Below are 115,343 nucleotides of genomic sequence, written 5' to 3' on the forward strand. Positions count from 1 at the left end.
AGATAAACAGTTTTATTTTTATACTGTCTACCATAGGGGGAGCATCTCATCATGTCTGAGCTTTTTTTGATGGATGGTATAGTTAACTTTTGCTTACGTGAAGACTTATGAATGATCAGGACGAACAACAAGTACATCACAGCTTGCATAACGTGTGATGTGTTCAGAAACACTGCCGATAAAGAATCGTTCGACTGCGTTTAAGCCAGTTGCTCCGCATATGATTAAATCTGCTTGAAATTTTGGTGCCACTTCTTTAGCAATTTTTACTTTAGGGGATCCGTATTCAACGTCTACAACAACTGATTGTACACCCTGGTCTTTTGCGTGATTTTCGTATTTGGTCAAGATTTCTGTTGCATACTCTTCTGCCCTAATTGCAAGCGAACGATCATATGCTTCAACAGTGGCGAAAGCACGTGTATCCACGACATGAGAAAGGTATAATGTTGCATCATTTCGTTTAGCAATTTCAACGGCTTTTTCAAAAGCAAACTCTGATGCATCAGAACCATCGACAGCTACGACAATTCGTTTGTATTCAAAAGACATAACAGATCTCTCCCTTCTTTCCTTTATTATATCATGGGAGCGCATTCAATTGGTAAAAGGTGTAGGGAGGATTAAGACGAATCTGTGACATACTAAAGATGTGGAGGTGCTTGATATGCAAAACAAAGATAAGAAGAACAAATTAGGTTTAACTTATGATGCCGAAGGGGAAAACATGGTAGCAAGTCAACTTCGTGACAGCTATCAAAGTGGCTATATTGATGAAAATGCTCAACGTGAACGTGAGCAATTAAAAGGTATCAAACCTCGATAAAAAAATGCCTCATCCTGAGTCTTACACGAACTCAGGATGAGGTTTTTTATTGCTTGCGGCAATCCAGTAACTAAATCCAACGGCTAAGAATGTAATAAATCCAGGTGAAAAGGCGTCTGGGAGGAGGAAGTAAAGAATGCTTCCTAATAAGACAAACCTAAATGGAAGTTTATAGATCGCTTGCTCTTTCTTAATCTTTTGTAGGGATTCAAGAGCTAATACGCCTTTTTTAATCACTAGAAAATCTACAACAATAACAGCTGAAATAGGAATAATAAATCCGCCTAATATAGAGATAAACTGCTCTGCTTCACTAACAAGGCTAGGATAAGAACTTAATAATACCCCTAGAGCTCCAAAAATCACGGCGCTTTTAACTCTGGATAACTTTGAGAACGTATTTAGTAAGCTGTACCCACCTGTATAGGCATTACTAATATTAATCGATATCATGGAGACCATGGCTGTAAGCGTGATAATCCCTAGAAACCAAGGTGAATTCGTAGCATTACTTGCTGAAACGTAAGGATTTAATTCGTTAAATAAAATGGCTGAACTACAGCCGATGATGGCGGTAATAAGGAACCCTATGCTATTTCCGATCCATAAGCCAAGTGCTCCTTGTCTTGGACTTTTAGCGTAACGTGTCATGTCGGCTGAAGCGCTAACCCCGGAAACGTATTGTACGAAGGCCAAACTAGCGAAAAAGACCATCATGCTTATGCTGCCATGCCCTTGTTCAGGTGAAAGCGTAAGGAGTGAACTAGAAGCTTTATTTGTAGTAAAGTATAAGTAAAGCATCACACCTTCTCCTGCGAGCAATAGCGGTAGAAAGTAAGAGGTGGCTTTTTTGACAGCCCCAAATCCTACAATGGCTAAGAGTACCATGAGGATGGAGAGGGGCAGCGAGAACATTAAAAATGGATATTGGTCTCCTGTCATACGTACAATTAATTGTTGAAGGACATACGTTCCTCCGATGGTTTGCACGCTGAACCAATAGAGCGATGTTATACTACGAATAGGAGAAGAGATGTACCTGGCTCCTTTACTTCCAAGCATTGTTCGAATTGCGTACTGAGATGGGATTCCGTATAAAGAACCAGGATAAGATAATAGAGATACAAAAATAAATCCTAAAATGGCACCAATACTTGTAGCTATGACAGCTGCGAGGAAAGATAAATTTCCTTTTAGTACAGCCAATGCAGGAATTAGAAAATTACCAGCATTAGCGGATATGGCGATCTGAATAATGGCATATTGATACCAAGGTGTTGTTCTTTCAGAAGCAGGTACCGCATCTAAGCCTATTCTTTCTACAAAGGATTGCTTAGCAGAAGCTGCTTGATCCATAACGTCACTTCCTCTCTTAGCACATCAATTGTACATATACAAAGAACAAATTGTAAATATAAAAGGAGGTACAGCATGCGACACGCTATTATTACAGCAGGAGCGAAAGGGTTAGGTAGAAGAGTAACAGAAGAATTTTTAGAAGCGGGTTTCTCCGTCACCCTTACATATCGAAGCAATTATGAGAAAGTGGAGGACCTGCTAGAGCAGTATGCTTCTAAAAAAGATCGAATTCATGCTGTGCAAGCAGACGTTACAAATAAGACAGACATTGAACACTTAGTGAATGAAGCAATGAGTATATACGGACGTGTTGACGTTCTCGTTAACAATGCAGGACCATACATTTTCGAGCGTAAGAAATTAATGGATTATACAGAAGATGAATGGAATACAATGGTTCGTGGAAATTTAGACGCTGTATTCTACTTACTAAAAGCTGTTGTTCCAATTATGAGAAAGCAACATTATGGACGCATTATTAATTATGGATTTCAGGACGCGAGTAACGCGCCTGGATGGGTTTATCGAGCAGCTTTTGCTGCAGCTAAAACAGGGCTTGTGTCTCTGACTAAGTCTATCGCATTTGAAGAGGCTGAGTATGGAATCACTTCCAACATGGTGTGTCCTGGGAAAATTGAAGGGGATTTAAAGGAAGCACCTATTGGAAAAGGAAAAGAAATTGCTGATCCAAAAACGCCTATTGGACGCTCTGGAACAGGCGGAGATATAGCGCGATCTATTCTATTTTTAAGTGATGAAAATGCAGATATGATAACAGGTACGATTATGGAAGTAACTGGAGGGGTAGATGTTATTCATAAGAACCGTCAATTCAAGTAGTCCATTCTTGTATAGAGACTGAGTACGCTGCTTTCTGTTGGTACTAGCGATTTAAAAAGGTAGAGCTCTTTATAGTAAGTTTGTTACAATGAAAGGGCTTACAAAAATATCAGCAATTAAGTAGGGCAGTTGTTCGCGTGAGAGTTCAATAGGAGGGTAAGGAATGAAAATTGGCGTACCGAAGGAAATTAAAAACAATGAAAATCGAGTAGCTATGACACCAGCCGGGGTTATGTCATTAAAGAGTGCGGGTCATGAAGTGGCTGTCGAAGTTGGCGCAGGAATCGGTTCTGGTTTTTTAGATGAAGAATACGTAGACGCTGGGGCTACACTTGTTGAAACAGCTTCAGAAGCATGGTCCCAAGATATGGTTATGAAAGTGAAAGAGCCTCTTAAAGAAGAGTTTGAACATTTCCATGAAGGACTAATCCTATTTACATACTTACACTTAGCTCCCGAACCTGAATTAACCAAGGCGTTAATTGATTACAAAGTAGTCGCTATAGCGTACGAGACAGTACAAGCACCTAATGGCACATTGCCCCTTCTTACTCCTATGAGTGAGGTAGCAGGTCGTATGGCTTCTCAAATAGGAGCTCAATTTCTTGAGAAGTCAAAGGGAGGTATGGGAATTCTTTTGGGAGGAATTCCAGGTGTAAGAAGAGGGAAAGTGACGATTATCGGTGGTGGTGTTGTTGGAACAAACGCTGCAAAAATCGCTATGGGTCTTGGGGCAGATGTAACCATTATAGACTTAAGCCCTGGACGTCTCAGGGAACTTGATGACATATTTGGATCTTCAATTAATACGATAATGTCGAACCCATTAAATATAGCAAGGGAACTGCGAACATCTGACTTGGTCATTGGAGCTGTCCTTATTCCAGGTGCTAAAGCACCTAAACTCGTTACAGAGGACATGGTGAAAGATATGATGGATGGATCGGTGATTGTAGATGTAGCTATTGATCAAGGGGGAATCTTTGAGACAACAGATCGAATTACTACCCATGATGAACCGACTTATGAGAAACACGGTGTTTTACATTACGCGGTTGCGAACATGCCTGGAGCAGTTCCTCGTACCTCTACAATTGGGTTAACAAACGTCACTGTGCCATACGCATTGCAACTCGCTAATAAGGGGTATAAGAAAGCGTGTCTCGATAACGAGGCCTTGTTGAAAGGAATCAATACTTTGAGTGGATTTGTGACGTATAAAGCAGTAGCTGAAGCTCACGATCTTGAGTATTGTGATGTTCATGAGCTTTTAAACGAATAGATAAGATGACTGGGGCAGGCTAAAAAGGTCTGTCCTATCGTGTACCATTCAACCGTGGACAAATGAATGAAAAGTAATGTTTTTCCGGATAAATGAAACGTATTTTTTTTACATCCGTATAAGATGTATAGAACCAATCCAATAGATGAGGTGATGGAGCTTGGGTTTATTTTCGAAGTTGTTTCAGAAATCTAAACCGAAGGAAAATGATGTGAAAGCTAGAACGCCCCTAACGATCCAAGTTGGGGATATCGTTACTTACGACTTAATGGATTATGAAGTGGTAGGGAAAATCACATACAAGGATGGTTCTTATAAATGGTATGCGTACCAACTTTTAGAAGGAAGGAATGCGATATGGCTTTCTGCTGAAATGGACGACGAATTAGAGTTAGGTATTTATAAGACCGTTTCCTTATCAGTTGAAGAACCTTTTCCTCAGAAGCTTGAATTTGAGGGCCAAACCTATCACTTAGAAGAGGAAGGTAAGGCGAATGTTAGGGGAGAAGGAAGAAGTGAGAATATCGATGGTCGTGTAACTCATTACGGGGATTATAGTAGTGCAGATGGTGAGCAATTCTTAAGTGTAGAAACATGGGGGACAGGAACAGAAGTAAGCCTTGGGACTTCCGTTGAAGAATATGAAATCAAAATACTTGCAGGTTCATAATTAAAAGGAGGATTTTCTTATGTTTAAACTGTTTAAACGTGTAGGCACAGTGGTTAACTCTGAATTAAATGCAATGCTTGATAAGGCAGAGGATCCGGTCAAAATGTTAGATCAATTTATGAGGGATATGGAAAAGGATATTCGTGAAGCAGAAAGTGCAGTAGCTAAACAAATTGCCAATGAAAAGATGTTAAAAAGAAAGTATGACGACGCACAAGCGCTAGTAGAGAAGCGCCAAGATCAAGCAGAAAAGGCCATTGAAGCTGGGAATGAAGACTTAGCCAAACGCGCTTTACAAGATAAGAAAAATCAACAAGAGCAATATGAATCTCTGAAGGAATCATGGGAAAGGGCTAAAGCGGATTCTGAATCTTTAAGACAAAAGTTAGATGAGATGAAGAAAGAATATCAGGAAATGAAATTAAAGAAAGATTCCTTGAAGGCAAGAGCTGAATCAGCTAAGACACGTACGAAAATGAATCGTACCATGTCAGGCATCTCAAGTGATGAATCTAAGCGTGGGTTTGAGCGTATGGAAGAAAAGGTTATGAAGTATGAAGCTGAGGCGGAAACAAGCGAAGATTTGTCGAGTGAATCACGTTCTTTGGATGATGAATTTGAAGAATTAGAAAAGGATAGTGTGGATGACGAATTAGCTGAGTTAAAGAAAAAATTAGGGAAAGAATAAAAAGATGCTTTAGTGGCCTGCTTCTAATGGAGCTGGCCCTTCCTTTGTTAGGAAATTGTATTTGTTGGAGGTGAATAAAAAATGAGGGGCGTTTTTATTCTTATAATTCTTTCTTTTGTTACTTTATCTGGATGTAGCCAAGGACTGCAACCGTTTGATGAAGGTATTGGTGATTCGAACAGTGGGATGTCTGGTTCTCGTACATATACGTTTCCTGAAGAACCTCCTAAAGAAGAGATGCTTGAACAAATTAAAAATAAGAAGAATACTTCTCCAGAGGAACTAGTGAGTTCAGTATTTCCGCTTTTAGATGTGGTAGAAGGGTCTTCTTCAAATCAAGAAGCTCGTATATATGTGACGCAGCAATTCACTATACAAGAATTAACAACGTCTTTAACCGATGCCTTTCCTCCTGATAAAGAGAGTGAGCTCAAGGATGGGAAGCAGATATTAATTTATCCTGAACAATTCATAAGCTTTAAAGAAAGTGAACAAGATGAGGATGCTGTGTTAATCGAACTAGCCAGTGATCGGTTTGTGAGGGATAATTATTCACCTAATTATTTCAACGGTTTCTTTGCCTTATGGGTGTTAGATGAAGTTCTTGATGTCGATGACTGGGGGAAGAAGCGAAAAAGAATTTGCGCTAGTAGCGGGTGCTATGGAGGCTATTCTAGCAGTAAATACCGACCTGGTCAGGCAGGAAGTTTACGTGGATCTAGTGGTCGAGGCGGCGGACCAGGAACGGGAAAATAAATGAAGAAGGGTGATCATTCATGGAGCCATTTTTATGGACATTTTATTATTTTGTAGTAGCTATCGTAGTAGTGTTTATCGGACTTTTAATATTTGAGAAGATAACGAAACAATACAAGGATTGGGAAGAAATAAAAAATGGAAATACAGCAATCGCTCTATCCATTGCTGGTAAAATAATAGGGATCTGTATCATTTTATCATTTGCTATTTATCACTCGTTACAGCTGATGGATACTTTAATTTGGGGAGCGTATGGGGTCTTCTTACAAATGATCGCTTATCTATTATTCGAATTCATGACCCGTCGTTTCTCTGTGGAGGACCAGCTTAAAGAAAATAACATAGCTGTCGGGATTGTCACGATGGGAGTTTCCATTGGGCTTGCTTTTGTAATAGGAGCTTCGATAACCTAGAAATACAAACCCTTCGCTCCCTATGGGGTGAAGGATTTTTCTATTGGGGAGAAGTGGTGAATACTCGAAGCTGAGACACTCTAGTGAGAATGGGGTATGTTGTTGAGAGCTAGGGGGGGCTGGGGAACGACTCGCTTTCCACGGGCGAGCTGTCGAGCCTCCTCGCTCACTTCGTGCACTGCGGGGTCTCGTCGACCTCTTTCTCCCGTAGGAGTCTCCCCGTTCCCCAGCCCCCCTCGTTGTATATTGACTAACGGCCCCGCAACTGAGAGTTGCAGTGCTCACTTGTATATGCATATAGCGCGTTTCCGTTATCTTTAATATGGAAAAGGTGGGCCTGGAAACTGCGAGACTCCCGTGGGCAGAAGAGCCTAGGTGAGACCCCGGAGGCCGGCTATGCCGGCTGAGGAGGCTCACCAGCTCCCCACAGGAAAGCGAGTGGTTTCCAGGCCCACCTTACGCTCAATTAAAGTAAACGGAAATATCATTAAGCTGTTAGGGGGGATATGTGTGGAAGCTAAGGCGGTGAGGCAGAGTAAGCTCATTTATTGGGCGTCGGGGATTGTATCAATCTGTGGCATTATTTTTGAAGTTTTATTCGGAGCGCTTGGGTCTTACATACTAGGAGATGGTGTAAAACAATATACGCTAACGATTTCTCTCTTTCTGACTGGAATGGGAATTGGGGCATCAATTAGTGAACGGATTATGAAAGATTTAATCACGGCTTTTGTTCGTGTGGAGTTTGCGGTTGCTTTAATCGGAGGGTTCTCAAGCTTTCTTATGTTTGGGATCACTGCTTTTGCTCCAGAGGGTTCTGAAGCCCTGTTCTTGTATACAGTTACGTTTAGTATTGGTGCCTTAACTGGCGTGGAACTACCGATTCTAATACGTAAGGCGAATGAGATCGGTGTAGAACTTAATCGTTCCACAGCTCGTGTGTTGTTCTCTGATTATGCTGGTGGACTGATTGGTGGGTTACTGTTTGCCTTTTATTTACGCCCGCAGATGGGTATGGTGAAAAGTGCATTTATCGTTGGGGTGATTAACCTTTCTGTTGCTCTGTTGGTTCTTTGGTTGTTTCGGAAAGAGATTTCTTACTTAAAGATACATATGGTGTCAGGGGTTCTAATAGGGCTCCTGCTTATAGCAGGTGTTTTATTTGGGGAAGAAATGGCTTTTTCCTTTGAACAAAAACTTTATAAAGATCCGATTATACATATGGAAGACACTGCATACCAACGTATAGTTTTGACGAAAGAACAAGGGGACACAAGATTATACCTCAATGGTGCCTTACAGTTTAGTTCATCAGATGAATATCGCTATCATGAAACGCTTGTTCATCCTGCGATGGCTAAAGCTTCCTCTACTAAGAATGTGTTACTTCTTGGAGGAGGAGATGGGCTAGCGGTTCGAGAAATACTAAAGTATAAGGAGGTAGAGTCGGTTACGGTAGTAGACCTTGATCCCAGAATGACGGAACTAGCCCAGACCAATTTTCATTTATTGCAATTAAATGAAGATGCTTTAAGCGATGAGCGGGTGAACATCTTAAATCGAGATGCCTTTAAGTATTTAGAGCAAACAGATGAGATGTATGATGTTGTGATTGTGGATCTCCCTGATCCTAATAATGAAAGCTTAAACAAGTTATATACATGGGAATTCTATTCCCTCATTCGCAATCACCTTAATAGTGAAGGTGCCATCATGGTCCAGGCAACGAGCCCTGTCTTCGCAAGATCCGTTTACTGGACCATTTCTGAGACCATTGCTTCAACGGGTTTACATACTAAGAATCTTCACATTGATGTTCCGAGTTTTGGGAACTGGGGATACGTCCTTGCGAGCCGTACACCGACAAGTATGGAGCAGCTTGCTATTAAACCTCCAACTCGTTACCTAACTCAAGATATGCTTGAAGCACTGACTGTTTTTGGGAAGGATGAAGACAAGGATATTGAGGGTGTTGAACTAAAACCAAATACATTAATTGATCCTCATTTAATTGAAAAGTATGAACAAGCATGGAAGAACTACTAAACGGGTAAAGACATAAGTGAAGGTACGATTAATCGATATAAAGGAGAGGTTTTCTGTGAAGGTATCTTACCACGGACATTCTGTTGTAAAAATGGAAACAAACGAACATACGATTTTAATTGACCCTTACATTTCGGAGCAGGGAAACTGCGACCTTGATGCTAGTACGATTGAAGCGGACGTTATTTTATTAACCCATGGTCATAACGATCACGTTGGAGACACGGTGGAGATTGCTAAACGAAATAATTCTTTTGTTGTCGCTCCATTTGAACTGGCTACTTATTTGGGGAATAAAGGATTAAACACTCACCCTATGTATATTGGAGGGGCACATTCGTTTGATTTTGGTACCGTTAAGTTTACACAAGCTTTTCATGGTTCTTCGTACACAGAAGAAGACGGAACAATTGTTTACACAGGTATGCCAACAGGAATTCTATTCACCTACGAAGAGAAAACGATTTACCATGCAGGGGATACCGGATTATTTAGTGACATGAAACTGATTGGTGAACGAAATAACATTGATTTAGCCTTCTTACCAATAGGCGATAATTTTACAATGGGACCAGATGATGCGACGGTAGCTGCAGAGTGGCTTCAAGCGAAACATGTAGTGCCGATTCATTACAACACATTCCCTCTTATTGAGCAAGACGGTGAAGCGTTCGCTGAAGGAATAAAAGGTGGAGCTGGCAAAGTCATGCAAGTGGGTGAATCACTAACTCTTTAGAAAACAGGATTGCTTGAGAGCCTATGTTATTTAATAACATAGGCTCTCATTGTTTTGTGAATCTCTTTTTCCCTACATCATGTTCTGCTTTGTTAGTTCATATAATTAGGACAAGAACACGGAGGTGGAGGAAGAGATGAGACAACATGCATTATTAAGATTATTGTTAGCGTGCTTTCTGTTTTATGTAGCGTGGCCTTCCGTACAGGTACAGGGTAGTACGGCAGGGTCTTATTTTTGGATGGCATGGCTTGTTTTTTTGTTTATGGTAATGGGGGCAAACCTGGCAATTTTACTAAATTTGCGGGTTCAGCTTGTGTATAGAGAAGAAGAGGTGGAGAAAGAAAAGCAGTTTTCTCTTGGTAAAAATTGAAGCCATGAACGTTCATCTGTATAATAACACTAAGAAGGAATATGACTAGTACAGTTTGTATAGTTCGGAAAGCATGGTGAATTAGATTGGCAACAAAGCATGAACAAATATTAAATCATATAGACTCCCTGTCGATTGGAAGCAAGATTTCTGTACGAGGCATTGCAAAAGCCTTAGAGGTAAGTGAAGGAACGGCGTATAGGGCGATTAAAGAAGCGGAAAACCAAGGTCTAGTAAGCACGATCGAACGAGTGGGGACCATACGAATTGAAAGGAAAAAGAAAGAAAACATTGAACGCCTCACATTTGCTGAAATTATCAACATCGTGGACGGTCAAGTTCTTGGTGGAAGAGAAGGCTTGTATAAGACATTGAACAAGTTTGTCATTGGTGCAATGAAATTAGAAGCTATGATGCGTTATACAGAGGCAGGTTCCTTGTTGATTGTTGGGAATCGTACGAATGCACATGAATTAGCTTTGAAAGAAGGAGCTGCTGTTCTAATCACAGGTGGATTTGACACAGAAGAACATGTGAAACGTCTTGCAGATGAGAAGCAACTCCCCATCATTTCAACAAGTTACGATTCATTCACTGTAGCTACTATGATTAATCGCGCTATTTATGATCAGCTTATTAAGAAAGAAATTGTTCTCGTCGATGACATTTACACTCCATTTGAAAACTCTTTTTACCTTCATCCAGACGATCCAGTGAGTCGATGGCATGACTTTAACGAAGAGACGATGCACAGCCGCTACCCAGTCATTGATCAGCACATGCGTGTAGTGGGAATGGTGACGTCAAAGGACGTGATCGGAAAAGAACCTACCCTTTCAATTGATAAAGTGATGACGAAGCAGCCAATGACGGTTCAAACGACGACCTCTCTCGCTAATGCTGCCCATATGATGGTGTGGGAAGGTATTGAGATCATGCCTGTAGTTGATGCGTACCATAAATTCAAAGGGATTATCTCAAGACAAGATGTGTTAAAAGCGTTGCAGCAATTACAACGTCAACCACAAGTGGGAGAAACGATTGATGATTTAGTGACGAGCCAACTACAAGAGACGTCAGATCTGTTTGAGCAAACGATTTATGAGACTCGTGTAACACCACAAATGACCAATCAGTTAGGAACCCTTTCGTACGGAGTGTTTACCTCTCTTGTTGTAGATGCTGGTAGTCGGTTGCTTCACCATTATAAAAAAGGAGATCTTGTCGTAGAGAATATATCGATTTACTTTATAAAACCTGTTCAGCTCGATAGCACCCTTGAAATTAAACCACGAGTATTAGAAGTGGGAAGGAAGTTTGCTAAGGTTGATGTGGAAGTCTTCAATGAAAAAGTTTTAGTAGGAAAAGCGATGCTTATGGCACAGCTTATAGATCGTTAAAAAAGTACCCGATCTCCTATAGATTAAATGAGGACAACGGGTACTTTTTATTAACTGTTTCGTTCTTTTAACTGTTTCCCGTAAAATCGGGTGGTTTTATATCCATAGACTAGCTGAGCACCACCTAAGATAATAAACACAATGGTAATATAAAGAGCTAATTTCGTCTGATAAACGATATAAATGTTCATGGAAATCGCCACCATAAATAATCCAAGAGCAATTCGTGCTTTCGAATTGGTATACACTTGTTTCAATGGGTCTTCCCCTAAGCGTAGAATCTGCACTTTGTAGAGTAGATACATCGCTAAAGAAAGCACGATAATAATCGGGATAATCACCATTTGAATCGACCTTTCACCAAAAATGTAAGACTATTATTATTGTAACGATATTGGTAAAGTTATGCTACCGCTTTTTAAAGCGGTATGATTAAATAGTACATAAAAGTATTAAAGAAGGAGTTCTGTTCATGAGTAAAGCCGAAGTATTTCAATTAATCCAACAGTATCAAACCATCATTATACATCGTCACGTTCGTCCGGATCCTGACGCTCTTGGTTCTCAAGGGGGGTTAGCTGAAATCATTCGAGCAACGTTCCCTGAAAAAGATGTTTACCTTGTTGGAGGTGACGATCCATCTCTGACCTTCTTGACAGAAATGGATTCGATTGAAGATGGCATGTTTGAAAATGCCCTGGTCATCGTATGTGATACAGCAAACCAAGCTCGGGTTGATGACCAACGATATGCAAAAGGGGACAAAATCATTAAAATTGATCATCACCCAAATGTGGACCCTTACGGAGACGTGCGACTTGTTGATACTGAGGCGAGCTCAACTTCTGAATTGATTTATGAATTTTACACCACTTTTAAAGAAGATGGTTTGAAAATGACAGATGAAGCCGCGCGATTAATCTATGCTGGAATCGTTGGTGATACTGGGAGATTCTTATTCCCGAGCGCGACAGGGAAAACGTTCAGTTACGCTGCTGAGCTTGTTATGTATAACTTTAACCGACCTGCTCTATATGATCAGTTATATACAACAGAGCATGAGATTGCCAGGTTAAAAGGTTATATTCTTCAAAACTTTACGGTCGCTGAAACAGGGCTCAGTACTGTTAAAATAACGAAAGATATTTTAGATGAATATAATGTAACGCCTAGGCAGACTTCTGCATTAGTCGGTACGCTTGGTGATATTGATGGGGTATTAGCTTGGGCGATTTTTGTAGAAGAAGAAGATCAGATTCGCGTACGCTTACGCTCGAAAGGTCCAGTAGTAAATGAAATCGCAGCTAAATATAATGGCGGCGGTCACCCTATGGCTTCAGGGGCTTCAGTTAAGACATGGGCCGATACTGATAAAGTTGCTGCCGATTTAAATGAAGTGTGTATTCAATACAAGAAGGATCAGTAAGTCAAAAAAGTCTGGAGATCCCCTCTCCAGACTTTTTAATGAGTTATGGAAACAAGCTATCCTTCGTTCTATCAGTAAAAACAAAAAAGCACGCCCATTTACTGTTTGGGGTGCTGACGCTATAGGTTAATTTGGTTAAAGCAAATAGAGATAATTGGAAGGTGGTATTCTATGTGGATGTTTATGTTTGAGGACAAAGGTTACATATGTGCTATTTGTTCATCAGAGGGCGTAATAGTATTCTCCTGAGGGATAAACCAACAACCGCTGTCTGTTTCATCCATCAAAACCGAGATTTGACGGTTTTCGATTTCACGTTTTACTAATCGAATGAGTTCTCTTGACTCAGCGTAAGCTGTTTGACCACTTATAAGACGATTCAACTTATCTTCTACCATACGCTTTCGGTTCATAATTAACATGTTCCTCACCCCTTTTTTGTCATGATGTGTTTCTATCTTTATTGTATAAAAATTCGGGCAATAACACTACTGTTTTCAGAATTTTTCACAAATTGTTCATTAGTTTTTGACAAAGTCGATCTTTAAACTCACTTTAAACGTAGGAGCGATGACCAACCGCTCAATCTTAACTTCATATGTTGAATCGTCCACTTTATAGCTTCTGTTTTCTATGGATGAGTAGATCAAGCTTGTGTTCTCTGATAAAGATGAAAGATTTTGCCCGATAATGTCAGGGAGTTGCTTTCTTACCATATCCCTTAATTTGTATACGCTGAGACGATCTAATTTGTGCTCAGAAAGTAGTTTTTTTTCATTTACAAAATTGATTTCAATACTTTGAACTGTAATTGATTTCTTTTGCTGTTCGTTTAATTCCTCTTTATCTTTGTTTAAGATCTCATAATTATCTTCTAGTGTAGATAGCTCACTTTGTAATCGCACGTTTTCTTCAATTCGTTGTTCCATAAGTGTTCCATACATGAATAAGAATACGGCGAAAGCTAATATGCCACCTATAAATACCCCTGCAAAAAATCTCTGCCAGCTTGTCTTCTTGTAATAGGGAGGGATATGCATTAAGATACCTCCTCTTGAATAAGCCACTCAATAATTAATAATGCTGTTTGGACACCACCCATTGCCGATAAAATTAGTATTATTTGTTTGAATATATCGATTGTAGACCCATCATAAAACCCTTTTTCAAAGTTTGTAATTGCGTCGAATGTGCCTCCAATGGCAGCTACTATTGCCCAAATTCGGAGGCTTTTAGCCAGTCTGGCCATATAAGTGAAAGGCGCTTCTCCGGCAGCGAAAGCTCCAATCGTCCCGATTAAAGTGCCACCGATCATAACCCCGAGTGCAATGAAATAGTACTGAAAAATTGCTGCAAAAAAACGTTCTTCCATACAATCCTCCCCTTCAGGATGGTACAACCTGCCTTATAGTAAATGTATGGAGAAAAAAGACACAGTATGCCATCGTTTCGTTTGAGAGGAAGGATGCGCTATAATGAATAAAAGAATTTGACCATGAGGCGGTAGTTAATATGGATTTTGTTCATCTACAAGTACGTAGTGGATATAGTCTGATGAGAAGTACAAATACAATAGAAAAGTTAGTGGCAACAGCAAAGGAACAAGGTTTCACATCTTTAGCTCTTACAGATGAGGGTGTCATGTACGGAGCGGTATCCTTTTACCAGACGTGTATGAGGTATGGGGTGAAACCAATTTTAGGTTTAACCGTTCGTGTATTCTACGAAGGTGGTACAGAAGAACTTGTATTGCTGGCGAAATCTAATCGCGGGTATGAAAAGTTAGTAGAGTTGAGCAGTTATCTTCAAATGAGTGAACAAGAAGCGTTAGATCGAAGAGAGATTAATGCTTATACAGAGGGTTGTATTGGAATATTGCCTTTATATCAATCTTCCCTTCACCCGCTCATTCTTCATAATGAAGAGCATAGGTTAAGTGAATCTTTGAATAATTGGAAGAACGACTTTGGAGATGGTGATTTCTACATAGGAGTAGAGGATCATGGCTTAGAAGAAGAACGACACCTTCACGTAGCTCTTGAGGAAGTGATGCCTGAAGGTGTTCCGATGGTTGCCTTGCAAGATGTATGGTATTTAAATGAAGAAGACGTTTATGCTTACGACTGTTTACAATCCATTCGTTCGAACACCAAATGGGATGGGCAGCCATCTGCTAATCAAAAGCATCATCATTTCAGGTCTTCTAAGGACATGTATAATCTTTTCGGTGAGTGGAAGCCTGAACTTTTGACCGAAACAAGAAACATAGCTAACCGTTGCGATGTTTCGTTATCGTTTGATCGGATGATGCTTCCGAGCTATCCTGTTCCGACGGAGGATACATCTGATCAGTATTTAAGATCTCTGTGTGAACAAGGTTTAGATCAACGATATGGTACCCCTTCCGAGCAAGTCAGAGAACGACTCGATTATGAACTGAGCGTCATTGAGTCGATGCAGTTTAGTGATTACTTTTTAATTGTTTGGGATTTTATGGATTATGCTCGGAAAGAAAAAATCATGACTGGGCCAGGAAGAGGTTCCGCAGCGGGTTCTCTAGTTGCTTATTTATTATATATAACAGATGTAGACCCAATTAAATATGATTTGTTATTTGAACGTTTCTTAAACCCTGATCGTGTTACTATGCCAGATATTGATATAGACTTCTCTGATGTCAGACGAGATGAAGTCATTCAATATGTCGCTCAGAAATACGGGGCAGAACATGTTGCTCAAATTATAACTTTCGGGACGTTTGGGCCTCGCTCTGTTATTAGGGAACTCATTAAAACAATGGGGATTGATCAACAAGAAGCCGCATACTTAATGAAATTCATCCCACAACAATCTTCAGGTTCTATAGTGGAGATTGTTCAGGATTCCACCGAATTAAAAGAATACATTCAAGGGTCAGATACGCTAAAGCGGCTATTTAGAATTGCAACAAGGCTTGAAGGACTTCCTCGTCATGCATCGACCCACGCAGCAGGTGTTGTAATTAGTCAGAAACCTCTGATGAAAAATGTTCCTTTGACAAGTGGTCATGATGGTGTCCCCCTTACACAGTTTGCCATGAATGAATTAGAGGCGATTGGGCTACTGAAAATGGACTTTCTTGGTCTTAGGAACTTAAGTCTCATAGAACGGATGACTGAATCAATTAAGAAGAAGGAGTCAGTCGGTGTAACGTTTGAATCATATTCGGATCCAGCTACATTCTCTCTCCTTCGAAATGGAAAAACTACGGGCGTTTTTCAGCTAGAATCTAAAGGGATGCGAGATGTTCTAGAGAGGTTACAGCCTTCACATTTTGAAGATATTGTGGCTGTAAACGCCCTGTATCGGCCAGGTCCAATGGAATTTATTCAGACCTATATTAATCGTAAGCACGGCAAGGAAGAAGTGACCTATCCTCATCCGGATCTACAACCGATTTTGCACAAGACTTATGGTGTTCTTGTATATCAAGAGCAAATTATGCAAATTGCTCATAAGATGGCAGGTTTCTCTTTAGGTCAAGCGGACTTACTTCGACGTGCAGTGAGTAAAAAGAAAGAACAAGCCATATTAGAACAAAAGAATGCATTTATTAAAGGTTGTAGTGTCAATGGTTATACAACAGATGTTGCAGAACAGATGTTTCAATGGATCATTAGCTTCTCCAACTATGGTTTCAACCGTAGCCATGCGGTAGCCTACAGTGTAATATCCTATCAGCTGGCTTATTTAAAAGCTCACTATCCAGCGTATTTCATGGCAGAATTGATGAGCTCTGTTTCTAGTGATCGGATTCAATCTTATGTGAACGAGGCAAGAGAGTTATCTGTGCCGATTTTATCGCCTTCTGTTAACAGAAGCTTTGGGAAGTATACAGTAGAGCGGGGTTCCATACGAATTGGTCTTGGGAGTATTAAGGGAGTAGGAAAAAATGCTTTAAAGGAAATTATTCAGTCTCGTAAAGAAAAGCCATTCAAACATCTATTCGATTTTTGCAGACGGGTGTCACTTACAGTCGTTAATCGTCCCGTGATTGAGTCTCTTATTCTGGCAGGGTGTTTTGATGATACAAATCGAAATCGTGCCTCTTTGTTAGCTAGTGTTGACCACGCTATGGAACAAGGTGAATTATTTAGCGAAACGAATGATCAGGAATCCTTTTTCACCGAGGAAATTGAACTTGGCGCATCCTATATTGAAGTAGAACCTTTCTCAAAAATGAAGCAGCTAGGAATGGAGCGAGAAGTGCTAGGGATGTATATTTCTTCTCATCCATTGGCTTCCTATCGAGAACAACTGAGAGAGAACGGTTTCTTGTCGCTTCGTGAAGCGAGTAAAGCCGCTCGTAAAAAGCAACTGAAAGCCAGTGTAGTCATACAAGAATTAAAGGTGATTCGTACAAAAAGAGGAGATCCAATGGCATTCTTAACGCTAGGGGATGAGCAGACGGAGATGGAAGCAGTTGTGTTTCCTGATTTATTTAGAGAAGTACGTCAATGGCTTGATGAAGAACTGATCGTTTTTATAGTAGGGAGAATGGAAGAAAGGAATGGGAAACTTCAGTGGATCCTGGAACAAATTGGGCCTTTCAAGGAAGAAGAGTTAGGGAGATCTTCAGCAGATAGCCGTCGATTGTTCTTGAAAATACAAGATGAGAAAGATTCAACCCTAAAAAAAGTGAAAGAGATTTCGACGCAGTATCCAGGGAATGTGCCCATTATTGTTCATTATCCCCTTCAAAAAGAGACCTATCAGTTAGGAATTTCGTATGCTATTGAACCAAAGCGAGAAGCCATTAAGCTTTTAGAGGAAGAGCTAGGGGAGGCAAATGTTGTGTTGAAATAGCGGTCTGCGCTTTTCTTGTCTAGCTCCAGGGGCTAGGGCCTAGCGAGATAAGCAATCTATCTCCAGTGGCTAATCGCCACTTCTGATAGCTTTCTTATCCGTACGGCCCTGGGCAAGCCCCTTGCGCTTTTCTTGTCTAGCTCCGGCGGGTAAGGGCTAGCGAGATAAGCAATCTACCTGCAGTGGCTAACGCCACTTCCGGCAGCTTGCTTATCCGTACGCCCTTGAACAACCCGCCTGCGCTTTTCTTGTCTAGCTCCGGCTCCTAGCCCCTAGCGTCATAAGCAATCTAACTCCAGTGGCCTTCTGCCACTTCCGTTAGCTTGCTTATGCGTACGGGGCTGAACAGTCGCCTGTGCTTTTCCTCTTTACACCACATATCGATTTGTTATAATGAAGTAGGTTAGTGGTCAGACCACTTTGTGAAGGTTTTTACAATACGTTTTTTTACAAAAAAGGAGCGGGTTTTAGTGACGAATTTACGTGAAGAGGCACTTCATATGCACCGAGTTCATAAAGGGAAGCTTGCGACGCATTCTAAGGTTCCTGTTAAAAATAAAAATGATTTAAGTTTAGCTTACTCACCAGGAGTAGCTGAGCCTTGTAAGGAAATCTATGACCAAAAGGAAGCGGTCTATGATTATACAATGAAAGGGAACATGGTAGCTGTTGTTAGTGACGGTTCTGCTGTTCTTGGGTTAGGTAATATTGGAGCAGAAGCTTCTTTGCCAGTTATGGAAGGAAAAGCGGCTTTATTTAAAAGTTTCGCAGGTGTTGATGCGTTCCCAATTTGCTTGGGCACGAATGATGTGGATCAAATTGTACAGACTGTTAAGTTAATGGAACCAACTTTTGGTGGGGTGAATCTAGAAGATATTGCTGCTCCGAACTGTTTCATTATAGAAGAACGTCTAAAGAAGGAAACGAATATTCCTATTTTCCACGATGATCAACATGGTACAGCGATCGTGACCGTAGCTGGTCTCATGAACGCATTGAAGCTATCAGGCAAGAAATGGTCTGATATCAAAGTGGTTGCGAACGGTGCTGGTGCTGCTGGTATTGCGATCATTAAGCTTCTTTATCATTTCGGTGTACGCGACATTATCATGTGTGATTCAAAAGGGGCAATTTTTGAAGGACGCAGCTATGGCATGAACGATGTTAAAGATGAGATTGCTAAGATGACGAATAAAGACCGTATAGAAGGCGAGCTTTCTGATGTCATGCAAGGGGCAGATGTTTTCGTTGGCGTATCTGTAGGAGGATTACTTTCTAAGGAAATGATTGAGAATATGAATGATGATCCAATTATATTTGCCATGGCAAACCCAGAGCCTGAGATTATGCCAGAAGATGCCAAGAACGCTGGGGCAAGCGTTATTGGGACAGGCCGTTCTGATTTCCCAAATCAGGTGAACAACGTTTTAGCATTCCCTGGTATATTCCGTGGAGCCCTTGATGTACGAGCTACTAGAATTAATGAAAAGATGAAGATTGCTGCTGCTGAGGCAATCGCTTCTTTAGTTAGTGAAGAAGAACTTCACGCAGATTATGTTATTCCTGCACCATTTGATACAAGAGTAGCCCCTGCTGTTGCAGCGGCTGTAGCTAAAGCGGCTATGGAGTCAGGTGTGGCTCGTCATCAGGTTGACCCTGAAGAAGTAGCGGAAAAAACGCGCCAGCTTGCCTTAATTGATGAAGATAACGAATAAGTTTCGAAGTAAGCAATCTCTTATAGGATTATGATCAAAGGAGTGAGCCTGATCCGTGACAATACCATCTAAATCTAAAGTGTACGAAGAGGTATTGAAGGAAATCAGACGCTTAATCGATCTAAATAAACTCTCACCAGGAGATAAGCTTCCATCAGAACGAGAGCTCTCAGAACAGTTGGGCGCTGGGCGCTCTTCCGTTCGGGAGGCCCTCCGTGCGATGGAGCTTTTAGGTTTAATTGAAACGAGAAGGGGAGAGGGAACGTTTTTAAGTTCTTATCGCCCTTATCATATGGTTGAGATCTTGTCTGCTTTTATACTTCAAGAAGCGAAAACGAAAGAGAATTTAAAGTCGACGAAACAATTAATTGAGAAGGAAGCTTCTAAAATTGCTATGCATCAATTAAGTGACCAGGATATTCAAACATTACAAGAGCATGTACGGCTATTTGAGACTGGCTCTGAAACGTTTCATTATGACTTTTTTTATACGATCTTTGACGTTGGCGAAAACCAACTATTACTTAAAATATGGCGCTTAATGGAAGAGTTTTCACGTACATTCCACAAACCCGTTTACGATATAGATTTATATAAAGCACTTATTGATGCCCTTCAAGCCAAGGACGACAAACGGATAGAAACACTCTGTGCACAACTCTATCAGGAGAAAATGTCGAAATAATCAAGACAAAATTCTACAACACTTTTTAAATATTTTCGTTAAAGTGAAAAGGTAGACAGGCTTTATATGTCCTAAAGGAGGAATCACCTTGCTTAAAGATTTTTTTAGCAAGAAGAAAAAGTACGCATCCATACCTCGGGAAGAAGCAAAGCAAGAGATCCCCGAAGGTTTGATGCAAAAATGTCCTAATTGTCATAAAATCTTTTACCGTAAAGAATTGAAAAAGAATTTAAATGTCTGCCCAAACTGTTCTTTCCACCATCAAATGACAGCGAAAGAACGAATTGATAGTTTATTTGATGAACATACTTTTGAAGAATGGGATCAAAATATTATAACGGAAAACCCGCTAGGCTTCCCAGATTACCTAGAAAAGGTAGAGAAAGATCGTGAGAAAACAGGCCTAAACGAAGCTGTTGTTACTGGTAAAGGGAAAATGCAGGGGTTTGAAACGGCTTTTGCTGTTATGGACTCTCGCTTTCGTATGGGTAGCATGGGTTCTGTTGTAGGAGAGAAAATCGCTCGAGCTATCGAAAAAGCAAAAGAGCAACAGATTCCGTTTATTATATTTACAGCTAGTGGTGGTGCTCGGATGCAAGAAGGTGTTTTAAGCCTGATGCAAATGACTAAAACCTCTATAGCTATTAAACGATTCAGTGACTCAGGAGGTCTAATGATCTCAGTTATGACCCACCCAACAACAGGTGGTGTTTCGGCAAGCTTTGCCTCAATTGGAGATTATAACTTCGCAGAACCAGGCGCTTTGATTGGATTTGCGGGCCGAAGAATTATTGAACAAACGATTCGTGAAGAGCTTCCAGAAGACTTTCAAACAGCAGAATTTCTTTTAAAACATGGTCACCTGGATCAGGTGATCGATCGACAAGATATGAAAGAAGTTCTAACTACCTTATTGGACATTCATGAGGGAGGTGACCAACCATCGTGAAACAGGTTTTAGAGTTTGAAAAGCCAGTTATGGAATTAAGAGAGAAGATTGCAGAATTAAAAAAATTCACAGCAGAAAGTGATATGGATTTAACTTCTGAAATTGAAACTTTAGAACAACGGTTAGTAAAGCTAGAAGAAGATGTTTATGGAAACATGAAGCCATGGGATCGCGTGCAAATGGCTCGTCACTCAGAGCGTCCTACGACACTTGACTATGTGAAAGAATTGTTCACTCATTTCTTAGAATTCCATGGCGATCGTTTATATGGTGATGATGAAGCGATCGTATCAGGTGTGGCAAAGTATAAGGGCAAACCTGTCACTGTGATTGGACACCAACGTGGGAAAGATACGAAAGAAAACATTAGACGTAATTTCGGTATGCCACATCCGGAAGGGTATCGGAAAGCTTTGCGTCATATGAAGCAAGCAGAGAAATTTAACCGTCCGGTCATCTGTTTTATTGACACGAAGGGGGCTTACCCTGGTAAAGCAGCTGAAGAGAGAGGGCAAAGCGAGGCCATCGCGCGAAATTTGATGGAAATGGCCGGCTTGCGAGTACCGATTATTTGCATCGTCATTGGCGAAGGCGGGAGTGGCGGAGCCCTGGCGCTAGGAGTTGGCGATCGCATTCATATGCTTGAAAATTCAACTTACTCAGTCATCTCCCCAGAAGGCGCGGCTGCTCTTCTTTGGAAAGACTCTGGTTTAGCTCAAAAAGCGGCAGAGACGATGATGATTACGTCGTATGATCTAAAGAAGCTCCAAGTTATTGATGATATTATTCCTGAGCTAAAAGGCGGAGCCCACCGTGATGTAGCTGCTCAAGCTGCTGAAATTGATCAAGTCCTAAATCAGTCTTTACAAGACCTATCTGATTTATCAAAAGAGGAATTACTTGAGAAGAGATGGGAAAAATATAAGCAGATTGGAGACTACTCAACGTTGTAGTCTTTCTGTATGATGGGGGTGTCTAATGAGGCGTAACGTCTTAGGTAACGTTACGATCTTAAGTGGAAAGGCATCCCTTTTCATATTCCAAAAGGTTCTCTTTCAGCAATGATCGACAAATTTCATGAAGAATGGTAAAGTAAGTTCTTGTCTACTGACTTGTGTATGTTACCGAGAGCTCATTCAATTAGTGGTAATGCGGAATATAACCCACAATTTTCGGCTAAATTTAGTTTTTTACCCTTCTTTACGTAAAAAGGGTTTTAGATATATGATACATACGGGAATACTATTTTCAGAAGATTCCTGATGTTGAAACTTTTATTCTAGGTAGGTTTATGGTTGTCAAACGTCTGGTTTAGCAGTATCTTTGAATAGGGAGAAAGCTACACACGTTTCGACAATATATGAATCATACTTACTACATTCAGTGCTATTAAAAACATTGACCGTTATACGAGGTGATCGCAATGAAAAAAATAGGTGTGTTAACTAGTGGGGGAGATGCTCCCGGAATGAACGCTGCGATTCGTTCAGTCGTTCGTAAAAGTATCTACCATGGTATTGAAGTTTATGGAATCTACTATGGATATCAAGGACTAATTGACGGCAATATCGAGAAAATGGAACTTGGTTCTGTTGGTGATATTATTCAACGTGGTGGTACGATGCTTTATACCGCACGTTGTGATGATTTTAAAACACCAGAAGGTCGTCAAAAAGGTATTGATCAGTTAAAGAAACACGGTATTGAAGGGTTAGTTGTCATTGGTGGTGACGGCTCATTTATGGGGGCTAAAAAACTTACAGAAGCAGGTTACCCATGTATTGGTGTGCCTGGTACAATTGACAACGATATTCCTGCTACTGATTTTACAATTGGTTTTGATACAGCTCTAAATACTGTAATTGAGGCTATTGATAAAATTCGTGACACTGCTACATCACATGAGCGTACTTATGTTATCGAAGTAATGGGAAGAGACGCTGGTGACATTGCCCTTTGGGCTGGATTAGCAGATGGAGCTGAAAGTATTATTATCCCTGAGGTGGATGATAACTTTGAAGATATTGTCGAACGTTTGAAACGTGGCCATGAACGTGGCAAGAAACACAGTATTATCTTAGTAGCTGAAGGTGTTGGTTCAGGCTTTGATTATGGACAACGTATCAAAGATGCAACTGATCTTGAAACACGAGTTACGGTTCTAGGGCACACACAACGTGGTGGTTCACCAACAGCTTATGATCGTGTGTTAGCAAGTCGTTTAGGAGCAAAAGCTGTTGATCTTCTTATTGAAGGAAAAGCTGGACGCATGGTTGGGATTCAAAACAATAAGCTGGTTGATCATGACATCATCGAAGCTCTAAACACGAAACATGAACTTGACTTAGAAATGTATAAGCTATCTCAGGAATTATCAATATAGAATAATCCTCGAGGACTGTGGGAACGATCTCAGTTTGAATGATAAAATGAAGACTTTTGAGGAGGACCATTGCAATGAAAAAGAAAACAAAGATTGTATGTACAATTGGACCAGCGTCTGAGAGCGTTGAACAATTAACAGAGCTTATGAACTCAGGAATGAACGTGGCACGTCTTAACTTCTCTCACGGAGATTTCGATGAGCACGGAGCACGTATCCAAAACATCCGTGAAGCTGCAAAGCAAACAGGAAATACGGTAGCCATCCTTTTAGATACAAAAGGACCGGAAATCCGTACTGGAAAACTTAAAGAGGGCGAGATCCATCTTGAGAAAGGCTCTGAGATCAATGTATCCATGGATGAGGAGCTTGAAGGTGATGAAAATCGCTTTGCTGTAACGTACCCTGGACTAATCAACGATGTTCACGTTGGAGGAAAGATTCTTTTAGACGATGGATTAGTTGAATTAGAAGTACTTGAAGTGTTAAAAGAGCAAAATGAGATTCGTACTCGAATCCTAAACTCTGGCCCACTTAAGAACAAAAAAGGTGTTAACGTTCCAAACGTGAGTGTAAACTTGCCTGGTATTACAGATAAAGATGCTTCTGACATCGTATTTGGTATCGAACAAGGTGTAGACTTTATCGCAGCATCTTTCGTTCGCCGTGCATCTGATGTTCTTGAGATCCGTGAATTATTAGAAAAACATGACGCTAATCACATTCAAATCATTCCAAAGATTGAAAACCAAGAAGGCGTAGACAATATTAAAGAAATTCTAGAAGTAAGTGATGGTCTTATGGTTGCACGTGGTGACCTTGGTGTAGAAATTCCTGCAGAAGAGGTACCTCTTGTACAGAAAGAACTAATCCGTCAATGTAATACAGCTGGTAAGCCAGTGATCACGGCTACACAAATGCTTGACTCTATGCAACGTAATCCACGTCCTACACGCGCAGAAGCAAGTGACGTAGCAAACGCGATTTTCGATGGAACAGATGCAATCATGCTTAGTGGTGAAACAGCTGCAGGTAGCTATCCAGTAGAAGCTGTAACGACAATGAATAACATTGCATTACGTGCTGAATCTGCAATTGATCACCAAATGATCTTAAGCAATCTTTCTCGTACAAGCGATATGACGATTACTGACGCGATTAGCCAATCTGTAACTCATACGGCTATGAACTTAGATGTAGCGGCAATCCTAACTCCAACAGAAAGTGGCTATACGGCTAAAATGATCTCTAAATACCGTCCAAAAGCTCCGCTTGTAGCTGTTACTTCTGATGAGCGCGTACAGCGTATGTTATCTCTTGTATGGGGAGTTCATGCTGTATTAGGCGACCGTTCTGAGTCTACTGATGACATGCTGACTAAAGCGATTGATAACGGTCTTAAGACTGGGGCGTTCAACCGTGGTGACCGTGTAATTATCACAGCAGGAGTACCAGTCGGCGAAAGTGGTACAACAAACCTTATGAAAGTTCACGTAGTAGGTGATGTTGTAACGAAAGGTCAAGGAATTGGCAAGAAATCAGCTTTCGGTAAAGTAGTTGTTGCTAAAACAGCAGAAGAAGCAAACAGCAAAGTGGAAGAAGGAGACATCCTTGTTACAATCGGTACAGACAAAGAAATGATGCCTGCCATTGAAAAAGCAAGCGGTCTTGTAACTCAAGAAGGCGGACTAACTTCTCACGCAGCTGTAGTGGGCTTAAGCCTAGGAATTCCAGTAATTGTTGGAGTTTCAGATGCGACTACGATTGTAAACGATGGAGATGAAATTACAATTGATTCTGCTCGCGGTGACATCTATCAAGGTCATGCTAGCGTATTATAAGATTGAATTATAGAGACCCGGAAACCCGGGTCTCTTTTTTTGTAGGGATGGCGAGCTCGCCATCTGATTAGATGAAGAATGGGTATGTTAGGATTACAAAAGGTTTTCATGTATAATAAAGATAAAGTTTTAGGTGAAAGGGAGATTTTTGTGTTTCGATGGCTATTACTATTTATTTTAGTTGTACCTGCACTTGAGATTGGTGTCCTTGTATGGGCTGGCAATCTTGTTGGGCCTTGGTGGGTTATTCTTCTTATTATTGCTACAGGTATACTTGGAGCATTCTTAGCTAAAAGACAAGGGATGGAAACGCTCAATCGAGCAAGAGATAACGTTCAAAGAGGTATGGTTCCGCAGGAAGAGATCTTTGATGGAATTTGTATATTAATTGGTGCTGTTGTTTTATTCACTCCCGGTTTTATAACGGATGCAATTGGTTTTATCCTCCTTCTCCCAATCACTCGTACCCCATTGAAACGCTCATTGCAAAAAGCTGTGAAGCGAATGATGGAGAATGGAACGATTACAATCTTCAGAAGATAAAGCAGGAATATAATATATACTTTAAAAAGTCCAGAGTCTGACTCTGGACTTTTTTCATTTTATCGGCTATTCCATTATGAAGAAGTAGTTTTTCCGACTATATAATCCCATATTTCTTTGAAAACGCCGCTTTGGTGAAGAGTATTAACCATGACAAGTGAGACAGGGCCTATGATCAACCCTAAGAATCCAAAAAGTTGAAAACCTACAAATAACGCCATTAACGTCGCAAGAGGATCTAAGCCAATATTTGTAGATAAGACTTTTGGCTCCATCATTTGGCGCTGTACAATGACAATGGTATATAGTACAGATAACCCGATTGTTAAGAAGTAATTTCCGGTAAAGAACATATAAACAATCCATGGAACAAAGACAAAACCCGTACCCAAATAAGGTAACAAATCAACGGCACCTGTCAGAATAGCTATTGTTACCGCATATTCTACACGAAGAATAAGAAGACCGATGAGTACGATGAAGGCTGTAATGGAGATGAGGGTGAACTGGGCTTTTATAAAGCCTAACAGAGCTTTTTGAAGGCCGCTAAAAACGCTAGTACTTGATTCTGCTACTTTAGAAGGGGTGAGTTGTTTAATTCGTAAGGAAAGCTTATACCAGTCCTTACTGATAAAGAAAGTTCCTAGCAAAGAAAAAATTAATACAGTAGCAAAGTTCGGTAACTTTTTTAGGTAAGATGGAATTGCATTTAATACATCTCCTAGCAGTTCTGCTCCGCTTTGAGCAATGTTGGCTCCAACATTTTGGATTTGTATAATGATCTCTTGTTGTTGGGTTGCGTCTAATGTATTCATAATAGAAGTTATTCTTTCGTATAAAGGGACAATTTGATAGGTCAGAAGATTTTCAAGATATGAAATTAAGGTTCTAAAGTGTTCTGGCAGCTGCATTCCTAAATAAGTAAAACCATCAATAAGTTCGACGACAAGCAGTGTTATGATACCGATGATAGCTCCTAACAAAAGCATGATAGCGATAAAGACTGCTAAGCTTCGAGGCGCATTAGTCTTGTCTTCTAAAAAATTAACCAAAGGATTAATCAAATAAGCAATGGTTAAAGCAATAATAAAAGGATAGAGGTACGTCCATAATAATATTGTCGTAAAGATACTTACGGCCACAATAAACCCAACTACTAGACTTCTTATTATACGTAAGAGTAAAAGCCACGCCTGGTCCTTGTCCATTCCTTTAACTTGCCTCCTTTATAGTGAATTACATCTGCCATAGTTATGAACGAACGTGACGCTTTGTTCAATTTAATTAGGATGTGATAAGATTACATTTGGTTTTTGCTGAAAAGTAAATTTGGAGGGGAACAAATGGTTATATCACAGTCTACTATTTTCTTACTTATATTATTCTTATTAGGACTTATTGGAAAAAATCAATCTATAATGATTGCTGTGTATGTATTAGCTGGATTAAAGCTATTTAAGTTAGATGAAAAGGTATTTCCGTTCTTCGAATCAAAAGGAATGAGCATCGGGGTTACCATTATTACAATTTCTGTTTTAATCCCAATTGCGACAGGAGAAATTGGCTTTAAGGAGCTTGCCGGAAGCGTAAAGTCATATTATGCGTGGATCTGTTTAGGTGCAGGTATGTTCGTGGCTTTTGTGGCACGCGATGGATTGAGTTTGCTCGCTAGTGATCCACAATTAACTACAGCGTTAATTATCGGAACGATTCTTGCTGTTGTTTTCTTCAATGGTGTAGCTGTGGGGCCACTTATCGGTGCAGGAATTGCGTATATGGCAATGAGATTGGTGGATGGTATTGTTAAATTATTCTAATAGACCGCAGCATTCAGGAAGTTCTTGTGCACCAAGAACTTCTTTTTTTGTAGTCTTATGATGATGTAGGCCTATATCAGGATTTTTTGTTTCGCGCAGATAAAAAAGTAGAAATATAAGGAAAATAAATGTTTTAACCACCTGATATAGAGGAATTATTACCATATCCGTTGTAGATTTTTTCAGAAAATTAAACGGTTTCATTTCACAAAAATCTGATATTTGTTTATAATTGTTTATGGGGATGATATCCTGAAAATTTTTTAATAAATATGTTAAGCGTTTTCTCGAGATTACATAGAGAACGTATACGGGGAAAAATTAGGGAAAAAGGAGAGAGTATCAATGGCAGCTACAAAAGGTTTAGAAGGGATTATTGCAACGGAATCCTCTATTAGTTCAATTATTGATGATCAGCTTACCTATGCGGGGTACAACATTGATGATTTAGCTCAGAACTCTAGTTTCGAAGAGGTTATTTACCTTCTTTGGAACAAGCAGTTACCGACTAAGGATGAGTTAGATCAGTTTAAAGGTGAGTTAAATAGAGAGATGGCGATTCCTCAATCTGTAATCGACCATTTGAAATCATATGATCTGAAATCTGTTCATCCTATGGCAGCATTGCGTACTGCTGTTTCTATTTTAGGTTTAAATGATGAAGAGTCAGATGTGATGGAAGAGAACGCTAATAAGCGTAAAGCGATTCGCATTCAGGCTAAAATGCCAGCAGTCGTAACGGCGTTTGCTCGCATAAGAAGAGGACAAGAGCCTGTTCAGCCTAAAGAAGGCTTAAGCTTTGCGGCGAACTTCTTGTACATGCTAAATGGCGAAGAGCCAAAAGATCTGGAAATTGAAGCGATTAATAAAGCTTTAGTACTTCATGCTGACCATGAGTTAAACGCTTCAACCTTTACAGCTCGTGTATGTGTAGCGACACTTTCAGATATTTATAGCGGTATGACAGCAGCGATTGGTGCTTTAAAAGGTCCGTTACACGGTGGAGCGAATGAACGCGTAATGAAAATGTTAACAGAGATTGGTGATGAAGATCATGCAATCGATGCTATTAAAGAGAAACTAGAAAACAAAGAAAAGATTATGGGTATGGGGCACCGCGTGTATCAAAGTGGTGATCCACGTGCGAAGCATTTAAAAGAAATGTCACGTGAACTTACTGAACTTACAGGGAATTCAAAGTGGTATAACATGTCTGTGAAAATCGAAGATTATATTAAAGAGCACAAAGGACTTCCGGCAAACGTAGATTTCTATTCTGCCTCAGTCTATCATAGCCTTGGGATTGACCATGACCTATTCACGCCTCTATTTGCTGTGAGTCGTACGTCAGGTTGGTTGGCACACATTCTTGAGCAGTATGAAGATAATCGCCTGATTCGTCCGCGTGCTGATTACACAGGTCCAACTGGACAAACGTATACAGCGATTGAAAATCGCTAATCTATGAAAATAGTATAAAGGGCAGGCTTAAAGGGAGTTATACTCATATAAGTCTACCCTTTTGAACTTTTTATTCTTTGATTATAGAATTCCTGTGATATGATTATAGTGAGAATATTTGCAAAGATTTAGGAGGGGTTATCAGTGACACAAGCTGAAAAAATTACAGTAGAAAATGGCGAAATGAACGTACCAAACCATGCAATCATTCCATATATCGAAGGTGATGGAATCGGTCCAGATATTTGGGCTGCAGCGAGTAAAGTAATTGAAGCAGCTGTTCAGAAAGCATATGGCGACAGCAAATCAATCGAGTGGAAAGAAGTTTACGCAGGTCAAAAAGCTTACGATAAAACTGGAGAGTGGCTTCCTAAGGAAACGCTAGATACGATTCGTGATTACAAGATCGCAATCAAAGGCCCTCTTACAACACCAATTGGTGGAGGAATTCGCTCGCTGAATGTTGCATTACGCCAGGAGTTAGACTTATTCACTTGTCTTCGTCCTGTACGTTGGTTTGAAGGTGTACCATCACCTGTTAAACGTCCACAAGATACGGATATGGCGATTTTCCGTGAAAATACGGAGGACATCTATGCAGGTATTGAGTGGCAAAAAGGAACGCCTGAAGCTAAAAAAGTAATTGATTTTCTACAGAATGAAATGGGTGTACATAATATTCGTTTCCCTGAAACGTCTGGAATTGGTGTTAAACCTGTTTCTGAAGAAGGAACTAAGCGTCTAGTGCGTTCTGCGATTGAATACGCTCTTCGCGAAGGTCGTCGCAATGTAACGCTTGTTCACAAGGGGAACATTATGAAGTTTACAGAAGGCGCATTTAAAGCATGGGGCTATGAAGTAGCTGAACAAGAATTTGGCGATAAAGTCTTCACTTGGAGACAATATGATGAGATTGTAGAGAAAGAAGGCAAAGAAGCTGCCAACAAAGCACAAGATGCAGCTGAAGCTGAAGGTAAAATCATTGTAAAAGATGCAATTGCCGATATCTTCTTACAGCAAATCTTAACTCGTCCAAAAGAATTTGATGTTGTAGCAACAATGAACCTTAATGGTGATTACGTTTCTGATGCACTTGCTGCACAAGTTGGTGGAATTGGGATTGCCCCTGGTGCTAACATTAACTTTGAAACAGGACATGCAATCTTTGAAGCTACACACGGTACAGCTCCAAAGTATGCAGGTATGGATAAAGTTAACCCATCTTCTGTGATCCTGTCTGGTGTACTTATGCTTGAACACCTTGAGTGGAGAGAAGCAGCAGATTTAATTACAAAATCAATGGATAAAACAATTGGTAATAAAACAGTAACGTACGACTTTGCACGTATGATGGATGGTGCAACTGAAGTGAAATGTTCCGAATTCGGTGATGCACTCATCAAAAACATGGACTAATCTTAGGATTGGAAGGGGATTAATATGGCTATTCAAAGAAGGAAAGTATCCGTTATCGGTGCTGGCTTCACAGGAGCAACAACAGCCCTTATGATTGCACAGAAAGAGCTGGCAGATGTAGTGCTTGTAGATGTTCCTGATATGGAAAAACCAACTCAGGGTAAAGCATTGGATATGCTTGAGGCTAGCCCTGTACAAGGTTTTGATGCTGATATTAAAGGGACTTCTAACTATGAAGATACTGCTGGTTCTGATCTTGTTATTATCACCGCTGGAATTGCTCGTAAACCAGGGATGAGTCGTGATGATTTAGTAGCTACTAACTCAAAGATCATGAAGAGTGTAACAAAAGAAATTGTGCACCATTCTCCTGAAACGACGATTCTTGTGTTAACAAACCCAGTTGATGCCATGACGTATTCTGTCTTTAAAGAGTCTGGTTTCCCTAAACACCGTGTCATTGGACAAAGTGGTGTATTAGATACAGCGCGTTTCCGTACATTCATTGCACAAGAGCTGAATTTATCGGTAAAAGATATTACAGGCTTTGTGCTCGGTGGGCACGGAGACGATATGGTACCACTTATTCGCTATTCATATGCAGGTGGTATCCCGTTAGAGAAGCTAATTTCTTCAGATCGTCTAGAGGAGATTGTTGAACGTACGCGTAAAGGTGGCGGTGAAATCGTTGGTCTGCTAGGGAATGGAAGTGCTTATTATGCACCAGCAGCTTCCCTGACAGAAATGGCAGAAGCTATTCTGAAAGACCAGCGCCGTGTATTGCCTGCCATTGCCTATCTAGAAGGAGAATACGGATACAAAGATATCTATCTTGGTGTACCGACAATCCTTGGTGGAAATGGGATCGAAGAGATTATTGAACTTGACTTAACAGATGATGAAAAAGCTCAGTTAGACCAATCTGCTGACTCTGTAAAAAAAGTCATGGAAGTAGTACAATAAAAGAAGCATTACGAAAAGCTGCCCTCATTAAAGGGCAGCTTTTCTATAAATATATAAGAAAACGCTTACAATTTGGAGGTGGAAATTTTGCTTGGTAAACGAAGAAAGCTAGGTAAAAAAATAGGAGATGTAACGGTAGGAGAAGAGTATTCAAAGACGATGTCGATTGAAGATAAAGATATTCTACTTTACTTGGGTTTAACAAATGACGCCAATCCTTTGTATATTCAACATGATTATGCTTCCCAGACTCCTTATAAGCGCCCTCTAGTTCCATCAGTTATGCTATACGGTATGGTATCTTCCCTTGTTTCCTCTCACTTACCTGGACCAGGAAGTCATATAACAGAACAAATGCTCCAGTACCCAACACCTTTACATCATTATTCAGAAGTAACCCTTACGATTAAGGTCATAGAAGTGAAGAGTGATCAACATCAAATAAGCCTTTCTGTAAATGGAGTGAATGAAGAGAAAGAAGAAGTGATCACCGGAACTGTGCAAGTTACCCCAGCTTTTGAACCAGAATCCATGACAGCTCGCTCATTAGAGAATTTCTATTAATCCTCTTCTCAACAAGCCCCTTCCTAACAAGGAGGGGCTTTTTAGTTCACTCCGTTAAATCTTAATGTGGTTAGTCTATTAATAGGAGATGCCAGAATAGGCGGGGCGATGAAGACGACCGAGGTCCGTTAGCGTTGTTAGAGCGTGAGGTGGTTCGGGAAATCACTCGCTTTCCGCGGCCCCACACGACGAGGGGGCGTTCGACGTTGGCGATTGACGTGAAGGTCTTAGTCGAACTTTCCTCCTTCACTAATGAGGCTCATACTGCCGCAGGAGTCTCGTGATTTCCCGGACCACCCCTCCCGTATATGGTGTAACGGAACCATGCCATATGTGAAAACCTCGCTTATCTTACCCTTAAGATGTGGGGCCGTTCGTAAAACTATAGCTAGGGGTGTCTGGGGAACGGGGAGACTCCTGCGGGAGAAAGAGGTCGACGAGACCCCGCAGGGTGGGTTTCCCGAGGAGGCTCGACAGCTCGCCCGCGGAAAGCGAGTCGTTCCCCAGACACCCCGAGCACTCAACAAACGTAACGGCCATATCTACACTAAAGTGTCTCAGCTTGTAGTGTTCCATATGCTTATATGGAATAAAATAGCGTAAGCATAAATGAATAACAATGACTATTCGGTAGAAAAGATGTAAATTTAATGGAAGTAGGGTAAAGTAATTGTTAAGTTCTTGTAAAGAAACCTGTGAACCTTACAAATATTCTTTTATTAAAACTGCCGTTCATTGTATGATGAAGATAGAAAAAGATGCAGAGGTGGATACGAGATGGCTCAAAATATATTAATTGTGGATGATGAAGAATCCATTGTAACGTTATTAAAATACAACATTGAACAATCTGGATTTGAAACAGAAGTAGCTTATACTGGTGCAGATGCACTTGAAAAAGCTAATGAACAGTTCTTTGACCTTATTGTTCTAGATGTCATGCTTCCTGAAATGGATGGAATGGAAGTTTGTAAGCAACTCAGACAGAAACAAGTGCAGACGCCGATACTTATGTTAACCGCTAAAGATGATGAGTTTGATAAAGTTCTTGGTCTCGAATTAGGGGCTGATGACTATTTAACGAAGCCTTTTAGTCCTAGAGAAGTTGTAGCACGAATTAAAGCAATTTTAAGACGATCCACTATTCGAGAGTCTGTTGATCTTGAAGGAGATCTTATTCAAATTGCCGATTTAAGAGTGTTCCCAGAGCAATATGAGGCAACAATTAAGGGTGAATCTCTTGTTCTGACACCAAAGGAATTTGAGCTTTTACTTTATTTGACCAAAAATAAAGGTCGTGTCCTCTCGCGTGACCAACTGCTTAGTGCCGTTTGGAATTATGATTTTGTTGGAGATACACGTATTGTTGATGTTCATATCAGTCACTTAAGGGAGAAAATTGAACCTGATACGAAGAAACCGGTATACATTAAAACAATAAGAGGTCTTGGTTACAAGATGGAGGACCCTTCTAGAGATGCGTAACAAATATGGTTCAAGGCCATTTTTAACCTATTCCATACTAGCAATTCTTCTAATGCTAGGTCTTGGATTGGTTTTGGCCCAATTAACAAAAAATTTCTTCGTTGATGTAATAGAAGAACGAGTTGAGAATGAAGCCGTATACTTAACAGAGTTTGTTGAAGATGCTTCCGATTTAAGCACTCTTGAGGACCTTAGCAAGCAGTTAGATATTGGATTAATCTATCTATCAGAAAAGCAAACACTCTTAAATACCACGCAGCAGGTCCTTCAATTAACCCCAGGGGAAGCGGAAACTGTAAATTCTTATATGACCACTCATCAAGAAGGTTTCAGTACTACTCACAAAGGCTTTTTAGAGGAGCATATGTTCTTTTATCCCTTTGAGGCGGATAACAGCGCTTTGAGTGGACAACTTGTGCTTGTGCTTCGTATTGATTCGTTAACTCACATAACGAGCAACATATGGGTCCTTATAGGGATTACCTTGTTCGTTGGAATTCTCATCATGGCAACCCTTGGACGTAATATCTTTGAGAAATATATTAAACCAATACGTTCAGCTTCTAATGTAGCCGATGAATTAGCTAGAGGAAATTATAGGGCTAGAACCTATGAAGGGAATTACGGAGAGGCCGCTATATTAACCTCTTCTATCAATGTGTTAGCGCGTAACCTTCAAGAGATGACCATGCATCAAGAGATGCAAAAGGATCGATTAGAGGCGGTTATTAACAACATGGGAAATGGCCTGATGTTAATTGACGAGAAAGGGTACGTAAATCTCGTCAATCGTGCCTTTTTAGAACATTTTGGAGGTCAGGAACATCAATACTTAGGTCATGTGTATTATGAAGCCGTAGATGAGGTTGAGATTCATAAATCTGTAAAAGAAGTGTTTATGACAGAAGACAAGGTGAGACATTCGTTTATCTTACCCCTTCAAATTGAGAGAAGATTCCTTGAGGTATTGGGTGCACCAATCTTTAATGAAGCTAATCAATGGAAAGGTGTAGTGCTGGTTTTTCATGATATTACAGAGTTAAAGAATTTAGAGCAAATGCGTAAAGACTTTGTGGCGAATGTGTCTCATGAATTGAAAACACCAATTACATCAATCAGAGGGTTCTCAGAAACTCTTCTAGATGGGGCGATGTCAGATGAGGGGCTACGCGAACAGTTTATAACAATCATTCTGAATGAAAGTGAGAGACTTCAATCTCTAATCCACGATCTTTTAGAACTGTCGAAGTTAGAGAAGGAAGAGTTTACTTTAAATATCGAACACATTTCGGTTCCATCTTTAGTAAAAGATATCATTCCAATTGTTGAGCAACAAGCAAATCAAAAGGGTATTGAGCTAGAGCAAACAATTGATACGGAAGGTTATATTGATGGAGATTCTGCCCGTTTAAAGCAAGTAGTGATTAATTTAGTAACCAACGCTATCAATTACACCCCAAATGGCGGCACTATAAAGCTCGATTTAAAGGACCAAAAGGACTTCTTTATGATCTCTGTTACAGATAGTGGGATTGGCATTCCAAAAGAAGATGTCCCTCGAATATTTGAACGTTTCTATCGTGTTGACAAAGCACGGAGCCGCAACTCAGGTGGAACAGGTCTTGGTTTAGCTATTGTCAAACACATCGTAGAAGCACATGATGGAAACATAGAAGTAGATAGTGAATATCAGAAAGGAACAGCCTTTCATATTACACTGCCCAAAAAATTTACGAAACGTTAACATTAAGTTAATTAAATGCAAATAATTCCTTGATATAGTTCTCTATGAAACCCTTTCATCCAAGGTGTTTTCTTATTTGACGGAGGTCAACCCGCCTCCGTCTTTTTTTTATGCTTTTTTATCCTCCTTTTTGTTATCACATCCATTTATTTGAAACGCTTTTAACGTTTACTCGTAAATAGGTTGTAAAGAAAATGAAATAGGGGGAGAGATACGAGTGACTCTAAAACAGATCTATACATGGATTGCTATAGGGGTAGCTGCAATCATTCTGGTTACTGTCGGCATTACTAGTTGGTATACCGTTGATGAATCAGAGCAAGCTGTAATCCTTACATTTGGTAACGCTGAAGAGAGCATAACAGAACCTGGATTGCACTTTAAAATGCCTTGGCCAGTACAAGAGGTAGAGAAGCTATCGAAAGAAACGTTTAGTTTGAACTTTGGTTATTCACAAGATGATAAGAGCAATAAGAAACAAGTCCAAATGATTACAGGGGATGAAAATATTGTTCTAGCTGATCTTGTTGTACAGTGGAAAATTGTAGACCCAGCAAAATACTTGTACCAATCCCAAGATCCCAAACTAGCATTAAATAACGCTACTTCTGCATCTTTAAGAAGTGTTATTGGAACTTCAGAGATTGATGAAGCATTAACCTCAGGTAAAGCAGAAATAGAGAATGAAGTGCGTGAAATGCTAATTGGGTTAGTAGAAAGTTATAATATCGGGATATCAGTCAGTGATGTGAAGCTTCAGGAGGTAGACCTTCCAGATGCAGAAGTGCGCACAGCTTTCACGAAAGTAACTGACGCCCGTGAAACCAGTAATACGAAACGTAATGAAGCAGAGAAATATAGAAATGAAAAATACGAAGAAGCATTAGGTGAGAAAGATGCGATCATATCTCGTGCTGAGGGGGACAAAGTAGCCCGTATTGAGCAAGCCAAAGGGGATGTTGCAAAGTTCAATGCTTTATACGAAGCTTATAGGAAGTCACCCGATATAACGAGAGAACGATTGGTTATTGAAACGTTAGAAGATGTTCTTCCTAAAGCTAATATTTATATCATGAATGACAATGGAAATACGCTTAAGTACTTACCGATTGGGCAACAACAGCCACCTCAACCTGCACCGACACAAGGGGGGTCAAATGACGATGAATGATGAGAATGGATTAGAGACAGGGAACGAAACAAACTCCAATTATATAAAGCGTATGATGAAGATCGGCTTAAGTTTACTGGTACTAGTCTTGTTACTTGTCGTATTTATAAGTAGTGTGATGATTGTGAAAGAAGGAGAATATAAAGTTGTACGTCAATTTGGTGAGATTGTAAGAATTGAAAAAGAGCCTGGCCTTAAATTCAAAGTTCCGCTTATTCAGAACGCTAGTACTCTTCCAAAGAAGAAGATGGTGTATGACGTTAATGAGAAAGAGATCAACACACTTGATAAGAAGCGAATGATCATCGATAACTACGCGATCTGGCATATTGTTGATCCGGATAAGATGATTAACAATGCAAGAACGATGATTGGAGCTGAAGCGCGGATGGGGGAATTTATTTTTTCAGTCATTCGTACAGAGCTTGGCCAAATGAACTATGAAGAGATCATAAATGATGAGCAGTCCTCTAGAGGAGATTTACACAAACGTATTACCGAGAGAGTGAATGAACTGCTAGCGCGCGATGAGTTTGGTATACGGGTGGATGATGTACGTATTAAACGAACAGATTTACCAGATGAGAACGAAAAAACGGTGTTCCGTAACATGATTTCAGAACGAGAGTCAAAAGCTCAGGAATACTTATCTAAAGGGGAAGCTGCGAAAAATCGTATAATTGCTCAAACAGATAGAGAAGTAACAGAAATGCTTTCAAAAGCTGAAGCGGAAGCGGCCCAGGTTCGAGCTGAAGGGGAACAAGAAGCGGCTAAAATTTACAATGAATCATTTTCAAAGGACGAGTCATTTTATCAATTGTATCGTACTTTAGAATCTTATAAGAAAACGATTGATGGAGAAACAACGATTATTCTTCCACAGGATTCTCCGTATGCAAGAAGTTTAACTGGCTATTTTGATTAATAAAAAGGCGACTTTTTCCTTCTATTATGGAACATGATAGAATAAAGGAAACAAGTCGCCTTTTCTCATGGAAAGGGTATGCTTATGAACGAAGGAGTGGAAAACATGACAAACAAACTGGTTCTTATTGATGGAAACAGTATAGCGTACCGAGCTTTTTTTGCTCTGCCGTTATTAAATAATGACAAAGGTGTACATACAAACGCCGTATACGGGTTTACCACTATGCTATTGAAGATCTTAGAAGAAGAAAAACCATCTCATATGCTTGTGGCCTTTGATGCAGGGAAAACGACCTTTCGTCATAAGACATATGAAGAATATAAAGGAGGGCGTCAAAAGACTCCTCCGGAGCTTTCAGAGCAGTTCTCTCTTTTAAGAGAGTTGTTAGATAACTTCGAGATTAAACATTACGAGCTTAATCAATATGAAGCAGATGATATTATTGGGACTTTTGCCAGAAAAGGTGAGCAAGAGAACTTTGAAGTTAAAGTCATTAGCGGTGACCGAGATTTACTGCAGTTAGTTTCTGATCAGGTTTCTGTCGCGTTAACGAAGAAAGGCATTACAAATGTAGAAACCTATACTCCTTCTTTCTTAGAAGAGAAAATGGAGGTTCGCGCTGATCAGATTATAGATCTAAAAGCCTTAATGGGAGATAGTTCAGATAATATCCCAGGGGTTCCAGGCGTCGGTGAAAAGACAGCTGTGAAATTACTTAAGCAGTTTGAGACATTGTCAAACGTCTATGAAGGTATCGAAGATGTGAGCGGGAAAAAGCTAAAGGAAAAGCTTGAAACAAATAAAGACAATGCCTTCATGAGTCAGCAATTAGTTACCATTAACGTTGAAACGCCTGTAGAGATTGGTCTTGAAGACGTGGTTTATAAAGGGTATGAGTACCCTAAGGTTAGCGCATTTTTCCGTGACCTTGGATTCCAATCACTTATTAGCCGCATTGGAGGAGAAGAAGAGTCTGAACAAGTACAAGTTGCCCTTCCAGAATTAAAGGTCGAGGTTCTTGACGAAGTTACGGACAAACATGTGCATGCCTCTTCCGCACTCGTAGTAGAAATGTTAGGTGATAATTATCATACAGCTGATATTGAAGGAATTGGCTTAGTTCATGATAATGGAACTTATTTTATACCTAAAGATGTAGCCTTAGAGTCAAGTGTATTTAGAGATTGGGCTGAAGATCGTCAAAATAAAAAAGCTGTTTTTGATGCTAAGAAAACATATGTAGCTCTTAAACGCCATGGTATTGAAGTGAGTGGAATTGACTTTGATATGTTGCTGGCATCTTACTTAACAAACCCAAGTGAAAACCACCATGATATACCATCGATAAGTCATCGCATGGGGTATAAAGGAATCGCGTTTGATGAAGAGGTATATGGTAAAGGTGCAAAGATGAAAGTTCCAGAAGAAGTGAATGATTTAGCAAGTCATGTAGCCCGCAAAGCGAACATGTTATTTGAGTTGAAGCCAGAGATGGAAGAACAATTAAAAGAAAATCAGCAATGGGAGCTGTATGATGAGTTAGAGATGCCACTTGCTCTAATACTAGGCGAAATGGAACATACGGGAGTTAAAGTTGATGTGGACCGTCTGAAAGAAATGGGTACAGAGCTTGAGGAACGACTTAATCAGCTTGAATCTGAAATTCATGAACTGGCTGGTGAATCCTTCAATTTGAATTCTCCTAAGCAACTTGGGCCCATATTGTTTGAGAAATTAGAACTTCCTGTAATTAAAAAAACAAAAACGGGCTACTCTACTTCAGCTGATGTGTTAGAGCAACTGAGTGATCAACATGAGATCATTCCTAAGCTCTTATTGTACCGTCAATTAGGCAAATTGAACTCTACTTATATTGAAGGACTTTTAAAAGTTGTTCATGAAGATGATATGATCCATACTCGTTTTAACCAAGCTTTAACTCAAACAGGTCGCTTAAGTTCAACAGAACCTAACTTGCAAAACATTCCGATCCGTCTTGAAGAGGGCAGAAAGATCAGACAAGCGTTCATCCCATCGAAAGAAGGATGGTATATTTTTGCGGCGGACTACTCTCAAATTGAACTGCGTGTATTGGCTCACATTGCTGCAGATGAAAAACTGATCAAAGCCTTCAATGAGAATGAGGACATTCACACTCAAACGGCTATGGATGTATTCCATGTGGAAAAAGATGAAGTAACGGATCAAATGAGAAGACAAGCCAAAGCGGTTAACTTCGGTATTGTATATGGGATTAGTGAATATGGGTTGTCTCAAAGTCTTGGGATTAGTAGGAAAGAAGCAAAGCAATTCATTGAGCGTTATTTAGATAGTTATCCTGGTGTGAAGGAATATATGGATGAAGTTGTACAGGAGGCAAAACAAAAAGGGTATGTTTCAACCCTCATGAACCGTAGACGCTATTTACCTGATATTACAAGTCGTAATTTCAATAGTAGAAGCTTCGCTGAACGAACAGCGATGAATACGCCAATTCAAGGTTCAGCAGCTGATATTATTAAGAAAGCAATGGTTGATTTGCATCACCGTTTAGCTGACGAAGATTTAGAGGCTACGGTTCTTCTGCAAGTGCATGATGAACTTATTCTAGAGGCTCCTGAGGAAGAGCTTGAAAAGCTTGAAAAAATTGTTGCGGAAGTGATGCAAAATACCGTCAATCTTGACGTGCCGCTTCTTGTTGATTCTGCTAAAGGATCAACTTGGTATGATGCTAAATAAAGGGGTGAAACGTGTTGCCTGAGTTACCAGAGGTCGAAACAATCAAGAAAACATTACAACATCTTGTAACTGAGAAAACGATAAAAGAGACAGATGTGTTTTGGGAGAACATTATCCAGCGCCCGAGAGATCCGGAAGAATTCAAAGCGCTTCTGAAAGGGCAAACCATCCATGAGTTGAAACGTCGCGGGAAGTTTTTGTTGTTTTATTTAGATACACACGTGATGATTTCTCACTTAAGAATGGAAGGAAAGTATGGAGTTTTTCAAAGTGGCGATGAGATCGCAAAACATACACATGTTATTTTTCGTTTTACAGATGGAACTGAACTTCGATATCAAGATGTAAGGAAGTTTGGGACCATGCACATCTATCCAATTGGAGAAGAATTCAAAGGAGCTCCTTTAGATCAGCTTGGACCTGAACCCTTTGATCCATTATTCACTCCAGATCACTTATACAATAAGCTGAAGAAAACGTCCCGGCATGTAAAAACCGCCCTATTAGACCAAATGATCGTCACAGGTCTTGGGAACATATATGTAGATGAAGCGTTACATCGTTCCTTAATCCACCCTGAAAGAAAGGGGAAGGATATCACGAAGTCAGATGCCGTTCGTCTACATGGTGAAATTGTTTCCACGCTTCAAGAAGCTGTGGAACAGGGAGGAACGACTATTCGATCTTATGTGAACACACAAGGTCAAATTGGAATGTTTCAACAGCGCCTGAAAGTTTACGGCCGTCAAGACGAGGCATGTGAAAGCTGTGGAACAATCATTACAAAAACAAAAGTGGGGGGGAGAGGAACTCATTTCTGCCTCAAATGCCAGCCTGAGTAAATCCCTTGTCTGACAGTAACAGCGGGTAGGCTCCTTTCATATACTAAGCGTAAATATGAGAGAAGGAGCTTACCGGCTATGGCACCATTCACTACCCTCATCCTACTTGCTTTTGCAGTAAGTTTAGATAGTTTTACGGTTGGATTTACTTATGGACTAAGGAAGATGGGGCTTTCTTTACGAGCCATTGGAGTTATTGCGATGGTTTCGGCTGTTTCATTCTTTCTGTCTATGATGATTGGGAACATGATTGCTCATTTTCTCTCTCCTCACATTACCGAAATGTTTGGCGGGGGGATATTGATCGCTATTGGAATATGGGTGCTTTATCAGTTTTTTAGAACGGAAAAACCTACAGAAACAAAAGATCCCTCTTCATATCTATTTAATTTGGAGATTAAATCTCTTGGGATCGTCATTCAAATTTTACGAAAACCGATGAGCGCTGATATTGATCAGTCGGGTTCCATTAATGGTATTGAAGCATTTCTGCTCGGGATCGCCCTTTCCCTTGATGCTTTAGGCGCCGGGATTGGCGCAGCCATGTTTGGTTTCTCTCCGCTGACAACAGCTTTACTTATTGCGTTCATGAGTAGTTTCTTTCTTTGGATCGGGTTAAAAAGTGGTTACTGGTTATCTTACTTTAAATGGATTCAACGGTTAACCTTTTTGCCAGGACTCTTATTGATTGTGATTGGAATGTTGAAATTTACGTAGTAGGAGGCTTTTAATGGGTGTCGTAATAGGATTAACAGGTAGCATTGCAACAGGGAAAAGTACAGTATCATTAATGTTTGATGATTATGGGATTCCTGTAGTAGATGCTGATAAATTATCTCGCGAGGTCGTGAAACCAGGCCGCGATGCTTATAATCAAATTGTAAGCGTTTTTGGTGAAGGGATTTTAAGAGAAGATCACACACTAGATCGAAAAGCACTTGGAGAAATTGTTTTTAATAATGACGAAAAGAGAAAGCAGCTCAATGAAATCGTACACCCTGCTGTGCGTTCAGAGATGGTCCGAGAGCGTGATCAATATTTAATGCAAGGGGACAAGGCGGTTGTATTAGATATCCCATTATTATTTGAGAGCCAGTTAACGGATTACGTAGATAAAACTCTCGTTGTTGCCGTAGACGAAGAGGTTCAACTCAAGCGTTTAATGGAACGGGATGGAAGCACAAAAGAAGAAGCACTTAGTCGCATTCGCTCTCAGATCTCAATTACTGAAAAGTCCCGGATGGCTGATGAAGTAATTGATAACAATGGATCCAAGAAAGAAACCTATGATCAACTCGATGCTATACTTCGGAAGTGGGAAATCCTACCGTAATAGACAGAGGCTGCTCTTACCACAAGAGCAGCCTTATTTTTATTGGAGTAACTTGGTATTCCACAATCGCCGGAAGATCCGAAGATGAGATATTTTAGCAGGAGAGAGCCGTTACGTTTGATGAGTGGGTGGGCTTGCTCGGGGACAACTCGCTTTCCTGCGGGGAGCTGGGAAGCGAGTGGTTTCCAGGCCCGCCTTACACTCAACTAAAGCAAACGGAAACATCCTCAGCTTCGAGTTTTCAAGCTACCTAGTAATCTATAAACAGCACATTAGCTTTCATTGAATGAGGAATCGATGCATATATTACAATAAAGTTTGGAAAAAAACCACAATCTACTCCCTAGGATTCCTTTATTGTGTTATACTAATCATGCGAAATATCAATAAAGTGTATCATAAATGAGAGGGGTATGCAGAATGAAGTCACGCGTTGCTATTAATGGTTTTGGTCGAATTGGTCGAATGGTGTTTCGCCAAGCGATTTTAGATAAGCAGGTAGAGGTTGTTGCTATCAATGCCAGCTACCCTCCCGAAACGCTAGCTCATTTAATTAAGTACGATAGTGTTCATGGTCATTTTCAAGGTGAAGTGAAAGCGCTTGAAGATGGGATTGAAATAGATGGGAAAAAGGTTCATTTGTTTGCTTCGAGAGACCCTAAGCAACTTCCTTGGAAAGAACATGAAGTGGATATTGTTATTGAAGCTACAGGGAAGTTTAAGACTAAAGAGACAGCGGGGCAGCATATTGAAGCGGGGGCTAAGAAAGTTGTCATTACAGCTCCAGGGAAAGAAGTGGATGCGACCATTGTTATGGGCGTAAATGAGAGCGTTTACATCGATGAAGAGCATGACGTTATCTCTAATGCTTCTTGTACAACAAATTGTTTAGCTCCTGTAGTTAAGGTGTTAGACGAACAGTTTGGTATTGAGAACGGACTAATGACAACGGTTCATGCTTTTACAAATGATCAGAAGAACTTAGATAATCCTCATAAAGACCTTAGACGCGCAAGGGGCTGTACACAATCTATTATTCCGACTTCAACAGGAGCTGCTAAGGCATTAGGTGAAGTAATCCCTCATCTAAATGGGAAAATGCATGGTATGGCGCTGCGAGTACCTACACCGAATGTTTCTCTAGTAGATTTGGTTGTAGACGTAAAACGTGATGTATCTGCAGATCAAATCAATCAGGCATTCATGCATGCTTCTAAGAATGATTTGAAAGGTATTCTTCAATACTCTGATGAACCACTCGTATCTGTTGATTACACTACATCTGAATACTCCTCTATTATAGATGGTCTTTCTACAATCGTAATGGATGACCGTAAAGTGAAAGTTTTGGCTTGGTACGACAATGAATGGGGCTATTCGAAACGTGTGCTGGATCTTGTTAAATTTGTAGGAACTCACTTAGCTGCACGTGAAGAAGCCCGAGTTTCTTGAAAGTCTGAAGAAGTAAATTAATTGGATAATCCCCCATTGATGTTTTATACTACTAACAAAGCTTTGACAACCACACCCTATATATGTGAGCAAAAAAACTTATTGCAAAATATAGGGAAACACTATATACTAACTTTTGAACTTCTGAAATACCGACGAACCTATGACTGCTTAAAGGGTTAGGACCTCTTAGGACTAACTTGCCCCCGTGGTAGTGCATAAGCTTGACGTTTAGAAGTAAACTTTTTTGGTTTTAAAGGGGGACTACCGATGGACACAATGGGTAGACATGTAATTGCAGAACTTTGGGATTGTAATACAGAAAAGCTAAACGATATGACAATGATTGAACAAATTTTCGTAGATGCTGCTCTAAAAGCAGGTGCGGAAGTTCGAGAAGTTGCTTTTCACAAATTTGCACCACACGGCGTAAGTGGCGTCGTAATTATTTCTGAATCTCACTTAACCATTCACAGTTTTCCAGAACATGGCTATGCAAGTATTGACGTTTACACGTGCGGGGATCGTATTGACCCTAATGTAGCAGCGCAATATATTGCACAATCACTAGAAGCTAAAACACAAGAAACGGTTGAAGTCCCGAGAGGTATGGGACCTGTAGAAGTCAAGAAATTCAACGTACTCTAAAATAAATGTTCGAAAGAAAGTACTCTTGTGAAGAGTGCTTTCTTTTTTATTTCTTTTGAAAAAAGTCAATTTGGTCTATTTGCAATATTGAAAGGAATAATACTTATCGTTACACAGCTAGTTTAAAACCATTTCTACAGAATATTTCAGATTTCTTATTAGGTAAAGGAATGAGAGTAGAGCCCTTCTCAGCACAATTATTGAGGTATTAATAAAGAAAAAGTGAAATTCTTGACAGAAGTGTGTATTTAACCTTTTAGATTTTTTGATATAATAGATTAGAGGTGGACGAATATGAATATTAAACAATGGTTTTCAACATATTTTACGAATCATGCCGAAACAAGTGAAGCACACTGGAATGAAGCACTTCGAACGCACTACTTTAAAACAACAAAAGATAAAGCTTTTCCTCAGTTAGAGGATTATTATAACAATTCAAGTAAATATAAATTGGTCTCATCTTCTATTGAACATGGTGAGATGAGCTTGCAAACGGTGAAAGGAAAGAAAGCATTTATCGTCGTTAGTATAGTAATGGTACAACCGTATAGAACGGCGGTTGACTATTCTGTTACCACGGAATCTGCTTTACCGTTTGACTTCGGACATAGCCATAAGTTAATCCAAAGGCAACATGAAGAAATTAAGGGAATCCTTCCGTTTTTGGAAACGGGTATGGCTCATAAAATGTAGAAAAATGTGGAGTTGATTTATCTGTGAAATGTCCTAATTGTAATTATAAGAGCACTAGGGTGTTGGACTCGCGGCCAGTCGAAGAGGGTAAATCGATTCGACGCAGGCGGGAATGTGAAGAGTGCCACTTTCGTTTTACAACGTTTGAAAGAATTGAAGAAGTCCCTCTGATCGTTGTCAAAAAAGAAGGCACTCGTGAAGAATTTAGTCGAGAGAAGTTGATGAGAGGTCTGATTCGGGCTTGTGAGAAACGACCTGTTGCGGTTGATGAACTAGAGACGATTGCCATGGAAATTGAACGGGAATTAAGGAACCGTGGCGTTTCTGAGGTTAATAGCAAGGAAATAGGAGAAATGGTGATGGATAGGCTTGCGCATATTGATGAAGTCGCGTATGTCCGCTTCGCTTCAGTTTATAGACAGTTTAAGGATATAAATGTCTTTCTTGATGAATTAAAAGATTTGATTAAACAAGATCCAGAAGGGTAATAGAATAGGGCCGGTTGGCTCTTTTCTTTTTATAGGAGCACAATCAATGTATACTTGGAAGAATATGACCGAATAGATGCAGGTTTATCTATTTCCTTTCGTAATAGAATAGAGCCATTACACCAAGAATATGAGGAAGGAGGGAGTTTAATGAACCATACATCAATTGGGAAGCTATTACCGGTAGATGGCTACCGATTAACAGTCGCTCGGAGCATGCCCATGGATTTCACAATGTCCCTAACTCATTTATATCAGCCTTTAATCGGAAATGAATCCATTAGTCTATACCAAACATTATTGTCAGAGTATGATCTCCAAGAGGAAGTAGGGGGCGTGAATACACACCATCTATTGATGAGTTACCTCAATCTCCCTTTAAATCATATTTACGAAGCAAGGAAACGGTTAGAAGCCATAGGGCTTCTTCGAACTTTTGTTGATCAATCTGAGGACCAAACGGTTTATACGTATGTACTACTTCGTCCATTTACCCCGAGTGAATTCTTTGCGGACGAGATGTTATCCTTGTTACTATATCATCATCTTGGTCAACAAAAGTACGAACGATTACAACGTACGTTTTCAGGTGGTTCTTCGTCTTATCGTAAAGGAGAAGAAGTCACTTCTTCCTTTGAGCACGTATTCTCGATGGGTGGGATGACCACTGAACCACCACCCACTCATTTTAAAGAGCAAGACCAAGAATTAGTGGAGAGTCAAGGTGCTAACATACAGGAGAGCCGAATTGACTTTTCCTATATAAAACAATCACTCGACCAGAGAATGTTACCTGTGCAGAGTATTCTCTCCAATCAGAACCAAAAAGTGCTTTCTCAACTTTCTTTATTATATAATCTAACTACTAATGATGTTGAAAAAGCGATCTTGTGGGCTCTTAACGATGAGAATCAATTGGACCTTTCTGAGTTAAAAGAGGCTTGTCATGACCTTTACCAAAGTAAAGGAGGACAAAGTGACAATCTCCAGGTCACTCATCAACGTGATTCGTTATCTGTCGCTAATGACCAAGAGGCTCCAAAAGAGCAACCAGATAATAAGGAAGAAGCTCTAATTAAACGCTTGGAACAGATCTCTCCTAGAGAACTGTTGCTAGATCTCTCGGGAGGTGCAGAACCACCTGAGAAGGATTTGCGAATGATTCGTGATATCATGACCCAACAAGGATTAACACCTGGCGTGATGAATGTGTTAATTTATTATGTATTACTTAAAACAGATATGAAGTTATCGAAAAATTACATGGAAACCATCGCAGGCCATTGGACGAGGCTTCAGGTGAAAACGGTTCGTCATGCAATGCGGGTTGCGAAAACAGAAAATAAAAAATATCAACAATGGGCGAATAACCGTAAAAGCGGAGGGAACCGTTCTTACAATAAGAATCAAAAGCAAGACGTCCTTCCTGATTGGTTTAAGGATCAAAAAGGTCAAAAGGATCAGTCGAGTGAAGATCAGGCTCCTAAACGCAAAGATGGGAAATCTGCCTCGGATATTGAACGTGAAAAGCAAGAGTTAGCAGAAGCTTTAAAGAACATGGATGATTAATGTTTACGAATAATTTGATTTAAGGATGAGTGAAATGGAACCGATCCAAACAGCTTTGAAGAAGTGGATGAGGGAAAGTAAAAACTTTCAGGAGCATTATCAAAGTATGCGTGAGGCAATCTTGAAAGATCCTGATATTCAACAAATTTTGCAGGAGCACTCGAACCTCTCTCGTCATGATGTAGAACGTCATTTAATGAAATTATATGAGTATCAATCCCAATCTAAGCGCTGTGAAGGATGTCCTTCTCTGGAGAATTGTCAGAATTTGGTCTCAGGTTACTCTCCGAATCTTCATGTTCAGGGGAAAGAGATTAGATTGACGTATGAGATGTGTCCTCGTAAAAGACAATCTCAACAACAAGACGAGAAGCGTTCATTCATTAACAGTTTGTATATGCCAAAGGACATTGTGGAAGCTAAGTTTAAAGACTTAGATCCAGATGATCGTTACGAAGCGATTCGTCAAGCGATGAACTATACAGAGAATGCTGAAACGGAAAAGGGCAATAAAGGTTTATATTTCCACGGACCGTTTGGAGTTGGCAAAACACATCTTTTGGGAGCTATTGCCAATAAATTAGCGAATAAACGAATTGCCTCTTACTTGATTTACATGCCCGAACTAGTTCGGGAGATGAAGTCTTCATTAGGAGACAACACGTTAAAAGAGAAAGTTGAAAAGTTCAAAACGGTTCCAGTTTTGATGCTTGATGATATTGGAGCTGAATCCATGTCATCTTGGTTCCGTGATGAAATATTAGGTTCAATTTTACAATATCGTATGATGGAACGACTGCCTGTTTTCTTTACCTCTAATTACAATCTTGAAGAGCTCGAAAAGCATCTTATGACGAATAATCGTGGAGATGTTGAGCAATTGAAGGCTGGGAGAATTATTGAACGTATTAAACAAGTAAGTAACCCGGTAGAAGTTATTGGACAGAATCGACGTAGCTAAAACAATAAGTGAACCGTTAGCAGCTCTGCCAGAGGGTCATCCCTCTGGCAGAGCTGCTTTTTTATTTTTTGTACAAGCACCCTTATACGGAAGACTCGAAGTTGAGCTATTACAGCTGGAAGGGGGCCGTCAGCGTTTATGAGTGCTTGGGCTTGCTCGGGGACAACTCGCTTTCCTGCGGGGAGCTGGGAAGCCTCCTCGTTCGCTTTCGCTCTCTGTGGGGTCTTCCCTAGGCTCCTTTTCCCGCGGGAGTCTCGCAGTCCCCGAGCAAGCCCTGGCTTTAAAGAGGTGAACGGCCCCGCAGTTCGCACCTAAAGTTCAGATGTCACTTATATGGCATGTTTTCGTTCACTCTTATATAGCAAATATGGGCCTGGAACTGCGAGACTCACCAGTTCAGCTCCCCGCAGGGAAAGTGAGTGGCTTCCAGGTCCACCTTACTATCAATTAAAGCAAACGGAAACATTCTCTCAGCTTCGAGTATACAAAAGTCTTACTTTTATCTTTAATAACTCCGTGCCTAAAAGTTGTGAAAAAAGGAGATTACTAAAGTTTTTTACAGAGAACAATCATTTTTCACGTTTTCTTCCCATATACTTTAACAGTTTATTGTACCACTTGTGGAGGGAGGGAAGACGTTGGCCGAGATCTATTTTTCTAATAAAAAAGAAGCCCTGTCATTTTGTGATTTTCTATTTGCGCAGAAAGACGAAATGAGCGTGCAATGGCATTATCACAAGAAATGGGGACATGTTGTACTTGTTAACGAGAATCAGGGGAAAGAGGAGCGGATCGTACGCGGGCTAATCCATGTCTATGTCATACATAGAGAGCGATCCTGGCTAACAGACATCATACGGAATTGCTACTACTTCAGCGATGATGATGAAGTAGCTCACATATATGAATTGTGTTGTTCTTTTAGGGACGAGCCAGATCATTGGGGGGAAGACCATCCATCTTCTTACCGCCACAGTCAACAATTAGAGCGGTTGAAAGAAGTTTTCAAAGAGGCACTCGAGGAGGGTAAAGGGTTTGCATTTGATTCCATTATTACATTTCGCTTTCAGCGATTTTATGATGAATTGATTGAGGTCGTAGGAGAAGCAATAGATGAATATAAAAGAGAACAGGATTATCAGACATATATTCAACATCTAAGGGATTACTTACAAGCTAACCCTTCAAAAGTAGAGATGTTAACTATTGTGCAAAGCCAACCTTTTATCTTTTATTCTCATAAAGGTCGTCGCTATACGTCTGAAGAAATTAAGAAATTGACTGCCGACCATCCTTTATATTTGTTTGGACTTGGAACAGACGAGTTAGACTTGACTCCTATAATGGCTCTTGCTCCAAACCGGATTTCGATTTATGGGAATGACCCTGGTGATCCAAAGACGCTGACTGTGATGAACATCTTCCAAGAACGTGCTGAATTTCTTCCGTTAAACAAATTTCCATTTAAAAGATTATCTCCGTTCTAAAAATGGGCTTGCTTTTCGCATTTATTCCCATTATACTAACTTCTATAAAGTTTAAATCTAATTTATATCAGTGATGATGAGGATAAGAATGAGTTGCATCGGCTTACGCAGAGAGGGAAGTCATAGGCTGGAAGCTTCCTGAGTACGACACTTGTTTACCACCTCTGAACTCTGTTTACGAACCATTCAGTAGTAAACAGCGACTCGTCCTCGTTACGGATGTGCTAATGAAGCCGCAGTTATGACTGTGGGAATTTGGGTGGAACCACGGGTATAACGCTCGTCCCTTCGCTATTGTGCAAGGGATGGGCGTTTTTTATTTTGGCTTTGTTTATTTATACTAAGATAACAAAGTAGATCGATTATTTATAAAAGGAGTGACATACACATGTCGGAAGCAATTCAATTAACATTTCCAGATGGTGCGGTTAAGGAGTTTTCGCAAGGAACGACGACAGAAGATGTAGCTGCTTCCATTAGCTCAGGCTTAAAGAAGCAAGCGTTGGCAGGGAAATACAATGGTCAACTGATTGACCTTCGCCGTCCTATTCCTGGTGATGGTTCTATAGAAATCGTAACAATTCGAGATGAAGAAGGTATAGAGGTTCTTCGTCACTCAACAGCACACCTAATGGCTCAAGCTGTAAAACGTATTTATGGTAATGTAAACCTGGGAGTAGGTCCTGTTATTGAAAATGGTTTCTATTACGATATGGATCTAGGTACGTCTATTACGCCTGAAGATCTGAAGAAGATTGAAAAAGAAATGCAAAAGATCACTAGTGAAAACTTAGAGGTTGAGCGTCTTGAGGTTTCCCGTGAAGAAGCTAAAGATATGTATCGCGAAATCGGTGATGAGTTAAAGCTTGAACTGATTGACGATATCCCTGAAGGTGAATCCGTAACGATTTACAAGCAAGGGGAATTCTTTGATCTTTGTCGTGGACCTCACGTCCCTTCTACAAACAAAATCAAAGTCTTTAAACTATTAAGCGTCTCTGGTGCATACTGGCGTGGAGATAGTGATAATCAAATGCTTCAACGCATCTATGGTACGGCTTTTGAAAAGAAAGATCATTTAGAAGAATACCTAAAAATGCGTGAAGAGGCCAAAGAACGTGATCACCGTAAACTTGGGAAAGAATTAGATATCTTCACAGTTTCGCAAAAGGTAGGTCAAGGTCTTCCTCTATGGCTGCCAAAGGGCGCTACCATTCGTCGTACAATTGAACGTTACATCGTTGACTTAGAGGAACGTCTTGGCTACGACCACGTGTATACACCAGTGCTTGGGTCCGTAGATCTATATAAAACAAGTGGACACTGGGATCATTATCAGGATGACATGTTCCCTACGATGGAAATGGATAATGAAGATCTAGTTCTGCGTCCGATGAACTGTCCTCACCATATGATGGTTTATAAAAATCAGCTACACAGTTACCGTAATCTACCAGTACGTATCGCGGAATTAGGTACCATGCACCGTTATGAAATGTCTGGTGCATTAGCAGGACTTCAGCGTGTGCGCGCCATGACGTTAAATGACGCTCACATCTTTGCTCGTCCAGATCAACTGAAAGAAGAATTCATTCGTGTTGTTCGTATGATTCAAGAAGTATACAAAGACTTTGGTCTTGAAAATTACTACTTCCGTTTGTCCTATCGTGATAAAGAAGACAAAGAGAAGTATGTGGATAATGATGAGATGTGGGATAAAGCGCAAGCTCTTCTAAAAGAAACAATGGAAGACCTTGAGGTAGAGTACGTAGAAGCAGAAGGTGAAGCAGCATTCTATGGTCCGAAATTAGATGTACAAGTAAAAACAGCGCTTGGTAAGGACGAAACGCTTTCAACTGTACAGCTTGACTTCCACTTACCAGAACGTTTTGACTTAACATATATTGGTGAAGATGGGGCACACCATCGCCCTGTTGTTATCCACCGTGGTGTGGTTTCAACAATGGAACGTTTCGTTGCCTTCTTAATCGAAGAGTACAAAGGAGCCTTCCCGACATGGTTAGCACCTGTTCAAGCGAAGATCATTCCTGTATCTGCTGATGTTCATTTAGACTATGCCAAGAAGGTAGAAGATGAACTGAAGTATGCGGGCGTGCGTGTTGAAGTAGATGAGCGCGATGAGAAGATTGGTTATAAGATTCGTGAAGCTCAGATGCAAAAAGTCCCTTATCAACTTGTGGTAGGAGATAATGAAATTGAAGCAAGCGGTGTGAACATTCGTCGTTATGGAGAGAAAGACTCTGAAACAAAATCTCTTCAAGACTTCGTAGCTCAGATCAAACAAGAAATAAGTGGAAAGCAATAAATATTCTAACCCCCAAATCTTATACGTTTTGGGGGTTTTTTATTTCGTGAATTTCAAGCCTTATAAAGAAACATAAACAAACCCATAATATTCCATGTATTTGTGTTATTATGGAACTAGTGAAGAAATATAGATATGCCCTATTTTTGTTAAGTAGCTGGGCCATTATAAAGGAGAGATGTATATTGTCTAAGATAATGAAGATCTCTATAGCTGTGATAGCGGCGTCCATTTTGACAATCGGCACTCTTTTTGCGGTGATTATTAATCAAGGTACACATAAGGCAGGGGACGAAGGGGCTGCCGAGACAGCAGGCGGTTCTAATGTAGAAAATTCTAATGAAGAAGAGACACACTTTGATGGAATTGGAAAAAAAGTCGAAACTGTGCATTATAAGTTTAACAAAGCCCTTGGTCATGGGAGTTATGCAAGCCTTAACCAACAAGACTTTAACGGACTTAAGGATATGGTCAAACCAATAGAGAGTCTGCTTGATGAGACTGAAGATGAATTGATAAGGAAAGATCTTGAGAACGCACTTTATTACTTGCAGGCAGCCCAATCTGGACAAGACACTACAGAATTAAGAACGGTTCATCGTATCTTGCATGATCTTGATTTTCATATCAATGGCCCCACAAGCGATAATATAGAGTGGGGATACACTTACCTTGGGGATGGGGAAAGCATACCTAAGTAGAGCTAATGTGAACAAGGAGAAGTGTGCAAGAAATAAATGACTTCCCTTGTTAAGTGTAACGAAAGCATGTTGACTAAAAGGGATAAGTTAAAAATTTAGGTTGCAAATATACGCTATATCATATATCCTTAAAAAGTCATGCACAGAAGATGTGCATAAAAAAGATTGGTTTACGTTTGACATTGTTTTTTAAACGTGCTATTCTCAATAAGGTAAACTTAATATTGTCTGAGACAAGTAGAAGCACCCGCTTCTCACCTGATTGACACTCTTATGAGTAGTTACCAGGTATGATTTTCTAAACGTAATTGGGAAACGTGTGGGTGCAGTATGTGTGCCGACACTTTTTTTGATTGTCTGAAATTACAACCATGATTGAGATACACTTGTCTATAAACAGACGTATATAAACCTTTTTAATAAACCTTGGAGGTGGCTGGTTATTAGCAAAGATATGATCGTCAATGAAAAGATTCGTGCTCGCGAAGTTCGTCTCATTGATTCAAACGGAGACCAATTAGGCGTTAAATCCAAAAACGAGGCTTTAGATATTGCAGCTAATGCAAATCTTGATCTTGTAATGGTAGCTCCAAATGCGAAACCGCCAGTATGTCGTATCATGGACTATGGTAAATATCGCTTTGAGCAACAGAAGAAAGATAAAGAAGCGCGTAAGAAGCAAAAAGTCATTAACGTGAAGGAAGTTCGCCTGAGCCCTGGTATCGAAGAACATGACTTCAATACGAAGCTACGCAATGCGCGTAAGTTCTTATCGAAGGGCGATAAAGTGAAAGCAGCTGTTCGTTTCCGCGGACGCGCAATCACTCACAAAGAATTAGGCCAAAAAGTGCTTGATCGCTTGGCTGAAGAATGTAAAGATCTGTCCACGGTTGAAACAAAACCGAAAATGGAAGGTCGTAACATGTTTATGATGCTCGCTCCAGTAAACGAGAAGCAATAAACGTGATTCTAACATATTTCTAAAGGGAGGAATTACTCATGTCAAAAATGAAGACTCACAAAGGTTCTCAGAAACGCTTTCGTCGTACAGGTAGTGGCAAAGTTAAACGTTCTCACGCATTCACTAGTCACTTGTTCGCTAACAAATCTCAAAAGCAAAAGCGTAAACTACGTAAAGACGCACTAGTTTCTAGTGGCGACTTAAAGCGTATCGAAGCTATGCTTCCTAAGAAATAATCGAATTTAACTATTAAGTTGAAATACAGGAGGGAACTATTATGGCACGTGTTAAAGGTGGAACAGTCACTCGCCAACGTCGTAAGCGCGTCTTAAAGCTTGCTAAAGGTTATTATGGTTCAAAACATGCTCTTTTCAAAACAGCAAAACAACAGGTAATGAAATCAGGTCAGTATGCATACCGTGACCGTCGTCAGAAAAAACGTGATTTCCGTAAATTATGGATCGCACGTATTAACGCTGCGGCACGTATGAACGACATTTCTTACAGCCGTCTAATGCACGGACTTAAATTAGCTGGCGTTGAAGTTAACCGCAAAATGCTAGCTGATCTTGCTGTTACTGACGAAAAAGGGTTCGCTGCACTAGCTGAACAAGCTAAAGCCGCTCTTAAATAAGCAGAATCAGACGAAAGCCATTTTCCTACCGTATAGGGAAATGGCTTTTTTTTACTTGATAGAGTGGTAATAAATTTAATGAAAGATAGGGGAGATATAGATGGGGGGCATATTCATTTGGTATCTTGTTGCTGTGAACGCCGTCGCATTAATACAAATGCAACAGGATAAATCAAGAGCAGTTAAAGAAGAGTGGAGAATCTCTGAAAAACAGCTATGGATTGTAACGCTTATAGGAGGATCACTCGGCTCCTATTTAGGGATGAAATGGTTTCGGCACAAAACAAAGCACACCGCTTTTGTAATCGGGGTACCAGTTACGTTGATTGCTCATTGCTTTTTAGTCGTGTTCCTTGCGATGAAGTATTAGTGACATCGCTGAAGACTTATTGTCATAACCGCTCGTCTTCTGTCATAAGTATGTACTATACCGCTGGACGGAAGGGGTGTGTTCATCATGAATCAGTTTGGGACAGTCGCTATGACCGTCTTGGAGGCAAGTGGCTTCTTTGCACCGCTACTCTTCATAAGTTTTCACCTGCTACGTCCACTTTTATTTTTGCCTGTTGCGTTTATTTGTATTTCCGGCGGAATTTTATTTGGCGCCGTTACAGGGTCAATTTATAGTGTAATTGGTGTGACATTGTCTAGCCTGTTATTTTATAAAATGAGCCAATGGATGCCAAAGACACTTCAAAAGCTCGTGAAATTAAAGCATAAGTTATTTGGGAAGCATTCTAGCTTTTCTACCTCTCAAATTGCATTACTCCGATTAGTGCCATTTATTCATTTTCATTTAATATCGTTATGCATCATTGAAATGTCCCAGGGTTTTAAAGATTACATGAAAACTTCCTTTTACTCTAATATCCCATTAGCGGTCGTCTATACCTCTGTTGGTCAGTGGTTATCGAGGTTATCACCATTTGTCATGGCAGGTTTTTTATTGATGTTGTTAACCTTTATTTATTTATTAAGGCGAAAGGAAATTGTAATCAAATGGGATGACTTCTTCCAAGCAGGTGCATAAAAAGGCCCGCTCGATTATTCGAGTGGGCCTTTATGGTGCATACCTTAAGCTTAATCATTTTGCTGACTCAGCACTAGTTGATTTACAGGGTTTTTCCATTCGACTTTAGCGTGAGGGTAATGAATCAGGATCTCCTTCTCAACGAAATAAAGATCATTTCGTTCAAACCCCTTTAAAGTATAAGGCTGTCTTGTCCAGACAGAAATAGAAACCACATCAAAAGAGTTTTCTGTTGTACCTAAGTATTTCTCCCCTTCAAAGAGTACTCCTTTGTAAGTGAGTAAAAAATTCTTCTTTACATTTTCGGGGTCATCTAAAAAATAAAATTGCTTTTTATCCTGAGCAAGTTCTAATTTTCGTTTTGGATTCATGATGTATTTGTAAGCTGTGTAGATCAGGAGGACAGCAGCAAGTAAAAATAATAATCTAAACAAAATGATAATCATGTTGATCGACTCCCTTACCGAATCTATCTACCTCTCCATACGAATCAACTTGCAAAACGTTTCAACTTTTTTATAGGTTTGTGAAATAGTCTATTATTTTACGAACTACATAACTACTTAGTTATTTTACATAAGCCCTAAACGACTTGTAGTGTAGATATTAGAGCAAGGGTAGGTCCGTTGCATTAGTTGTGTGGGTGGGGTGTCTGGGGAACGACTCGCTTTCCGCGGGCGAGCTGTCGAGCCTCCTCGGGAAACCCACCCTGCGGGGTCTCGTCGAACTCTTTCTCCCGCAGGAGTCTCCCCGTTCCCCAGACACCCCTGGCTCTAGTTTTACGAACGGCCCCGCATCTTAAGGGTGGTGAGAGTTGCGAGTTATCCCCATATGGGATATTTCCGTTACACCATATATGGAAGAGGTGGTTCGGGAAATTGCGAGACTCCTGCGGCAGTAGGAGCCTAGGTAATAGGTGGAAGTGGAAGTTCGACTAAGACCGTCACGTCAATCGCCAACGTCGAACGACCCCACGTCGTGTGGGGCCGCGGAAAGCGAGTGATTTCCCGAACCGCCTTACACTCAATTAAAGCTACGGAAACATTCTCCGACCATTCGATTGTTCGAGATTACGCTCCTAGTCTGGAACAACATCTTTTTTAATAAACGTGATCCCCGTGCTATAATCGAACAAAACAGTTTAAAGGAGCTACAACAACATGAATTGGGAAACACTCTTTAAGATGCAGCAACAATTAGACCAACGTATTGAAGCGGAACATGGGTTGGAACATGAGGATTTGTTTAGAAAGAAAGTAATGGCTCTTCTTGTGGAATTAGGGGAGCTTGCAAATGAGACAAGGTGCTTTAAATTCTGGAGTACAAAGCCTCCAAAGGAAGATGAAGTGATTCTTGAAGAGTACGTAGATGGACTTCACTTTATTCTTTCTCTTGGTCTTGAGAAAGGGTATCGTTATCATCAGCAAGAGCAAAAGGAAGCGCTTGAGGGTGGTTTAACGGATCATTTTCATAAGGTATTTGGTGAAATCCATCTTTTTCAAGAGTCACCGACTGATATGCATTATCAGCAACTCTTTAAGACGTTCTTAGACTTAGGAGTAAAGTTAGGATTTTCTGAGCAATCTATCCAAGACGCGTATTATCAGAAGAACGAAGTCAATCATCAACGTCAGGAAGATGGTTATTAAGCTTTGGTGATTTTTGTGAATTTTTCAAAAAAGAGTTATAATGAATAGCGTGAGTACATAGAAGGAGGAATTAGCATGGCTAAATGGGATGATACCCTTACAATGTTGAAAGACTTAACAGACGCGAAAGGCGTTCCGGGTAACGAAAGAGAACCACGTGATGTAATGAAGAAATACATATCCCCGTATGCAGATGAAGTGTATACGGATAATTTAGGAAGCTTAATCGCCAAAAAAGTGGGTAAGGAAAACGGACCTAAAATTATGGTTGCTGGTCACTTAGATGAAGTAGGATTTATGGTTACGCGCATAGATGACAACGGCTTTCTTTACTTCCAAACCGTAGGTGGCTGGTGGAGCCAGGTTATGTTAGCTCAGCGTGTTACAATTATGACAAGAAACGGTGACCTTACCGGTGTTATTGGTTCTAAGCCACCTCATATCCTGCCAGCTGAACAACGTAAAAAGGCGATCGATATTAAAGAAATGTTTATTGATATTGGCGCATCTTCTAAAGAGGAAGCTCAAGAATTTGGTGTTCGTCCTGGTGATTCTGTAGTTCCATACTTTGAGTTCACTCAAATGCCAAATGAAAAAATGCTTCTTGCAAAAGCATGGGATAACCGTATTGGCTGTGCCATCGCAATCGAAGTTCTGCGTCAATTAAAAGGGCAAGAACACCCAAATGTTGTATATGGTGTAGGAACGGTTCAAGAAGAGGTTGGACTTCGTGGTGCGAAAACATCCACCAATGCCATTAATCCTGATATTGGGTTTGCAGTAGATGTGGGAATTGCAGGAGATACACCAGGTGTTTCTGATAAAGAAGCAGCTAGTAAGATGGGGGAAGGTCCTCAAATCATTCTGTATGATGCATCTATGATCTCTCATAAAGGATTACGTGATCATGTGATTGATACAGCTGAGAAAAACGAAATTCCTTACCAGTACGATGTGATTGCAGGAGGGGGAACAGATGCGGGATCCATTCATCTTACAGCAGATGGTGTACCTGCTTTATCCATTACCGTAGCGACTCGTTACATCCACTCTCATGCAGCTATGCTCCATCGTGATGACTTTGAGAATGCGGTGAAATTAATCGTAGAAGTTATTAAAGGAATGGACGCTGAGACAGTGAAACAAATTACATTTAACTAAAGTAATATCTTAACGTCTAGGGGAATCACCTCCTAGGCGTTTTTTAATTAAACCCCTATCTATACGAAAAAAATGGAATTTTAGTGATGTTGGATGGATATGTTCATGTAGGGTGTGGGAGGCTAATGGTATGAATAAATGAAAGTAGGTAGTCACATATGAGTGTGTTTAACGGAAACATTTTTGAAGGTGAATTTGCCCATGATTTGGATTCATTTTATGTTAAATCAGTCAAAAGTGTCGAGACAGGTTCAAATTTATCAGAAGATCAAGTGGAAGAACTTTTAAATTATTTAGTGCAGCATCAAGGACAATCGACAGCTATTACAATTAATGACCAGATGCCAATGATGTTAGAAGCAGAAGAAGTCCAGTGTCTTATAGGAGAATTACGGTTCATAAAAAGTCATTTGGATTAAAAAGAGGCTGTCTCATGGAGCAGCCTCTTCCCATTATTGGTTCATATTTTGGACGTGGTTTTCAAGTGTTTCGAGAACTTCCTTCTTATCTTCCTCATTTGCATTTTCCCAGTAAAGCTCAAAGAGTACACCAAGTCCTGGAAGCATTTTTTCTTCGCCACTTTGAATAGCATCTTGAATAGTCGCTTCAATTTGTTCTTGGTTGTTACCAGAGATATTATTTAAAATAGCGTTTCTTAGGTTAAGGTTCAACTATTCCACCTCTTTTCTTAAGGATACGATCTAATTATAGTTTGACCCGGGTGAATAGAAATATGTATGATAAGATAGGAATTCAAGTGCGAACAAAAGGATGAACAAGATATGATCGAATCAATTCAAAATCCATCCGTCAAACGATGGAAGAAGTTACAACGAAAAAGGAACCGTGACCAAGAACAAGCGTTTTTAGTGGAAGGGTTTCATCTTGTAGAAGAAGCGTTCAAGAGTCATTGGAATGTTCTTGAACTGATTATTCGTGAAGACGTTGAAATTCAAAACGAATGGCAGAATTATAAATATACTTACGTTGCTTCTCAAGTTTTTAACGAGGTTACTGAGACGGAGCAACCTCAGGGAATTGCTGCTGTTGTTCAAATGGATGACCCAGAATGGAAATCTTTTGAGCGTATATTGGTATTAGATGCTGTTCAAGATCCTGGAAACCTGGGGACGTTAATCAGAACAGCAGATGCCGCTGGATTTGATGCGGTTATTGGTGGTAAAGGAACGGTAGATCCATTTAATGATAAGGTTCTACGTGCTACTCAAGGGTCTGTTTTTCATATTCCTTTCTTTAAGGGCGATTTGTCGGAATGGGTTCCTCGACTGCAAGAAGAAGGAATTTCCGTATGGGCTACTTCATTAAAGAAAGCAAAAGATTATGCTGACTGTAAACCAACAAAACCCGTTGCCTTAATTGTAGGTAATGAAGGTGCGGGGGTGCAAGAAACTTACGTAGATCAAGCTGATGAAAGGGTTATGATTCCCATTTATGGGAGAGCGGAGTCCTTGAATGTTGGAATTGCAGCCGGAATTTTAATGTATTATTTAAGGAACTAAGGTTGCAAAGAGCTTTTAGCTTTTCTATAATAGCTATTAGTTGAATAAAGTATAGCGTTGAAAGAGCAAGTAAATGGTTGCCACCCATGCGATCTTCAGGGAGGGGATGTCTTAGACTGCGAACATGCCCAGATCTTCAATCATTGAATTTTCACTCTTGAGCTGACACTGGGACCTCAGAATATGAGTAAAAGTGTTCCGGATAAAGAATCCGTTATCAATGATGAAGTGGACATTACCTGCAACAGGAATGTCAACAAGGGTGGTACCGCGAAACCATATCGAACAAGTCTCGTCCCTTTTTTTAAGGGAGGGGACTTTTTTATGTTCTCAAAAAATGAAGATAGATTTATGAGGAGGATTAAGATGCAAGAGCGCTTAGTAGAACTGAAGACAGAAGCACTTGAGAAGGTTGCACAAGCTGAAGATGCCAAAGCTCTTCAAGATGTAAAGGTCCAATACTTAGGGAAGAAGGGCCCGATCACTGAAGTTCTTCGTGGTATGGGAAAGCTTCCTAAAGAAGAACGTCCAGTTATTGGACAAATGGCAAATGATGTTCGCGAGGAAATCTCGACGGCCATTGATGAGAAGCAGACGAAAATGGAAGAAGCAGCTCTTGAGAAGCAACTGCAGGAAGAAACGATTGACGTTACGCTTCCTGGACGTCCTGCTCAGACAGGGGGTCCTCATCTTCTGACAAGTTTAATTGAAGAAATTGAAGATCTGTTTATCGGAATGGGCTTTGAGATTGCAGAAGGTCCTGAAGTTGAAGTAGACTACTATAACTTTGAGGCTTTAAATTTACCAAAGGGTCACCCAGCACGTGATATGCAGGATTCTTTCTATATTACAGAAGAGATGTTAATGCGAACACACACCTCACCTGTACAAGCTCGTACTATGGAACAACATAAAGGGAAAGGTCCTGTTAAAGTCATCTGTCCAGGAAAGGTTTACCGTCGTGACACGGATGATGCTACGCACTCTCACCAATTCACTCAAATTGAAGGGTTGCTTGTAGACAAACATGTTCGCATGAGCGATCTAAAAGGTGTTTTAAATGCTTTCGCTAAACAAATGTTTGGTGAAGAACGTGAAATCCGCCTACGTCCGAGTTTCTTCCCGTTTACAGAGCCTTCAGTTGAGATGGATATCTCTTGTAAGATGTGTGGTGGAGAAGGTTGTTCTGTTTGTAAGGGAACAGGCTGGATTGAAATTTTAGGTGCTGGAATGGTTCACCCGAATGTGCTTGAAATGGCTGGCTATGATCCAAATGAATATACAGGTTTCGCTTTTGGAATGGGACCTGAACGAATTGCTATGCTGAAGTATGGTATCGATGATATTCGCCATTTCTACACGAACGATGTACGATTCTTGAATCAATTCCATAAGGCGTAAGGAGGAATAAAGCAATGTTTGTATCATTAAATTGGTTAAAACAATACGTGGATCTTCAAGGGCTAACACCTGAAGATCTAGCCGAAAAAATTACGAAGACAGGTATCGAAGTCGAAGGGGTGGAGCCGTTTGGTGAGCCGATCGAAAACCTTGTAGTAGGTTATGTGAAAGAATGCAACCAACACCCTAATGCTGACAAATTGAATGTATGTCAAGTGGACGTTGGTGATGAGGTTCTCCAAATCGTATGTGGCGCTCCAAATGTCGCTCAAGGTCAGAAAGTAGCGGTTGCTAAACCTGGAGCAGTACTACCTGGAAACTTTAAAATCAAAAAAGCTAAGTTACGCGGAGAAGAGTCTTCTGGCATGATCTGTTCTCTTCAAGAATTGGGCATAGATGAGAAGTATGTTCCGGCTGAATTTGCTGAAGGGATCTTTGTATTTGATGGTGATCCTGAGATTGGTGCAGACGCTTCTTCCTTATTAAACCTTGATGATATTATTATTGAACTTGGTTTAACCCCTAACCGATCGGATGCCCTAAGCATGATGGGAGTGGCTTATGAGGTAGCGGCTATATTAGACACACCCCTTCATTTCCCTGATGAAGAAGTACAAATTACGGAAGAGAAAGCAGAAGACGCTGTTTCTGTTACCGTTAAAGACGGTGACTTAAATCCTTATTATGGTGCAATGGTCGTGAAAAACATTAAAGTAGGGCCTGCCCCGCTTTGGATGCGCAACCGCTTGATCTCAGCAGGAATCCGCCCTATTAATAATGTAGTTGATATTACAAATTATGTTCTTATTGAATACGGACAGCCTCTACATGCATTTGATTATGACCGATTCGGTAGCAAAGAAGTTGTCGTTCGTCGTGCTACAGAAGGGGAAAAAATCAAGACATTAGATGACGAAGAGCGAACGCTTTCTTCAAACCACCTTGTTATTACAAATGGCCAAGAGCCTGTAGCAATTGCAGGAGTAATGGGTGGAGCTGATTCTGAAGTTCACGAAGGAACAACTACTGTTCTTTTAGAAGCAGCTTACTTTGATCCACAAGCGGTTCGCTCAGCTGCTAAGGATCATGGATTACGTAGTGAGGCCTCTGTTCGCTTCGAGAAAGGTGTGGATCCTGATCGGGTTCAACGCGCCGGTCTTCGTGCTGCGCAGCTCCTGTCCGAGTATGCTGGCGGTGAAGTGCTAGACGGAGTTGTGGCTTACGATGATTTGTCTTATGAAGAAAAGACAGTAACATTCACGACATCCCGCATGAACCATGTTCTGGGAACAGATATGAACGATGCTCATATTCAAGATATTTTACGTAAACTGCAGTTCTCTTATGAGCAAGAAGGAGAAACGTTTACTGTAAGCATCCCAACACGTCGTGGAGATATTTCTCTAGTAGAAGATATGGTAGAGGAAATTGGACGTATGTACGGCTATGACAACATCCCGTTCACGATGCCACAGGGTGCTGGTAATGCTGGCGGTTTAACTGCATATCAAGCATTGCGTCGTAAAGTACGTCGTTACCTTGAAGGGGCTGGACTTTCTGAGACCCTTACGTATTCCCTGACTACAGAAGAGCGTGCGAATCTATTAATGAGTCCTGATGTAAAAGGAGAGAATGTTCGCCCGGTACACTTAGCGATGCCAATGAGTGAAGAGCATAGTCATCTTCGACTTAGTGCCTTACCTGAAATGCTAGCTTCTGCTTCTTATAATGTAGCGCGTAAACAAAAAGACGTTGCATTTTATGAAGTGGGTTCCATCTATGTAACAGAAGAGACTGTTTTAACAAAGCAACCAGATGAGAAAGAGCGCTTAGCAGGTGTGCTTACGGGAAGCTGGCTTACGCATCCGTGGCAGCAAGAGAAGAAGAATGTGGATTTCTATGTTGTGAAAGGAATCTTAGACGGTTTATTTGATTACTTGGATATAGAAGAGCAAATCTCCTATCAACAAGGTCAAGTCGATGGTATGCACCCTGGACGTACAGCATTAATCAAGTTAAATGGTGAGGCGATTGGTCATGTTGGCCAACTTCACCCTACACTTCAAAAAGGGTATGATTTAAAAGAAGCATATGCTTTCGATGTGGATTTGGAAAAAGTGTTTAAAGCGATTTCCTCCGAAGAGACGTACACACCAATTCCTCGTTATCCATCTATTAGCCGCGACATTGCACTCGTAGTCGATGAGGGTGTAGCAGCAGGAGATCTCCGCAAGACGATTCTTGAAACAGGTGCTCCTCTAGTGAAGAATTGTTTAGTCTTTGACGTCTACCAGGGAGAACACCTAGAAGCTGGTAAGAAGTCATTAGCATTCTCTCTTCTTTACTTGGACCCTACTCGAACGTTAAAAGACGAAGAAGTGGAAGAAACGCATCATGCGATTCTTGATAAAGTAAAAGAACAATATAACGCAGAACTACGCGCCTAAACCTTAAAAACCCCCTCTTTTTCCGAAGAGGGGGTTTTAATTATAATTGAGAATACGTTTCCGTCATTAAGAGGTGATGGTTGATATTACCGTAAGGCATCCCCCATAATACAACTAAAAAGGGGAAAGGCGGTGATGGAGTGCAACATGTAAAGAACGTGGCACTTATCATAATAGGTTCCTTTATCTTCGCGTTAGGGATTAATTACTTTGCAATTCCGAACGGACTATCAGAAGGTGGAATCATTGGTATTTCGATTGTATTATATTACGTATTTGATTTGTCTACAGGGCTATCGACATTTATTTTAAATACGATTCTCATAATGGTTGGTTTTAAGTACCTGGATAAGCAAATGATGATCTACACCTTTATTGGAATCTTTACAACGTCTTTCTTTTTATGGACTACGGAACATTTAGGAACACCGATTGAGTCTGATTCATTACTTGCTCCAATATATGCAGGACTCTTTGCCGGGGGAGGTATTGGTTTAATCTTTCGTGCAGGCGGTACTTCTGGTGGGACCCAAATCATCTCGCAAATGATGAAAAAAAATTGGGGCTGGAGTATGGCCAATGCGACCCTATTGATTGACATGATCGTTATTGGAGGATCTGTCTTTGTAATTGGTCAGCAAAAAGCACTTTTAACCGTAATTGCTGTATATGTTGGGGCACGTGCTATTGAATTTATTGTGGATGGACTTAACATGCGAAAAGCAGTGACCATTATATCAGAAACTCCAGATGAGGTATTAGAAGCTGTCAACTCTAACGTGCCAAGAGGTGTTACAGTCTTAGAAGGTTATGGCGGCTATTCTAAAAAAGATAAGAAAGTATTGTACGTCGTCGTTCACAAACAAGAAACCTTTAAACTTCAGAGAATAATAAATGAAGTTGATGAACAAGCCTTTGTTGTTATTCACGATGTACGAAATGCCTTTGGCGGCGGTTTTAAATAAAAGGTGAAAAGTGATAAGCGAAAGCTCCTATAAAGGAGCTTTCGCTTTTTGACTTCCATTAATCACTATACTAAGGAAGGTAGCTGATTAAGTTACATACTAGGCGGATCCTGGTCATGAAATAGAGTAATCTTTGGCTTCGTGTCTTTTCCTTTGTATACTCTGCTAAAGTAATCATCCGTTAGTTCTATAATCTCTTTCCTCATGAAGAAGAGAGGGATCACGTTAAAGACAACTACGGCGGCTAACATTAAGTCGAGGAATTGCCATACAAACTCTAATCCACCTATACCACCCACAAAAATAGAGACGATATATACGAAACGCATAATCCAAGACGCTTTTAATCCGTATAGATATTCTGCTTGTTTTTCCCCAAAGAACACTAATACTCCTATGGTAGTTAGTACGAAGAAAAGGAGGAATAAAGAAATGAATCCACCCCCAAATGTATCCCCGTACATGGTCGAGAGAGCAATATCAATCATATTAGAAGCCTCTTCAGATGAATCGACCTTCGTCCAAGCACCTGTTACAAGAACAGTTAAACCTGAGACGGTACATATAATGATCGTATCTATAAATACACTGAAAACGCCCCAAAATGCTTGTTTAGAAGGATGATCTGTTTGCGCAGCAGAGTGGGTTATAGGTGCTGTTCCAAGTCCGGCTTCATTCGAATATAATCCACGAGCAATCCCCCACCGTAATGCAAGTGCAAATCCGGCTCCGGCAAATCCTCCCGTTGCTGAGATTGGGGTAAAGGCATGATTAAAGATTAGATTAAATACAGAAGGTAATTCTGTAAAATTAGCACCTATGACAATTAAACAAATAGTTAAGTAAGTAAGAACCATAAAGGGAACGACTTTGTCAGTGACATTTGCAATTCGTTTAATTCCGCCGAAAACAATAACGCCTACTATAGCTGTAATAATGAGGCCAGTAACCCATCGATCCCAACCAAACGCTCCCTGTACTTGTGTAGTAATTGAGTTGGATTGAACCATAATGCTTGGTATAAGTTCGAGCATAAGTATAAAAGCAAATAAGAAGGCAACTCTCTTCCATCCGAGTGCTTTTCGAATGTAATACTGTGGGCCCCCAACCCATATTCCTTCTTTATTCTTTTCACGATACTTTAATCCCATTGCAATTTCCCCATACTTAGTGGCCATACCTATTAACGCAATGATCCACATCCAAAATAACGCACCAGGTCCTCCTAAGTAGATCCCGACTGGAACTCCAACAATATTTGTAGCTCCGGCTGTGGAGGCGAGTGAGGAGGTAAAAGCTTGGAAAGGGGTAATAGAACCTTTTTGTTTGTCTTTTTTGAAGATCTGCCCTGCGGTTTGATTAAGGATATGTCCAAAATGACGAATTTGAAAAAATTTAAGTCTTACTGTAAAGAAAAGCCCGACAAAAATAAGAAGGGCAGATAACACGTACTTCCATAAGAAGTTTGAAATTAAGGATAACCATTCCATTTAACAATCTCCTCCAAATAAGTTGTTTATGTTATATAATGGATATATACTCTAATAATGTATATTGAATCGTCTGAAAAGATAATAAAAAAGCCGCACCATGTATATGGTAAGGCTTGAGTGAAGTTTATTTTATCCATTTGTATGCTTTTTCTGTGTTGGCAAAGTGTACCTTCGCAAATTGTTCAAGGCAATCGCTTCCTTTAGTTTCTATAAGCTTGGCTGCGGCTTGGTCTACCTTTTGTGACGCTCCTTTAGGTAGGTATATTCCAGCGTTTTCAGAGAGCTTGTCCATCTGGCGTACAAATCCTGTTCGAGCAATAATGGAAGCAGCTGCTACTGCGATTGAATAAGATTCAGCCTTCTTCAAGAAATAAACATTGTCTTGTAGGGTTGCTTTTTCAGAGCGCAAGTGCTTCTCATAAATGGAACGTTCTGCAAATTGGTCAATCACCCATCCCTCAGGTTGATTAGGACTCATCTTCTGCAAGAGCTTATTATATGCGTGGTGATGAAGCATCGTCTTCATTTTTCCTTGAGACCATCCTTTTTTCTGCCACTGGTTATATTTTTCGTTATGCAGGGTAACGAGTGAATAAGGGATTTCCATTTGAACAATTTTACGTGCGATTTGCTCAATTTGTGGATCTTTTAAACTCTTAGAGTCTCGAACCCCTGCTGCTTTAAGCCCCGCAATCTGATCTTCTCGCACGTATGCACAGGCGACTGTAATTGGACCGAAATAGTCTCCTGTCCCAGCTTCGTCAGATCCTGCATGGCTAGAAGTGTACAGGGAGGATGGAGGAGCATGGGTTGATTCGGTAGGAGAAGGCTTATTTGTTTTCTTCTTCTTACTCTCGGAAGGGTTTGAGGTTCCCCATTTGCTGGCTTCTTGCTCGTGATTTGGTCCTTGGAATAATACTTTTCCAGATTTATAGGCGGTAACGGAACAACCGTTTACTTTCGCCGCAAATACAGCGCCAGGTGGTGGATTTCCTTTTAGTGACGCTTTGTAATAACTTTGCATTTTATATAATTGACTAGTCGGTAGTTTGAGGACTGTTTGGGACAATTTGTATCATCTCCTTCTAAAAACGAATAATTCCAGTATATCAAATTGCAAGATAAAGCTGAATAATAGAGGTAAAGAGAGGACAACGCTTTCCTTATTGAACAGCTTCATGTTAATATTAAGTTTAGGATTCTAATGTGGGTGAGGGGGCATATCTCTGTGTCGAATTCAGACAAAAGAAGAACAACGGTCGATATACATAATAGAACATACAAGATCGTAGGAGAGGAGCCATCGCACCATATACGTATGGTGGCTAGTCTTGTGGATCAAAAGATGAAAGAGATCCAAGAGACAAACCCCAAATTGGATACTGCGCAACTGGCTGTTCTAACAGCGGTTAACACCATGAATGATTACTTAAAGCTAAAAGAAGATTATACAAGCATAGTTGAATCAAAAAGGAAAGAAGAGGATCGTTCAGACCATGATTGATTTATTATTATTAGGAATATTAGTTTTAGGGATATTGGTAGGTTTACGCAGGGGGTTTGTATTACAGCTCTTTCATATGACTGGATTTATCGTGGCATTCATTTTGGCGGTCGTGTACTATGATGACTTATCTCCTAAATTACAGCTTTGGATTCCTTATCCTGAATTGCCGGAAGGGTCTAGTTGGGCAGTATTTGTAGAATCTCTTCCGTTAGAGGGAGCTTTTTACCATGCCATTGCCTTTGCTGTAATATTCTTCTCCGTGAAAGTTGTTATGCAAATTATTGCTTCGATGCTAGATTTCTTAGCAGACCTTCCTATTATTCATACATTTAACGGGATACTAGGAGCAGCACTGGGATTTATAGAAATGTATTTCATATTGTTTATCTTTTTATACATATCGGCTCTTGTGCCAATCAACATAATCCAAAGTGCCATTGAAGATTCATTCATAGCACAAACCATTATAGAACATACGCCTTTATTTTCCGGTCAAATAAAGACCTTGTGGTTTGAGCATGTATCACCGCACCTTTAAAACTTCTCTAATGCGAGAAGTTTTTTCTTTACGTAATGGTTGAATAGGTGGATTTACTCAATTAAGACTTTTGTATTGATATCCTAAAAAGCAGGTGAAACGATGAAAGTAGATAAAAAAGAACTAGTTAAGAACTTGGAGCAGATTGCTGTCTATCTTGAGCTGAAAGGTGAAAATCCGTTTAAAATTTCTGCATATCGCAAAGCAGCACAAGCCCTAGAAAGTGATGATCGTTCCTTATCAGAGATTGTAGATTTTACAAAGATGAATGGTATAGGTAAGGGTACAGCTGCCGTTATTGATGAATTCATTGAAAAAGGCGAATCTGATACCTTAAATCAGCTGCAAGAGGAAGTTCCGGCTGGTCTTGTGCCATTGCTTCAGCTTCAAGGACTTGGTGGTAAAAAGCTTGCTAAACTTTATCAAGAGATAGGCGTTACAGACGCTACCTCTTTAAAGTCAGCTTGTGAAGAAGGCAAAGTTCGAGAACTCAGTGGATTTGGAAAGAAAACGGAAGAAAAAATCCTGCAGGCTTTAGAAGATATTACAAAACGCCCTGAACGACTTCCTATTGCAATTATGCTACCATTAGCAAAGAAGATTGAAGGATATCTTGATGAAATGACAAGCATTGAACAATATTCGAGAGCTGGTAGTCTAAGGAGAATGCGAGAAACAATTAAGGATCTAGATTTCATTATCGCTACAAACGATTATGCAGCGGTTCGTGAGCAACTCCTGGAAATTGAAAATGTTAAAGAGGTTATTGCCAAGGGAGATACAAAGGTATCCCTTCTTTTGGCTGAAGGTTATGATATCGCTGTTGATTTCCGTTTGGTTGCTCCTGAAGAGTTTGCGACAACACTCCATCATTTCACTGGTTCAAAAGACCACAACGTAGCCATGCGCCAACTGGCGAAAGACCAAGGCGAGAAGATTAGCGAGTACGGTGTGGAAAACAGTGAAACAGGGGAAGTAAAAACCTTCAAGACAGAACAGGATTTCTTTGCTCATTTTAATTTGAACTTTATTCCCCCTGAAGTAAGAGAGCAAACAGGTGAAGTAGAAGCTTTTAGAGAACCTGTACAATTGCTTGAACATAAGGATATACGTGGTGATCTGCATATGCACACAGCTTGGAGCGATGGGGCACAGTCTATTCGTGAAATGGCCGAAAGAGCAAAAGAAAAAGGGTATGAGTATATTGCGATAACAGATCACTCCAAATATTTAAGGGTTGCAAATGGATTGGATGAAGACCGCCTTCGTAAACAAAGGGAAGAAATACAAAAAGTAAATGAGGAAATGAAAGATTTTCATATCTTTGCAGGGATTGAAATGGATATCTTACCAGATGGATCTTTAGATTTCTCTGATGATTTTCTGAAAGAGATGGATTTTGTCATAGCTTCTATTCACTCTAATTTCAACCAACCTAAAGAAACGATTATGAAAAGACTGCAAACTGCTCTTGAATGCCCTCATGTTCATTTAATTGCTCACCCAACAGGGCGCTTAATTGGAAGAAGAGATGGGTATGACGTAGATATTGAACAGCTCATTAAAGGGGCTAAAGAAACGAACACAGCTCTTGAGCTGAATGCCAACCCAAATCGGTTGGATCTTACGGATTCATATATACGAAGAGCTCAAGAAGAAGGAGTTCGCATAGCCATTAATACAGATGCACACAACTATTCTATGTTAGAAGATATGGAAGTGGGCGTTGGAATTGGTCGTAAAGGATGGCTTGAGAAAAATACAGTTCTTAATACTTGGACTGTTGACCAACTTAAGACGTTTATGAATGAAAACAGGTATTGAATAAAAGGGGTTCACAACCATGAATGAACGAATTTATCATGTTCTAGAATACAATAAAATGATTGAACAATTGTCAGAACAAGCATCTTCCTCCCTTGGGAAAGAGCAAATTCTGAAGCTTAAACCATCTATTGATGTTGATGAGGTTCGAAAGTGGCAGGCGGATACGGACGAAGCGGCTCATGTACTCCGGTTAAAAGGACATGCTCCTCTTGGTGGAGTATTTGATATTCGACCACACGTGAAGCGAGCAACTATCGGTGGCATGCTGCAACCAGAAGAATGTCTAGATATTGCTAGCACCTTATATGGTAGTAAGCAAATGAAGACATTCATTGAAGAAATGGACTTAGAAGAGTTAACGATTCCGATTCTAGAAGAGATGGCTGAACACATCGTTCCGCTTAATGATTTAGAACGATCCATTAGAAATCGCATCGATGACCACGGAAAAGTAATGGACGGGGCTAGTGATAAGTTACGTACATTGCGTTCTCGTATACGAACAACGGAAAATAAAGTTCGTGATAAATTGGACGGATGGACAAGATCAAAAAGCAAGATGCTTTCAGATGCCATTATTACAATTCGTAATGATCGCTATGTACTCCCTGTAAAGCAAGAGTACAGAGGTTCTTTTGGCGGTATTGTTCATGATCAATCATCTTCAGGTGCTACTCTATTTATTGAACCTCAAGCTGTTGTGGAATTGAATAATCAGCTTCAGGAAGCTAGAGTACAGGAGAAGCATGAAATTGAACGAATCTTAATCGAACTATCTGAACGGATTGCAGCGGATGAGAATTACTTATATCAAAATGTTGAAGTACTAGCTCAGCTTGACTTCATGTTTGCTAAAGCTCGTTTTGGTAAAACAATGAGAGCTGCTAAACCAACCATTAACGATCAAGGGATTATTAAGATGAAGCAAGCTCGCCATCCGTTAATTCCTGAAGATGAAGTTGTACCAAACGATGTAGAACTTGGTGAAGACTTCACATCAATTGTAATTACTGGACCTAATACTGGTGGTAAAACCGTAACGCTTAAGATGGTAGGTCTTTGTCAATTAATGGCTCAAGCCGGCTTACAAATACCTGCACAAGATGGCTGTGAGCTTACCGTCTTCGAGAATATCTTTGCTGACATTGGTGATGAACAATCCATCGAGCAGTCGTTAAGTACCTTCTCTTCTCACATGACCAACATCGTCGATATTTTACAAAAGGTTGATCATAAAGGGTTGGTTCTGTTTGATGAGCTAGGAGCAGGGACTGACCCTCAAGAAGGTGCAGCGCTTGCCATGTCCATTCTTGATGATGTGGTTGGAAGAGGGGCTAGAGTAATAGCGACTACACACTACCCAGAGTTGAAAGCTTATGGCTTCAATAGAGACGGCGTTGTTAATGCTTCTGTTGAGTTTGATGTTGAGACGTTAAGGCCAACGTATCGATTGCTCATTGGTGTACCTGGTCGTAGTAATGCATTCGAGATCTCAAGAAGACTTGGATTAGATGAAGAAATCATTACAACCGCCAAAGGGCATATGGGAGCCGATTCTGAGAGCGTTGAAAACATGATTGCTTCATTAGAGGAGTCTAGACGTGGAGCAGATCGTGACTATGAAGAAGCGGAAGAGTTGTTACAAGAAGCACAAAAATTACGTGATGAATTAGAACAAAAGTGGTCTGAGTTCGAGAGTAAGCGAGAAAGCCTATATCAAAAAGCAGAAGAGAAAGCAAAAAAAGCGGTTGATAAAGCGAAGCAAGAAGCCGAAGAGATTGTATCAGAGATGCGTAATATGAAGAGCCAAGCTGAGCTTAAAGAGCACGAATGGATTGAAGCTCGGAAAATGCTTGACGAGGCCCAACCTGAACTGGCTAAGAAAAAGCAAGAAAAGCCCGCTAAGAAAAAAGCTGCTCAGCCTGCATTGCAACCTGGTGATGAAGTGAATGTCTTATCCTTAAATCAACAGGGGCATATTATTGAAAAGGTTAACGAGAAAGAATTCCAGGTACAGTTAGGAATTATGAAGATGAAGGTAAAGGCTAAAGATCTTGAGTTTGTGAAGCGTGAGGAACCATTAAAGCAAAAGCCAATGGCCACAGTTAAAGGGTCAAGTCACCACGTTAAGCCAGAACTAGACCTTCGCGGAGAACGCTATGAAGAGGCATTACACCGCTTAGAGAAATATGTGGATGATGCCATTTTAGCGGGATATAAAAATGTAAACATCATTCATGGAAAAGGCACAGGCGCCCTTCGTAAGGGAGTCGAAAATTTTGCTAAACAACACCGATCTATAGCAGGTGCACGTTCAGGAGGTATGAACGAAGGGGGAGGCGGAGTCACCGTCTTTGAATTACGTTAAAGAATTAAGGGGAGAGAATGATGAACTTTTGGGAGCACGCCCTGGTAGAGACAGCAGCACGATATAGCGTTGCTGTTCTCTGCGCTGTTTTATTCCTTGCGATCTTTGAAGTCGTAACGAAATACAACAACTGGGAGCAAATCAAGAAAGGGAATTTTTCAGTAGCCATGGCTACTGGGGGGAAGATCTTTGGGATTTCGAATATCTTCCGGTATTCTATTCTCCACAACGATTCTCTTTTAGAAATGATGGGTTGGGGTTTATATGGATTTATATTGCTATTATTCGGTTATTTCATTTTTGAGTTCCTGACCCCAAGCTTTCGTATTGATGATGAAATTGAAAAGGATAATAGAGCTGTTGGTTTTATATCAATGGTCATTTCGGTAGGACTATCCTTTGTCATTGGAGCAAACATAAATTAAGGGAGAGAATCAGATGGAAACTTTAGCGAAAGTTTTAGGCATCGTTTCCGCCGCTTTTATCATCGTGGGAATTATTTATATGGTGTTTTTCGTTTAACCTGAAGCTTCCGCTGACTCTTAACAAGTCAGTGGAAGCTTTTTTATATCTCGGATCCTGTTTTAAGCAACATTCGTGCCTTCTGTAGAAGACTAGAAGCTGAGAGAATGCTTCCGATTACTCACATTGAGCACATTAAGAGGGAGGATTTCGGTTAAATTTTCTAAATTATCTTTCAATTTTGGTGGGACTATCGTTATAATATAGGTAGGAAGTCTATTTTTTATTATTGGAGGGGGTACGGTATGAGTGAATTGCAGAAAGTAGATTCACGTCCATGGTTAAAACATTATCCGAGCGAGATTCCAAAGTCTATTCAGTACGATGTAAAGCCAATCCACCAATTCTTAGAGGAAAGCGCTCGAGAATACCCAAAAAAGAAAGCGCTTCACTTTTTAGGGAAGGAAATGTCGTATGAGTCTTTATACTCAGAGGTGAAGCAATTTGCAAGCTACCTGCAATATTTAGGGTTGAATAAAGGGGACCGAGTTTCTATTATGTTACCGAACTGTCCTCAGTCTGTGGTCGCTTACTATGGGATTTTGTTAGCTGGTGGAGTGGTGGTCCAAACGAATCCACTTTATGTTGAACGTGAACTCGAGTATCAAATGAAAGACTCGGGTGCAAAAATGATTGTATGTTTAGATGTTCTGTACCCTAGAGTATCAAATGTTAAGGGAAAGACTGATCTTGAGCATGTAATCGTAACAGGGATTAAAGATTACTTACCATTCCCTAAAAATATTGTTTACCCATTTATTCAAAAAAAGCAATATGGTCTAATTGTCCAACCAGAACATGGAGGCGATACACACGTTTGGGAAGACTTAATGTTAGATGCTTCTGGAATCGTAAATGAAGTAAATGTAGACCCTAAAGAAGATGTGGCGATTCTTCAATATACGGGTGGAACAACAGGTTTTCCAAAAGGCGTAATGCTCACCCACTTTAACTTGGTATCCAATACTCAAATGTCCGATGCTTGGTTATACAAAGCGAAAAAAGGTGAAGAAGTCATACTTGGTATTCTTCCTTTCTTTCATGTTTATGGCATGACATCGGTCATGAACTTATCTATTATGTTGGGTAATAAGATGGTTCTGCTTCCAAAATTTGAGGTGGAGGATGTGCTTAAAACCATTCAAAAACAACGTCCAACGCTATTCCCTGGGGCTCCTACGATTTACATTGCACTCTTAAATCACCCATCCCTACAGAAGTATGATTTATCTTCTATTGAGGCTTGTATTAGTGGTTCTGCACCACTTCCTGCAGAAGTACAAGAACAATTTGAGCGAGTGACTGGCGGAAAGTTAGTGGAAGGATATGGTCTTTCTGAGTCTTCCCCTGTTACGCATTCAAATTTTGTTTGGGAGAAACGAATCAGTGGAAGTGTGGGCGTACCATGGCCTGATACAGATGCAAAAATATTTAAACCTGAAACAACTGAAGAAGCTGAACCTGGTGAAATTGGGGAAATAGCGGTCTATGGCCCTCAAATTATGAAAGGGTATTGGAACAAGCCCGAAGAAACAGATCAGGTGTTACGTGATGGATGGTTACTGACAGGTGATTTAGGATATATGGATGAGGAAGGATACTTCTATATTGTCGACCGTAAGAAAGATATGATTATTGCTGGAGGTTACAATATTTATCCTCGAGAAATTGAAGAAGTGCTGTATGAGCATGAGGCTATACAAGAAGTTGTAGTAGCGGGAGTGCCTGATCCTTATAGAGGTGAAACAGTGAAAGCGTATGTTGTTCTAAAAGAGAACAAAACCCTTACAGAGGAAGAACTGGACGCATATAGCCGCAAACACATTGCTGCATACAAAGTGCCTAGGGTTTATGAATTTAGAACAGAATTGCCAAAGACAGCTGTTGGTAAGATTCTAAGACGTTCTCTCGTTGATGAAGAGAAAGAAAAGCTTGCCCAATCCAACAAAACAACTAGTTGAGCCTCTGGCTCTTTTTCTTTGGAATGAATACAGACAAGCCTACTATATTAAGATTGACAGAAGTCAGATCCTTTTGTAGAATAAAAGATGAATGAATAGTCATTCATTTTACGACGTATAGTAAGGGGATCCACATGAATAAAAATCGACCAAAGTATAAACAGATTATCGACGCAGCAGTTGAGGTCATCGCCGAAAATGGCTATCATTCCTCGCAAGTATCTAAAATTGCCAAAAAAGCTGGAGTAGCTGACGGTACAATTTATCTTTACTTTAAAAATAAAGAAGACATCCTCGTGTCGTTGTTCCAAGAAAAAATGGGACAATTTATCGAAAAAATAGAGGAAGATATAAAAACAAAGTCGAATGCTAAAGAGAAGCTTCTTGCGATGATAAATACTCATTATGGATTATTATCACAAGATCACCATTTAGCAATTGTCACACAGCTAGAGTTAAGACAATCGAATAAAGATTTACGTCTAAAGATCAATGATGTATTAAAACGTTATCTATTAGTTATTGATCACATCGTAGAAGAAGGAAAAACAGAAGGGCTTTTTCATGATTCGCTTGATTTACGCCTCGTTCGCCAAATGGTATTTGGTACGTTAGACGAAACGGTAACGAACTGGGTTATGAATGACCAGAAATACAGCCTTACTGAGCAAGCTGAGGAAGTTCATGAACTTCTAATTCATGGACTTACTATACATGCTAAACAAGACTAGGGGAGGGATCGTCATATGGATTACTTGCAGTTAGAAGCTAAAGAAGGCGTGGCGGTTATTACGATTCAAAGTCCACCTGCCAATGCATTAGCTAGTTACATTTTAAAAGACCTTGCCTCAGCTTTTGATGAGATTGAGGCAGACCGTTCTTTAAAGGCTGTCGTTTTAAAAGGAGAGGGGAAGTTCTTCTCAGCAGGGGCAGATATTAAAGAATTTACGTCTTTTCAGAGTCAAGAGGATCTAAGTAATTTGGGCCGTGAAGGGCAGTTGCTCTTTCAACGTATAGAGAATTTCAGAGCTCCTGTTATTGCAGCCATTCACGGAGCTGCATTGGGTGGTGGCCTGGAACTGGCTATGTCATGTCACATGAGGATTGTGACAGAAGATGCTAAGCTTGGATTACCTGAACTATCACTAGGTATTATCCCTGGTTTCGCTGGTACACAGCGACTTCCGCGTTATGTTGGAAGTGCCAAAGCTTACGAAATGATCTTAACGGGTGACCCAATCACGGGTAAGGAAGCGTATACAGCTGGGCTTGCTAATAAAGCGGTTACATTTGATGCTTTGGAAGAAGAAACTATGAAACTAGCAAAAAAAGTAGCCACAAAGAGCGGCCCTTCTATTGAAGCTGTAATGCGTCTGATCCCTCATACAATTACTTCTACCTATGAACATGGACAGCAGCAAGAAGCAAAAGAATTCGGGCAGGTCTTTGGCAATGAAGATGCCAAAGAAGGTGTGCAGGCTTTTATTGAGAAGCGCCAACCAAACTTTAAAGATCAATAGTCTTAGGAGGTTATATGATGAACATTTATGTATTAATGAAGCGAACATTTGATACTGAAGAGAAGATTCAGATTGACGGAGGACGTATTGAGGAAGAGGGAGCAGAATTTATCATCAACCCTTATGATGAGTATGCAATTGAGGAAGCAATTCAATTAAGAGATGAACATGGTGGTGAAGTAACTGTTGTAACAATAGGTGAAGAGGAGTCAGAGAAGCAACTTCGAACAGCGCTGGCAATGGGAGCAGATAAAGCCGTGCTGATTAACACAGAAGACGACCTTGAAGAAGGGGATCAATTTACGACTGTTAAGATTTTAGAAGCTTTCTTCGAAGATAAAGAAGCGGATCTGATCCTAGCTGGAAATGTTGCGATTGATGAAGCAAGTGGGCAAGTAGGACCACGCCTAGCTGAACGTTTGAATTTTGCTTGTGCTACAACGATTACAAGCATTTCAGTAGACGGGGATAAGGCTCAAATTGAGCGAGACGTTGAAGGAGATGTTGAAAAGATAGAAACATCTCTACCGTTACTTGTTACATGTCAGCAAGGTTTGAACGAACCTAGGTATCCATCTCTTCCAGGTATTATGAAGGCGAAAAAGAAACCTTTAGAAGAGCTTGAATTAGATGATTTAGACCTTGAAGAGGATGACGTAGAAGCGAAAACCAAAACAATTGAAATCTATCTTCCTCCTGAAAAGGAAGCAGGTAAGGTGTTAGAGGGAGAAGTAGATGACCAGGTGAAAGAGCTTGTGTCTTTACTACAAAACGAAGCGAAAGTACTATAAATCATTGTCAACGAAAGGGGAATCTGTATGAGTCGCAAAGTATTAGTGATCGGAGAAGTTCGTGAAGGGGCATTGCGTAACGTTTCATTCGAAGCTATTGCAGCTGCAAAAACAATGAGTGATGGCGGGGAAATTGTTGGTGTATTATGTGGTTCAGACGATTTAACAAATATGGGTAAAGAGTTGATTTATTACGGAGCAGATCGTGTTGTTACGGTTCAAAGCGATCAATTAGCATCTTATACATCTGAAGGTTATAGCCAGGCGCTTATGGCTGTAATTGATGATGAGAGCCCTGAAGGTATTGTGATGGGACACACTGCTATAGGTAAAGATGTTACTCCAAAACTTGCAAGTAAAATTGAAACCGGTCTCATTTCTGATGCCGTAAACATCGAAGAGACGGGTGACAATATAGTCTTTACTCGTCCGATTTACTCTGGTAAGGCTTTCGAAAAGAAAATCATTACAGACGGTTTGATTTTTGCTACGATTCGACCTAACAATATTAAGGCACTTGATCGTGACGAAGGACGTTCTGGTGAGGTGACAGCTAAAGAAGTGGATATTAAAGATTTACGGACTGTCATTAAAGATGTTATTCGTAAGAGTACTGAAGGAGTCGACCTATCAGAAGCCAATGTCATCATTGCTGGGGGTCGCGGGGTTAAAAGTGAAGACGGGTTTAAACCATTAGAAGAATTAGCTGAAGTATTAGGCGGTGCTGTCGGTGCTTCTCGTGGAGCATGTGACGCTGAATACTGTGACTACTCCTTGCAAATTGGTCAAACCGGTAAAGTGGTAACACCAGACCTTTATATTGCATGTGGTATATCAGGAGCGATTCAACACTTAGCAGGAATGTCGAATTCAAAAGTTATTGTAGCGATTAATAAAGATCCAGAAGCAAATATATTTAACGTAGCGGATTATGGAATAGTCGGAGACCTTTTTGATGTTGTACCTAAATTGACAGAAGAGATCAAACAAATTAAAGTAAATGCATAACCATTCTCTAGAGGTGCTCTTTGTAGCACCTCTTCCCTTTTTTAGTATGCTAGTTACGAATAAATAGCATACCTACGGGGAAGCTATCTTATAAACAGATTATTAGCCAGGGAATTGTTGAAGTGATATACTTTAGACATATTCGATTTACATGCAATTGAGGAGGAATACACATGGCTATTACACATGCAACTGATCAAAACTTCGCACAAGAAACAGGTGAAGGTTTAGTTTTAGCAGATTTCTGGGCACCTTGGTGCGGACCTTGTAAAATGATCGCTCCAGTTCTTGAAGAAATGGATGCTGAAATGAACGATCAAGTAAAAATTGTTAAATTAGACGTTGACGAAAACCAAGAAACTGCTGGGAAATTCGGTGTTATGAGTATCCCAACATTACTTCTTTTCAAAGATGGTAAAGTTGTTGATCAAGTTGTTGGTTTCCAACCTAAAGAACAATTAGTAGAACTAGTGAACAAACACGCATAAGCACCGAAAAAAACAGCCTGAGTCATCAGGCTGTTTTTTCAATAATAAGTGATTTTTTTTGAAAGATCCCGCATCTTAGAAACACATTCCCTGTGTTAGGTGGAAGATGGAAGAGGGAATAGGGGCTATAAATATCGTTTTGTAGTTTGGGAGAGTGATGAAACGTGTCTGATAACATCAAAGAAAAACTCGCTGTCCTTCCAGATCAGCCAGGATGTTATTTAATGAAAGATAAACACGGAACGATTATCTATGTAGGTAAATCGAAAGTGTTAAAAAACCGAGTCCGCTCCTATTTTACAGGAGCAAACGATGCGAAAACACAACGTCTCGTACAAGAAATAGTGGATTTTGAGTACATTGTAACCTCCTCTGAAATAGAAGCACTTATATTAGAGATGAATTTAATAAAGAAATATGACCCTAAATATAATGTCTTATTAAAAGATGATAAAACATATCCCTACTTAAAAATTACTGCAGAAAGACATCCCCGTCTGATCGTGACAAGAAAAGTGAAAAAAGATAAAGGCAAGTACTTTGGGCCTTATCCGAACGTAATCGCGGCCCGAGAGACGAAGCGACTTCTTGACCGACTGTATCCTTTAAGGAAATGCAATACAATGCCTGACCGAGTCTGTCTTTACTATCATATGCATCAATGCCTCGGCCCTTGTGAGTACACAGTCACAAAGCAACAGAACCAAGATATTGTAAATGAAATTGCACGCTTTTTAAGCGGGGGCTTCAAGGACATCAAGCAAGATCTTCAATCGAAGATGTACAAAGCCTCTGAGGACTTGGACTTTGAAAGAGCTCAAGAGCTACGTGATCAAATTCAGCACATCGAATCCGTCATGGAGCAACAGAAGATGACCTTAAATGATCAAGTTGATCGGGATATTTTCGGGTACTCTTATGATAAGGGATGGATGTGCGTGCAAGTGTTCTTTGTAAGGCAAGGTAAACTTATTGAACGCGATGTTTCTATCTTTCCGTTTTTTGATGATGCAGAAGAAACATTCTTAAGCTTTATAGGGCGATTTTATCTGCACCAAAATCATCCAAAACCTAAGCAAGTTTTGATTCCGGTAGGAGCAGACCGTGACGTCTTGAAAGAATTGTTAGAAGTAGACGTAACGATACCGATGAGGGGTAGAAAGAAAGAGCTTGTAGAATTAGCAATGAAGAATGCTGAAATCGCGTTACAAGAGAAGTTTTCATTAATAGAGAGAAATGAAGAAAGAACGATTAAAGCTGTCGAGGAACTCGGTGAGAAGTTGAACATTGAGATACCACACCGAATTGAAGCTTTCGATAACTCCAACATTCAGGGGGCTGATCCAGTCTCAGCTATGGTCGTTTTTATTGATGGTAGACCTGAAAAGAAAGAATACCGAAAATATAAAATTCGTGACGTTAAAGGCCCTGATGATTATGATACAATGCGTGAAGTAATCAGGAGACGTTATAAGCGAGTAATACGAGATGGGTTGCCGCTACCTGACTTAATTGTAGTAGATGGTGGTAAAGGGCAGATGTCAGCTGCCACAGATGTTCTAGAAAATGAATTGGGTCTTGATATCCCCCTTTGCGGACTAGCTAAAGACGATAAGCATAGAACAAGTGAATTGCTTTATGGCGATCCCCCTGCTGTTGTAGAGATGGACCGTCAGTCTCAGGAGTTCTACTTAATTCAGCGTGTACAAGATGAAGTCCACCGATTCGCTATATCATTTCACCGTCAATTACGTGGGAAAGGTGCAATCCAGTCCGAGCTTGATAAAATCCCGGGTGTAGGAGAAAAAAGGCGTAAGCTTCTGTTACGTCATTTTCAATCCGTTAAGCACATCAGAGAATCAAAAGTTGAAGATTTAACCAAGCTCGGTGTACCAAGCCCCCTTGCTCAAACCATTCTCGATTATCTTAATCAACCAGCAGATGAGGAAACTGAGGAAGAAACCCTAGAATAGTATGTGATGTAACGCCTTCTCCTAAATTAGGAGAAGGCGTTATTTATTCCATATAGTCCCCTTTTTAGCTGAAAGAGGCCGTTACGTTATAAGTGCGTGGGCTTGCTCGGGGACAACTCGCTTTCCTGCGGGGAGCTGGGAAGCCTCCTCATTCGCTTCGCTCTCTGCTGGGTCTTCCCTAGGCTCACCAGCTCCCCACAGGAAAGCGAGTGGTTTCCAGGCCAACCTTACGCTCATATAAAGCAAACGGAAATACTCACTCAACTGTGAGTCTTCAACAATCCTGTCCATATCTGGAATAAGGCAACGATGATCGAAAGTGTAAATAAAAGGATGTATTATACACTGTAAATGAAAAAAGTTCTCATTGACATTGAGAATCGTTCTCTATATAATACATAACAGAACATCATTGAAAATCATTTTCATTTGGGAGGATTACATATGCCATTTAGCTTTAAGAAAACATTACTATTCACGGGGTTATCGTTTTCACTTGTTCTAGCAGGATGTGCTGGTGAAAGCGAAGGGGAAGATGAATCAGAAGGTACAAATTCTGAACAGCAAGAAGAAGTGCAAGAGAACGAACAAGAAGAAAAAGAACAAGATCAAAATCAAGAGGCTGAAACGGCTTCCATTGAAGATCAGGTTCAAGCTTATAAAGATATTACAAAAGAACTAGGTAAGATGAAAGAAGACCAAGAAGTAAACTGGGACATGATTAAAGATACATATACAGCGGAACTTCAACCCTCTTTAACAAGTGTGAACGGCGAATTTGATCAGGCAATTACGGCTGCTATATCTGCAGGGAAAGATGGTTCTCTAGAACAGAATGCAGCTCGTCAAATCATTGATAAAACGACTCAATCATACTTCTACCAAAAGCAAAAGGGGATGCATGGTGAAATTGCTAAAGAGCTAGAAGAAGGAACAAAAGAGAAAGCTCAGCAACAGTTTGACCAGCTTAAATTCCTAGCTAACGAAGTGTTTATCCCTACAGCTGTGAAGCGTGACAGCTATTATGAATTAGAAGGGGACTCAAGTCTTGAGCAGAACATTAATGCTGGCTTAACGACACAACAGGAAGCACTACAAGCTGGGGATGCAGAAGACTTTGGTGTGTACAAACAGATTACAGACAAATCAATTTATCGCAGTTATTTCCTAGCAGCTCAGTCTTATGCTGAAAAGATTGAAAAGGCAGCTAATGAAGGTGCTTCGAATGATGAGCTGACTGTAAAACAAGCAGAAGCATGGGGCTTTTATCAAGCTATAAAAGGGTCACTTTCTTCTGGGGACGAAGAAGCGGCTAAACAAATTAGTACTTTATTCAGCCTTGATCAAACAGAACCAAATACAATCAAAGCGGATGAAGTAAATGATTTATTTGTTCAAGCTCTTGTAGGGAAGATCAAAGGCTATCACACTGAAGCAGTGGAAGAAGTGAAAAACGGAAACATTACGAAAGCTCGTACAGAAGCTCTTGAAGCAAACATGTTTACAAAGGCAATTGAAATGTCTATGACAGAAACGCTTGGCGAAGAGCAGTCTAAGGAAACACTTCAAAAAGCAGAATCTTGGTTAGAGGCAGTGAGTAACGAGAATGCTGAAGAAGCAGAGCAACTTGGTCAAGAAATTGTTTCAACATTAGACCAGCTTGTAAAGTAATCTTCTTGAGAAAAGATCAAACGATAAAGAAGATCCTGTAACTTAGATCTAAGTTACAGGATCTTTTTATTGGGATGATTAACTCTAAACAGGCTATTCGAAACACTATTTAATTGTGATAAAATGAACAAGATGTCTTGACGAGGTGAGAATATGAACATACTACTAACCGGTGGAGCTGGATTTATAGGTTCACATTTGGCTGAATCTCTATTAAAAGATAGCCATAAAGTAACCATTATAGATAAATTTCACCCTTACTATGATTACAGTCGTAAGAAGGAACAGTTAGACCGTCTCTTTAGTTACGGTAACCTTACATTTCACGAAGTAGATTTATTAGATAAGGAAAGTTGCGCATCTATTTTCAGTCCATCATTTGATGCTGTTGTCCATTTGGCCGCTCTACCTGGAGTCCCCTATTCATTCGAGCAACCATTAGAATATGTTGATGAAGATATTAAAGCCACGATCAACGTATTAACGCTTGCTGGAGAAGCTGGAATATCGCATGTATTATTTGGGTCTTCTTCATCTGTATACGGAAACAGGTCAGGAAAGATGAGTGAGGATTTACCTATACAAAATGTCTCTTCCCCTTATGCCGCAGCTAAGGTGAGCGGAGAAACATATGCACACATGTATCAACAAGTATACGGTTTCCAATTAACAGTTTTCCGTTACTTCACAGTATATGGGCCATGGGGAAGACCAGATATGGCGATTCCAAAATTTATTCAAGCAAGTCTTCAGGATGAACCGATCGTTGTATTTGGGAACGGTACAGCTCGTGACTATACCTATATAGATGACATAGTGGATGGTATGCGCCTTGCGCTACAACATAGTAAGGGGAATCACGTTTATAATATTGGTTCAGGTAACCCGGTCACAATTGAAGCATTAGTCGGGTCTCTGAAAGACATGTTTCCTGACTTGAAGGTTAATCATTCTCCCTTTCGAAAGGGCGATGTACAACAAACATGGGCTGACTTAACGAAAGCTAAACAGTTACTAGGATACGAGCCGAAGCACACGTTTGAAGAAGGTCTTAGAAAAACGGTTCAATGGTTTATGAGTTATGAAAAGTAAACGAATGGTCAGTTGGACCATTCGAATAGCTGGTATCCTTTTATCGGGCCTATTTATATATCTAACTCTACAATACTTTTCATTAAAGACGGTTACACGTGTCGCAATGGAGTTGATTTATTCCCCCTTATGGCTAGGGGTAATGATTTCAACCTACGCTCTTTCGTTTTGTGTGAAAGCATACGTTTGGCAGAGCTATATAGGTGAAAAAGGAAGCTTTGCTCCTTATTGGTCTGGTATACATTACGCGCTATTTATGAATCATATTCTTCCCTTTAAAACAGGAGATGTTGTAAGAGCAGGTGTGATTAAAGGGGCGAAACCTTTATCATGGGAGGAAAGTGTAAGTAGTGTTGTGGCAATGAGGGTGCTTGATTTAGGAGGGCTTGTTCTTTTAGCTGGTATTGGCACTTTTATATATATGGATACGTTTTTCTATGTGGGGATCATTACCTTGACTGTTATGGTCTTATTTGTACTCGTGCTACCTTTTCGCGCTAAGCATACACTAAGGAAATCTATTCTCAGATCTATGGTCCATTTTGCATCTACATTGTTATCTATTAAAGGACTACTATTATTTGGTCTAGTTCTACTAAGTTGGGTACTCGAAGGTTTTACGATTTATAGTGTTGGTAGGATTGCAATTGAAGGTATTGGATTCTTTGAAGCCGTTTGGGCGACATCTGTTGCTGTAGTAAGCGGTGTGTTTCAGGTCACCCCTGGCCACATTGCAGGTTATGAGAGCGTTCAGAGTTATGCTCTTACCTTCATAGATGTTCCGATTGAGACGGGTTATACAATTGCAATTATTACGCATGTTTTTAAATTTATTTATGCCTATATAACGGGGCTTATTAGTTTTTATCTGACCCCCGTTTCAAGCAACGTTGTTAAAAGATGGTTTAAGAGGAGGGGATAATACAATGAAACAAGCTTCATCATTTGAAAAAGTAGCAGCACGAGGATGGAATTTATTAAACGAAGGAAAACCTTTCACTCCTATTTTTGTTTTAGGCATAATGCTTTTGTATCACTTAAACGATTTGTATACATCAGCTGGGGCGTTAGCAATCAGCGTCATATACGTACTACCGTTATTAGCCTTGTTTTATTATTTTGATTTCCCATTGTTATTAAGGTCGTATTTATGGATCCCGGTTGTCGGGTTTTTAATGATCTTCGAAAGTAGTTACTTATCGTTATGGTTATTAGCTCTGGGTTTATATTTCTTCTTTACTGTGTTCTTTTGGGGAACTTTTTATTATCATATGAGAATTGGTACTACATGGTGGAATTTTACGCGATTTTGGAAGCTCGTACTAAAGAATAGTGACTCAACAAGTGGGAATGCACAAGAGCAAATACCTAAAGTTGTTCTCCTGCTAGGAGTGTGGGAGTATGCTTTTCAACATTTGGATACGGGCGGTCTAAGTATTACCAATCTATATCAGCTTATCCTGTTCTACGCAGGTGTAGCGGTCTTTACATGGGTTTTGCACCATTTTCTATTTGATTGGAAGCCAAAGCCTTATGAATCGTACACGAAAGAAAATTACAAAGAAGCAGACGAAGCAACTAATGAGCGGGTTATTGTAATTGTTATTGATGGAATGAGAAAAGACCGTTTTGAGGCCGCTCATACACCTTTCCTTGATTCTTTAAAACAGCAAGGAACAGAATATACTCAAATGGAGACCGTATACCCTGCCCGTACGGTTGTCTGTTTCACCTCTATGTTTACTGGAACCTATCCATTTGAACATAAAATACAAAGTAACATGGTATGGAAGCTCGGGGCACAAACCGAAAGTATTTTCGATTCCTTACGTAAAGTAGATAAGAAAGGCCGATTACTTGGTATTGCTCATCTTGTTGATACGTTCGGTGATGATGTAGATACTGTAACGGCTGTTATGCATAACGATGTTGCGGATAAAAACATTGTTCAAAAAGGAAAGAAAATTATGGAGGAAGAAGACCCGGAACTATTTATCATGCAATTAATAAGTACCGATCAAACAGGACATAGTCGCGGTGTGTTATACGATGATTATATCGAAAAAATCGAAGAAACAGATGCGCTTGTTAAAGATTATGTAGATTGGTTGACGAAAAAAGGGTTTATGGAAAATACAACCCTCATGGTTTGCGCTGATCATGGTCAAGCTGATGGTATAGGTGGTCATGGTCACCTTGATGAAGGAGAACGGTTCGTTCCATTCTTCATGACAGGCCCAACTATAGAGAAGGGGAAACGTGTGGAGAAGAAGCATAGTCTTGTATCTCTAGCTCCAACGATTGCACACTTACTTGGTGCACCTTTCCCTGACCATTCACGTGGAGAAGTGTTGACCCAGCAGAAGAAGGAGGACCCATCATCATGAAAAAGGTAGTCGTATTTTTACCTGCTTACAACGAAGAAGATTGTATAGAGGAAATGATTCAAACGATCCCTCGTGAAATGGGGAGTAATGTGGAAGTGAAGATCATTGTCATTGATGATGGTTCTAAAGATAATACAGTTGAGTTAGCCAAGAGAGCAGGAGTTGATGCGGTTTATCAAAATGAAACCAATCAAGGATTAGGAGCTGCTGTCCGACAAGGGTTTCAACGTTCTTTAGAATTAGGAGCAGATATCGGTGTTATGATTGATGCTGACTTGGAATACCCAGGCCGTCAAATCCCTGATGTGATTCAGCCTATATTGGACGGTAAGGCTGATTATGTTATGGGGTCCCGTTTTCTTGGCACCATTGATGGGATGAAGTTACACCGACGCCTTGGGAACTATGCTTTCACCCTTCTTCAATCTATTCTCTTGAGAAGGTGGATTCATGACGGGCAATCTGGTATGAGAGCTTTTTCTAAAGAGGTTCTACAAGAGGCTGAAATTATCCATGACTACAATTATGCCCAAGTTGTTACCCTCAATATTGTTAGAAAAGGTTTCCGAATGAAAGAAATTCCTATTAATTATCAAGTTCGAAAAAAAGGTGAATCCTTTATTAAATTCAAGGCTTATATGAGCTCTGTGTTACCTGCAATTTATCGTGAAATGAGGCGAAAACCAATCCCATTCACTAAATCACAGAGGAATGAAGAGTGGACTTGATATAGCCATGCGGTGATAGGGGGAACGAGTCGTTTCCCCTATCACCTTTTTTAATAATAGGCTATTCAAGAATAGGGCAGTAATCTTGAAGACTCGAAGATGAGAGATTGTTTCTGTTTGCTTTAATTGAGTGTAAGTTGGGCCTGGAAACCACTCGCTTTCCTGTGGGGAGCTGGTGAGTCTGCCCACGGGAGTCTCGTAGACTCCAGGCCCACCTTTGCCATATTAGTGTGAACAGAAACAAGCCCTGTGAGAAGAAACAAGATTAAATTGCGTGATCGCGGGACCGTTAACTTAGTTAACGTAAGGGCTAGCTCGGGGACTGCGAGACTCCCTCGGGGTAAGGAGCCTGGGGAAGACCCCACAGAGAGCGAAAGCGAACGCGGAGGCTTCCCAGCTCCCCGTAGGAAAGCGAGTTGCCCCCGTGCTAGCCCAACCACTCATTAAAAGTAACGGTTCCTTCCAGCTAAAACATCTCAACTTTGAGTCTTCCATATAAGGGGCTTATATGGAACGGAAAAATAATTACCAGAGATCTCTGTTATTGTTTAACTTAAAGAAAACCATCTAATAGGTAAAAAAATGCTGAACTCTGCTTGACGCAGACGTTGATAATCATTATCATTATCGTAGGAGGTCTCAAATGAAAAAGATTATCATTTCCATTATAACGCTTACACTTAGTTTACTAATTATTGATCCACTCAATACAGCTGCTTATTCTTATGGGGACCCAGGTGAAGAAAAATTCGCCGAAGCTTATAAAGAAGTGAAACAATATGTTGAAGCTGATGATTGGGATCAAGCCGAACAAGTCATTGAAACATACGATAAAGAATTTAACTTATACTTTAAACAAACGGTTCCTTACATAGAGGAAGCGCTCGAAAGTCAAGACCAAGAGTTGCTTTTAAAGAGTTATCGAACAGCACTACGGTTGAATGTAGAGCGTCGTCTTCATTTCGCTCAGGAACAGTTTGAGGATTATGGTCAGGCGAAATTATTACTCGCTAAAGCACGAGGTACATTTGACGTCTTACAACCTTCCTTTAAAGATGATCAAGGGGAAGAAGCCGCTCAATCCATTTATGCCTCTTTTGATCAAGCCTTGCAATCCTTAGGAAACCCAGGTCTATTTGGAATTGGGGATCAGCAAAGTGACCAAGAGACGTTTGATCGAGAAATAGAAGCGATCAACACTTCTTTAAAAGAAGCTTTTCCAGTTCCTGACCAAGAGGATAATAATGCGAACTTAACAGAAGAAAACTTAGGACTGTTTGGTGGAGGAGATGGAGAGTCAAATCCTATGTGGAAGTGGGTCTCGATCGGTCTTGTTGTCCTATTTGTCTTATTAATTGTCTTTAATAGAATGAAGAATCGTAAGAAAGAGTAGGCATAGAAGGGGGAGAACAACTATGGATTTTCAGGCCTTTTTGATTACACTGAGAGAGGCATTAGAAGCGATATTAATTGTTGGTTTGATTTTAAGTTATTTAACGCGCTTAGATGCGAAGAAGTACCATCCGTGGGTGTACGCTGGTGTGTTTTTTGCACTCTTAAGTAGCTTTGGAGTTGCTTTGTTATTCCAAGTTATTTTTACTGGCTTTGCTAGCTTCGGGTCTGAAGTATATTTGAAAATAGGTATTCTGTTTGCTTCAGTCATACTGCTTAGTCACATGGTCATGTGGATGAAGAAAGAATCGAAGAACGTTAATGGAGACATGCAAAAGAAAATCAATGCTGCCGTGACGGCAGGGAGTGTGACTGCTCTCATTCTTCATACGTATTTAATCGTTCTACGTGAGGGCGTAGAGACCGTGTTCTTCTTTGCTGCTATTAGTGGTGGAGATATCCAGGAAGTCTTTACAAGTTATGGAGCTCTTAGCGGCTTAATGCTTGCATTAATATTAGGATATCTTTTCTTTACTGGGACCATGAAGTTCTCTTTAAAAACGTTTTTCCGAGTTACAGGAGTATTAATCATGTTCATAGCTGCTGGACTATTGGTACAAGGAGTCGGAATGCTGCAGGACTTAGGGAAGATGGGTTCTGTATATGAGACAGTACAAGGGACTCCTAAAGCGGTTTATAATATCGTAGAAATTATGCCTGAGCACTATCAAGACGAGATGCATTTTGAGCGTGACACAGGTAATGATGTAATGATTAGTGGTCAGATTGGTTTGTTTATGGCTGCCATGTTTGGATACAGTCATAATCCAACTGTTGAACAAATCGCAGCATATTGGTTGTACTTTGCATTTATTATTGGTGCAAATATGTTACATGCTAAGGAATTCACACTATTTAGAAGAAAGAAGTCTAAAGCAGTGGATCAAACCGTAGCATAAGCCTATCCCCCTTATAAACCTAATTTTATGAAACCCGCCATATGTGCGGGTTTTTTCGTATCTAATTGCAAGAAGGGAACAAGTTCATGAAGAAATTCCGATTTTTAGAAAAAAGCAGCTCAGGAATAGCAGTTTTATGCTTATTAGTGGTTGTGCTTGCTCGTATTCATTATAGTAGCGATTTCGCAAGAAGCTGGGATGCAGTGGATTTCGCGTTAGGTGTTCAGTCGTTTAACCTTCTGGATATGCAACCACATTTCCCGGGATATCCTTATTTTATTTTGGGTGGTATGCTTCTTGAGAATTTTGTGAATGATCCTGCTTTGGCACTCTCAGTATGGAATAGCGTGCTATCCCTATCATCTATCATTCCAATGTGGCTAATCTATAAACGTTATCTCTCTACAGGCAGAGCGATTATTGCTATTTCACTATCACAATCAGTTCCATTTCTAAATATCATTATAGCTTCTCCGATGTCTGAGGGAATGGCATATACAGTGATGTGGTGGTACATATGGAGTCTTGTGTTAGCACTTGAGAAAGGGAAGTATAGTTTCGACCTTCTCTCTCTGTTGTTATTTAGCATTCTTATGGGTGTAAGGCTTTCTTATTTGCCTTTAAGTATTGGTATTTTAATCATATGGTACAAAAGGTGGAAGGAAAAAGGCGGGGCTCATGTTTTAGAACAAGCTGGAGTAGCTATCATTTTTCAACTCTTTTGGGTTTATCCCCTTGTTTTGTCAGTTGGAGGGATAGGGAGCTTTGAGTACATTGCTATTGAATTTGTGAAAGGCCATTTTACAGGGTGGGGTGGATCCATAGCGACTGAAAAAGATCCTTTCTTTATTCGAATAATCACGTTTTTATGGGGTAATATTCTGTGGGTAGGTCTTTCGCTCAAAACTGTTGTCATTCTGTTATTATATAGCACTCTTGTTTTTTATAACGTCTCCCGACCTCTGAACCTTTCTAATCGAAAGCTATGGTGGAGTTTGTTAATGGCTTATACTATCTGGGCATTCTTTGCTCAGAATGTAGATAAACCAAGGCATATTATACCAGTTGTGGTTATACTTATAGCGATCCTACTTACGCGCGCGCTTCAATCAAGAAGTAGAGGAGTGTTGTGGATTAGCACAATCCTACTTATTGTTCAAACCACACTAAGTATACAATACGTAGAAAAGCAGGCAACGGAGTTACCTGCTACGTATCAATTGGCACAATACATTGAGCAACAATCTGAACCTCTAAAGATATATACTTGGGAAGAAGAGCGGGTGTTGCAGTATGTAGGAGTATCGATTGCATTTAAAAAGGTTCAAACGTATACCCTTTTTGAACAAGATGCAATGAGACAACGAGAGAAAGGGAGATCGGTCTATGTTACAGAACGGGCTGTGCGTGGGTTCTCTCAACAAGGAGTAGATACGTCTTCCTTTATCCCTGTTAAACAATTTGAATCTGACTCCTTATTTGATCCTGTTTATAGTGATATTACTTTATTTAAATGGATTAAGTCGTCATCACAGTAAAGGATATCGTTTGTTTTTTACTATTGCATTCATAAGCGGACTCGGCTGTGGTGCCTATGAGCAATGTAATTTGTTCTGCTAAGAAGCCAGCCTCTAACCGAAAATTATATGGGGTTTTATACTTTAATCTTTTTTGGGTTAGTTCGCCAGAAAGAGTAAATTGGTACTCTTTCTTTTTTTCTTTATCTAAATAAAGCTCACCCCAGGACATTGCTCCAAAAAATGTTCCGATTTCATCAATAGATTCGCAAGGGTATTTTCGAGCCAAGCTTTTTCCCATAAAATATAAGATCGTATCTTTTTCTTTACCTAATAAATCTGGCAAAAGTTGATTCCTCAGTACCTCATGGCCAATTAATGAAGAGGGTACATCACTGTATTCATCGAATAAGTTGGCGATTTGTTCATTCATTTATGTTCATCCTCTCTGCTCTTTTCATTATTGCAGGGGGCACGGTTCTCTGCAATATGTTCTTTCCGAATAGAGTGTAAAGATATCGTTTTATGAGTTGAACTTTAAAACAAAAACCACAATCAACCAATTTATTAACTTGTTTTCTTGACGCTTACCATGGATAGAAGTACAATAAACGTGACATAAATTGTGCATTTTTTTCAGATAAATTGAGGGAACGCTCGAGTTTGTTTCCTTTTTTTAAGGGTTTAGTAAAGCGCTTTATTGTCTGAAAAGTTTGCGCAAATAAAGTTACATACTATTCGAGGGGGGTAAACGTCACACATGGCAGGCAATCGAGAGTTTTTTTATCGCAGGTTACATTCATTACTAGGGGTTATTCCAGTTGGGGTGTTCTTAATCCAACACTTAGTTGTGAACCATTTCGCAACAAGAGGGGAACAGGCGTTTAACGATGCGGCTCACTTTATGGAGAGTCTTCCATTCCGCATTGTATTAGAGCTATTCATTATCTTCATTCCTCTTTACTTCCATGCCATTTACGGGGTTTATATTGCCTTTACGTCTAAGAATAACGTAAGTCAATATGGTTATTTCCGTAACTGGATGTTTTATTTACAGCGTATTTCCGGGATTATTACGTTAATCTTTGTAACATGGCACGTATGGGAGACGCGAATTCAAGCAGCTCTTGGAGAAGAAGTTAACTTTTCCATGATGGCAGATATTTTAGCAAATCCGTTTATGGTTGTTTTCTACATAATCGGTGTTGTTTCGACAACATTCCACTTCGCGAATGGATTATGGTCGTTCTTAGTAAGCTGGGGCATAACAATGTCTCCACGTTCACAGCGCATTTCTACTTATGTAACATTGGCGATTTTTGTCGCACTAAGTTATGTAGGTGTAGCAGCTATCCTAGCATTTATTTAAATGTACGTACGATATAGACGTCTTTGAAAGAATTTAAGGGAGTGAGCATTAAAAAATGAGTAATCAAAACATCGTAGTCGTAGGCGGGGGACTCGCTGGACTAATGGCAACAATCAAAGCCGCTGAAGCCGGTGTACACGTGGACTTGCTTTCCCTTGTACCTGTTAAGCGTTCTCACTCTGTTTGTGCGCAAGGCGGAATTAATGGTGCTGTTAATACAAAAGGAGAAGGGGACTCTCCATGGGAACACTTTGATGATACGGTTTACGGAGGAGACTTTCTAGCAAACCAGCCTCCAGTTAAAGCAATGTGTGACGCAGCTCCAAGCATTATCCATATGCTAGATCGTATGGGGGTTATGTTTAACCGTACTCCTGAAGGATTACTAGATTTCCGTCGTTTCGGAGGTACTCAACACCACCGTACGGCTTATGCCGGTGCGACAACAGGTCAGCAGTTATTATATGCTTTAGATGAACAAGTACGCCGACATGAGGTGGCAGGGCTTGTAACGAAATACGAAGGTTGGGAATTCTTGTCTTCTATCATCGATGATTCTGGTGTAAGCCGTGGTGTTATGGCGCAGAATCTCAATTCCCATGAAATTAAAGCCTTTAGAGCAGATGCCACTATTGTAGCTACAGGTGGTCCTGGGATCATCTTTGGTAAATCTACGAACTCTGTAATCAATACAGGTTCAGCGGCTTCAGCACTTTACCAGCAAGGGGCGGTTTATGCAAACGGAGAATTCATCCAAATTCACCCTACTGCAATTCCTGGGGATGATAAGTTACGTCTGATGAGTGAATCTGCACGTGGCGAAGGTGGCCGTGTATGGACTTATAAAGATGGTGAGCCTTGGTACTTCTTAGAGGAGAAATATCCTGCTTATGGAAATCTTGTGCCTCGTGACATAGCAACACGTGAAATATTCGACGTTTGTGTGAACCAAAAGCTTGGTATTAATGGTGAAAATATGGTTTACCTCGACCTTTCTCATAAAGATCCTAAAGAGTTAGATGTTAAGTTAGGCGGAATTATAGAAATTTACGAGAAATTTGTAGGGGATGATCCTCGTAAAGTGCCAATGAAAATCTTCCCAGCTGTTCACTACTCAATGGGTGGACTTTACGTTGATTATGATCAAATGACGACCATTCCTGGTGTATTTGCTGCTGGTGAGTGTGACTTTACTCAACACGGTGGTAACCGTCTTGGAGCGAATTCACTTCTTTCTTCCATTTTTGGAGGCATGGAAGCAGGCCCGAAAGCCGTTCAATATATCAGCGGATTGGATAAAACGGCAGAAGATATGTCTTCTACTCTATTCGATAATAAGTTAAAAGAAGAACAAGAGAAGTTTGATGCGATTCTGAATATGAAGGGTACTGAAAATGCGTATCAAATTCATAAAGAACTTGGAGAATGGATGACAGATAACGTTACCGTTGTGCGAGAGAATGAAAAACTTCGCAAAACGGATGAGAAAATTCAAGAGCTTCAAGAGCGCTTTAATGATATTAACATTAATGACACAACAAGATGGAGTAACCAGGGGGCTATGTTTACCCGTCAACTCCAAAACATGCTTCAACTAGCTCGTGTTATTACGATTGGTGCATTGAATCGTAATGAAAGTCGTGGTGCTCACTATAAACCTGAGTTCCCAGAACGTAATGATGAAGAGTGGCTGAAGACGACGAAAGCAAGCTATGATCAAGAGAATAATGCCCCGGTATTTAGCTATGAAGACGTGGATATTTCTCATATTCAACCACGTAAGAGGGACTATTCAAAAAGTAAAGGGGGTAAATAAACATGAGTGAAACTGAAAACATCACCTTTATAATTAAACGTCAAGACGATCCGGAATCCTCTTCTTATGAAGAAACATTCCATGTACCATATCGCCAGAATATGAACGTAATTTCAGCACTTATGGAAATTCGTCGTAATCCTGTCAATGCAAATGGGGAAGATACAACACCTGTCTATTGGGATATGGGATGTTTAGAAGAAGTGTGTGGCGCTTGCTCCATGAAAATCAACGGGAAGCCCCGCCAGTCTTGTACAGCGCTTGTTGACCAGCTAGAACAACCGATTCGTCTTGAACCAATGTCAACATTCCCTGTTATGCGAGATCTTGCGGTTGATCGTAGCCGTATGTTTGATGCTCTTAAAAAGGTTAAAGCTTGGGTTCCGATTGATGGTACACACGATTTAGGACCAGGTCCTCGTATGGCTGAGAACAAACGTCAATGGGCTTATGAGTTGTCCAAATGTATGACATGTGGTGTTTGCTTAGAAGCATGTCCAAACGTTAATAGTAAATCAGACTTTATAGGTCCTGCAGCCATTTCTCAAGTTCGTTTATTTAACTCTCATCCAACAGGAGCTATGAATAAAAACGAACGTTTGGAAGCTTTAATGGGTGAAGGTGGACTTTCAGAGTGTGGTAACTCACAGAACTGTGTTCAGTCTTGCCCGAAAGGTATTCCATTAACAACTTCTATTGCGTCAATGAATAGAGAAACAGCCTTACATTCTTTCAAGAGCTTCTTTGGTAGTGACCACGAAGTAAACTAATTGAGATGACAAGAACGAAATCAAGACTCCTGCAGCTGTTTAAGTTGCAGGAGTTTATTATGGACTCATATAGATACGAGGAGGAATTTTAATGAAGAAAGTTTCATATGTAGAAGACCCTGAGAAGTGGTTAGAAGGATTTACGTTTTCTGTGAGAACAAAGGTGCGATTCTCAGAAACAGATTTGTTTGGTCATATGAACAATACAGTTCCATTTATTTATTTTGAGGAAGCTAGAATTGAATTTTTAAAATCTATTGATGCTTTTCAGAAAGAGTCCGATCCTTCAGGGACCATACCAGTTGCGGCAGATCTTCAATGTGATTATCATAAACAAGTTTATTTTGATGACGTCTTGTCTGTAGCAGTCAAAATACATTACGTAGGAAATACATCTTATGATCTTCATTACCTTGTTACGAACGAGGAAGGTGCTGTTTGTTTAACAGGGAGAGGTCGAATTGTGCAGATAGATGCCGAATCAGGAAAACCTATATCGATTCCCCGGGAAATAAAAAGAGCTTATGAAGATCAAGTATCGGTTGCAAAAGGATAATTTCATTTGTATGATATTCGGTAAGGTAACTTAGGACAATAGACCGATTTTGTCGAAGTATATATCGGAAATTATACATAATAGAGGGTACCCTATGAAGAAAAATAAAATTCTTATGCGATTTCGTCGATATCTCTTCCCAATCTTATTTACGTTACTTTCCATCTATTTAATAGCGGTAATTTTAAAGATTCCCTATATAGGGATAGATGTGAAACAAACTGATGCAGGCTGGTGGGAGATTGTTCATATTGATAAGTATAGTTGGGCTTCTAACCAGGATATAAAAATTGGTAGCGAGGTAATAAGTATAGATGGAGTAGAGCCAAGTGACTATCCGACCGTGCAAATTTACGAAAATGTTGAAAAAGCTGATAAGGTTAAAATTAGAGCATCAGGGGAAATGTCTGTTCATTATACTAAAATTGAGGATGAAGTAAGTCTAGACCAATGGTTGTTCTATATCATCTTTCCATGCTCATTTATGTTGATTATGCTACTCTTATCCTTGTTTATTCTCTTTCATAAGAAACAAAATGAATCAGGAAACAGGCTGATTTTATTCTTCTTGACTGTTGGGCTTGCCTACTTATCTGCTAGTGGGTCTGCTCGGGGGGACATGATTTCAACGTTAGTGAGTACGGTTACATTACTAATGGGGCCATCGTTACTGTTGCATTTTGTAGATAGTTATTTTAGGGATTTACAAAGCAGGTGGTATGCTTCTGGAGTATATAACTGGATGAAGATAGCAGCCTGCGTTATTGTAACTTATGAAGCTTATTGTTTAATTAATGGTTTTTATCCAGACTGGTACCCGCAATTTATTTCAATATTATTTATTACTTACACTTGTATAGCGTTATTTCTAATAATAATCGGATATAAGCGATATAGACAGACGGTATACGCACCTATATTAAAATATATGCTTGTTGGTTTATTTGTATCCTTTATGCCTTTTATCCTGTTGTATATGCTCCCGAACTATTTGTTTGGGTTTCAAATTTTATCAGGTGAAGCGAGTGCTTTGTTTCTCATGGTCATGCCATTTACTTTTATCTATCTTATTACAGCCAAGCGGTTGTTAGATATAGATTTCGTAATGGGGCGTATTAGATATTATGCGTATTCTTCATTTATACCCACTGTGTTAATTGTGGCATTGGTTGGGTTTACTATTGATTATCCTTTTTCTATACAAGACCTTATCCAATTGGGTATTGGTATATTAGTAGTGATGATTGTTTTTCTTTATGTAAAAGAGATTTTCAATTTTCAAATTCAAAGAAATTTATTTTCTGAGAAGAAGAATTACCACCAAAGTCTGCAACGCTTTGTTCATGAGATGAAAAAGGAACGTGATGCGGTTGGTTTATTTAAAAGGTTGAAGCGAGAATTACTTGATGTATTAGATTTAAAAGAAGTTTATATCTTCTCGCAAAACACAATTTCAAATTATTATTGTCTTTATCAAGAAGTACCTCTCTCATTAATGAATGAATGTGTAGAACGCTCGAAAACAGTATTGGGTGATGTAGGTAATTTAGTGAAACTACAAGAACATGAAGGGTATGTACTGGTGATTGGTCACACGGTCAGTAAAGTTACCTATCTCTATATATCAGAGAAGCCAAACCGAACTCAATTGAATTTAGATGAGAGGGGCTACCTGCAAACCATCTCCTACAACACGAATATTGCTCATGAAAACTTGTTGCTTATTGAAGATTTATTCCAAGAGCTTCAACACGTTAAAAACGATCGTCAGCAAAACTATCCTGCATGGCTTTCAAGACTACTCTTCTCTCTAGCAGAACATGAGCGTCAACAAATTGCGATCGATCTTCATGACTCTGTTTTGCAGGAACAATTATACTTATACAGGCAAATGGATGATTTCGTAAACCGAAAGCGTTCGATGGAGCCAGAGGTAAAAAATGAAATGTACAGCTTTAAGGAGCAGTTATTGGATAATATCCATCTCATTCGGGAAACGTGTAACGAATTGCGGCCTCCGTTCTTAGAGGAGCTAGGACTCATTCCTTCTTTACAAAACTTGATTAACCAATATCAACTCCGCTCCAATTATACAGTAACGTTTGATTCAAGAGCGTTCCAAGTAGAATTAAACAGCCAGTACGTACTGGGGATCTATCGCATTGTGCAAGAACTATTAACGAATGCTATGAAGCACTCAAGAGCTGATAAAGTATTTATCATGTTGTATAGAGAGGGATCAGATATAAGGTTAGTTTATGAGGATAATGGAGTCGGGATTAATCCGAATAAGCGAATTGAAACTTATTCACATATGGGGATATCGGGGATTGAACAAAGGGTAAATGGGTTGAATGGTGAAATTAGTATACAATCAGCTCCTAAACAAGGATTTCAAATGTACATCACATTCTTCAACGCAGCAAACCACGAAGGGGAGGAGTTAAATGATTAATATTTTGATCGTCGATGATCATCCGGCCGTAGGGATGGGGACGAAAGCAATGCTTGAACAAGAATCTGATATGGAAGTTGAAGTAATATCAGATAGTATGAGTGCGGAACACAAAATAAGGGAACATGCGTATGATGTATTACTGTTAGACTTATACATGCCTGGGCTAAATGGTGTGGAGCTTGCCAAAAGGGTAAAGACGTCTTATCCAGACATGAAAGTACTAATATATACGGGATTTGACATTAACACCCATTTTAATCTTCTAGTAGAATCGAATATATCTGGTTTCGTAAGTAAAACGGCAACCAAAGATCAGCTAGTAACAGCTATTCATTGCGCTCTCCGTGAAGAGGTTGTCATTCCCCTGCACTTATTTAAACAGTTAAGGAGAGCTGAAGCAACGACGCAACAACTATCTTCGGATGGAGATGCCAGTTCGTTGTCCTTGAACGAGAAAGAACAGAAGATACTAAACGAGGTATCTAAAGGGCTGACAAATAAACACATCGCCCAAAACTTACATATGTCTCAAAGAAGTGTGGAGTATACGTTGACCGGTATTTTTAGCAAATTAGAAGTCCGTTCTCGCACAGAAGCCTTAATTCGAGCGAAAGAGCTTGGACTAATCTCTCAAAGTTAAAAAATAAGCAAAAAGTGGAATGTCTGTGTGGCACAGCTTTATCTTTTTTTTCATAGGATGTAAAGACTAAATAACCACCCTTCGAACTGCAGCTCTAAGTTAGCAAGGAGGGGTTAGCGCTTGAAGGAAAAAGACTATAAGCCGAAGCAATTACTCACGAAACGCGAGAAGGAAGTTTTCGAATTGCTAGTACAAGACAAGACCACAAAGGATATTGCACAGGAACTCTTCATTTCAGAGAAGACTGTTCGTAATCACATTTCGAATGCTATGCAGAAGCTGGGCGTTAAGGGGCGTTCGCAGGCTGTTATTGAGCTACTTCGTATGGGGGAGCTTAAGCTCTAGATTTCACCGACTTTCTTCGGAAGGTCGGTATTTATTTTGGGGTCTATTTAGCTTGTAAAGGGCGTAGGTTATATCTTTGGGCTGCTTTTATTCTTGCAATTTCTTTCGAAAACCGTAACAATGAACGTAGGATATTTACATTAGGACTCTCGGGAGGTAACAAGTTGGACAAGGTTACGACGACAGAAGTCAAGATTGCAGATGTGGAGAAGAAATTACGTCATATATCTGGAATCATTAAACAAACAGGTAGAGAAATTTTAAATCACTACCCTATTACTCCTCCTCAATTCGTGGCCTTACAATGGCTTTTGGAATCTGGGGATATGACGATTGGTGAATTATCAAATAAAATGTACTTAGCTTGCAGCACAACGACAGACCTCATTGATCGAATGGAGAAAAATGAACTTGTAGAACGAGTGAGGAATCCAAAAGATCGACGTGTTGTCCTCATTCATCTTCTTGATAAAGGCGAATCCATAATACAAGAAGTAATTGATAAGAGACAGGCATATTTAGATCAGGTTCTTCGTAGTTTTTCTAATGAGGAAGTTGATAGCTTGCAAGGGTTTTTACAACGCATGCATACAGAGATGATAGATGTACAGCAACAAGAAAAAAGCAGCAATGACGAATAGAGGCGATCAATTTGGACCAACCAATTGGGGTTATAGATTCAGGTGTAGGCGGGTTAACTGTAGCTAAAGAGTTAATGCGCCAATTGCCTAAAGAGGAATTTGTGTATTTAGGAGATACAAAGAGATGCCCTTACGGACCGAGACCTAAGGAGGAAGTCGTTAACTTCACCTGGGAAATGGTTCGTTTTTTGCAACTTAAGAAAATTAAAATGCTAGTGATTGCATGTAATACGGCAACTGCCTTCACATTGCAACAACTGAAAGAGCAATTAGACATTCCAGTAATAGGTGTAATCCAACCAGGGGCAAGATCAGCCATTAAAGTATCTAAGAACTTACATATAGGTGTAATCGGAACAGAAGGCACCATTAAAAGTAAAGCTTATACGAATGCACTTCAACACATTAACCCTGATATTTGGGTTAATGCTCTATCCTGCCCTCCGTTTGTTCCCCTAGTTGAGCAAGGGTTGTTCAGGGGAGATAAAGCCGAACACGTTGTAAGAGAGACGTTGGAACCTATGAAGAATGCGAATCATATTGATACCCTGATACTAGGGTGTACTCATTATCCTTTATTAAAAGAAACAATTCAGAAAGTGATGGGAGATGACATTACAGTAATCTCATCTGGAGACGAAACAGCCCAGGAAGTAAGTGTAATCCTTGACTATTATGGAAGGCTATACGAGGGTAATCGTCCACCACGTCATAAATTTTACACTACTGGTGACGCAAACTTATTTAGGGATATAGCCGATACTTGGTTTGAAGAACGAATTTCCCATGTAGGAACCATTACACTTGGTGATTAAACGATCAGTCTACCCTTAGGAAGGGTAGACTGATTTTTTTCTCTTTAGGGAGTAATATTGAAGACTTGAAATTGAGAGAATGTTTCCGTTGGCTTTAGTTGAGTATAAGGTGGGCCTGGAAACTACTCGCTTTCCTGTGGGGAGCTGGTGAGCCTCACCCGGCAAAGCCAGGCTCCGGGGCCTCACCTAGATTGAAAAGTGCAGGCGTGGTGCCTAGGGATAAAAGGAAGTTCGACTAGGATCGTCACATCCTGTGACAACATCGAACGACCCCACATCGTGTGGGGCCGGATAAGACAGCTTTTTGGAAAAGGCGACTAGCCTTTGTAAAAAAGATGACTTATCACGCTAGGTCCTCCACGCCGGAACTAGACTGGCTCTTCTGCCCACGGGAGTCTCGCAGTTTCCAGGCCCACCTTTTCCGTGTTAGGGTGAACGGAAACATTCCGCCGTATAGTTTTACATTAGATCTCCTGACCCGAACTTCTAGGCCTTTCACCCCTTTAACGCCAGGTCTTGCTCGGGGACTGCGAAACTCCCGCAGGAAAGCGAGTTGTCCCCGAGCAAGACCAAGCACTCATAAACGTAAAGGCCCCTTCCTGCTGAAATATCTCAACTTCAAGTCTTCCATATAAGAGGGATATATGGAAGGACATCAAACATAAGGCGAGCCTTTTGTTTAGGTGGTCTTTCGTAATTGTTGGTCTAATTTGTTAGATAGCTCGTATATATAGTAGTACAAACCATCATAGGAGGGGAAAACATGCGGAAGCGTGCTGCTTTATTATGTGGAAGTCTTGTCACTAGTGTCGCTCTATTATCAGGGTGTGTCTTTCAAGGGGAGCAATCTTTAAAAGAAATGGATAACCCACAACAAGAGGATGTGGAAGGGGAGGGCGCGGTATTAGAGGAGAGTGTGAACGCGGGGCAAACAGATAACACGGAGGTAATCAAAGTTGAGACTGTGGCCCGCCAACTATATTTATTAGATGAAAATGGCATGGTCGTTCCTCAAACGTTGCCTCTTCCTAAGCCGGAAACGAACGATGTTGCCAAACAAGTTCTTCAATACCTGGTTAAGGGAGGTCCTGTAACAGACTTCTTGCCAAATGGATTCCAAGCGGTACTCCCTTCAGGTACAGAAGTAAATGGTCTTGATTTATTAGAAGATGGTACCTTGGTTGTGGATGTATCTAAAGAATTTATAGAATACCGTCCCGAAGATGAGCTAAAAATCTTGCAATCTATGACCTACACGCTCACTCAGTTTGAGAATGTAGACCGGATTAAACTTCAAATTAACGGTTATGATACTGAGGTTATGCCAGTCAACAACACTCCACTTTCTAGCGGATATTCACGAGCAAACGGCATCAATCTTGAAACAGGAGATGTAGCGGATATCTCCAATAGTCGTTCGGTGACCGTTTATTACCCTGCCCAGCAAGACGACCAATTTTACTATGTTCCAGTTACGAAACGTGTAGAGGGTGCAGCGGAGAGTGAATACGAAACCATTATACAAACTCTTGTGAATGGCCCTGGTTATAAGGGAGACCTTTTAAATGTATTTAACGATGGTGTGCAGTTAACAGAAGAGCCGACCGTCAAAGATGGAGTTTTGACTCTGACATTCAACGAAAATGTTTTAAGCAACTTTGAAGATCAATCGATTATCTCGAAAAAAGTCATGGATTCCCTTGTCTTATCTTTAACTGAAGATGAGAATGTAGAAGCGGTGTCTGTAAAGGTTAAAGACTTTGAAGAGTTATATGATGAAGAAGGAAATGCTTTCACAAAACCAGTTACTCGTCCTGAAATGGTAAATACAGGTCGATTTTAATAAGCTGATTTAGCATATACTATAAAACGAGAAAAGAGGCATCCAAAGAAGCCTCTTTTTTCGTGGTTATCGTTTGAATAACTATGCTTTTATCCCCTTGCCTTAATTGAGTGTAAGGTGATCTTGGAAACCACCTGCTTTCCTGTGGCCCCTTCCAGCTGGATTATCTCAAATTCGAGTCTCCCGGGGGCTTATATGGAACAGATTAAAAATCAACAACCGTCTTCAACAGACATGGTACTACAGTAAACTTTTGCTTCGAAATATGTTAAGATGAGCTAGGATTAAGTGAAGGAGGACGTAACATGAGAACGGATGGAAGAAATGAAAATGAACTAAGACAGGTACATATTGAAACAGGTTATGTGAAGCACCCAGAAGGATCTGTCTTAATTACAGTTGGAGAAACTAAAGTGATTTGTAATGCAAGTATAGAAGACCGTGTTCCTCCTTTTATGAGAGGTCAGGGCAAAGGTTGGGTTACAGCAGAGTATGCCATGCTACCTCGAGCAACTGAACAGAGAAATATCAGGGAATCTTCAAAAGGGAAAGTAACAGGACGGACAATGGAGATTCAGCGCCTAATCGGACGTTCTTTAAGAGCGGTAGTTGACCTTGAGCAATTCGGTGAGCGTACGTTATGGGTAGATTGTGATGTAATTCAAGCTGATGGAGGAACAAGAACGGCTTCTATTACGGGAGCATTTGTGGCAATGGTTCTTGCTTTTGGGAAGCTTGTAAAACAAGGTACAATTAAAAAGCTACCTATTAAAGATTTCCTTGCAGCCACTTCTGTTGGCGTATTGCCTACTGGTGAGGAAATATTAGATCTTTGTTACGAAGAGGATTCTAAAGCTCAGGTAGATATGAACGTGGTCATGACAGGTAATGGAGAATTTGTCGAACTCCAGGGAACTGGAGAAGAGGCCACATTCTCATATCCGCAGCTGCAGAAGATGATTGAATTAGCCCAAGGAGGAATTGGGGAACTGTTTGACCAACAGAAAGAAGCTATAGGTGAATGGAGTGCCCATATCGATCGAAATCGCAACCAGTAATAAGGGGAGAGACATTATGAAAAAAATAATTGTCGCTACGCATAATGAGGGGAAAGTTCGCGAATTTCGTCAATTATTCTCGAAATATAATATAGAAACATTATCACTCGATGACCTGGACCGCAATCTCCCAGAAGTTGAGGAGACTGGTGAAACATTTGAAGAAAATGCTGAATTAAAGGCGAGAACAATTTCTTCTATTTTAAATGTACCGGTTATTGCAGATGATTCAGGTCTTGAAGTTGATGCATTGAATGGTAGTCCGGGTGTGTATTCAGCGCGCTATGCCGGTGAACCAAAAGATGATCAAAAAAATCTCGACAAAGTTTTATTAGAATTAAAAGGGGAAAACAATCGAACAGCACGTTTTGTTTGTGTATTGGCTCTTAGTATACCTGGTCAAAGTGTGGTCTTCGAACGAGGAACATGTGAAGGTCACCTCCTAGAAGAGCCTCAAGGGGGAAGTGGATTTGGTTATGACCCTATTTTTGTCCCTGATGGTTACACAGCGACCATGGCAGAAATAGGAGCTGATGAGAAAAATAAAATCAGCCATAGGAGTCAAGCGCTATCAAAAATGGAAGACAAAATACACCAATTATTCTCATAAGGAGAGATAACTCATGCCTAGTGTATTAATTGTGAGCGACAGTCATGGATTAACTGAAGAAGTTCAGCTTCTAAAAGACCGTCATGCGCATGAAGTAGATGGCATGATTCATTGTGGAGACTCGGAATTAGATTACAAATCTGCTGAAATGGATGCTTACATCAAGGTGAAGGGAAACTGTGACTTCGATGACGAGTATCCGGAAGAAGTACAAGAATCTATACAAAATATGTCTTTTTTTGTAACTCACGGCCACCTATTTCGTGTGAAATCGACATTAATGCCTTTATCTTATCGTGCTGAAGAACGAGGTGCTCAAATTATTTGCTTTGGCCATTCACACATTGCGGGTGCTGAAATGGTCGATGGTAAATTGTTTATTAATCCAGGTAGTATTCGTTTGCCGAGGAACCATCCTGAAAAAACGTATGCGATTGTAAGCTGGAATGAGGAGCAATCTGTTCGAGTACAGTTTTATAATGATCAAGGAGAAGTAATCCCCGGTTTAACATATGAAACAACTTTTTTAGGCAGAAGTTAAATCTTCTGCCTAAAATGTATTGACATATTTCTATATAGTCCTTATAATAAATTTTGTTCGCTTCGACAGATGGAACAAAAAAATAACCGTGCGGGTGTAGTTTAGTGGTAAAACCTCAGCCTTCCAAGCTGATGTCGTGGGTTCGATTCCCATCACCCGCTCCATAATACATATTTTTATTACAAAAATCATATATAATAATATCTTTTGATTTTTCTTATATCACGTCCCAGTAGCTCAGTAGGATAGAGCAACGGCCTTCTAAGCCGTAGGTCGGGGGTTCGAATCCCTCCTGGGACATAGAATGTTTCGAAAAAGACTTTAGGATCTTCCTAGAGTCTTTTTTTTACATATCCAAAACTTATTTACGATATGCAGTTCCGTGTATACAACGAGAGGGAAGTGGAGATACTGTAGCGTAAAACTTCATTCGTCAAACTAGATTTTTTGTTTGTACTTCAGTATCCTTAAAGAAGAGGAAAGAATCCCTAAAGAATAGATAAAAGGAGATTCGTTGTTTATATCGAATCAAGTTGAGTAGCAGACTTGATAGCGGATAAAGAGGGTTGGTTAACTTACATAAGTGATAAGAATAGAGGGAGGATGGATCATGACTCATGAAAAGGCTGATGTCGTCATATTTCCCAAATGGAAATCTTCATTAGAGCAAGACGGATTGGCCGCTCTAAAAGAAAAGAATTATAAAGAAGCACTTCAATCTTTTAACAAACTCATTGATTTTGAGGCGGCAAATTCAGAGATTATGACAGGCAAACTGATTTGCCTGATGGAATTGGGGCAGTACGAAGAAGTAGAAGAACTGTGTCAAAAACTCATGAGAGATGACGAAGAACATTATTTTCAATACTTACATATCTATTTAACGGTTTTATTCCAAACAGGAAAGTATGAAGAATTGCTTGATTTGCTAGATGAAGTGTTTAAATCGGAAGACATTCCTCAAGATCTTCGGAAACAGTTCTGGCAACTTTATGATATAACTGAAAACCTTCGTACAGATGAAACCAGAACAGAAAATATTGAGGCAGTCGATGAATTACTTATTGCTCTTGATACACATAATGTAAAAAAACAATGGCAGCTTCTTTCTATGCTTCGGAAACAAGATATTCAGCCTTTTATGACGGAAATAGCTCCTTACTTAACAAAAGATGACATAGAACCCGTTATAAAGACGGCGCTTGTCCAATGGATGCAAGAGCAAAGAGTAGATCGGAAAGTTTCGGTGAAAAAGCTCGGAGAGGAAATCATGGTCAATCCTGTAGAGCTATCTGACATCCTTTCTCACACTTCCGCAAGGCAGTTGTTATACTTATTAGAACGGGTGGAGCAAGACAATCCTACATTGTTTGAGTTTATTCAACAGCTCGTATTCCGTTACATGTATGTTCGTTTTCCTATCATGCCTGAAGATCATGAATTACCTGGGTTGGCAAAAGCCTTTTATGAGCTAGGTTCGTCATCTCTACAGTTAGAGGATCATGAGTACCCTTTCCACCAGTACATAGAACAAGAAGAAGTGGAAGCTTGGAAAGAACAGATCGTGTATTATGAGAGTCAATACTTTGCTGTGTTGGATGAGGAATAAACTGTAAAGCATATACGCTTTCAAGCTAATAGAAGATTGTTGAAAGCACAATAGATTATGTTATAATAAGGTGGTTGCAAATTACGCATTCACTCTTTTGTTACAAAACTTAAGAACATTTAATGAACGATTAATGTATGAAAAATAGATGTTGGAGGGAAAATCATGTCTGTAAAATGGGAAAAATTAGAAGGTAATGAAGGTCAACTTACAGTTGAAGTTGATGCTGATGAATTTAAGGTTGCCTTAGACAAAGCATTCACAAAAGTAGTTAAAGATATCCAGGTACCTGGTTTCCGTAAAGGGAAAGTACCTCGTCCAATTTTCGAACAGCGTTTCGGTGTAGAGTCTCTATATCAAGATGCGCTAGATATCATTCTTCCAGAAGCGTATTCTAACGCAATTGACGAAACAGGAATTACTCCAGTGGATCGTCCTGAAGTAGATGTTGAGCAAATCGAAAAAGGGAAAAACTTAATCTTCACTGCTAAAGTAACGGTTAAACCAGAAGTAACACTTGGCGAGTACAAAGGTCTTGAGGTAGAAGCTCAAGATACTACAGTTACAGATGAAGACGTTGAGAACGAACTTAAGCAACAACAAGAAAAGCAAGCTGAATTAGTTGTTAAAGAAGAAGGCACTGTAGAGAACGGTGACACTGTTGTTATGGACTTTGAAGGTTTCGTTGATGGCGAAGCATTTGAAGGTGGACAGGCTGATAACTATTCGTTAGAAATCGGTTCTGGCCAGTTCATTCCAGGATTCGAAGAGCAACTTGTTGGTAAATCTGCTGGAGAAGAAACAGAAGTAGAAGTTACGTTCCCAGAAGAATACCATGCTGAGGACCTTGCTGGTAAGAAAGCAACATTCAAAGTAAAAGTTCACGAAATTAAAGCAAAAGAACTTCCTGAATTAGACGACGAGTTCGCGAAAGATGTCGACGAAGAAGTTGAATCTATGGATGAACTTAAGAAGAAAACGAAAGAGCGTCTACAACAAGAAAAAGATCAGGAAGCTGAAAACGCTAAGCGTGAAGAGCTTGTAAATAAAGCTACTGATAACGCAGAAATCGAAATTCCTGAAGCTATGGTTGATACTGAGCTTGACCGTATGATGAAAGAATTCGAGCAACGCCTTCAAATGCAAGGCATGACGTTAGATATGTACTTCCAGTTCACAGGTCAAGATCAAAACGCACTTAAAGAGCAAATGAAAGAAGATGCTGGTAAGCGCGTTAAGACGAATCTTGTTCTTGAAGCAATTGCTACTGCTGAGAACGTTGAAGTTACAGAAGAAGATATCAACCAAGAGCTTGAGAACATGGCTGCTATGTACCAGACTGATGTTGACAACCTTAAGCAAATGCTTGGTGGCAACACAGAAGCAGTTGAAGAAGATCTTAAGATCAAGAAAGCTATTGACTTCTTAGATTCTGAAAGTAAAACGGCATAAGAAAGTCTTTTGACTTTCAGCTGTTTAGGTTAATGAAAGCAAGGCGCGATTTGTTCGTGCCTTGTTTTTACATATAATAAATTCCTTTTTGGAGTATGGAATGAGTCCAACTATGGAAAAATACATATATACTAAATCAGCTGTATATTGGATCTTTATTTCCAGCCCACACATACTTTTGGATTACTGCACATATGTTGACTATTCATACACTCACGTACATAATGAATACAAATGGAAGTGAGATAATCTTCCGACCAGGAAGCTTTTTTACTTTTAGTGACTCATGATATTTGGTATGATGTCGTAAAGAAAGGTTTTGGATGTTTAACCAATGGTTGTAAAGGTTTTTTATAGATTTAGTGTGACATATACTTTGTGAGGTGAAATGCATGTTTAAATTTAACGAAGAGAAAGGACAACTAAAGTGTTCTTTCTGCGGTAAGACTCAAGATCAAGTCCGCAAACTAGTTGCTGGACCTGGGGTTTATATATGCGATGAGTGTATTGAATTGTGCACAGAAATTGTAGAAGAAGAGCTAGGTAACGAAGAAGAAGTTGAGTTCAAAGAGGTTCCGAAACCTCAAGAAATCAATGAAATTCTGGATGATTATGTAATAGGGCAAGACTATGCTAAGAAATCACTCTCTGTAGCGGTTTATAACCACTATAAGCGTATTAATGCTGCTACGAAAGCCGACGACGTAGAACTTGCTAAAAGTAACATCTTAATGCTTGGACCTACAGGTAGTGGTAAAACACTTCTTGCGCAAACATTGGCTCGAATTTTAAATGTACCATTTGCAATTGCAGATGCTACGTCTCTAACTGAGGCTGGTTACGTTGGGGAAGATGTTGAGAACATCCTTCTTAAATTAATTCAAGCAGCTGATTATGATGTTGAGAAAGCCGAAAAAGGAATTATTTATATTGATGAGATTGATAAAGTAGCACGTAAATCTGAAAACCCATCCATTACACGTGACGTTTCTGGTGAAGGTGTGCAACAAGCCCTTCTAAAAATTCTTGAAGGAACTGTTGCAAGTGTCCCTCCACAAGGTGGACGTAAGCATCCTCATCAAGAATTTATTCAAATCGACACGGGCAATGTATTATTCATTGTTGGTGGTGCCTTTGATGGAATTGACCAGATTGTAAAGCGTCGTCTTGGTAAGAAAGTAATTGGATTTGGCTCTGAACAAGAAACCGCTGAAGATATGGAGAAGAAAGAAGTTCTTACTAAAGTACTTCCAGAGGACTTGTTACGCTATGGTTTAATCCCTGAGTTTATCGGTCGTCTTCCGGTAATTGGTGCGCTAGAATCTCTTGATGAAGATGCGTTAGTTGAGATTCTTACAAAGCCTAAGAATGCTTTAGTGAAACAGTACCAGAAGCTATTCCAAATTGACCATGTGGAGCTTGAGTTCGAAGAAGAAGCGCTACGTGAGATCGCTCGTAAGGCAATTGAACGTAAAACAGGTGCCCGTGGTCTGCGTTCGATCATCGAAGGCATTATGTTAGATGTAATGTATGAATTACCATCTCGTGAAGACATCGATAAGTGTATTATTACGGCTGACACCGTGACGAAAGAAAACGGTCGTCCTAAGCTTGTTTTTAACGATGGTACAGTACAAGATGAGAATGAAACACCTAAAGAGAGTGCGTAATTCATCTATCCCAAAGAGCACGTTCATTATAAGTTAAAGAGAGGGGTTTCTCCTATATGGAGAACCTCTCTCGTTCATTACAATCTCGGTCTATGTACCGGGATTATTTTTGTTAGAAAGCCACTAATTGTTAATGCTTTTTCGTGAGTTGGATTTTAATGATTGGGTTTAATGTGACTATTTGAGGAGATACTAGCTGATAACATAAAAGATGTATGGTACAGGAGGAATCTTTATGACATTAGCGGGTATCGTCTTATTTGTGCAACTGTTTTTTGGGATTGTTATTGGTCTTTACTTTTGGAACCTATTAAAAAATCAACGTTCTCAAAAAGTAACAATTGATCGAGAGTCAAAAAAAGAAATGGCTGAATTAGGGAAAATGCGTCAAATTGCACTTTCTGAACCTCTGTCAGAGAAAGTTCGTCCTAGAACTTTCCAAGATATCATTGGTCAAAAGGATGGAATTGAAGCATTAAGAGCTGCAATATGTGGTGCAAATCCACAGCATGTGATCGTATATGGCCCTCCAGGGGTTGGGAAAACAGCTGCGGCTCGTCTGGTGCTTGAAGAAGCAAAACAATATAAAGATTCTCCGTTTCGTCAAGAAGCTGTATTTGTTGAGTTAGATGCAACTACAGCCAGATTTGATGAACGAGGTATAGCAGATCCTTTAATAGGATCTGTTCATGACCCGATTTATCAAGGGGCTGGTGCGATGGGGCAAGCTGGGATTCCTCAACCTAAACAAGGGGCTGTGTCCAATGCACATGGTGGAGTTCTTTTTATTGACGAGATTGGGGAATTACATCCTATTCAGATGAATAAGTTACTTAAAGTACTGGAGGATCGGAAGGTTTACTTTGAAAGTGCATATTATAGTGAAGAGAATCAGCAAATCCCCTTACATATCCATGAGATATTTAAGAAGGGTCTGCCAGCAGATTTTCGCTTAATTGGAGCAACTACAAGGCGGCCTGAAGAAATTCCTCCTGCTATTCGTTCACGTTGTTTAGAGGTTTTCTTTAGAGAACTTGAGCATGAAGAGGTTGTTGAAGTAGCTAAAAGGGCAGCGGAAAAGATTGAATTTACTTCAGATAAAGATGCTTTAGAAACGTTAGCAGGCTATGCACGTAATGGACGTGAAGCTGTCAACATGATCCAGATTGCTACGGGTATTGCCAAAAAAGCAGGTCGAACGATCATTTCCAAAGCGGATATTGAATGGGTCGTAGATGCCTCTCAGCTAGCACCTAGATATGATAAGAAAATCGGGGATCGGGACCAAATTGGTATTGTGAATGGGCTTGCTGTCTTTGGACCTAATTCAGGGTCGCTGCTTGAGATTGAAGTTACTGTTCTCCCAACTACCTCAAAGCAAGGAACCATTAACATTACTGGAATTGCTGAAGAAGAAAGTATAGGTACACAAAGTAAATCAATACGTAGGAAAAGCATGGCTAAAGGATCAATCGAAAATGTAATCACTGTTCTTCGTTCTTTAGGTGTTCCGGCTCATGAATACGATATTCACGTCAATTTCCCAGGAGGCATTCCTGTCGATGGTCCTTCAGCGGGTGTGGCTATGGCTCTTGGAATTTACTCTGCTATTCATAAGCTTCCGGTACGTTATAACGTCGCGATGACAGGGGAGATTAGTATTCATGGCCATATAAAACCGGTGGGTGGAGTAATGGCTAAGATCAAGGCAGCGAAAAGAGCTGGTGCTACGAAAGTATTAATTCCTGCTGAGAATAACCAAGAGATGTTTAATCAAATAGAAGGGGTTCAAATCGTACCTGTAACCCATATACAAGAAGCGCTTGCACTGGCTTTACATGGGGATGTTCAATCGTTATTGAAGGATAAGCGATTCGTTGAAAAGAGGTCGTCTCAATCCTCATAAAACCAATCGCGCAAATGAAACATTTTACAAAGAAAATGGTTTTCATTATACTTTTAAAGAACCATATGTTTGATGAGTTTTAGAGCATTGTCTATATGGCAGGCTCTCTTTTCTCTTTTCTATTATGGAATTTCATGGAGGTGCAAGAAAAATGACGAAGCCAAATACCATTCACATCCCCCTCCTTCCATTACGTGGACTATTAGTTTATCCATCAATGGTCATGCATTTAGATGTGGGTCGCGATAAATCAGTTAACGCAGTAGAGAAAGCTATGGTTCAAGACCATACTATTTTCTTAGCTGCACAGAAAGAAACAAATATTGATGAACCAACAGAGAATGATATATATCAAGTGGGAACAATGGCTAAGATTAAGCAAATGCTTAAACTTCCAAATGGTACAATAAGGATCTTAGTAGAGGGATTGTATCGTGCGGAACTAGTCAACCACACTGATGATGAAGACGAAGAATTGCTAATGGCTGAAATTAAAGAAATGGAGGAAACGCACGGGGAGAGTTTAGAAGAACAAGCCCTTATGCGAAAGCTCCTGGAACAATTTGAACAGTACATAAAAGTGTCTAAGAAGGTTAGTGATGAGACGCTTTCTTCTGTACAAGATATAGATATCCCTGGCCGCTTAGCTGATATCGTAACCTCACATCTTCCTTTAAAGATTAAAGACAAACAACAAGTACTAGAAATGATCCATGTTCCAGATCGAATAGAGCATATTATTGATCTCATAAATAATGAGAAGGAAGTTATGCAACTTGAGAAGAAAATTGGACAGCGTGTTAAGCGTTCAATGGAACGTACTCAGAAAGAATACTACCTTCGTGAACAAATGAAGGCCATCCAAAAAGAACTTGGTGATAAAGATGGCAAATCAGGAGAGGTTGAAGAGCTTAAAGCTAAGCTTGAAGAAGCTAATCTTCCAGAAAGAGTTCAAAAAGTAGCCTTAAAAGAACTGGATCGATATGAAAAAATCCCTAGTAGTTCAGCTGAGAGCTCAGTAATTAGAAATTATATTGATTGGATCCTTTCTCTACCTTGGACAGAACAAACGGAAGACAATCTGCATATCCCTCACGCTGAAGAGGTGCTTGATGCTGATCATTATGGCTTAGAGAAAGTGAAAGAACGAATCATTGAGTATTTAGCTGTACAGAAGCTTACAAACAGCATTAAAGGCCCGATTCTTTGCCTTGTTGGCCCTCCTGGTGTGGGTAAAACTTCTCTAGCCCGGTCTATTGCACGTTCAATGGATCGTAACTTCGTACGAGCTTCCCTTGGTGGCGTACGGGATGAAGCGGAAATTCGAGGACACCGTCGTACGTATGTAGGGGCTATGCCGGGTCGCATTATCCAAGGGATGAAGCGCGCTGAGACAGTTAACCCTGTCTTCTTATTAGACGAGATCGATAAAATGGCAAGTGATTTCCGTGGAGACCCATCTTCTGCTATGCTGGAAGTACTTGATCCCGAGCAGAACAGTACATTTAGTGATCACTTCATTGAAGAGACGTATGATCTTTCAAACGTTCTATTTATTGCTACAGCAAATAATATGCAAACCATACCAGGTCCTCTTTTAGACCGTATGGAAGTCATCTCAATAGCAGGATACACAGAAGTTGAGAAACTTCATATTGCGAAAGAACATCTGCTTCCTAAACAGCTAAAAGAAAATGGCTTAAAGAAAAGCCAGCTTCAGTTCAGGGAGGAAGGCTTACTTAAGCTAGTCCGCCAGTATACACGTGAGGCTGGGGTACGTGGATTAGAACGCCAAATTGCTGCTGTTTGTCGTAAAGCTGCTAAGATTGTGGTAGCAGAAGACAAGAAGCGTGTGGTGGTTACGGAGAAAAAGTTAGAAGAGCTGTTAGGAAAGCCAATTTTCCGTTATGGTCAAGCTGAGAAAGAAGACCAAATAGGAACAGCAACAGGTCTTGCGTACACGTCGGCTGGAGGAGACACTCTTGCTATAGAGGTTTCCTTGTATCCAGGAAAAGGGAAGCTAACGCTCACAGGTAAGCTTGGAGACGTAATGAAGGAATCAGCTCAAGCAGCCTTTAGTTACATCCGCTCAAGAGCTGAGGAGCTTAACATTGACCCTGAATTTCATGACAAAAACGATATCCATATTCACGTACCTGAAGGCGCTACACCGAAAGATGGCCCGTCAGCTGGTATTACAATGGCAACAGCACTAGTATCTGCGCTTACAGAACGTCCGGTTCGTAAAGAAGTAGGCATGACAGGTGAAATTACGTTAAGAGGTCGTGTTCTTCCTATCGGTGGACTCAAAGAGAAATCACTAAGTGCTCATCGTGCTGGGTTGACAACCGTTATTATGCCAGCGGAAAATGAAAAGGACCTAGAAGATATTCCAGAGAGTGTGCGTGAAGGGTTAACCTATATCCCGGTCACTCATTTGGATCAAGTGTTAGAACATGCACTAGTAGAGGAGAAATAATTCATGAAAGTTAATCAAGCGGAACTTGTTATAAGCGCCGTTAGTCAGCAACAATATCCGGAAGACCCAATGCCAGAGATTGCTCTGGCAGGACGTTCTAATGTGGGGAAATCGTCATTTATTAATAAAATGATTCAACGAAAAGCATTAGCACGTACTTCTGGAAAACCAGGTAAAACCCAAACACTTAATTTCTATAGAATAAATGAATCCTTCATGTTTGTAGACGTACCTGGATATGGTTATGCGAAAGTCTCGAAGAAGGAAAAAGCGAAGTGGGGAAAAATGATGGAAGAGTATTTCTCCACACGTGAACGCTTGCGTATGGCGATGTTAATCGTTGATATTCGCCATGACCCTTCAGAAGATGATCAATTGATGTATGACTTCTTGAAACACTATGAACTTCCTGTAACCGTAGTGGCAACGAAGTTAGACAAAATCAAAAAAGGCCAACGTGCCAAGCAGCTTAAACGCATCATCGATGTTCTTGAAATGGAAGAAGAAGATAAGCTTCTGCCATTCTCATCAGAAACTGGTGAAGGAAAAGATGAAGCATGGGGTATTATTAAGCCTTATCTAAAAAAATAATGAAATAAAGAAGTCCTCTACTTATAGTAGAGGACTTCTTTTGTATCGTTTATGTTCAACGAACACGTATTTCATCAAATGCAGAAGACTCGAAGCTGAGAGAATGTTTCCGTTAACTTTAGTTGAGTATAAGGTGGGCCTGGAAACCACTCGCTTTCCTGTGGGGAGCTGGTGAGCCTCCTCACCCGGCAAAGCCGGTCTCCGGGGTCTCACCTAGGCTCTTCTGCCCACGGGAGTCTCGCAGTTTCCAGGCCCACCTTTTCCATATTGAGAGATACGGAAACAACACACATGTAGATTGAATTAGGCATCAAAAACGCTCAAGCAGCGGGCCGTTCGTACTATAAATGGCAAGGGGTGGCTGGGGAACGGGGAGACTCCTGCGGGAGAAAGAGGTCGACGAGACCCCGGACTGAACGAAGTGAGGGAGGAGGCTCGACAGCTCGCCCGCGGAAAGCGAGTCGTTCCCTAGCCACCCCTAGCTCTCAACTACATAAAGGCCCCATCTGTTCTTACATGTCTCTAATACCACGCCTGCACTTTTACTTGTATAACTTATTTCTTTTTAAACCATAATAAGTATAATCCAAAACCGACTAAGAGTAGGGGCCAGAATGTTTCGATGAAGTGCACGATGACGTTAATCCAGTAGAACCAGCCTGGTTTATTGGAAGCGAATATCACAAACAGAGACAGGGTGATCAGGATAATAGCAGGAAATATTCCTTTTCGTGTTTTCTGAAACCTTAACAAAAAAGATAATCCGATAATAAGCGGGAATATTCCCCAATGGTCGATCCAGAAGGAATAGTTACGCAGTCCGTGGAAGTGGATCCCTAATCCTAGTAGAACGCCGCCTGAAAATAGGGTGTCATACTCCATAGCTATATAACTATGTAAAAGTAGGGCGACTCCGATGATCATTAAGATTGTAGGCCAAGAATAAAATTGGGTGAGCAATGGGATTTGGAATTCTCTTAAAAGAAAGTAGAGGCCTATTCCGATTAATAAGAGGCCACTGAATGTATTTTGTCGTTTCACTATGGTTTACCTCCTCTAAAAACAGCCCTCATTCCTTGCTAATTGAGGGTCATTGTGTTACGGTACTAACGGTATTTATTTCAAATTGCGACTCAGTTTTATATAGATATATCGTATCATAACCTTTCAATAACTGTTCACATTTTTATGAATTGAGACTTTGGTTCTCGTGTTATAATAGAAGCAGTGAGTATAAAGATGGACGTAGATTTTTGTAGTTTTTTTGGGGGTGAAGGTGTGCATATTTTAGTTGCAGGTTTAAATTATAAAACGGCCCCTGTTGAAATACGTGAAAAAGTAACCTTCTCAGAAGAGGAATTGGCCAAAGCCATGGAAGCGTTAAATCAACAGAAAAGCGTGTTAGAGAATGTGATCATTTCTACGTGTAATCGTACGGAAATTTACGCGGTAGTAGATCAACTTCATACAGGGCGTTATTACATCAAACAATTTCTATCCCAGTGGTTCAATTTAGATAAAGAGGAATTTTCACCATTCCTTTCTATTTATGAATCAGATGGAGCACTTGAGCACTTGTATCGCGTGACTTGTGGACTTGATTCGATGGTTCTTGGTGAAACTCAAATACTTGGGCAAATGAAACAAGCCTTCTTACGTGCTCAGGAAGCGGGTACTACAGGTACAATCTTCAATCAGCTGTTCAAACAGGCAGTCACTTTAGCGAAGCGTTCTCATAACGAAACAGAGATTGGAGATAACGCGGTTTCTGTAAGTTATGCTGCTGTAGAACTAGCTAAGAAGATTTTTGGTGACTTAATGAATAAGCATGTTGTTATTTTAGGTGCCGGAAAAATGGGCGAGCTAGCTGCTAAGAACCTGCATGGATCCGGTGTGAAGCAAGTAACGGTCATGAACCGTACGTTTGAGAAAGCGGAGCAACTTGCTTCTCAGTTCCGTGGTCAAGCTAAACCAATTAGTGAGTTAAGTAGTGTGTTGGAAAAGGCGGATATTCTAATCAGTTCAACGGGTGCGAACGATTACGTACTATCAAAGCAGCATCTGGAAGCGGCTCATAAAAAGCGTAAAGGGCTT

At 40.2% G+C, this 115,343-nt stretch carries 107 protein-coding genes, 2 tRNA genes and 2 other annotated features (1 of these 111 running past the window's edge); of the genes, 96 read left to right on the top strand and 13 right to left on the bottom strand.

The window, feature by feature from the left end; translation table 11 throughout:
- Positions 1-105: 105 nt before the first annotated feature.
- Complete coding sequence (locus N780_RS12055) at positions 106-552, bottom strand: universal stress protein (protein ID WP_036784370.1); 447 nt, start codon at positions 550-552, stop codon at positions 106-108.
- Positions 553-667: 115 nt separating this feature from the next.
- Between N780_RS12055 and N780_RS19885 the strand changes: the two genes are divergently transcribed.
- The gene (locus N780_RS19885) at positions 668-826 is read left to right on the top strand and encodes a hypothetical protein (protein WP_156969168.1); all 159 of its coding nucleotides are present in this window, start codon (positions 668-670) and stop codon (positions 824-826) included.
- Positions 827-847: 21 nt separating this feature from the next.
- On the opposite strand, the gene N780_RS12060 is transcribed toward N780_RS19885, so the two are convergent.
- Positions 848-2,182 (bottom strand): purine-cytosine permease family protein, encoded by a 1,335-nt coding sequence (locus tag N780_RS12060; RefSeq protein WP_036784372.1) that lies wholly within the window; start codon positions 2,180-2,182, stop codon positions 848-850.
- Positions 2,183-2,257: 75 nt separating this feature from the next.
- Here N780_RS12060 and N780_RS12065 point away from each other — a divergent pair, with 75 nt between their 5' ends.
- The 10 genes from N780_RS12065 to N780_RS12110 all read left to right on the top strand — a co-directional run bounded on the left by N780_RS12065 (position 2,258) and on the right by N780_RS12110 (position 11,392).
- A complete protein-coding gene (locus tag N780_RS12065; RefSeq protein WP_036784375.1) occupies positions 2,258-3,025 on the top strand; it encodes an SDR family oxidoreductase in 768 nt (255 codons plus the stop codon).
- 163 nt (positions 3,026-3,188) lie between these two features.
- Positions 3,189-4,307, top strand: coding sequence for an alanine dehydrogenase (gene ald, locus N780_RS12070; protein WP_036784377.1), 1,119 nt, complete (start codon positions 3,189-3,191; stop codon positions 4,305-4,307).
- A gap of 160 nt (positions 4,308-4,467) precedes the next feature.
- Positions 4,468-4,977, top strand: a complete 510-nt coding sequence (locus N780_RS12075) for a DUF4178 domain-containing protein (protein ID WP_036784380.1) — start codon at positions 4,468-4,470, stop codon at positions 4,975-4,977.
- A 19-nt stretch (positions 4,978-4,996) separates the two neighbouring features.
- A complete protein-coding gene (locus N780_RS12080; protein ID WP_036784382.1) occupies positions 4,997-5,665 on the top strand; it encodes a PspA/IM30 family protein in 669 nt (222 codons plus the stop codon).
- Between the two features lie 81 nt (positions 5,666-5,746).
- Positions 5,747-6,421 (top strand): DUF4247 domain-containing protein, encoded by a 675-nt coding sequence (locus tag N780_RS12085; protein ID WP_036784385.1) that lies wholly within the window; start codon positions 5,747-5,749, stop codon positions 6,419-6,421.
- A gap of 20 nt (positions 6,422-6,441) precedes the next feature.
- Positions 6,442-6,837 carry a DUF350 domain-containing protein gene (locus tag N780_RS12090; RefSeq protein ID WP_036784388.1) on the top strand — a complete coding sequence of 132 codons (396 nt, stop codon included), beginning with the start codon at positions 6,442-6,444 and terminating at the stop codon, positions 6,835-6,837.
- A 510-nt stretch (positions 6,838-7,347) separates the two neighbouring features.
- Complete coding sequence (locus N780_RS12095) at positions 7,348-8,883, top strand: polyamine aminopropyltransferase (RefSeq protein ID WP_036784390.1); 1,536 nt, start codon at positions 7,348-7,350, stop codon at positions 8,881-8,883.
- Between the two features lie 55 nt (positions 8,884-8,938).
- Complete coding sequence (locus N780_RS12100; protein ID WP_036784392.1) at positions 8,939-9,619, top strand: metal-dependent hydrolase; 681 nt, start codon at positions 8,939-8,941, stop codon at positions 9,617-9,619.
- A 136-nt stretch (positions 9,620-9,755) separates the two neighbouring features.
- Positions 9,756-9,992, top strand: a complete 237-nt coding sequence (locus N780_RS12105) for a hypothetical protein (protein WP_036784394.1) — start codon at positions 9,756-9,758, stop codon at positions 9,990-9,992.
- 86 nt (positions 9,993-10,078) lie between these two features.
- On the top strand, positions 10,079-11,392 hold the full coding sequence (locus N780_RS12110; protein WP_036784395.1) for a CBS domain-containing protein: 1,314 nt from the start codon (positions 10,079-10,081) through the stop codon (positions 11,390-11,392).
- Between the two features lie 50 nt (positions 11,393-11,442).
- On the opposite strand, the gene N780_RS12115 is transcribed toward N780_RS12110, so the two are convergent.
- Entirely contained in the window at positions 11,443-11,736 is a 294-nt protein-coding gene (locus N780_RS12115; protein ID WP_036784398.1) for a YtpI family protein, read from the bottom strand.
- A 128-nt stretch (positions 11,737-11,864) separates the two neighbouring features.
- Here N780_RS12115 and N780_RS12120 point away from each other — a divergent pair, with 128 nt between their 5' ends.
- Positions 11,865-12,818 carry a DHH family phosphoesterase gene (locus tag N780_RS12120; RefSeq protein WP_036784401.1) on the top strand — a complete coding sequence of 318 codons (954 nt, stop codon included), beginning with the start codon at positions 11,865-11,867 and terminating at the stop codon, positions 12,816-12,818.
- A gap of 200 nt (positions 12,819-13,018) precedes the next feature.
- On the opposite strand, the gene N780_RS12125 is transcribed toward N780_RS12120, so the two are convergent.
- The 3 genes from N780_RS12125 to ytrH form a co-directional block, all read right to left on the bottom strand.
- A complete protein-coding gene (locus tag N780_RS12125; RefSeq protein ID WP_036784405.1) occupies positions 13,019-13,240 on the bottom strand; it encodes a YtzJ family protein in 222 nt (73 codons plus the stop codon).
- Positions 13,241-13,339: 99 nt separating this feature from the next.
- On the bottom strand, positions 13,340-13,858 hold the full coding sequence (ytrI, locus tag N780_RS12130) for a sporulation membrane protein YtrI (RefSeq protein ID WP_036784407.1): 519 nt from the start codon (positions 13,856-13,858) through the stop codon (positions 13,340-13,342).
- A complete protein-coding gene (gene ytrH / locus N780_RS12135) occupies positions 13,858-14,190 on the bottom strand; it encodes a sporulation membrane protein YtrH (protein WP_036784409.1) in 333 nt (110 codons plus the stop codon). Before ytrH ends, ytrI begins: the two co-directional genes overlap by 1 nt.
- Before the next feature lie 140 nt (positions 14,191-14,330).
- Between ytrH and dnaE the strand changes: the two genes are divergently transcribed.
- The 8 genes from dnaE (at position 14,331) to N780_RS12175 (ending at position 25,779) form a co-directional block, all read left to right on the top strand.
- Positions 14,331-17,663 (top strand): DNA polymerase III subunit alpha, encoded by a 3,333-nt coding sequence (dnaE, locus tag N780_RS12140; protein WP_036784410.1) that lies wholly within the window; start codon positions 14,331-14,333, stop codon positions 17,661-17,663.
- 470 nt (positions 17,664-18,133) lie between these two features.
- Positions 18,134-19,378: an NADP-dependent malic enzyme gene (ystJ, locus tag N780_RS12145; RefSeq protein ID WP_036784412.1), complete on the top strand. Its 1,245-nt coding sequence runs from the start codon at positions 18,134-18,136 to the stop codon at positions 19,376-19,378.
- Between the two features lie 55 nt (positions 19,379-19,433).
- Positions 19,434-20,063, top strand: a complete 630-nt coding sequence (locus N780_RS12150) for a FadR/GntR family transcriptional regulator (protein ID WP_036784414.1) — start codon at positions 19,434-19,436, stop codon at positions 20,061-20,063.
- 88 nt (positions 20,064-20,151) lie between these two features.
- Positions 20,152-21,012 carry an acetyl-CoA carboxylase, carboxyltransferase subunit beta gene (accD, locus tag N780_RS12155; protein ID WP_036784417.1) on the top strand — a complete coding sequence of 287 codons (861 nt, stop codon included), beginning with the start codon at positions 20,152-20,154 and terminating at the stop codon, positions 21,010-21,012.
- Complete coding sequence (gene accA / locus N780_RS12160) at positions 21,009-21,965, top strand: acetyl-CoA carboxylase carboxyl transferase subunit alpha (RefSeq protein ID WP_084599564.1); 957 nt, start codon at positions 21,009-21,011, stop codon at positions 21,963-21,965. Before accD ends, accA begins: the two co-directional genes overlap by 4 nt.
- A 470-nt stretch (positions 21,966-22,435) precedes the next feature.
- On the top strand, positions 22,436-23,395 hold the full coding sequence (gene pfkA, locus N780_RS12165) for a 6-phosphofructokinase (RefSeq protein WP_036784419.1): 960 nt from the start codon (positions 22,436-22,438) through the stop codon (positions 23,393-23,395).
- A 74-nt stretch (positions 23,396-23,469) separates the two neighbouring features.
- Positions 23,470-25,236 carry a pyruvate kinase gene (gene pyk, locus N780_RS12170; RefSeq protein WP_036784421.1) on the top strand — a complete coding sequence of 589 codons (1,767 nt, stop codon included), beginning with the start codon at positions 23,470-23,472 and terminating at the stop codon, positions 25,234-25,236.
- 150 nt (positions 25,237-25,386) lie between these two features.
- Positions 25,387-25,779, top strand: a complete 393-nt coding sequence (locus N780_RS12175; RefSeq protein ID WP_036784740.1) for an FxsA family protein — start codon at positions 25,387-25,389, stop codon at positions 25,777-25,779.
- A gap of 74 nt (positions 25,780-25,853) precedes the next feature.
- Here N780_RS12175 and ytvI read toward each other — a convergent pair whose 3' ends face one another.
- On the bottom strand, positions 25,854-26,987 hold the full coding sequence (gene ytvI / locus N780_RS12180) for a sporulation integral membrane protein YtvI (RefSeq protein WP_036784424.1): 1,134 nt from the start codon (positions 26,985-26,987) through the stop codon (positions 25,854-25,856).
- A 135-nt stretch (positions 26,988-27,122) separates the two neighbouring features.
- On the opposite strand from ytvI, the gene N780_RS12185 reads away from it, so the two are divergent.
- The 27 genes from N780_RS12185 to N780_RS12330 all read left to right on the top strand — a co-directional run bounded on the left by N780_RS12185 (position 27,123) and on the right by N780_RS12330 (position 55,195).
- Positions 27,123-27,596 carry a DUF441 domain-containing protein gene (locus N780_RS12185; protein WP_036784426.1) on the top strand — a complete coding sequence of 158 codons (474 nt, stop codon included), beginning with the start codon at positions 27,123-27,125 and terminating at the stop codon, positions 27,594-27,596.
- 345 nt (positions 27,597-27,941) lie between these two features.
- On the top strand, positions 27,942-29,057 hold the full coding sequence (citZ, locus tag N780_RS12195) for a citrate synthase (RefSeq protein WP_036784431.1): 1,116 nt from the start codon (positions 27,942-27,944) through the stop codon (positions 29,055-29,057).
- Positions 29,058-29,201: 144 nt separating this feature from the next.
- A complete protein-coding gene (gene icd / locus N780_RS12200) occupies positions 29,202-30,473 on the top strand; it encodes an NADP-dependent isocitrate dehydrogenase (RefSeq protein WP_036784434.1) in 1,272 nt (423 codons plus the stop codon).
- Between the two features lie 24 nt (positions 30,474-30,497).
- On the top strand, positions 30,498-31,436 hold the full coding sequence (gene mdh, locus N780_RS12205; protein ID WP_036784436.1) for a malate dehydrogenase: 939 nt from the start codon (positions 30,498-30,500) through the stop codon (positions 31,434-31,436).
- Between the two features lie 78 nt (positions 31,437-31,514).
- Positions 31,515-32,000, top strand: a complete 486-nt coding sequence (locus N780_RS12210) for a MaoC/PaaZ C-terminal domain-containing protein (RefSeq protein WP_332307817.1) — start codon at positions 31,515-31,517, stop codon at positions 31,998-32,000.
- A gap of 777 nt (positions 32,001-32,777) precedes the next feature.
- A complete protein-coding gene (locus N780_RS12220) occupies positions 32,778-33,485 on the top strand; it encodes a response regulator transcription factor (protein WP_036784441.1) in 708 nt (235 codons plus the stop codon).
- Positions 33,478-35,229: a two-component system histidine kinase PnpS gene (gene pnpS, locus N780_RS12225; protein WP_036784443.1), complete on the top strand. Its 1,752-nt coding sequence runs from the start codon at positions 33,478-33,480 to the stop codon at positions 35,227-35,229. Before N780_RS12220 ends, pnpS begins: the two co-directional genes overlap by 8 nt.
- A gap of 217 nt (positions 35,230-35,446) precedes the next feature.
- The gene (gene hflK, locus N780_RS12230) at positions 35,447-36,400 is read left to right on the top strand and encodes an FtsH protease activity modulator HflK (RefSeq protein ID WP_036784446.1); all 954 of its coding nucleotides are present in this window, start codon (positions 35,447-35,449) and stop codon (positions 36,398-36,400) included.
- Positions 36,393-37,325, top strand: a complete 933-nt coding sequence (gene hflC / locus N780_RS12235) for a protease modulator HflC (RefSeq protein WP_036784743.1) — start codon at positions 36,393-36,395, stop codon at positions 37,323-37,325. The genes hflK and hflC overlap by 8 nt, the downstream gene beginning before the upstream one ends.
- A 105-nt stretch (positions 37,326-37,430) precedes the next feature.
- Entirely contained in the window at positions 37,431-40,067 is a 2,637-nt protein-coding gene (polA, locus tag N780_RS12240; protein ID WP_036784449.1) for a DNA polymerase I, read from the top strand.
- Between the two features lie 14 nt (positions 40,068-40,081).
- Positions 40,082-40,909 (top strand): DNA-formamidopyrimidine glycosylase, encoded by an 828-nt coding sequence (gene mutM, locus N780_RS12245; RefSeq protein WP_036784451.1) that lies wholly within the window; start codon positions 40,082-40,084, stop codon positions 40,907-40,909.
- A complete protein-coding gene (gene ytaF / locus N780_RS12250) occupies positions 40,910-41,626 on the top strand; it encodes a sporulation membrane protein YtaF (protein WP_438942506.1) in 717 nt (238 codons plus the stop codon).
- Positions 41,627-41,639: 13 nt separating this feature from the next.
- Positions 41,640-42,242 carry a dephospho-CoA kinase gene (gene coaE / locus N780_RS12255; protein ID WP_036784458.1) on the top strand — a complete coding sequence of 201 codons (603 nt, stop codon included), beginning with the start codon at positions 41,640-41,642 and terminating at the stop codon, positions 42,240-42,242.
- Positions 42,243-42,662: 420 nt separating this feature from the next.
- Positions 42,663-43,694, top strand: coding sequence for a glyceraldehyde-3-phosphate dehydrogenase (locus tag N780_RS12260; protein WP_036784459.1), 1,032 nt, complete (start codon positions 42,663-42,665; stop codon positions 43,692-43,694).
- Positions 43,695-43,964: 270 nt separating this feature from the next.
- Positions 43,965-44,342, top strand: coding sequence for an adenosylmethionine decarboxylase (gene speD, locus N780_RS12265; protein WP_036784461.1), 378 nt, complete (start codon positions 43,965-43,967; stop codon positions 44,340-44,342).
- 294 nt (positions 44,343-44,636) lie between these two features.
- Positions 44,637-45,038 carry a hypothetical protein gene (locus N780_RS12270; protein ID WP_036784463.1) on the top strand — a complete coding sequence of 134 codons (402 nt, stop codon included), beginning with the start codon at positions 44,637-44,639 and terminating at the stop codon, positions 45,036-45,038.
- 23 nt (positions 45,039-45,061) lie between these two features.
- Entirely contained in the window at positions 45,062-45,526 is a 465-nt protein-coding gene (nrdR, locus tag N780_RS12275; RefSeq protein WP_036784465.1) for a transcriptional regulator NrdR, read from the top strand.
- Between the two features lie 150 nt (positions 45,527-45,676).
- Positions 45,677-47,095: a replication initiation and membrane attachment family protein gene (locus tag N780_RS12280; protein ID WP_036784467.1), complete on the top strand. Its 1,419-nt coding sequence runs from the start codon at positions 45,677-45,679 to the stop codon at positions 47,093-47,095.
- 34 nt (positions 47,096-47,129) lie between these two features.
- The gene (dnaI, locus tag N780_RS12285) at positions 47,130-48,056 is read left to right on the top strand and encodes a primosomal protein DnaI (RefSeq protein ID WP_036784469.1); all 927 of its coding nucleotides are present in this window, start codon (positions 47,130-47,132) and stop codon (positions 48,054-48,056) included.
- A 638-nt stretch (positions 48,057-48,694) separates the two neighbouring features.
- Positions 48,695-49,543 carry a sporulation protein YtxC gene (ytxC, locus tag N780_RS12295; RefSeq protein WP_036784473.1) on the top strand — a complete coding sequence of 283 codons (849 nt, stop codon included), beginning with the start codon at positions 48,695-48,697 and terminating at the stop codon, positions 49,541-49,543.
- A gap of 64 nt (positions 49,544-49,607) precedes the next feature.
- Positions 49,608-49,834 (top strand) — a binding site (T-box leader).
- Positions 49,835-49,931: 97 nt separating this feature from the next.
- A complete protein-coding gene (gene thrS / locus N780_RS12300; RefSeq protein WP_036784475.1) occupies positions 49,932-51,869 on the top strand; it encodes a threonine--tRNA ligase in 1,938 nt (645 codons plus the stop codon).
- Between the two features lie 185 nt (positions 51,870-52,054).
- On the top strand, positions 52,055-52,570 hold the full coding sequence (locus tag N780_RS12305) for a hypothetical protein (RefSeq protein ID WP_036784478.1): 516 nt from the start codon (positions 52,055-52,057) through the stop codon (positions 52,568-52,570).
- Positions 52,571-52,799: 229 nt separating this feature from the next.
- Positions 52,800-52,926: a sequence feature (ribosomal protein L20 leader region), on the top strand.
- 98 nt (positions 52,927-53,024) lie between these two features.
- Entirely contained in the window at positions 53,025-53,531 is a 507-nt protein-coding gene (gene infC / locus N780_RS12310; RefSeq protein ID WP_036784481.1) for a translation initiation factor IF-3, read from the top strand.
- 38 nt (positions 53,532-53,569) lie between these two features.
- Positions 53,570-53,767, top strand: a complete 198-nt coding sequence (gene rpmI, locus N780_RS12315; protein WP_036784483.1) for a 50S ribosomal protein L35 — start codon at positions 53,570-53,572, stop codon at positions 53,765-53,767.
- 41 nt (positions 53,768-53,808) lie between these two features.
- Positions 53,809-54,165 carry a 50S ribosomal protein L20 gene (rplT, locus tag N780_RS12320; RefSeq protein ID WP_036784486.1) on the top strand — a complete coding sequence of 119 codons (357 nt, stop codon included), beginning with the start codon at positions 53,809-53,811 and terminating at the stop codon, positions 54,163-54,165.
- A gap of 100 nt (positions 54,166-54,265) precedes the next feature.
- Complete coding sequence (locus N780_RS12325) at positions 54,266-54,535, top strand: DUF1294 domain-containing protein (RefSeq protein ID WP_036784488.1); 270 nt, start codon at positions 54,266-54,268, stop codon at positions 54,533-54,535.
- A gap of 87 nt (positions 54,536-54,622) precedes the next feature.
- Positions 54,623-55,195 (top strand): TVP38/TMEM64 family protein, encoded by a 573-nt coding sequence (locus N780_RS12330; RefSeq protein WP_036784491.1) that lies wholly within the window; start codon positions 54,623-54,625, stop codon positions 55,193-55,195.
- 50 nt (positions 55,196-55,245) lie between these two features.
- Here N780_RS12330 and N780_RS12335 read toward each other — a convergent pair whose 3' ends face one another.
- Positions 55,246-55,641: a hypothetical protein gene (locus tag N780_RS12335; protein ID WP_036784495.1), complete on the bottom strand. Its 396-nt coding sequence runs from the start codon at positions 55,639-55,641 to the stop codon at positions 55,246-55,248.
- A gap of 714 nt (positions 55,642-56,355) precedes the next feature.
- On the opposite strand from N780_RS12335, the gene N780_RS12340 reads away from it, so the two are divergent.
- The 3 genes from N780_RS12340 (at position 56,356) to N780_RS12350 (ending at position 58,424) form a co-directional block, all read left to right on the top strand.
- Positions 56,356-56,844 carry a dUTP diphosphatase gene (locus tag N780_RS12340; protein ID WP_036784498.1) on the top strand — a complete coding sequence of 163 codons (489 nt, stop codon included), beginning with the start codon at positions 56,356-56,358 and terminating at the stop codon, positions 56,842-56,844.
- Positions 56,845-56,919: 75 nt separating this feature from the next.
- Entirely contained in the window at positions 56,920-58,005 is a 1,086-nt protein-coding gene (locus tag N780_RS12345; RefSeq protein ID WP_036784501.1) for a M42 family metallopeptidase, read from the top strand.
- Positions 58,006-58,163: 158 nt separating this feature from the next.
- The gene (locus N780_RS12350) at positions 58,164-58,424 is read left to right on the top strand and encodes a hypothetical protein (protein WP_036784503.1); all 261 of its coding nucleotides are present in this window, start codon (positions 58,164-58,166) and stop codon (positions 58,422-58,424) included.
- Positions 58,425-58,457: 33 nt separating this feature from the next.
- Here N780_RS12350 and sspI read toward each other — a convergent pair whose 3' ends face one another.
- Positions 58,458-58,676 carry a small acid-soluble spore protein SspI gene (sspI, locus tag N780_RS12355; protein WP_036784506.1) on the bottom strand — a complete coding sequence of 73 codons (219 nt, stop codon included), beginning with the start codon at positions 58,674-58,676 and terminating at the stop codon, positions 58,458-58,460.
- Between the two features lie 111 nt (positions 58,677-58,787).
- Between sspI and N780_RS12360 the strand changes: the two genes are divergently transcribed.
- From N780_RS12360 to N780_RS12375, 4 genes are all read left to right on the top strand, one after another.
- Positions 58,788-59,525 carry a TrmH family RNA methyltransferase gene (locus N780_RS12360; protein WP_036784508.1) on the top strand — a complete coding sequence of 246 codons (738 nt, stop codon included), beginning with the start codon at positions 58,788-58,790 and terminating at the stop codon, positions 59,523-59,525.
- A gap of 366 nt (positions 59,526-59,891) precedes the next feature.
- The gene (gene pheS / locus N780_RS12365) at positions 59,892-60,926 is read left to right on the top strand and encodes a phenylalanine--tRNA ligase subunit alpha (protein ID WP_036784510.1); all 1,035 of its coding nucleotides are present in this window, start codon (positions 59,892-59,894) and stop codon (positions 60,924-60,926) included.
- A gap of 14 nt (positions 60,927-60,940) precedes the next feature.
- Positions 60,941-63,373: a phenylalanine--tRNA ligase subunit beta gene (pheT, locus tag N780_RS12370; protein ID WP_036784512.1), complete on the top strand. Its 2,433-nt coding sequence runs from the start codon at positions 60,941-60,943 to the stop codon at positions 63,371-63,373.
- Between the two features lie 140 nt (positions 63,374-63,513).
- Positions 63,514-64,338, top strand: coding sequence for a YitT family protein (locus N780_RS12375; RefSeq protein WP_036784514.1), 825 nt, complete (start codon positions 63,514-63,516; stop codon positions 64,336-64,338).
- A gap of 92 nt (positions 64,339-64,430) precedes the next feature.
- Here the strand turns inward: N780_RS12375 and N780_RS12380 are convergent, their stop codons facing one another.
- Positions 64,431-65,828 carry an alanine/glycine:cation symporter family protein gene (locus N780_RS12380; RefSeq protein WP_036784516.1) on the bottom strand — a complete coding sequence of 466 codons (1,398 nt, stop codon included), beginning with the start codon at positions 65,826-65,828 and terminating at the stop codon, positions 64,431-64,433.
- A gap of 127 nt (positions 65,829-65,955) precedes the next feature.
- Positions 65,956-66,900, bottom strand: a complete 945-nt coding sequence (gene rnhC / locus N780_RS12385; RefSeq protein ID WP_036784519.1) for a ribonuclease HIII — start codon at positions 66,898-66,900, stop codon at positions 65,956-65,958.
- A 159-nt stretch (positions 66,901-67,059) separates the two neighbouring features.
- Here rnhC and zapA point away from each other — a divergent pair, with 159 nt between their 5' ends.
- From zapA to N780_RS12485, 20 genes are all read left to right on the top strand, one after another.
- Positions 67,060-67,335 carry a cell division protein ZapA gene (zapA, locus tag N780_RS12390; RefSeq protein WP_036784522.1) on the top strand — a complete coding sequence of 92 codons (276 nt, stop codon included), beginning with the start codon at positions 67,060-67,062 and terminating at the stop codon, positions 67,333-67,335.
- A complete protein-coding gene (locus tag N780_RS12395) occupies positions 67,328-67,876 on the top strand; it encodes a CvpA family protein (protein WP_036784524.1) in 549 nt (182 codons plus the stop codon). Before zapA ends, N780_RS12395 begins: the two co-directional genes overlap by 8 nt.
- 102 nt (positions 67,877-67,978) lie before the next feature.
- Positions 67,979-69,700, top strand: a complete 1,722-nt coding sequence (gene polX, locus N780_RS12400) for a DNA polymerase/3'-5' exonuclease PolX (protein WP_036784526.1) — start codon at positions 67,979-67,981, stop codon at positions 69,698-69,700.
- A gap of 19 nt (positions 69,701-69,719) precedes the next feature.
- The gene (locus N780_RS12405) at positions 69,720-72,071 is read left to right on the top strand and encodes an endonuclease MutS2 (RefSeq protein WP_036784528.1); all 2,352 of its coding nucleotides are present in this window, start codon (positions 69,720-69,722) and stop codon (positions 72,069-72,071) included.
- A 17-nt stretch (positions 72,072-72,088) separates the two neighbouring features.
- Positions 72,089-72,496, top strand: a complete 408-nt coding sequence (locus N780_RS12410) for a DUF350 domain-containing protein (protein ID WP_036784531.1) — start codon at positions 72,089-72,091, stop codon at positions 72,494-72,496.
- A gap of 342 nt (positions 72,497-72,838) precedes the next feature.
- Positions 72,839-74,554 (top strand): long-chain-fatty-acid--CoA ligase, encoded by a 1,716-nt coding sequence (locus N780_RS12415; RefSeq protein ID WP_036784533.1) that lies wholly within the window; start codon positions 72,839-72,841, stop codon positions 74,552-74,554.
- 134 nt (positions 74,555-74,688) lie between these two features.
- A complete protein-coding gene (gene fadR / locus N780_RS12420; protein ID WP_036784535.1) occupies positions 74,689-75,285 on the top strand; it encodes a fatty acid metabolism transcriptional regulator FadR in 597 nt (198 codons plus the stop codon).
- A 15-nt stretch (positions 75,286-75,300) separates the two neighbouring features.
- Complete coding sequence (locus N780_RS12425) at positions 75,301-76,074, top strand: enoyl-CoA hydratase (RefSeq protein WP_036784537.1); 774 nt, start codon at positions 75,301-75,303, stop codon at positions 76,072-76,074.
- Positions 76,075-76,091: 17 nt separating this feature from the next.
- Positions 76,092-76,865, top strand: coding sequence for an electron transfer flavoprotein subunit beta/FixA family protein (locus N780_RS12430; protein WP_036784540.1), 774 nt, complete (start codon positions 76,092-76,094; stop codon positions 76,863-76,865).
- Between the two features lie 27 nt (positions 76,866-76,892).
- Complete coding sequence (locus N780_RS12435; protein ID WP_036784542.1) at positions 76,893-77,873, top strand: electron transfer flavoprotein subunit alpha/FixB family protein; 981 nt, start codon at positions 76,893-76,895, stop codon at positions 77,871-77,873.
- A gap of 173 nt (positions 77,874-78,046) precedes the next feature.
- Entirely contained in the window at positions 78,047-78,361 is a 315-nt protein-coding gene (gene trxA, locus N780_RS12440; protein ID WP_036784544.1) for a thioredoxin, read from the top strand.
- Positions 78,362-78,525: 164 nt separating this feature from the next.
- Entirely contained in the window at positions 78,526-80,334 is a 1,809-nt protein-coding gene (gene uvrC / locus N780_RS12445; protein WP_036784546.1) for an excinuclease ABC subunit UvrC, read from the top strand.
- Positions 80,335-80,778: 444 nt separating this feature from the next.
- Positions 80,779-82,005 (top strand): hypothetical protein, encoded by a 1,227-nt coding sequence (locus tag N780_RS12450; RefSeq protein WP_036784549.1) that lies wholly within the window; start codon positions 80,779-80,781, stop codon positions 82,003-82,005.
- A 153-nt stretch (positions 82,006-82,158) separates the two neighbouring features.
- A complete protein-coding gene (locus N780_RS12455; RefSeq protein ID WP_036784551.1) occupies positions 82,159-83,097 on the top strand; it encodes an NAD-dependent epimerase/dehydratase family protein in 939 nt (312 codons plus the stop codon).
- Positions 83,087-84,019 (top strand): lysylphosphatidylglycerol synthase transmembrane domain-containing protein, encoded by a 933-nt coding sequence (locus N780_RS12460; RefSeq protein ID WP_036784554.1) that lies wholly within the window; start codon positions 83,087-83,089, stop codon positions 84,017-84,019. The genes N780_RS12455 and N780_RS12460 overlap by 11 nt, the downstream gene beginning before the upstream one ends.
- 4 nt (positions 84,020-84,023) lie before the next feature.
- A complete protein-coding gene (locus N780_RS12465; RefSeq protein ID WP_036784555.1) occupies positions 84,024-85,484 on the top strand; it encodes an alkaline phosphatase family protein in 1,461 nt (486 codons plus the stop codon).
- Entirely contained in the window at positions 85,481-86,212 is a 732-nt protein-coding gene (locus N780_RS12470; protein ID WP_036784557.1) for a glycosyltransferase family 2 protein, read from the top strand. Before N780_RS12465 ends, N780_RS12470 begins: the two co-directional genes overlap by 4 nt.
- Before the next feature lie 643 nt (positions 86,213-86,855).
- Positions 86,856-87,605: a hypothetical protein gene (locus N780_RS12475; RefSeq protein WP_036784559.1), complete on the top strand. Its 750-nt coding sequence runs from the start codon at positions 86,856-86,858 to the stop codon at positions 87,603-87,605.
- A 22-nt stretch (positions 87,606-87,627) separates the two neighbouring features.
- Positions 87,628-88,563: an FTR1 family iron permease gene (locus tag N780_RS12480; RefSeq protein WP_036784562.1), complete on the top strand. Its 936-nt coding sequence runs from the start codon at positions 87,628-87,630 to the stop codon at positions 88,561-88,563.
- An 86-nt stretch (positions 88,564-88,649) separates the two neighbouring features.
- Positions 88,650-90,101, top strand: coding sequence for a glycosyltransferase family protein (locus N780_RS12485; protein ID WP_052115054.1), 1,452 nt, complete (start codon positions 88,650-88,652; stop codon positions 90,099-90,101).
- Here N780_RS12485 and N780_RS12490 read toward each other — a convergent pair.
- Entirely contained in the window at positions 90,082-90,513 is a 432-nt protein-coding gene (locus tag N780_RS12490) for a YslB family protein (protein WP_036784565.1), read from the bottom strand. The two genes, N780_RS12485 and N780_RS12490, sit on opposite strands and share 20 nt — an antisense overlap.
- A gap of 327 nt (positions 90,514-90,840) precedes the next feature.
- On the opposite strand from N780_RS12490, the gene N780_RS12495 reads away from it, so the two are divergent.
- From N780_RS12495 to yihA, 21 genes are all read left to right on the top strand, one after another.
- Positions 90,841-91,449, top strand: coding sequence for a succinate dehydrogenase cytochrome b558 subunit (locus N780_RS12495; RefSeq protein WP_036784567.1), 609 nt, complete (start codon positions 90,841-90,843; stop codon positions 91,447-91,449).
- Positions 91,450-91,504: 55 nt separating this feature from the next.
- Positions 91,505-93,265: a succinate dehydrogenase flavoprotein subunit gene (gene sdhA / locus N780_RS12500; RefSeq protein WP_036784570.1), complete on the top strand. Its 1,761-nt coding sequence runs from the start codon at positions 91,505-91,507 to the stop codon at positions 93,263-93,265.
- 2 nt (positions 93,266-93,267) lie between these two features.
- A complete protein-coding gene (gene sdhB, locus N780_RS12505; protein WP_036784573.1) occupies positions 93,268-94,035 on the top strand; it encodes a succinate dehydrogenase iron-sulfur subunit in 768 nt (255 codons plus the stop codon).
- A gap of 91 nt (positions 94,036-94,126) precedes the next feature.
- Complete coding sequence (locus N780_RS12510) at positions 94,127-94,591, top strand: acyl-CoA thioesterase (RefSeq protein WP_036784576.1); 465 nt, start codon at positions 94,127-94,129, stop codon at positions 94,589-94,591.
- A 94-nt stretch (positions 94,592-94,685) separates the two neighbouring features.
- Positions 94,686-97,046 (top strand): sensor histidine kinase, encoded by a 2,361-nt coding sequence (locus N780_RS12515; protein ID WP_036784579.1) that lies wholly within the window; start codon positions 94,686-94,688, stop codon positions 97,044-97,046.
- Entirely contained in the window at positions 97,039-97,689 is a 651-nt protein-coding gene (locus tag N780_RS12520) for a response regulator transcription factor (RefSeq protein WP_036784581.1), read from the top strand. The genes N780_RS12515 and N780_RS12520 overlap by 8 nt, the downstream gene beginning before the upstream one ends.
- A 120-nt stretch (positions 97,690-97,809) precedes the next feature.
- Positions 97,810-98,034, top strand: coding sequence for a helix-turn-helix domain-containing protein (locus N780_RS12525; protein WP_036784583.1), 225 nt, complete (start codon positions 97,810-97,812; stop codon positions 98,032-98,034).
- 164 nt (positions 98,035-98,198) lie between these two features.
- Positions 98,199-98,675 (top strand): MarR family winged helix-turn-helix transcriptional regulator, encoded by a 477-nt coding sequence (locus tag N780_RS12530; RefSeq protein WP_036784586.1) that lies wholly within the window; start codon positions 98,199-98,201, stop codon positions 98,673-98,675.
- Positions 98,676-98,686: 11 nt separating this feature from the next.
- Positions 98,687-99,490 carry a glutamate racemase gene (gene racE / locus N780_RS12535; protein ID WP_036784588.1) on the top strand — a complete coding sequence of 268 codons (804 nt, stop codon included), beginning with the start codon at positions 98,687-98,689 and terminating at the stop codon, positions 99,488-99,490.
- A gap of 763 nt (positions 99,491-100,253) precedes the next feature.
- Complete coding sequence (locus N780_RS12540) at positions 100,254-101,333, top strand: GerMN domain-containing protein (RefSeq protein ID WP_036784591.1); 1,080 nt, start codon at positions 100,254-100,256, stop codon at positions 101,331-101,333.
- Positions 101,334-101,638: 305 nt separating this feature from the next.
- Positions 101,639-102,391 (top strand): ribonuclease PH, encoded by a 753-nt coding sequence (gene rph / locus N780_RS12545; RefSeq protein WP_036784592.1) that lies wholly within the window; start codon positions 101,639-101,641, stop codon positions 102,389-102,391.
- A gap of 16 nt (positions 102,392-102,407) precedes the next feature.
- A complete protein-coding gene (locus N780_RS12550) occupies positions 102,408-103,001 on the top strand; it encodes an XTP/dITP diphosphatase (RefSeq protein WP_036784594.1) in 594 nt (197 codons plus the stop codon).
- 13 nt (positions 103,002-103,014) lie between these two features.
- The gene (locus tag N780_RS12555) at positions 103,015-103,542 is read left to right on the top strand and encodes a metallophosphoesterase (RefSeq protein WP_036784597.1); all 528 of its coding nucleotides are present in this window, start codon (positions 103,015-103,017) and stop codon (positions 103,540-103,542) included.
- Positions 103,543-103,632: 90 nt separating this feature from the next.
- Positions 103,633-103,706, top strand: a tRNA-Gly gene (locus tag N780_RS12560).
- A 62-nt stretch (positions 103,707-103,768) separates the two neighbouring features.
- Positions 103,769-103,842, top strand: a tRNA-Arg gene (locus N780_RS12565).
- Positions 103,843-104,152: 310 nt separating this feature from the next.
- The gene (locus N780_RS12570; RefSeq protein WP_036784599.1) at positions 104,153-105,151 is read left to right on the top strand and encodes a tetratricopeptide repeat protein; all 999 of its coding nucleotides are present in this window, start codon (positions 104,153-104,155) and stop codon (positions 105,149-105,151) included.
- 165 nt (positions 105,152-105,316) lie between these two features.
- Positions 105,317-106,603: a trigger factor gene (gene tig, locus N780_RS12575; protein ID WP_036784601.1), complete on the top strand. Its 1,287-nt coding sequence runs from the start codon at positions 105,317-105,319 to the stop codon at positions 106,601-106,603.
- Positions 106,604-106,995: 392 nt separating this feature from the next.
- The gene (gene clpX, locus N780_RS12580; protein ID WP_036784604.1) at positions 106,996-108,273 is read left to right on the top strand and encodes an ATP-dependent protease ATP-binding subunit ClpX; all 1,278 of its coding nucleotides are present in this window, start codon (positions 106,996-106,998) and stop codon (positions 108,271-108,273) included.
- A gap of 235 nt (positions 108,274-108,508) precedes the next feature.
- Positions 108,509-110,179, top strand: a complete 1,671-nt coding sequence (gene lonB, locus N780_RS12585; RefSeq protein WP_036784606.1) for an ATP-dependent protease LonB — start codon at positions 108,509-108,511, stop codon at positions 110,177-110,179.
- A gap of 151 nt (positions 110,180-110,330) precedes the next feature.
- Positions 110,331-112,658, top strand: coding sequence for an endopeptidase La (lon, locus tag N780_RS12590; protein ID WP_036784609.1), 2,328 nt, complete (start codon positions 110,331-110,333; stop codon positions 112,656-112,658).
- A 3-nt stretch (positions 112,659-112,661) separates the two neighbouring features.
- Positions 112,662-113,249, top strand: a complete 588-nt coding sequence (gene yihA / locus N780_RS12595) for a ribosome biogenesis GTP-binding protein YihA/YsxC (protein WP_036784612.1) — start codon at positions 112,662-112,664, stop codon at positions 113,247-113,249.
- Positions 113,250-113,804: 555 nt separating this feature from the next.
- On the opposite strand, the gene N780_RS12600 is transcribed toward yihA, so the two are convergent.
- Complete coding sequence (locus tag N780_RS12600) at positions 113,805-114,290, bottom strand: LiaI-LiaF-like domain-containing protein (RefSeq protein ID WP_036784614.1); 486 nt, start codon at positions 114,288-114,290, stop codon at positions 113,805-113,807.
- Positions 114,291-114,527: 237 nt separating this feature from the next.
- Here N780_RS12600 and hemA point away from each other — a divergent pair, with 237 nt between their 5' ends.
- Positions 114,528-115,343: the 5' portion of a glutamyl-tRNA reductase gene (gene hemA, locus N780_RS12605; RefSeq protein WP_036784617.1), read on the top strand. It continues 555 nt past the right edge of the window; only the first 816 of its 1,371 coding nucleotides appear in the window; its start codon is at positions 114,528-114,530; its stop codon lies off the right edge, out of view.

This window comes from Pontibacillus chungwhensis BH030062, from assembly GCF_000770675.1.
Classification (GTDB): domain Bacteria; phylum Bacillota; class Bacilli; order Bacillales; family BH030062; genus Pontibacillus; species Pontibacillus chungwhensis.

Excerpts from the sequence above, each read along its gene's own strand:
- N780_RS12055 (WP_036784370.1), bottom strand. The coding sequence starts at position 552 with ATGTCTTTTGAATACAAACGAATTGTCGTAGCTGTCGATGGTTCTGAT.
- N780_RS19885 (WP_156969168.1), top strand. The coding sequence starts at position 668 with ATGCAAAACAAAGATAAGAAGAACAAATTAGGTTTAACTTATGATGCC.
- N780_RS12060 (WP_036784372.1), bottom strand. The coding sequence starts at position 2,182 with ATGGATCAAGCAGCTTCTGCTAAGCAATCCTTTGTAGAAAGAATAGGC.
- N780_RS12065 (WP_036784375.1), top strand. The coding sequence starts at position 2,258 with ATGCGACACGCTATTATTACAGCAGGAGCGAAAGGGTTAGGTAGAAGA.
- ald (WP_036784377.1), top strand. The coding sequence starts at position 3,189 with ATGAAAATTGGCGTACCGAAGGAAATTAAAAACAATGAAAATCGAGTA.
- N780_RS12080 (WP_036784382.1), top strand. The coding sequence starts at position 4,997 with ATGTTTAAACTGTTTAAACGTGTAGGCACAGTGGTTAACTCTGAATTA.
- N780_RS12085 (WP_036784385.1), top strand. The coding sequence starts at position 5,747 with ATGAGGGGCGTTTTTATTCTTATAATTCTTTCTTTTGTTACTTTATCT.
- N780_RS12090 (WP_036784388.1), top strand. The coding sequence starts at position 6,442 with ATGGAGCCATTTTTATGGACATTTTATTATTTTGTAGTAGCTATCGTA.
- N780_RS12105 (WP_036784394.1), top strand. The coding sequence starts at position 9,756 with ATGAGACAACATGCATTATTAAGATTATTGTTAGCGTGCTTTCTGTTT.
- N780_RS12115 (WP_036784398.1), bottom strand. The coding sequence starts at position 11,736 with ATGGTGATTATCCCGATTATTATCGTGCTTTCTTTAGCGATGTATCTA.
- N780_RS12120 (WP_036784401.1), top strand. The coding sequence starts at position 11,865 with ATGAGTAAAGCCGAAGTATTTCAATTAATCCAACAGTATCAAACCATC.
- N780_RS12125 (WP_036784405.1), bottom strand. The coding sequence starts at position 13,240 with ATGTTAATTATGAACCGAAAGCGTATGGTAGAAGATAAGTTGAATCGT.
- ytrI (WP_036784407.1), bottom strand. The coding sequence starts at position 13,858 with ATGCATATCCCTCCCTATTACAAGAAGACAAGCTGGCAGAGATTTTTT.
- ytrH (WP_036784409.1), bottom strand. The coding sequence starts at position 14,190 with ATGGAAGAACGTTTTTTTGCAGCAATTTTTCAGTACTATTTCATTGCA.
- dnaE (WP_036784410.1), top strand. The coding sequence starts at position 14,331 with ATGGATTTTGTTCATCTACAAGTACGTAGTGGATATAGTCTGATGAGA.
- pfkA (WP_036784419.1), top strand. The coding sequence starts at position 22,436 with ATGAAAAAAATAGGTGTGTTAACTAGTGGGGGAGATGCTCCCGGAATG.
- pyk (WP_036784421.1), top strand. The coding sequence starts at position 23,470 with ATGAAAAAGAAAACAAAGATTGTATGTACAATTGGACCAGCGTCTGAG.
- ytvI (WP_036784424.1), bottom strand. The coding sequence starts at position 26,987 with ATGGACAAGGACCAGGCGTGGCTTTTACTCTTACGTATAATAAGAAGT.
- N780_RS12185 (WP_036784426.1), top strand. The coding sequence starts at position 27,123 with ATGGTTATATCACAGTCTACTATTTTCTTACTTATATTATTCTTATTA.
- citZ (WP_036784431.1), top strand. The coding sequence starts at position 27,942 with ATGGCAGCTACAAAAGGTTTAGAAGGGATTATTGCAACGGAATCCTCT.
- mdh (WP_036784436.1), top strand. The coding sequence starts at position 30,498 with ATGGCTATTCAAAGAAGGAAAGTATCCGTTATCGGTGCTGGCTTCACA.
- N780_RS12220 (WP_036784441.1), top strand. The coding sequence starts at position 32,778 with ATGGCTCAAAATATATTAATTGTGGATGATGAAGAATCCATTGTAACG.
- pnpS (WP_036784443.1), top strand. The coding sequence starts at position 33,478 with ATGCGTAACAAATATGGTTCAAGGCCATTTTTAACCTATTCCATACTA.
- hflC (WP_036784743.1), top strand. The coding sequence starts at position 36,393 with ATGAATGATGAGAATGGATTAGAGACAGGGAACGAAACAAACTCCAAT.
- polA (WP_036784449.1), top strand. The coding sequence starts at position 37,431 with ATGACAAACAAACTGGTTCTTATTGATGGAAACAGTATAGCGTACCGA.
- coaE (WP_036784458.1), top strand. The coding sequence starts at position 41,640 with ATGGGTGTCGTAATAGGATTAACAGGTAGCATTGCAACAGGGAAAAGT.
- N780_RS12260 (WP_036784459.1), top strand. The coding sequence starts at position 42,663 with ATGAAGTCACGCGTTGCTATTAATGGTTTTGGTCGAATTGGTCGAATG.
- speD (WP_036784461.1), top strand. The coding sequence starts at position 43,965 with ATGGACACAATGGGTAGACATGTAATTGCAGAACTTTGGGATTGTAAT.
- N780_RS12270 (WP_036784463.1), top strand. The coding sequence starts at position 44,637 with ATGAATATTAAACAATGGTTTTCAACATATTTTACGAATCATGCCGAA.
- N780_RS12280 (WP_036784467.1), top strand. The coding sequence starts at position 45,677 with ATGAACCATACATCAATTGGGAAGCTATTACCGGTAGATGGCTACCGA.
- dnaI (WP_036784469.1), top strand. The coding sequence starts at position 47,130 with ATGGAACCGATCCAAACAGCTTTGAAGAAGTGGATGAGGGAAAGTAAA.
- thrS (WP_036784475.1), top strand. The coding sequence starts at position 49,932 with ATGTCGGAAGCAATTCAATTAACATTTCCAGATGGTGCGGTTAAGGAG.
- infC (WP_036784481.1), top strand. The coding sequence starts at position 53,025 with ATGATCGTCAATGAAAAGATTCGTGCTCGCGAAGTTCGTCTCATTGAT.
- rpmI (WP_036784483.1), top strand. The coding sequence starts at position 53,570 with ATGTCAAAAATGAAGACTCACAAAGGTTCTCAGAAACGCTTTCGTCGT.
- rplT (WP_036784486.1), top strand. The coding sequence starts at position 53,809 with ATGGCACGTGTTAAAGGTGGAACAGTCACTCGCCAACGTCGTAAGCGC.
- N780_RS12325 (WP_036784488.1), top strand. The coding sequence starts at position 54,266 with ATGGGGGGCATATTCATTTGGTATCTTGTTGCTGTGAACGCCGTCGCA.
- N780_RS12330 (WP_036784491.1), top strand. The coding sequence starts at position 54,623 with ATGAATCAGTTTGGGACAGTCGCTATGACCGTCTTGGAGGCAAGTGGC.
- N780_RS12335 (WP_036784495.1), bottom strand. The coding sequence starts at position 55,641 with ATGATTATCATTTTGTTTAGATTATTATTTTTACTTGCTGCTGTCCTC.
- N780_RS12340 (WP_036784498.1), top strand. The coding sequence starts at position 56,356 with ATGAATTGGGAAACACTCTTTAAGATGCAGCAACAATTAGACCAACGT.
- N780_RS12345 (WP_036784501.1), top strand. The coding sequence starts at position 56,920 with ATGGCTAAATGGGATGATACCCTTACAATGTTGAAAGACTTAACAGAC.
- N780_RS12350 (WP_036784503.1), top strand. The coding sequence starts at position 58,164 with ATGAGTGTGTTTAACGGAAACATTTTTGAAGGTGAATTTGCCCATGAT.
- N780_RS12360 (WP_036784508.1), top strand. The coding sequence starts at position 58,788 with ATGATCGAATCAATTCAAAATCCATCCGTCAAACGATGGAAGAAGTTA.
- pheS (WP_036784510.1), top strand. The coding sequence starts at position 59,892 with ATGCAAGAGCGCTTAGTAGAACTGAAGACAGAAGCACTTGAGAAGGTT.
- pheT (WP_036784512.1), top strand. The coding sequence starts at position 60,941 with ATGTTTGTATCATTAAATTGGTTAAAACAATACGTGGATCTTCAAGGG.
- N780_RS12380 (WP_036784516.1), bottom strand. The coding sequence starts at position 65,828 with ATGGAATGGTTATCCTTAATTTCAAACTTCTTATGGAAGTACGTGTTA.
- N780_RS12395 (WP_036784524.1), top strand. The coding sequence starts at position 67,328 with ATGATTGATTTATTATTATTAGGAATATTAGTTTTAGGGATATTGGTA.
- polX (WP_036784526.1), top strand. The coding sequence starts at position 67,979 with ATGAAAGTAGATAAAAAAGAACTAGTTAAGAACTTGGAGCAGATTGCT.
- N780_RS12405 (WP_036784528.1), top strand. The coding sequence starts at position 69,720 with ATGAATGAACGAATTTATCATGTTCTAGAATACAATAAAATGATTGAA.
- N780_RS12410 (WP_036784531.1), top strand. The coding sequence starts at position 72,089 with ATGATGAACTTTTGGGAGCACGCCCTGGTAGAGACAGCAGCACGATAT.
- N780_RS12415 (WP_036784533.1), top strand. The coding sequence starts at position 72,839 with ATGAGTGAATTGCAGAAAGTAGATTCACGTCCATGGTTAAAACATTAT.
- fadR (WP_036784535.1), top strand. The coding sequence starts at position 74,689 with ATGAATAAAAATCGACCAAAGTATAAACAGATTATCGACGCAGCAGTT.
- N780_RS12425 (WP_036784537.1), top strand. The coding sequence starts at position 75,301 with ATGGATTACTTGCAGTTAGAAGCTAAAGAAGGCGTGGCGGTTATTACG.
- N780_RS12430 (WP_036784540.1), top strand. The coding sequence starts at position 76,092 with ATGAACATTTATGTATTAATGAAGCGAACATTTGATACTGAAGAGAAG.
- N780_RS12435 (WP_036784542.1), top strand. The coding sequence starts at position 76,893 with ATGAGTCGCAAAGTATTAGTGATCGGAGAAGTTCGTGAAGGGGCATTG.
- trxA (WP_036784544.1), top strand. The coding sequence starts at position 78,047 with ATGGCTATTACACATGCAACTGATCAAAACTTCGCACAAGAAACAGGT.
- N780_RS12450 (WP_036784549.1), top strand. The coding sequence starts at position 80,779 with ATGCCATTTAGCTTTAAGAAAACATTACTATTCACGGGGTTATCGTTT.
- N780_RS12455 (WP_036784551.1), top strand. The coding sequence starts at position 82,159 with ATGAACATACTACTAACCGGTGGAGCTGGATTTATAGGTTCACATTTG.
- N780_RS12460 (WP_036784554.1), top strand. The coding sequence starts at position 83,087 with ATGAAAAGTAAACGAATGGTCAGTTGGACCATTCGAATAGCTGGTATC.
- N780_RS12465 (WP_036784555.1), top strand. The coding sequence starts at position 84,024 with ATGAAACAAGCTTCATCATTTGAAAAAGTAGCAGCACGAGGATGGAAT.
- N780_RS12470 (WP_036784557.1), top strand. The coding sequence starts at position 85,481 with ATGAAAAAGGTAGTCGTATTTTTACCTGCTTACAACGAAGAAGATTGT.
- N780_RS12475 (WP_036784559.1), top strand. The coding sequence starts at position 86,856 with ATGAAAAAGATTATCATTTCCATTATAACGCTTACACTTAGTTTACTA.
- N780_RS12480 (WP_036784562.1), top strand. The coding sequence starts at position 87,628 with ATGGATTTTCAGGCCTTTTTGATTACACTGAGAGAGGCATTAGAAGCG.
- N780_RS12485 (WP_052115054.1), top strand. The coding sequence starts at position 88,650 with ATGAAGAAATTCCGATTTTTAGAAAAAAGCAGCTCAGGAATAGCAGTT.
- N780_RS12490 (WP_036784565.1), bottom strand. The coding sequence starts at position 90,513 with ATGAATGAACAAATCGCCAACTTATTCGATGAATACAGTGATGTACCC.
- N780_RS12495 (WP_036784567.1), top strand. The coding sequence starts at position 90,841 with ATGGCAGGCAATCGAGAGTTTTTTTATCGCAGGTTACATTCATTACTA.
- sdhA (WP_036784570.1), top strand. The coding sequence starts at position 91,505 with ATGAGTAATCAAAACATCGTAGTCGTAGGCGGGGGACTCGCTGGACTA.
- sdhB (WP_036784573.1), top strand. The coding sequence starts at position 93,268 with ATGAGTGAAACTGAAAACATCACCTTTATAATTAAACGTCAAGACGAT.
- N780_RS12510 (WP_036784576.1), top strand. The coding sequence starts at position 94,127 with ATGAAGAAAGTTTCATATGTAGAAGACCCTGAGAAGTGGTTAGAAGGA.
- N780_RS12515 (WP_036784579.1), top strand. The coding sequence starts at position 94,686 with ATGAAGAAAAATAAAATTCTTATGCGATTTCGTCGATATCTCTTCCCA.
- N780_RS12520 (WP_036784581.1), top strand. The coding sequence starts at position 97,039 with ATGATTAATATTTTGATCGTCGATGATCATCCGGCCGTAGGGATGGGG.
- N780_RS12540 (WP_036784591.1), top strand. The coding sequence starts at position 100,254 with ATGCGGAAGCGTGCTGCTTTATTATGTGGAAGTCTTGTCACTAGTGTC.
- rph (WP_036784592.1), top strand. The coding sequence starts at position 101,639 with ATGAGAACGGATGGAAGAAATGAAAATGAACTAAGACAGGTACATATT.
- N780_RS12550 (WP_036784594.1), top strand. The coding sequence starts at position 102,408 with ATGAAAAAAATAATTGTCGCTACGCATAATGAGGGGAAAGTTCGCGAA.
- N780_RS12555 (WP_036784597.1), top strand. The coding sequence starts at position 103,015 with ATGCCTAGTGTATTAATTGTGAGCGACAGTCATGGATTAACTGAAGAA.
- N780_RS12570 (WP_036784599.1), top strand. The coding sequence starts at position 104,153 with ATGACTCATGAAAAGGCTGATGTCGTCATATTTCCCAAATGGAAATCT.
- tig (WP_036784601.1), top strand. The coding sequence starts at position 105,317 with ATGTCTGTAAAATGGGAAAAATTAGAAGGTAATGAAGGTCAACTTACA.
- clpX (WP_036784604.1), top strand. The coding sequence starts at position 106,996 with ATGTTTAAATTTAACGAAGAGAAAGGACAACTAAAGTGTTCTTTCTGC.
- lonB (WP_036784606.1), top strand. The coding sequence starts at position 108,509 with ATGACATTAGCGGGTATCGTCTTATTTGTGCAACTGTTTTTTGGGATT.
- lon (WP_036784609.1), top strand. The coding sequence starts at position 110,331 with ATGACGAAGCCAAATACCATTCACATCCCCCTCCTTCCATTACGTGGA.
- yihA (WP_036784612.1), top strand. The coding sequence starts at position 112,662 with ATGAAAGTTAATCAAGCGGAACTTGTTATAAGCGCCGTTAGTCAGCAA.